A 113,427-nucleotide genomic window follows, 5' to 3' on the forward strand; every position below is an offset into this window, starting at 1 on the left:
CCCAAAACCCACCCCCCCCCGGGCTCCCCCCCCGCCCCCGGGGGGGCGCCGCGCGGGGTGGTGGGGGGGGGGGCGCGGGGGGCCCGCCCCCCCCCGCGGGTTAGTACGGGTAGGTGTCGTCTCGGCGGGTGGGGTCGAGGTCCCAGAGGGAGAACTCGACGATTTTGTGGGACTCTTCGCCGCCGGCCGGGAGGAGGCCGGTGTTGTCGTAGTCCTTGGAGCCGAGACCGTCGAGGTAGCAGAGCAGCTCGAAGGCCGACTGCGCGTCCTCGATGTCGTCGATGACCTCGTCGTTCTGCGCCTCGTCCGCGCGACTGCGCACGTACCGGACGAAGGCGTCGGGATCGGTGACGACATAGTCGTACCGGGCCTGGTAGCTGACGCGGACACCGTCCGCGGGCAGCAGCGGCTCCTCCAGCTCCTCGAGATCGTCGCCCTCGACGATCTCGCGGTAGTCCTCGGGATCGTCGAAGTCGTCCGGACCCAGCGGCAGGTCGTCCAGCTCGTCGGGATCGTAGGAGTCGATCCCGAGGAAGATGTCACCCCAGCCCCGTTCGTGGACGGCGTCGGCGAGCGTCCGGGCCTGGACCCGGACGTTCTCGATGGCGCCGGTAGCCCGCAGGTCGTGCAGGTCCAGAGCGTCTGCCTGCTCCAGCAGCACCCGGGCGAGTTCGCGGGCGGCCTCGGCGGCCGAGGCGGGTTCGATCGGCTCACTCATGCTGCGACGGTACAACCATCGGCACCTCCACCGCCGAGCCCGGTATGCCGAACGCGTCGACGAGCTCCAGCGCCGACGGCCGGACGACCGCACACAGCTCGTTGACCAGGGCCGTGATCGCCTTCGATCGTGCGGGTGACAGCCGGCCGTGCTCGAGGTACCAGGCGCGCTCGGCCTCGATCGTCGCCAGCGCGTGCAGGTCGTAGACGTCCTTCAGCTGCTGGCGAATCTCGTCCGGCGCATTCTCCGCCGCGACCTGGAAGGCCTCCAGGACGACACGGTCCACGTGCGCCCGCCCGGCCGCGATCACATGGTCCTGGCAACGGTTGAACACGTCGAACGGATCGTCGCCCGCATCGATCCCCGCCTTCAGCCGGCGCGCGACCCCGGCCAGCATGTGCTGCTCCCGGAACCGCACCAACCCGGAGTGATATGCGTCATCCCGCAACCCGGCATCCGGATCGGCCGCGTCGCCGCGATTCGGTACGACGTCGCGCAGTCGCTCGATCAAGGGCCGCAGGGCCGCCTTCTCGACCGCGATCTCCACCGCCTGCGCCGCGACGAACCGGGCCGTGCCGAGCGGATCCAGCTTCCCGAACGACTCCCGATAGTCGGTCAGCAACCCCTTCGCCACCAGCTGCAGGAGAACGGTGTTGTCCCCCTCGAAGGTGGTAAACACATCGGTGTCCGCCTTCAACGTGGCCAACCGGTTCTCCGCCAGGTACCCGGCGCCGCCACACGCCTCCCTGCACATCTGGATCGTCTCGGTGGCATGCCACGTCCCGAGTGCCTTCGTCCCGGCCGCCTGCGCCTCCAGGGCCCGCCGGTCGTGCTCGTTGCCGTCGTCCCCGAAGACCCGCACGAACTCGTCCACCAGCTCCGCCTGCGCGAAGTGCAACGCATAGGTCCGCGCGAGCAACGGCAACAACCGCCGCTGATGCATCCGGTAGTCGAGCAGCAGCGCCTCGTCCGCGCTTCCCGGCGCACCGAACTGCCGGCGCTCGGCGCCGTACCGAATCGCGATCGCCAGCGCGACCTTGCTCGCGTTGATCGCCGCACCACCGACCGACACCCGTCCCTGCACCAGCGTGCCCAGCATGGTGAAGAACCGGCGGTCCGGATTCTCGATCTCGCTCTGGTAGTTGCCGTCAGCATCGACCTGCGCATACCGGTCGAGCAGCGCCTCCCGCGGGACCCGGACCTGGTCGAACACGATCCGCCCGTTGTCCACCCCGTTCAGCCCCAGCTTCGGGCCGCAATCGGACAGCGTCACGCCGGGCAGCGCCGTGCCGTCCTCGGCCCTGATCGGGACCAGCAGGCAGTGCACGCCATGGGTCTCACTGCCGACCACGAGCTGCGCGAACACGGCCGCCATCCGCCCGTGCCGTGCCGCGTTGCCGATGTAGTCCTTCCGGGCCGCCTCGGTGGGTGTGTGCACGACGAACTCCCCGGTCGAGGCGTCGTACGTCGCGGTCGTCCCGAGGGCCTGGACATTCGACCCGTGGCCGGTCTCGGTCATCGCGAAGCAGCCGAGCAGCCGGCCACCGATCGCGTCGGCGAGATACCGCTCGTGGTGCTTCTCGGTGCCCAGCTGCAGGATCGCGCCGGCGAACAGTCCGAACTGCACGCCCGCCTTCACCATCAGCGAGAGGTCCCCGAAGGCGAGCATCTCGAACCCGGCGATGAACCCACCTAGATCACCACCACCGCCGTACTCCTTCGGAAAACCGCGCGCCGGATGTCCCTCGGCCGTGATCTCCTGCAGCAGCTCGAGCACCTTGTCGCGATACTCGTCCCGCGGCAGGCGCACGGCCAGGTCGAACGCGTCCGCGCGCACCAGGCCGGCGCGCACTACGTCGCGGGCCGCCTTGTACGGCCCGTCCAGGTACTCCCGCATCCCCGATTCGCTCATGCCTTTAACTTACGAGGATTCGCCGCCACTTTCCGTCACCGGTTCGTAAGTGTGGAAAACCGGAGCCCATCCGCATCTGCGGAAGTATGCTGTCTGCCGTGCCGAATTTGCGGATCAGTGAGGCGGCGGCGCTCCTGGGAGTCAGCGACGACACGGTTCGTCGGTGGGTCGATCAGGGACGATTGCCGTCTGTCCAGGAGAACGGCCGGATGGCTGTCGACGGGCGAGCGCTCGCCAGCTTCGCCCAGGAGCTGGCCGAATCGCCGGAGCCGGGGAACACGACCGCCGCGTCGGCGCGCAACCGGATGCGGGGGATCGTCACCCGCGTGCTCAAGGACGGCGTGATGGCCCAGGTCGAGATGCAGGCCGGGCCGTTCCGCGTCGTGTCGCTGATGAGCCGTGAGGCCGCCGACGAGCTCGGTCTGGAGCCAGGTGTGGTGGCCGTCGCCTCGATCAAGTCCACCCATGTCGTCGTCGAAATCCCGGAGGCCTGATGTTCCGTCGTACCGCGATCGCCACCCTTGCCGCGGTCTCCGCGCTCGCCCTCGCCGGCTGCGGCGACGACAGCCCGGCCGCGTCGTCCTCGCCGTCGGGGGCGAGCAGTAGCAGCAGTACGCCGACCCTGTCCGGCGACATCACCGTGTTCGCTGCCGCTTCGCTGACCGGGACATTCACCCAGCTGGGCAAGGACTTCGGGGCCGCGCACCCGGGGGTGAAGGTGAAGTTCAACTTCGCCGGCAGCTCGGCGCTGGCCCAGCAGATCAACCAGGGCGCCCCGGCCGACGTGTTCGCCTCGGCCGCGCCGAAGAACATGGACGACGTGAAGGACAAGGGCACCCCGACGAACTTCGTCTCCAACACCCTCGAGATCGCCGTCCCGAAGGGCAACCCGGGCAAGATCACCGGGCTGAAGGACTTCGCCGACAAGAGCAAGAAGATCGCGCTCTGCGCCGTCCAGGTGCCGTGCGGCGCCGCGGCCGACAAGGTGTTCAAGGCCACCGGGATCACCGCGCAGCCGGACAGCCTCGAGCAGGACGTGAAGGCCGCACTGACCAAGGTCGGTCTCGGTGAGGTCGATGCCGCGCTGGTCTACAAGACCGACGTGCTGTCCGCGAAGGACAAGGTCGAGGGCATCGAGTTCCCCGAGGCGAGCAAGGCCGTCAACGAGTACCCGATCGCCACGCTGACCAACGCACCGAATGCGGACGGCGCGAAGGCCTTCGTCGACTACGTTCTGTCAGACAAGGGCAAGGCAGTGCTGTCGGCGGCCGGCTTCGGTGCTCCGTGAGCCGTAGTAGTTTCGGCACATTGTGAGTCGTAGCAGCAGGAGCGCGAGCGGGCGGCTGCCCCTTGTGCTCCTGCTGCCTGCTTTGATCGGCCTGGCGTTTCTGCTGGTGCCACTCATCGGTCTGATCGCCAAGGCGCCGTGGTCCACGCTCCCGAGTCACCTCTTCAGTGCGGACGTCTGGACTGCGCTCCGGTTGTCCCTGGTGTGTGCGACGGCCGCAACGCTGATTTGTCTCCTTCTAGGCATCCCACTGGCCTGGCTGCTGGCTCGCGGTGGCTTGCCTGGCCGGGGCCTGATCCGGGCGTTGGTGACGGTTCCACTCGTGCTACCGCCGGTGGTGGGAGGCGTTGCGCTGTTGCTGGTTCTCGGACGTCGCGGCCTGATCGGTCAGCACCTGGACATGTGGTTCGGCATCACTCTCCCGTTCACGACGGCTGGTGTGATCGTGGCAGAAGCCTTTGTGGCTATGCCGTTCTTGGTGATCTCCGTTGAGGGCGCACTGCGCGCGGCTGACCCTCGCTACGAGGAGGCGGCCGCAACGCTCGGCGCAGGTCGCTGGCTGACCTTCCGGCGGGTCACGCTGCCGTCGATCGCGCCGGGCGTCGTGGCCGGCGCCGTCCTGTGCTGGGCTCGTGCACTCGGCGAGTTCGGCGCCACCATCACGTTCGCCGGCAACCTGCCTGGTACGACGACCACCATGCCGCTGGCGGTGTACCTGGCGTTGGAGACCGACCCGGACGTTGCCGTCGTACTGAGTCTGGTGCTGATGCTCGTGTCGGTCGCCGTGCTGGCGTCACTGCGCGAGCGCTGGATCGGTGGGCTCCAGTGACCCTGTACGCCGACATGCGAGTGACACGTGGATCGTTTGACCTCGCTCTGGACCTGGTTGTCGAGCCAGGCGAGGTCGTCGCATTGCTGGGCCCCAACGGCGCCGGCAAGACCACCGCACTCCGCGCCATCGCGGGCCTGCTCCCCTTAGGCGGCGGCCGCATCGCGCTGGACTCCGCCGTGTGGGACGAACCCCCAAAGACCTTCCGTACGCCGGACCGCCGGCCCATCGGCGTGGTCTTCCAGGACTACCTGCTCTTCGACCACCTGAGCTGTCTGGAGAACGTTGCCTTCGGCCTCCGGGCCCGTGGCGTCGACAAATCCGCCGCCCGCGCCGAAGCGACCCGATGGCTCGACACCGTCGGGTTGTCGTCGTACGCACGGGCCCGGCCGCGTGCGCTGTCCGGCGGCCAGGCCCAACGGGTTGCCCTCGCTCGGGCTCTGGCCACAGACCCCGAGCTTTTGTTGCTGGATGAGCCTTTGGCCGCCTTGGACGCCAGTACGACGCTGCACGTCCGCGCCGAACTCGGTCAGCACCTCAGCCGGTACGAAGGGCGCACCCTGCTCATCACCCACGATCCGCTGGACGCCATGGTCCTGGCCGACCGCCTGGTCATCATCGAGAACGGTCGCATAGTCCAGGAAGGCACTCCCACCGACATAGCCCGCCGGCCGCGCACCGACTACGTCGCCCAACTCGTCGGCCTCAACCTTTACCGAGGCACCTCAACCAGCAAGCCGGTGACCCTGTCGGATGGGACCACCACCACCGAGACGACCGTGACCCTGCCGGAGGGAGGCACCATCACCCTCGCCGAACCCGCCACCGGCCCGGTCCACGTAGCCTTCCCGCCCACCGCGGTCAGCCTTTACCCCGATCGTCCGACGGGCAGCCCCCGCAACACGTGGTCAGCCGTGGTCACCGGCATCGAGCAACACGCCCACACCGTCCGCGTGCGGCTCGACGCCACCCCCACCGGCCCCTCAGTCCTGCTGGCCGACATCACCCCAGCCGCAGTGGCCGACCTCCGCCCCACCCCCGGCCACCCGCTAACCGCGACCTTGAAGGCCACCGAAATCACTACCTACCCGATCTGACGTACAGGTCGACAGGAGGTGTCCCGACGCAGCTAGTGCACCTGAGCGTGGCGGACTCGGCGCGTACACCGTCTCGCATGCGCACTACCTGTCGAGCTGCACGGACTGCCAGGCTCGTTGGAGGATGGCAGCGCCGGCGGCTTGCATGGGTCTCTCGTGGGTGAAGTCGTTGACTATCGAAGCAGTAAAGGGTTGCGGGGTCAGTACGCGACCTTCGGCGTTGTCGGTGATCGCCGTACCGAAGAGGTCGTCGAAGGTGGCCGCGTCGATGACCAGGACGGTCAGCAGGTCGGTGGCGAAGGTCAACGGATCCACGCCGAGACCCACGCAGTACGCCCGGGCCGCGCCGGTGGAGACGGCTGCGCCCAGTGCGATGGCGAAGGGCCAGCTGTCGTAGTCAATGGGAGCGGTGTCGCTGCCGTGGTCCTCGGACGTGCCCAGTAGTTCTTCGGCTAGTTCGCGGACCAGGTTTCGCCAGAGGTTGAAGTCGTTCTGTTCGTTCCAGGCGGCGTCGGCGCTCGGCTGGAAGACACCGGACGGGACCACTTGATAGAGACCGCCGGCGTGACCGACCTTGGCGGGGTCGCGCCAGTGAACCAGGAAGGTGGACGGGCTGCCCCGGCGGATCACCAGAGTGCTGATCGCCAGGTTGGTTGGACGCCGCGTCGGATCCCAGGGAGCGCCGATAGCAGTCCGGAGTGGAGTGTCCGCACGACGTCCCAGTCGGCGGGCGGCGTACTCGTGCGCGGACGCCTCCCCGGTGTTGATGCTGTCGAAGTAGGTGCCGCGCCCCAGCCGGAGCACCGGCGTCGAGGCGGTCAGGTCTGCACTCAGAAGCCTGTAGGTAGGCCGATTCTCGAACACAGCAGGCGGTGCCAAGTCGGCGATGGCATCCGCGTACGACGGATACACAGTCCCCTCGGCCTCGAACGCGCGACCAGTGACTCCGTTGAAGACCGCGTCCGGGTCGTACTCCAGCCGGATCGACTCCAGCGGAATCGGCGTGGCCGGGATCCACGGGCTTGGCGCCAGCAACGGCGTACCGGCAACGCGGTGATCCGACGGGTAGTCGGCAGCTGCTTCGACACCCCACTCATAGCGGTTGCGCTGGAGCTCACGGCGTACCTCTAACCAGTCCTCGGCCACACCTGAAGGTATCCGTCCGGCCAACTGTCGCCCCGCCACGGTTCGCTTGGGCGCTGCCGGGTCGGCTGTGGTTGACCGCCGGTTGACGACCCTCGCTCGGGATAGAAAGAAGGCTCCTGAGCGAGGGAGTTGCGGATGTATCAGTACTTCGTCAAGCCCAACCACAAGAACTCGCGTTACACGGAGAGCGGCGCGAACGCGAAGCAGCTTGGGCTGCCGGTAGTCGAGCGGGAGGCGTTCGACGGGCTGTGGCGGTATCGCGGTACGACGTACGAGTACTTCTCGATGCTCGATCAGGACTGGCACCCGGAAGGCACCTGGGTCACTCCGCTGCCGGCCTCTGCGGACCCGGCGGACTGGCCGCTGCTCGAGCAGAGCACCGGCGGGCCGCGGGTTCCGAGTGACAGCCCGTCGTTCCGGCTGCCGATCGACGAGAGCCGGGCGGCCGAGCTCGTGGCGGATCCCCAGCACTTCGCCCGCTACTGGGTCGAGTACAGCTTCGAGGGCGAGCGATTCTCCGCCGTCCATCGGTTGATCAACGATCCCGGGCGCTTCTTCGAGTCCCACTTCGGCCGGGCGCCCAAGTGGTCGGAGACGAACTCGAAGCTCAGGGACTTCCTCGTCAACGGCCCGCATCAGTCGCCCAACCTGGTCGAGATCGAGCCGGCCGAAGCGGAGCGTCAGATCGAGCAGACCTTCGGCGTCACCGGTGCGACACAGTGGTGGCCGCGCATCGACCCGGACGTCGTGCGGTTCGTGGTGTCGGAGCGGTTCGCCATACCCGGCCGCGGAACTGTGGTCGCCGGCCGGCTGGAACACGGCGTCGTGCGGCCTCCGGTCGAGGTCTGGTGGCGCAAGGACCACACCGGCCGCGGCCACTTCTCCACCCATCACCTTCCGGTCGTCGCGGTCGAGTTCCCGACCCGGGGATCGACGGCACGAGGAGAGGTGAACCTGCTCCTCGATCACTCGAATATCGAGCTCGACACCGGTCAGGTCCTCTACACCTCTGGCATCACCACTCGGCACGAACAATGACCGCCGACGTTACGGGTCGTGATGGTTCTGTCGCGGATTGACATCGTGTAACGGCGGAATCCACGCTCAAATCCTGCAGAGACGTAACGAAGAGTGTTTAGTTACTCACTCGTAGTGTGTGGGTTCTTCACACGAGAGTGATGACATCGTGCACTACGCCACCCCTGGCGAGGGCGCCCAAGATGTTCCGGGGCACCACGGAAGGGGGGTCGGACAGCCATGCACGAGAGTTACGAGTTCTACTGCCTTGCGGATCGGCGGTTCTACGAGACGCCGGCCAATCGTGGTGCCCAGCACCCGGACTTCGCGATCAGCTCGCGGCCGGTGCCGGCCGGTTGGCAGCATGTGCCGGGCGAGACCTGGATGCACTACGCGCCGGCCGACCTCAAGCTTTCCCAGCAGGGCTGGAAGATTCACGTCTCCGCCCGCCTGACCGACGTCGAGCGGACGCTCGAAGCCGTCTGGGACTACTGCGTGCCGCGGGGGATCGCGTTCAAGTTCCTCCGCAACGAGCCCGTCCTGGTGATGGTCAACTCGAAGGCCGCGCCGCGGGGATCCAGTGGCAAGCTCGTCACGATCTACCCGACCGACGAAGCGCAGCTCGAGCTCGTGCTCAAGGAGCTCGACGAGACCCTCCACGGCGTCAAGGGCCCTTACATTCTGAGCGATCTGCGGTTCGGCGAAGGCCCACTCTTCGTGCGGTACGGCGCCTTTGCCAGCAGGTACTGCCTGTCCGACACGGGTGAGCGCGTCCTCGCGCTCGAGGACGGGCAGGGGCGGCTGGTCCCGGACCATCGCGGGCCCACCTTCGCACTCCCGTCATGGGTGACGCTGCCGGACTTCCTCCAGCCGCACCTCGACGCACGCAACGCGGTCAGCACCAACGAGCTCGCCTACACGATCGACGGCGTCATCCAGTTCTCCAACGGCGGCGGGGTGTATCTCGGTCACCACAACGAGACCGGTGACCGCGTGGTCCTCAAGGAAGGACGCCCGTACGCCGGTCTCGACATGGCCGGACGGGATGCGGTCGCACGGATCGCCCACGAGAAGGACATCCTCGATCAGCTGGACGGACTCGAGGTCGTGCCGACCGTGCACGACTACTTGCAACTGGGCGAGCATCAGTTCCTCGTCCAGGAGCACATCGATTCGGTCTCGCTGCAACGCGAGCTGGTGCGGCGCTATCCGCTGACCCACCCGGATGCGACCGAGGCCGACAAGGCGGAGTACGCCGAGTGGGCCACGTCGATGATCACCAAGGTCGGCGAAGCTGTTGGGCAGCTGCATGAGCGCGGAGTCGTGTTCTGCGACCTGCACCCGGACAACGTCCTCCTCGACGTGGACGGCCGGCTCACGCTGATCGACTTCGAGGTCGCGACCAAGGCCGAGGACAAGGCCCGGTCGACGCTTGCCCACCCCGGCTACGCAGCGCCGGTCGACCGGCAAGGCGTCGACGTCGACAAGTACGCGCTTGCCTGCATCGCGCTGGGCATCTATGCGCCGCAGGCAACGATCCTGCTGAACCTGCATCCCGGCAAGGCTTTCCAGCTCGCCGACATGATCACCGAGATCTTTCCGGTGCCAAGGGCAACCATCGATACGGCAGTCCGCACCATCGTCGGCGCCGCCACGCACGATCCGGAGATGGTCGACCTCGCGCTTCCAGGCGAGGCCGAGTGGTCCGACGTCCGGGACGCGCTCAAGCGATCCATCGTCGCGAGCGCGACACCTGGGCGCACCGATCGGCTCTTCCCCGGTGACATCGCACAGTTCCGCGACGGCGGCGGGATCAACCTTGCCACCGGCGCCGCCGGTGTCCTCTACGCCCTCGCGAAGACGGGCGCCGGGCGGATCCCGCAGTACGACGACTGGTTGCGCGCGCGGGCCGTGGACACAGAGACCGGCCCGGGCCTGTACGACGGTCTGCACGGGGTGGCGCATGTGCTCGACGAGCTCGGATACCGGCAAGATGCACTCGACCTGGTCGACCGGACACTCGCCGACGACTGGAGCTCACGCGAGCTCGGACTGCACTCAGGCCTGGCCGGCATCGGTCTGAGTCTCCTGCACTTCGACACCGAGCCCAGCCTGCGCGCTCAGGCGGTCCGCGTCCTGGACCTGGTCGCCGACCGGCTCGGCGACGTGAATGCCGTGACCGAGATCAGTGGCGGCCAGCATGCGCGCGCCGGGCTGATGTACGGATCCGCAGGCCCTGCATTGCTGTTCCTGCAGGCATTCGAGCAGCTCGGCGACACCGGGCTGCTGGATCTGGCCGAGATCGCGATCCGGCAGGACCTGAAGCGGACCGTCCGCACCCAGGACGGCATGCGGCAGATCAATCAGGGTTGGCGGACGCTGCCCTATCTCGAAGAGGGTTCGGCCGGGATCGCGCTGGTTCTGCAACGCTACCTGCGGCATCGCCCCTCCGATGAGCTCGCGACGACGCTCGCCGAGCTGCAGCGCGTGACGCACTGCTCCTTCTACGTCCAGCCCGGCCTGTTCATGGGTCGCGCCGGCCTGCTCCTCACCGCCGCTGAGCTCGGCGAGGAGCAGGCGACGGTCGACGACCTCGTGTCCGGACTCGGCTGGCACGCGATGCCGTTCGAGGGCGGCCTCGCGTACCCGGGCACCCAGTTGCTCCGTCTCTCGATGGACCTGGCGACCGGATCGGCCGGCGTCCTGCTGGCTTTGGGTACGGCGCTGCACGACGCGCCGGTGTCCCTCCCGTTCCTCGGACCTCCCCAGTGGTCCGAGTCCCCATCCCGACAATTTGCACCGAAGGAGGTGTAAACACATGGCACTTCTCGACCTCCAGGGTCTCGAGACCCCGGGTTACGGTCACGGCGGCGGTCACCACGGTGGCGGCTCCACGCTGACCATCCTGGGCTGCGCGTCGCAGACCCCGAGCAACCTGAGCCTGCTGCTCTGCCACTGATCGGCACCAAGGTGACCAGATTCTCCTGAATTGCCAGGTTTCCTGTGTTGCCAGGTTCTGAAGGCCCTGGGTGGGCGGCATACCCACCCAGGGCCGGACCTGTCTCGGTCCGGTCTCCGGCGCCGAGCCAGATCCGCCCGGTTGGAAGGAGGAATCCCGTGCAGTCTCATCCATGCGCCGAGCGGCTACCGCTCGTGGAGCAGGTGCACGGTTGTGCCGTCGCCGATCCGTACCGCTGGCTCGAGGACGCCTCGGCCGCGAAGACGACGCGATGGCTGGAAGACCAGGACACCCTCTGGCTGGAGTACGCTGGCTCGTTGTCCAGCCGGTACCGCTTCCGCAACGAGGTGCGAGCCCTCTCGAACGTCGCCGGCGTGTCCACCCCGATCTGGCGAGGCAACCGCTCGTTCACCGTCCGCCGGGAGCCCGGCCAACAACACCCGGTCCTGTACGTCGCAAGCCCCGAGAGGCCACTGCTTGATCCGTTGCAGCTGGACCCGACCGGCCTCACCACGCTCGACGGATGGCAGCCTTCCCCGGACGGAAGCAAACTCGCCTTCCAAGTCTCGCGCGGTGGTGACGAGCAGTCCGTCCTCTACATCCTCGACGTCGACAGCGGTCAGGTCGTCGACGGCCCGATCGACGGCTGCCGGTACGCCCCGATCGCGTGGCTTCCGGACGGAAGCGCCTTCTATTACGTCCGTTTCCGGCAGGTTAGACGCCACCACCTCGGCGTTCCCGAGGACACCACGATCCTCGCCGGCGAAGCGTCGTACGGTCTGGAGATCAGCACGGACGGCCGCTGGCTGACGATCTCCGCGGCCCGCGGCGCGGCGAACGACCTCTGGCTGGCGGATCTCGCCGGCACCGAGCCACCGGCCCAGCTCCAAGCGGGTATCGACGCGACCACGATCATGACGGTCGGCCCCGATGGCCGCCTCTATGTCGTCACGACGCGCGATGCTCCCACCGGGCGCATCTGCGTCGGCGATCCCACAGATCCCACTCGCTGGCACGACTACGTCACGCCTGATGCCCCGCTGACGGGCCTCGCGATCCTCGACGATGTCGTACTGATCAGCACGAGCAGCGCGATCACCGTTCACGATCGAGAATCCGGACGGCAGCTCAGCGCTGTCGACCTGCCGGGCGTCGGCTCGGTTGGCTCGTTGACCGCGCGCCCCGACGGCGGAACGCAAGCATGGTTCACCTACACAGACAGCGTCACGCCGCCGGTCGTCTACTGCTACGACGCCACAACCGGACAGGCGACCTCGCAGGCCGGCAACGACGCCTCGATCGAGGCGGAGACGCACGTCCTCACCTACGCCTCCCCCGACGGCACCAAGCTCCAGCTCACGGCGATCACCAAGGCCGGCAGCCACGGACCGCGGCCCACGATCCTCTATGGGTACGGCGGATTCGGTCAGACGCTGTCTCCGACGTACTCGGCGTTCGCGCTGGCCTGGGTCCAGGCCGGCGGGACCTTCGTGACCGCGCATGTGCGCGGTGGAGGTGAGCGCGGCGCGGATTCACACCAAGCCGGGACTGTCCACAACAAGCAGAAGGTCTTCGACGACTTCATCGCCGCGGCCGAGCATCTGATCGCCGAAGGCTGGACAACCCCGGACCAGCTGGCGCTCTGCGGCGAGTCGAACGGCGGCCTGCTGGTTGCGGCGGTGCTGACTCAGCGGCCAGAGCTGTTCGCGGCCGCGGTCTGCTCGGCGCCGCTGACCGACATGGTTCGCTACGAGCTGTCCGGGCTCGGCGAGCGATGGGTTCCGGAGTTCGGGTCCGTGCAGGATCCGGAGGAATTCAGGACCTTGCTGGCCTACTCGCCGTACCACCAGGTCGCTGCCGGCGTGAAGTATCCGGCCGTTCTGTTCACCGTCTTCGGCAACGACACCCGCGTGGATCCCTTGCACGCAAGGAAGATGTGCGCCGCTCTTCAGCATGCGACCGAGAGTCTGATCCTGCTCCGCAACGAGCCCGACGCGGGTCACGTGACCGGCGGTATGGGCCTCGCGGCGGACATGTTGGCCTTCATCTGCGACCACACCGGGTTGACGCCGTGATCACCTTCGGCGAGGTCGCCAAGCATGGGCGTGGCTGGCTGCCGTTGATCGGCCTGAACGCCCTGATCGGCAGCGCTGTCACCCTCGCCCTCCCCACGATCCTCGGTCACTCGGTCGACGCGATCGTCGCCCACACCGACTACACCAAGTGGTTGATCGCCGCGGCCGCGTTGATCGCGCTGGGGATCGCGGCGAGCATCGTCGACGCGTTCGCCGGCGCGGCCTGTGTCGCCGAAACCACGGCCTGGCTACGGCATCGCCTCGTTCGGCACGTGATCAACGGCGGCCCGGAGCGTACTCGCGACTTCGAGACCGGCGACCTCGTCACCCGAGTCTCGGCGAACGCCACCGACGCGGCCCAGGCAGGCCCCGCGGCCGTGACCGCGGTCGCGGCCATCGCGCCTCCGATCGGCAGCCTCGTCCTGCTCGCGGTGATCGATGCCTGGCTCGCCGCCGCGTTCTTCGGTGGCGTGCTGCTGGTGATCTTCGTCCTCTGGACCTTCGCGAAACGCACCGCCAACGTCAGCCTCGCCTACCAAGAGACCCAAGGCCGCATCGCCTCCCTGCTGTCCGAATCACTCACCGGCATCCGCACGATCACAGCCGCCGGTACGGCGGAGCGCGAACAACGCCGCATCCTTGGCCTCCTCCCCGAGCTGCACCGCCACGGCGTCGTCACCTGGCGCATCCTGGCCCGCTCCGGTGCACAGGCGGCGATCGTGGGTCCGCTCGTGCTCGTCGCCGTCCTGGCCGTCGGCGGCCTACAACTCGTCTCCGGCCACATCACTGCGGGAGAGCTGTTCGCCGCGTCCCAGTACGCCGTGCTCGGCGCCGGGCTCGGCAATCTGACCGGTGTGATCGGCGAGATCGCCCGTGCCAAGGCCGGTGTCCAGCGAGCCGCCGAGGTGATCGCGATCGAGCCGGTCGCCCATGGTTCGCTGCCCCTCCCCTTCGGGCCAGGGCACCTGAGTTTCAACGGTGTCAGCGTCATTGCGGGTGGGAGTGTCCTGCTGGACAACGTGAATCTCGACCTGCCGGGTGGCGCGACGGTCGCGGTCGTCGGGCCGAGCGGTGCCGGCAAGTCTGTTCTCGCGGCGATCGCGGCCCGACTCCGCGATCCATCGGCCGGACAGGTGTCGCTGGACGGCGTGCCGCTGCAGGCCGTTAGCCGGCACGCCCTGCGCAGCGCGGTCGGGTGCGCGTTCGAGCGCCCACAACTGGTCGGGCGGACGATCGGCGAGGCCATCGCACCGGACGCCGTCAGCCCGATCCGGACGCTGGCTGCCGCGCGCGCCACGCACGCCCACGATTTCGTCAGCCGACTGCCCGACGGCTATTTCACTTCGTTGCGCAAGGCACCAATGTCGGGCGGTGAACGCCAACGCCTCGGCCTGGCCCGGGCCTGGGCCGCGAGCCGCCTGCTGGTCCTGGACGACGCGACCTCGAGCCTCGACACGGCCACCGAGCGGCAGATCAGCCATACCCTGATCGAGGATCGGCACCACCGCACCCGCCTCATCGTCACGCACCGCTCGGCCACGGCGGCCCGCGCCGACCTGGTCGTCTGGCTCGACCACGGCCAGGTCCGGGCCGTAGGCCACCACGCCGACCTCTGGCACAACACGTCGTACAGACAAGTCTTTGGATGAAGCGAGAGCTGGCGTACGGCGCTGCCGCGTTGAAGAAGCGGGCCACGATCGGACTGATCGGGTGGTCGATTCCGGAGATCCTGCCGACCGCGGTCTACGGGCTCGCGGTGGCGCATGCGACGGACAGCTTTCTCGGCGGACACGCCTGGCAAGGCATCGCCTGGCTGGGCGGCTTGATCGCGACCGCGTGTCTGGGCGCGGCGGGCGCGCGGCAGGTCTACGGCCGGCTCGGCGCGCTGGTCGAGCCGCTCCGGGACGACCTGGTCCGGCGGGTGGTCGGCGGTGCTTTGCGATCCGGCGACGACAGTGCGGTGGCGCGACTCAATCGGCAGGTCGAGATTGTCCGGGATACCTTCGCGGGATTGGTTCTCGTGCTGCGAAGTTTTGCAATCACATTGTTCGGCGTACTGACCGGATTGTTGTCGCTCGCTCCTTTGGTGGCGGCATTCGTCGTACCGCCGTTTCTGCTGGGATTCGCTTTGTCCCTGGCGGTTTTGGGGATGGCGGCGGATCGGGTTCGGGCTTCGTTGAAGGCGGACGAGGACCTTGCGGCGTCGGCGGGGATGGTGTTCGGCGGGGTGCGCGACATCACGGCGGCCGGGACGGAGGAGTTCGCCGGCCGGCTGGTCGGGGAGCCGATCGAGGCGCATGCTTCGGCCGAGCGTGCCTTGGCCAAGGTCGCGGCACTGCGGACCTTGTGCTTCGCGGTCGGCGGATGGCTTCCACTGTTGATCCTGCTGGCCACCGGTCCGTGGCTGGTTGGACGCGGAGTCAGCACCGGCACACTGCTCGGCGGGCTGACTTACGTGCTGATCGGACTGCAGCCTGCGCTGAGCACCGTGATGGGTGCGCTCGGCGACAGTGGTCTGCGGTACGTGATTACGCTGGGGCGGATCCTGGACAGTTCACCGGCGGCGTCCGAAGGTCACCGGGTCGAGACACCTACAGGGTTCAGCGTCCGTCTGCGCGGGCTGACGTTCGCGTACGGGCCGAACGCCGAGCCCGTGTTGGACAACCTCGAGCTGACCATTCCTGAGGGCGAGCATCTGGCGGTTGTCGGACCGAGTGGTATCGGGAAGTCCACACTCGCCGGACTCGTGTGCGGGATGCTCACACCCACGGACGGCCGGTTGCTGCTGGGCGGCGTACCTCCGGATGAAGTCACCCCGGAGCGGTTGGCGGCGACGCGCGTACTGATCCCGCAGGAGGCGTATGTCTTCAGTGGATCGGTGCTGGACAACGTGACCTACTTGCTGCCTGATGCCACGCACGAGGAGATCGCCGAGGCGATCGCCGCCGTGGGGGCAACTGCCCTGGTCGCGCGGATCGGTGGATTGACCGCCGAGGTCGAGCCCGGTGATCTGTCCGCCGGTGAACGGCAGTTGATCGCTCTCGTCCGCGCGTACCTGTCGCCGGCTCCGCTTGTCGTGCTGGACGAGGCGACCTGCTTCCTCGATCCCGAAGCCGAACGGCGAGCCGAGGAGGCGTTCGCTCGCCGCGGCGGGACGCTCATCGTGATCGCACACCGCATCAGCTCTGCCTTGCGGGCGCGGCGCATTCTCGTCCTCGACGGCAACAAGGCGGCCCTGGGCACGCACGTCAGCCTGATGCGCACCTCTCGCCTGTACCGCGACCTGCACGGCAACTGGGCGCCAACCCCTCACCAGGAAAGGAGAAGACAGGAGCGCAGTCAGATCCAGCCCGCGTCCTGAGCCTTTCGAATCGCCTCGATCCGGCTGCGCGCGCCCGTTTTGGCCAGGATGCGGGACAGATAGTTTCGGACCGTGCCGGCGCTCAGGCTGAGCGTCCGCGCGACCTCCTGCGCCGTCGCTCCCGTCGTGACCTGCCGCAGCACCTCGCATTCACGATCGGTCAGGGGATTGTCACCCGCCTTCAACGCCGCGACCGCGAGCCGTACGTCGACCACCGGCAAACCCTTGGCCACGTCGCGCACCGCCTGCACCAGCTGGTCGGTGGTCGCATCCGTGGCGATCAACCCGATCCTCGGCGCCTGCTTCACCAGCGACAGGCTGGTCGCCGCGATCGCCTCGTGGTCGATCAGCACCAGCACACCAGGCGCGGTCAGCTTCCGGCACAACTCCTCGATCCGGATCCGCCCGGGCAGCTGTGGATCGAGCAGCACGACGTGCGGCCGACGGCCGGCCACCTGGAGGACATCCTCCGAGCGGTCGAGCTCGGCCACCACGTCCAGATCGTTCTCCCTTGACAGCACCGCGGCCAGTGCACCACGCACCAGTGTGCCGCGATGCCCGAGAGCTACTCGGATCACCGCTACTGCCCCCATCACGTCCGTCGCCTCATCCAGCGGTCGCCGCGCCGCGGCGGAAAACCAACTGCCGGACGGCGGTGCCCGTGTTTCCATCAACGAGCGAAGTCCGCGAATGGCACGCATGAATTGACACACTGCCCTACCTGCGCAGCCGAACTCCCTCGATCGAGCCGGCCGGGCAAGGCGTCGTACAACGCCTGGCCGGACGCCGACCGGGACATCATCCGCGAGCTCACCGTGGAATGATGCCGGAACGCTATTTCCGGCGGGTGGAAACAGATCGGTGCCGGGCCTGAACTACCCCGCTCCGGAAACACCCAAACCTGCCACTCCGAACTCGGGAAACCGTCCAGTTGTTGGGCTTTCGGTACGTCAAGCGACCGAAAAAACCCGGGGCAGATCGCGGATTGGTCTTGCATTTCCGGCAATGGTCGCACAGGATGACTTCCGTCGCGTCGTTACCGTGGCGTGACCATTCGGACGCCCTTCTGTGATCCTGTCCGGATGCCCCTCCCCTCCCCTGAACGGGGGGCCTGGTGCGTTCCCACCATGCCCAAGCTCGACAAGGAGCGCGTTACCCATGTCCAAGGCCCGACATGCGCGCCCCCGGCGATCGACTCGCCGGGTGGCCCGGACCCTCACCATCGCCGGCCTCGGAGCCGGCATCACCGCCGCCGGCGCCGGTGCGGCGTTCGCCTCTGACTACACGGTCAAGGCCGGCGACACCCTCTCCGAGATCGCTCAGGCCAACGGTGCCAACTGGCACGAGCTGGCCAAGATCAACCACCTGAAGGATCCCGATCTGATCCTGATCGGGCAGACCCTGACGCTGGACGGCGTGACGAAGACCGCCGCACCGCGCAAGGTCACCCCGCGCAAGGTCGCCGTGAAGGTCGAGACCACGAAGGTCCGCAAGGTCGAGCGCAAGGTCAAGACCAGCCGCTCCGAGGACCGGTCCGCGCCGAGCACCAAGGTGAACCTGAGCGGCGCCTGGGCCAAGGTCGCCAACTGCGAAGCCAGTGGGAACCCGCGGGCCGTCAACCCGGCCGGGTACTACGGCCTCTTCCAGTTCGACCTGCAGACCTGGCGCAGCGTCGGCGGCACCGGCAACCCGATCAACGCATCGGCAGCCGAGCAGCTCATGCGCGCGAAGAAGCTGTACGCGCAGCGGGGCAACTCCCCGTGGCCCGTCTGCGGCCGCTACCTCCCCTGACCCCCCGCTCCAACCCCGGTCGGGTGGCGGTAGACCGTCCTCCCGCCACTCGACCGGCCCTCAGGACTTCGTGATGACGAGCATTTCGTCGGCGCCGACCTGGAACTCGTAGGGCACCTTCCGGATCTCGTACCTGACACCTTCCAGGCCCTCCAACATGTCGTGCAGGTACGGCACGGGCTCGCCCGCACCCTGCATGACCAGCGGGAACACCCGGACCTCCGCATTGCTGACGCGGATCAGCTCCCGGAGCGCGGTCTCGTGCCACTCGCGGTCGTACTTGTCGGACCACGTGAAGAGCAGGTGCGAGCACAGCACCAGCTCGAACCGGCCATCGCCGAACGGCAGGTCCGGCAGACCGGCCGCGATATAACGCTCGGGCGTGGCGGCGATGTCCTGCAGGAACCGGTCAGCGGCCTCGACCCGAAACTGGTCCTTGCGCTCCGGCGTCCCGTACCAGTGCCAGACGAAACTCCCCTGGTGCTCGTCGATGATCCCCGACGTGGCCGGCAGGCTGCGCCGGACCGTGTCCACGAGCTCGGACTGCTCCAGCTCGTACGCCGGATCCACCGCGATCGCATCCACGCCGCGTTCCGCGGCCTCGGCGGTGAAGCTCGCACCTCCGGCACAGCAGTCGAGCACGGAGTCGGGGAGTTCCTTCAGGTCGAACATCGCTTCGTACTCGGCGTACGAGCGCGAGGTCACCAGCACGGGTCTACCTTTCGACGGTTGTCCTGCGGCGCAACCGGCGGTCCAGGAGGGTCGCTCCGGCCGCCAGAGCCAGGAACAGTACCGCGACCAGCAGACAGTTCAGCAGCACCCGTCCATACCCGAGATCCGTGACATTGACGAAGTCGTACGGGTAGAACCCGACGAACTCGCCGCGGACCAGCGTGAACGCGATCCACAGCAGCGGGTAGACGATCGACCACAGTGCGATCCGCGGTTCGGTCGCGCCACGCGGTCCGAACAACAGCCAGCCCAGTACGCCGAGCACCGGAGCTGCTGTGTGCAGCAGGAAGTTCGCCACCTCCGCCCACCCGTGCAGGGAGTCGTGGCCGGCGAGCACTGCGTGGTAGACGATCCCGGTCACCGCGATGCACAGAACGCCGTTCAAGCGAAGTGTCTTGAACAGCGTGCTCTCCGGGCGGTCCGGCTGGAGCGCGAGCATCAGCGTGGTGCCGCCGAGCAGCAGGTTCGACTGGATGGTGAAGTACGCGAACACGTTGAAGACGCGGTCCGGGTTGTCCGGGAAGAACCCGTCGGTCCCGTTCGCGGTCACGATCAGCTGAATCACGATGCCGGCCACCACGACCAGCGCGGTGACTCCGGCCCAGATCCGCCCAGTCGTCGTCATGGTCGCAATGTACGACGACCGGGCGTAGTCAGCGGGGATCTCAGGCCGACTGCTTCTCCTTCGCCGCGGGCTCACCGCTGTGGACGGAGTAGCTGAACGAGACGATTGCGTCGATGCCGAGGATCATCGTCCAGCCGTACGCCGGACCGAGGGCCGCGTTCCACCCGTCACCCGACAGCAGGCCGAGTCCGATCATGATCACGACACCGATCACGTACGCGAGCAGATGGCGGTACCACCCGGCGCGCTCCCGACGAGCCCGGTCCGGACCATCCATCGGCGGCTTGGCCGGCCGCGGCTCGCCACCCAGGTAGTGCGCGGCCCACTTGTCCGCCCACTGCAACGTCTGGTGGCCGAAGCCGACGCTGACACCGATGAAGATCGCGGCCAGCGAGTGGTTGAAGTTCAGCTCTCCGCCGCGCTTGAGGTCGAGCACGCTGGCGACCAGCAGCACCACGTCGACCAGCGGCGCCGCGGCCAGCAGCACCAGGCCGAGCTTGCGCAGGCGGAGCAGATAACGCGTCACGAGGCCGGCGGCGAGCAGGACCCAGAAGCCGATCTCACACGCGGCGATCACAGCGAGCAGCACAGTGGTTCACCTTCCCCGAGAGATTTATTAAGTACGGTCGTGTTACAAAAGACTCTAACACAGCTGTGCTAAAAAGGACGCGTGCCGAAGATCGTCGACCACGAAACCCGCCGCGAGGAGATCGCCGAAGCGCTCTGGCGGGTCGTCCGCCGCGACGGCATCCGCGCCGCCTCGGTCCGGACCATTGCCGCCGAGGCCGGCTGGTCCGCGGGTGCCGTCCGCTACTACTTCCCGGACCAGGACGGCCTGCTCAGCTTCGCGATGGACCTGGTCAGCAGCCGGGTCCAACAGCGGGTCGAGGCCCTCGGGACCAACGGCAGCGCGCTCACCATCGCGCTGCGCTACCTCGAGCAGGTCCTTCCGCTCGACGCCGAGCGCCGCGCCGAGTTCGACGTCTGGCTGGCCTTCATGGCCCAGGCGCAGGCCGAGAGCGGCGCCGACACCCTGCATCGGCACGTGGACAAGGTGCACAACGACCTGCGCCAGTTGTGCGGCACGCTCCTGGGCGCACTCGGCGCGGCCGGGGCCCTGAAGGACGGTCTCGACCTCGCGCTCGAGGTCGAGCGTTTGCATGCCCTGATCGACGGTCTCGCCCTGCACGCCGCGATCCAGCCGGACCACACCACGCCGACCCGGATCCGGCAGCTCCTCCGCCATCACATCGAGTCCCTGCTGGCCTGAAAAGCCTTACAAACCAAGGTGTGTGTCCGGTTACAGACAAGATTCGAGGAGACCTGACTAAAACCCCGCGCTGCGTGGCACGATCACCTGCATGGAGACCGAGGGGGTCATCGTCGTCAGCGGCATCATGGCGGCTGGAAAGTCATCGGTTTCCCACCTGCTGGCCGAGCGATTCCAGTACGGCGTCCACCTTCGCGGTGATGTCTTCCGCCGGATGATCGTCAGCGGCCAGGCCTCGATGCGCGACGACAGCGCCGCCGCCCAGAAGCAGCTCCAGCTCCGGTACCGGCTGGCCTGCCAGGTCGCCGACGGTTACGCGGAGGCAGGCTTCACCGTGGTTCTCGAGGACGTGGTCATCGGCGAGCTGCTCCGCGAGTTCCTCGACGGAATCACGACCCGGCCGCGGTACCTCGTCGTACTGACACCACGCCCCGAGGTCATCTCCGGCCGGCTCGGCGGCGCACATCACCTCGTCGACGAGCTCGACTACGAACTGCACGCCTTCAGCCCGCGTCGCGGCCTCTGGCTCGACAACTCCGACCTCTCCCCCGGCGAAACCGTCGACGCCATCCTCGGCCGCCTGGACGAGGCCCGCTTCGAGTGATGGCGACTCCCCTTACTCGGGGGTAGTTTGGCCGGATGGCGACCACAGTACGGCGGACCTCGTGCAACCTGTGTGAAGCGATCTGCGGTGTCCTCGTGACCGTCGAGGACGGCCACGTCACCGACATCCGCGGCGACGAGTCCGACCCACTCTCCCGTGGTCACATCTGCCCGAAGGCGGTCGCGCTCCGCGATCTCCAGGAGGATCCCGACCGCCTGACCACCCCGGTACGACGGACATCGGACGGCTGGCAGGAGATCGGGTGGGAGGCGGCGTACGAACTGATCGTCGACAAGCTGACCGGCATCCAGAGCGAGCACGGACGGAACTCGGTCGGGATCTACCTCGGCAATCCGAACGTGCACAGTCTCGGCGCGCTCACCCACATGCCGACGATGGTTCGGCAGCTCAGGACCCGGAACAAGTTCAGCGCGACCTCGATCGACCAACTCCCGCACATGTTGGCGTCGTACCTGCTGTACGGGCATCAGCTGATGGTCGCCGTCCCCGACATCGACCGGACGTCGTACCTCTTGATGCTTGGCGCCAACCCGCTCGCGTCCAACGGCAGCATGATGACCGCGCCGGGATTCGGGCGGCGGCTCAAGGACGTGCGCAAGCGGGGTGGCACGGTCGTCGTGATCGACCCGCGGCGTACCGAGACGGCGGCGGTCGCGGACGAGCACCACTTCGTCCGGCCGGGCACGGATGCGGCGTTCCTGCTCGCGGTGATTCATCAGGTGATCGCGGCCGGTCATGCGCGGCCGGCGTCGTACGTCGACGGCTTCGAGGCGGTCGAGGCGGCGGTCGAGCCGTGGACCCCGGAGCGTGCGGCCGGGGTCACGGGGATCGGCGCGGACGTCATCCGGCGGATCGCGCGTGAGTTCGCGACCGCCGATCGGGCTGCCTGTTATGGGCGGGTCGGCGTGTCGACGCAGCAGTTCGGGGCGATCTGCCAGTGGGCGATCCAGGTGCTCAACATCATCACCGGCAATCTCGATCGGCCCGGCGGGACGATGTTCCCGCGGCCCGCGCTGAACCCGCTGCTCGGTCTCGGCCGCGGGCATGTCGGGGTGTGGAAGAGCCGGGTCCGTGGGCTGCCCGAGTTCGGTGGGGAGCTGCCGGTGTCGACGATGGCCGAGGAGATCCTGACGCCGGGTGACGGGCGGATCCGCGCCATGGTGACGATCGCCGGGAACCCGGTGCTGTCCACGCCGAACGGCCGCAAGCTCGACGAGGCCTTCGATTCGCTGGAGTTCATGGTCGCGGTCGATCCCTACATCAACGAGACGACCCGGCACGCGGACGTGATCCTGCCGCCCGCGCCGCCACTCGAGCGCGATCACTACGACGTCGTCTTCCACCAGCTCGCCGTCCGGAACACTTCGCGCTGGAACGACGCCGTACTGCCGAAACCCCCGCAGGCCAGGCATGACTGGGAGATCTTCCGCGACCTCGGTCTCGCCTTCGTACGACGGACTCCGGTCAGTCGGCGCCGCATCGAGGCCACGGCGCGGTTGCGGCTGTCGCCGAAGCGGATCGTCGATCTCGGCCTGCGGATCGGGCCGTACCGGTTGTCGCTCCGCAAGCTGCGTCGGTCGCCGGGTGGGGTCGATCTCGGGCCGTTGCAGCCGGCGCTGCCCGGAGCGCTGCACCACCAGAGCAAGCGGATCGATCTGGCCCAGCCGATGATCCTGAACGATGTGCCACGGCTGTCGGAGCTGCCGGTCGCGGTCGACGGCGAGCTGTTGCTGATCGGGCGGCGGCATCTGCGCAACAACAACTCGTGGATGCACAATTCGGCCAGGCTGGTGAAGGGCAAGCCGCGGCATCAACTGCTGATGAACCCGGACGATCTGGACCGGCGGGAGCTCGCCGACGGCCAACTGGTCACGGTGACGTCAGCCGCCGGCTCACTCTCCGTAGAAGTTGCCGCGAGCAACGACATGATGCCGGGCGTGGTCAGCCTCCCGCACGGCTTCGGCCATAACCGCCCCGGCACCCACCTCACCATCGCCAACCAACTCAAAGGCCCCAGCGCCAACGACATCACCGACCCCAACCTCACCGACCCAGTAGCCGGCACCGCCGCAGTCAACGGCGTCCCCGTCACAGTCACCCCCATCTAGCCCCCACCCGCCGACGGATCCCGGACAACCGGTCCCGGGCAACCGGTCCCGGGCAACCGGTCCCGGGCCCATTTCAGGGGCCGGCCCCTGAAATGGTGGGTTGCGGACAGTGAATACCGGTGGCTAACCCACAATTTGAGGGGCCGGCCCCTCAAATGTGGATCCGCGGGGGGCGGTTGTCAGGGGGGTGGGCGGCCTGAGCTTTCTCGGATTATGAGGAGGGGGGTGGAGTAGAGGTGGGACTGGGGGTGGGCGCCGTTGATGAGGTCGAGGAGGCGGTGGGTTACCTCGGCGCCGTAGGTGACGATGTTGTGGCTGAGGGCGGTGAGGGTTGGGTGGGTGATGCGGCACAGGGTGGAGTCGTCCCATGCGACCAGCGTGATGTCGTCCGGCGTACGCAGACCTAGTCCCTGGACGACGGCCAGGCCGGCGACTGCCATCAGGTCGTTGTCGTAGATGATCGCGGTCGGCCGCGGTCCGACCGTGAGCAGCTCACGGGTGGCTGCGGCGCCCTGTCCGGCGGAGAAGTCGGTGTGGCGGACCTGCCCGTCGAGATCGAGCCGCCGGCGGGCCACCTCGAAGGCCCGATCGCGAATCCACACGTCGCCGAACTCCGGCGGCCCACCGACCCGGGCGATCACGCGATGGCCGAGCGAGGCGACGTGATCGAGGGCCGCGTTCATCGCCGCCGTACCGTCGGTCCACACGCACGGCATCCCGTCCGCGAGCGCCGGATCGCCCACCAGCACAGCCGGCAGACCTAGCCGCCGGAGCAGCGGGATGCGCGGATCCGCGACCCTCAGGTCGACCACGATCACGCCGTCGACCCGGCGCTCCGCGGCCCACTTGCGGTACGTCGCCTGCTCCTCGTCGAGATCGGCGACGACCTGCAAGGCCAGCGCGTACGACTTCTCGCCCAGCACGGACTCGACACCGCCGATGAAGCCCATGAAATAAGGCTCCTCGATCAAGGTCTGCACACTCCTGGCGAGGACGAGCCCGAACGTCTCGCTCCGCGCCGCGGACAACTGCCGGGCGGCGCGGTTGGGCACCCACTCCAATTCCGCGGCCACTTTCAGCACCCGCGCCCGGGTTGCCTCGGAGACGCCGGGCTGGTTGTTGAGCGCATAGGACACCGCGCCTTGGGAGACCCCACAGCGGCGGGCGATCTCCTTGATGGTGACTCGGGACACGACGAACTCCTCACGGGCGGCCGGACCGTTGACGGTCGGTCCGGAATCCCTCAGTGTGCGCCGATTTCTACAACCTGTCACCACACAACCGCATAGAGTGACTGTTTGATCAAATCGCCCGCGGGTGGGGAAATGCGCCGGAGGCCTCTCAACCGCTGGGCCGAGGGTGGTGTGGGTGGGGCCGGTTGGGATACGGTTGCCGTCGTTACTTAACCGGTTCGGCTTATCAGTCGGCGTGCGGCCCCAGGGCAGCGGGCGAGGCGTCGGCGACAAGGAGAAACCATGGTCGCAGTGGACAACCTGTCCCTCCAGTTGTACACGGTCCGGGGCAAGCTCGAAGAGGACTTCGACGCCACCCTGGCCCGGATCGCGGAGATCGGCTTCACGAAGGTCGAGCCCTTCGGTCTGACCGCTTACGCGGACCGTCTGGCCGACGCGCTGCCCAAGCACGGACTCTCGGCACCCACCACGCACGCGGGCCTGCTCCGGGAAGACAGCGCCCCGATCTACGCCGCCGCGAAGCGCCTCGGCATCAGTACGGTCATCGACCCGCACACGGATCCCGCGCGCTGGCAGGCCGTTGACAGCATCAAGGAGATCGCGGCGAGCCTGAACGAGGCCGCCAAGGAAGCCGCCGAGCACGGCATCACGGTCGGCTACCACAACCACGCCTTCGAGCTGGAGTCGACGATCGACGGCGTGCACGCGCTCGAGATCCTGGTCGACAACCTGTCCGACGACGTGATCCTCGAGGTCGACACGTACTGGGCCGTTGTCGGCGGTGCCGACGTGACCGCGCTGCTCGACAAGTTCGGCGACCGGGTGAAGGCGCTGCACGTCAAGGACGGCGACGGGACGCACGACAACAAGGCCCAGGTCGCGGTCGGCGACGGGGTTGTCGCCGTACGGGACATCCTGGCCGCCGCGCCGAGCGCGCTGCGGGTGGTCGAGCTGGACGACTTCACCGGCGAGATCTTCGACGCGGTCGAGGGCAGCTACAAGTTCCTCACGGGAGAGGGCGCACCTGCATGAAGGAGCGAAGCGAGTTCATCAAAAAGCACAGCGCCACTCGTGCCTCAACGGCGCCCGGAGCGAAGCGAGGACGTCGATGAGCTCTGTCGGTGTTGGTGTGATCGGCGCCGGAGTCATCTCCGACGCCTATATCAAGAGCATGCAGAGCTTTCCGGATCTGAAGGTGGTCGCGATCGGCGACCTTCGGCCGGCGGCGGCGCAGGCGAAGGCCGAGGAGTACGGCATCGAGGCCCACGGGGGTCCCGACGTCGTCCTGAACCACCCGGACGTCGAGATCGTGGTCAACCTGACCATCCCGATCGCGCACGTCGAGGTGGCGCTGGCAGCGGTTGCCGCAGGCAAGCATGTGTGGAGCGAGAAGCCGTTCTCGCTCGACCAGGACAGCGGTCTGAAGCTGCTGGCCACGGCCCAGGACGCCGGCGTCCGCCTCGGGTGTGCGCCCGACACCATCCTGGGTCCGGGTCTGCAGGAGTCACGCCGGATCATCGAGCGGGGTGACATCGGTCAGCCGCTGACGGCGCTGACGCTGATGCAGTCGCCCGGCCCGGAGTCCTGGCACCCGAACCCGGCGTTCCTGTTCCAGGAAGGCGCGGGTCCGCTGTGGGACATCGGTCCGTACTACCTGACCACGTTGGTGCAGCTGTTCGGTCCGGTCGCGGCCGTGGCCGGGATCGGCTCCAAGTCGCGGGACAAGCGCACGATCGGATCCGGTCCGCTGGCGGGCACCGAGTTCGACGTGACCGTGCCGACGCATGTCAGCGCGATCGCACGGTTCGAGTCTGGGCAGTCGTCGCAGAGCATCTTCAGCTTCGATTCCCCGCTGCCGCGCGCCGGGTTCGTCGAGATCACCGGGACGGACGCGACGCTCGCCGTACCGGATCCGAACGGGTTCGACGGTGAGATCAAGATCCGTCGTCGTGGTGGCGACGATTGGGAGACCATCGCGGAGACGAAGGCGGTCGCGCAGCGCGGCACCGGCGTACTCGAGATGGCGCGCGCGATCCGGGCCGACCGGCCGCATCGCGCGACCGGGGCGTTGGCGTTCCACATCGTCGACGTGATGGCCTCGATCACCGACTCGATCGACACCGGTGCGTTCGTCGACGTGCAGAGTACGGTCGAGGTCGCGCCGATCCTGCCGGACGACTGGGACGTCACCGCGACGACCCTCTGAGACCTGTGAGATCAATTCTGTGACTATGACGTTCATGGATCCCCGGCGGACGGTCGTGTTCGCCGGGGATTCCGTCACCGACTGCGGCCGTCGTACCGACCCGGACCGGCTCGGCGACGGCTACGTACGGATGCTGTACGACGACCTCGGCCCGCGCCGGCCGCGGATCGTCAACGTCGGCATCAGCGGCAATCGGGCGGTCGATCTGGCCGCCCGATGGTCCGCGGACGTGCTGGCCGAGGAGCCTGCGCTGGTGTCGATCCTGATCGGGATCAACGACACCTGGCGGCGGTACGACAAGAACGATCCGACCACGGCCGAGTCGTTCGAGGCGTCGTACCGGGCGATGCTGGATTCGCTCACGTGTCCCGTCGTCCTGATCGAGCCGTTCGTCCTGCCGGTGAAGGACGGGCAGGACGCGTGGAGCGAGGACCTCGATCCGAAGCTGGACGTGGTCCGGAAGCTGGCCGTCGAGTACGGCGCCATCCTGGTGCCGGCGTATCTCGAGCTGAACCGGCAGGCCGCGACCGTCGGCGCCGCCACGCTCGCGGACGACGGCGTCCACCCGACCGCGGCGGGCCATCGGGCGCTCGCGGACCTGTGGCGAAAGTTCGTTCTGGACCACTGAAATTCCGCTCCCCACTCGCTGGGGAGCTGTCGTGTGCTGTAACTAAACCGGTTCACTTGGGAGCTCGCCTGTGACATCGATCAACGTCGTTCCACTGACCACCGACGGTGGTGCCGCCTGGGTCGTCCGCGCGGTGGAGGGGCCCGCTCCGGACGGTCTGATCGGACGGTCGATCGCGGCGACGGTGCCCGGTGAGGTGCACACCGACCTGCTCGCGGCCGGCGAGATCCCGGACCCGTTCGACGGCGACAACGAGTCGGACCTGCACTGGATCGGACGGACCCGATGGAGCTACCGAACGTCGTTCGCATGGGTTGCCGACGGCAACGAACGTCAGGAGTTGGTCGCCGAGGGACTCGACACGGTCGCGACGATCACACTCAACGGCCGGGTGGTCGGCCGGACAGCGAACCAGCACCGGTCCTACCGGCTGGACGTCACCGGGGTACTGGTTGCCGGAGACAACGAGCTGGTGATCGAGTTCGCCGGCCCGCTGACGGCCGCGGAGGCGGCCCGGACCACGGCCGGAAGCTGGCCGCACACGAACCAGCACCCGTACAACCAGCTACGCAAGATGGCCTCGAACTTCGGTTGGGACTGGGGACCTGACGTCGCGACCGTAGGTATCTGGCGGCCGATCCGGATCGAATCGTGGTCCGGCGTACGGATCGACTCGGTCCGTCCGCTGGCCGGGGCCGACGGCGTACTGACCACGCACGTCTCGCTGGCCTGGTCGGACAACCACAAGGCCTACGCGACCGTCACCGTCGAGGTCGCCGGCAGCAAGGAATCGGTCTCGATCAAGCCGGGCTGGGACACCGCTTCGCTGACCAATCGGGTCGAGGACGTGGACCTGTGGTGGCCACGTGGGCACGGCCGGCAACCGCTGTACGACGTGACTGTCACGGCGGACGACGACGAGTGGCGCGGCCGGGTCGGATTCCGGGACGTCGCCATGAACGTTGCCCCGGACAACGATGGGACGCCGTTCGTGCTGTCGGTGAACGGCACACCGATCTATGTCCGCGGCGCCAACTGGATCCCTGACGATGCGTTCGTGACCCGGCTGACCCCGGAGACCTACCGGACGAGCATCGAGGACGCGGTCGACGCGGGGATGAACCTGCTGCGCGTGTGGGGTGGCGGGATCTACGAGAGCGATGCCTTCTACGACGTCTGCGACGAGCTCGGAATCCTTGTGTGGCAGGACTTCCTGTTCGCGTGTGCGGCCTACTCGGAGGACGAGCCGCTGCGCAGCGAGGTGGAGGCCGAGGCGCGGCAGGCCGTCACCCGGCTGAGCAAGCACGCCAGCCTCGCGGTGTGGAACGGCAACAACGAGAACATCTGGGGATACGTCGAGTGGGACTGGCGGTTGCCGCTCGCCGGACGCGCGTGGGGCGAGGGGTACTACTTCGAGGTCCTGCCCCGGATTGTCGCCGAGCTCGACCCGCGAACGCCGTACTCGCCGGGGAGCCCGTATTCGTACGACCACTTCATCCACCCGAACGACGAACGCCACGGGACCATGCACATCTGGGATGTGTGGAACCAGGTGGACTACTCGACGTACCGCAAGTACAAGCCGCGGTTCGTGTCGGAGTTCGGATTCCAGGGTCCGCCGGCGTGGTCGACGTTGGTGTCCGTGGTGCACGATTCACCGCTGGACCCGTACGGCCGGCAGATGCTCGTTCACCAGAAGGCATTCGAGGGGAACCTCAAGCTCGAGCGCGGACTCGGGGAGCATCTGCCGCAGTGGAAGGACATCGACGACTGGCACTGGACCACGCAGTTGAACCAGGCACGTGCGGTTGCCTACGGCATCGAACACTTCCGCAGCCTGTTCCCGTTGAACACCGGCGCGATCGTGTGGCAGCTCAACGACAACTGGCCGGTCGTCTCGTGGGCCGCGGTCGACGGGCACGGGATCCGCAAGCCGCTGTGGTTCGCGTTGCAGCGGGTGTACGCCGATCGCCTGCTCACCGTGCAACCTCGTGACCAGGAGCTGGTAGTTGCCGCGCACAACGACACGGATCTGCCGTGGACCGGCGAGGTCACCGTTCGGCGGCGATCGACAACCGGTGCCGACGTGCTCGCCCAGGAGACCTTCGCACTGGAGGTCGCGCCGCGCTCGTCGCTCGTGAGTTCGCTGCCCGAGTCGGTGGCGACATCGGGCGATGCGCTCGGCGAGTACCTCGAGGTCCGCGGTTCGGATGGAGAGCTCGCGTTCTGGTACTTCGTCGAGGACACCGCGTTGCAGTTGGCCGGCGATGCCTACACCGCGACGGTCGCGGCGACGGCCGACGGGTACGACGTCACGGTGACCGCGACCGCATTGGCCAAGGACCTCGCGCTGTTCCCGGACCGGCTGGATGCGGCGGCACGGGTCGACTCGTGCCTGGTCACGCTGTCGGCGGGCGAGAGCCACACCTTCCACGTCACGGGCGGGACCGTGCCGACGGAGATCGGCGTACCAGTGCTGCGGTCAGCCAATGACCTACTGAACTGAATTACATCGAGACCTTGACTAAGTGGTCGGCGGGACCGCTACTTAGGGGTGAAACCTGCTCGGTTTCACCCCGTCGGTCCCGCCCCACCACGGAGGTCTCGTCGCCATGCCCACAGATCGGCCCAAGCTCCGCGCACTGACGATCGCGCTACTCAGTTTCGGTGCCCTGATCGTTGCTCCGGCGACCGCCACGGCGGCATTGCCGGCTTGTCAGCACTTCTACACCGGACCGATCCCCGACCGCCCGGTCTCGGGTGGTCACGGGAACGGGACGACCGCGCCGGCGTACGACGTGAGCGGCCGGCTGCCCGCACCCGGCGGGATCACCGGCGGCCTCGGCGCCGACGGCAAGGTCACCTTCACGTTCAACCGGGTGAGCGGTGCGAAGGCGTATCGCGCGTTCAAGAACGGGCAGGCGCTGCAGTGGATCAGCGACTGGGGCCAGCCGACGTTGCAGGTGACAGACGCGAGCCCGTGCGCTGGTGCGCACTACCAGGTCTATGCGATGTCGTCTGAGGACACCGCGGCCGCATCGATCGGTCAGATCAGTACGTCGTACCGGTTGAACTCGTCGAACCAACTGGCGGCCTTCCGCCTCGCGGCCGGGACCACGCTGAACTATCGGGTCTCGGCGTACAACGACGTCGCGCAGACAGCCCTCGGGTACAACGCGGGCACAGGCATCTGCGCCGTCGACGCTCGCAACATCCCCTGGGGCACGCGCCTCTACGTCCCCGGCTACGGCCACTGCTACGCCGCAGACATCGGCAGCTGGATCAAGGACGACATTGTCGACGTCTGGTTCCCACCAGGCCCCGCCGCCGACAACTGGGGCATCCAGCGCCTCACCCTCACCGTCGAGTAGGCCTTATCCCCGTGCATACTGGCGACCGTGACACGCCACTGGGGGAAGCGATGCACAGCCCTGACCTTGATCGGTCTCATGGTTTTGACCGGATGCGGAGAAACCGAGTCGTCTACGGGCGTAGTCACCAGTACGCCGAAGCCGACGGCCGCACCGTCCGTCGAGCAGCCGATAACCCCCACTCTCCGGACAGTGCGGCCCGAGCTGATCCTGCGCCCTGGTGAGTCGCATGCGACGAACTTGATGCCGGTGATCGACCACGGGCCGCGCGGCAGGCGTCGGGTCGCGTTGACGTTCGACGCTGACCTGACGGCGTTGATGCGCCGTCGACTGCTGAGTGGAAAGGTCCACTCCTACTACAACAAGCATCTGATCGATGAGCTGCGCTCAATGCACGTCCCGGCGACGATGTTCCTGACTGGCATGTGGATGGAGCAGTATCCGGACGTGACCCGTCAGCTCGCCGCGGACCCACTGTTCGAGCTGGGGACGCACACCTACGACCACCGTGGCTTCACGAAGCACTGCTACACGCTCGGCACAGTCCCACGCGCGGAGATGCTGACGGACGTACGGCGTGCCGTCGTGGAGCTCGATCAGCTGGATTCCCACGCGACCAGGTGGTTTCGCTTCCCCGGCGGGTGTTACGACGCAACCGCACTGCACGAGCTCGCATCGGCCGGTGTGACTGCGGTCGGGCTGGACGTCCCCGGAGCGGACGGGTTCGCGAAGTCGCCCAAGCCGATCATCAAGCAGGTACTCGACCACGCCCGCGACGGCTCGATCGTCGTACTACACATGCACGGCGGCGACAACGCGCCGTACACCGACGAAGCCATCACTCCGATCGTGAAGGGCCTGCGAACCCACGGCTACGAGCTCGTCACGGTCACTCAGCTGATGAAGGGCTAGTCCAGGTTCACGGCGACGTACTTGATTTCCAGGTACTCGTCGATGCCGACCGTCCCGCCTTCGCGGCCCAGGCCGGACTGCTTCACCCCGCCGAACGGCGCGGCGGGGTTGGAGACGATGCCCTGGTTCAGTCCGATCATGCCGCTCTCGAGCCGTTCGGAGACCCGCAGCGCACGGGACAGGTCGTTGGTGAAGAGGTATGAGACCAGGCCGAACTCGGTGTCGTTCGCCATCGCAACCGCTTCGTCCTCGGTCTCGAAGGCGGTCAGCGGCGCGACCGGCCCGAAGATCTCCTCCTTCTGCAGCCGGGCGTTCCGCGGTACGTCGGCCAGCACGGTCGGCGGGTAGAAGTATCCATTGCCCGAGGCAACCGATCCGCCCGTCAGCGTCCGCGCGCCGTTCGCGATGGCGTCGTCGACGAGTTCGCGTACCTTGTCCCGCTGCTTCCCGTCGATCAACGGACCGACGTCGACACCGTCCTCGGTCCCGCGCCCGACCTTCAGCGCGGCCATCCGCTCGGTCAGCCGGGCCGCGAACTCGTCCATCACCGGTGCCTGCACGTAGATCCGGTTGGCCGCCGTACAAGCCTCGCCGCCGTTGCGCATCTTGGCCAGCATCGCGCCCTCGACCGCCTTGTCCAGATCAGCGTCGGCGAAAACGAGCAGCGGCGCGTTCCCGCCCAACTCCATGCTCGTCCGCAGCACCTGGTCGGCAGCCTGCTCGATCAGCTTCCGGCCGACGCCGGTCGAGCCGGTGAAGGACAGCTTGCGCGCCCGGCCGTCACGGATCAGCGGCTCCATCACGCCACCCGCGTCCTGCGTGGTGACGACGTTCAGCACACCGGCCGGCAGCCCTGCCTCGGTCATCAGCTCGGCCAGCTTGAGCATCGACAACGGCGTCTGCGCGGCCGGCTTGATCACCATCGTGCAGCCCGCGGCGACGGCCGGGCCGATCTTGCGGGCGCCCATTGCGGCCGGGAAGTTCCACGGCGTGATCAGCAGACACGGTCCGACCGGCTGCCGCATCACCAGGAAGCGGCCCTTGCCGTTCGGCGCGATCTGGTAGCCGCCCTCGATCCGGACCGCCTCCTCGGCGAACCAGCGGAAGAACTCGGCCGCGTACGCGATCTCGCCCTTGGACTCGGCGACCGGCTTCCCCATCTCGAGCGTCATCAGCAGGGCGAGATCGTCGGCGCGCTCGGTCATGAGTTCATACGTACGACGCAGGATCTCGCCACGCTCACGTGGTGGAGTGGCGGCCCAGTCCGCCTGCGCGGCGGCGGCTGCGTCGAGTGCGGCGACACCGTCGGCCGGACTGGCATCAGCTACGTCACAGAGCGTCGTACCGGTGGCTGGATCTTCGACAGCCAGCGTTTTGCCACCGCTGGCCGCTACCCACTTACCTCCGATGAACAGCTCGGTCGGACATGCCTCTACGACTTCCCGTTCCCGTGACATCCGCCTGCCTCTCACTACGAACTAGTAGGGCAGTACCCACATTAGGCCGTGGCTATAAGGGGTGGTGCGTGCCTGGGGACAGTGCGGACTGTGCGGGTGAGGCCGGCGGCGATGGTGCGAAGGATGGCTGACCGGATCAGGCCGTCGAAGGCCAGTGGGACCAGCACGAGCTCGTCTGCGGTCGTGTCTGCGACCAGTGCGCCGAGTTCGGCCACGACGGTCGTTCTGGAGCCGACAACGGTGCCGGGGTCGTCCAAGAGCCGTTCGGCCCGTCCACGCTCCCGTCCAGTCAGTGGCTCATCCAGGAGCGCCATCAGCTCTGCCGGAGTCGCCCGCGGTGCCGACGAGCCGAGGCGCGTCTTCACCCGCACGTACTCGGCGAACCGGACGATCGCCTCGTCCTCCGAGTTGGCCGCGACGACTCCGACCGTAAGAGCGAGGTATGGCTTCACTGCATGCCCGGTCGGCTCGAAGTGCTCCCGGTACGCCGCTACAGCCGCAGCTGTCACCGCAGACGCCGAGTGGTGCATCACAACGACAGGCAGCCCACGTACGGCGGCAGTCGACACAGCACCCGGATGATCGGCCAACACGAACACTGGTGGCGGCAACCCAGCAAGCGCGAGCCGTACGTCGCCAACCGGTGCCCGCCCTGGTAGTCCGTCCCGCAGAAACTCACACAGCTCATCCAACCGCTGCGGGAACGCGTCACGGGCAGTCCCGCCGAGTGCGGCCGCCGTACTGACCGCCATGCGGTGCTGCGGCCCGACGCCCACGCCCAGGTCGATCCGACTCGGGTACGCCGCCGCCAGCGCCGCGAACTGCTCTGCGACCACCAGCGGCTGATGGCTGGTCAACTGCACCCCGCCGGCGCCCAGCCGGATCCGGTCCGTCCGGGCGGCCAGGATCGCCGCGATCACGGCCGGCACCGCGCTACCGACGCCTCGGACGCCGTGTTGCTCCCCCACCCAGAACCGGCGGTACCCGAGGTCGTCGGCAGCCTGTGCCACCTCCGCGGTCTCCCGGAGCGCGGCCGCAGCCGACTGACCGGGCAGCTGCGGTACGACGTCCAGGACCGAGTGGGCCGAGACTGGCAAACCGGGAGTGACAGGCGATAGCACGTGCTCACCGTCGCAGCGCCGTTCGAGTTCGCACATGGGTGTTCGGCCCCCAACTTCCGGCCGGTGCACACCCACGTGTGCAGGGCGGTTCCGGGACCCGAATTTGGGGGTCTGAAGCACTTGCCCGGCGCTTGCGCGCCAAGGCATCGTTCCCACCCTGACCCGACGGCCTTCCACCAAAGGACGTTCGGCCGACGCGTTGCTGCCGCGGGGTGCTCAACCCCCAGTCGTCACCCCACGGCATGCACCGCCGGACACCATGCCCCGCTGCGAAGCGGCTTTCACGCAAATATGGGGGTCGCTTACCCATGTCCGGACCCCATCGCCGATGGCAGCCTGTGCGCGTGCTCAACTCCGCGACCACGGGCCCGGCCCGCACCGACCAGGGCAACACCTGGTGGTCGCCGGGCGTGCGTCCGCACGAGCTGACGCTGACCGCGCCGCCCTGGGCCGAGTACGTCGAGCGCAGCACCTCCCTCCCATCGAGCGCGCCTGCCGCCAGTCGAGGCCCTGCAGGGACCGATGTCACCGACGGCCACACATCAGGTGGGGCAGCCGGGACAGCGGGTGGGTCTGGCACAGACTGGCGGCAGGCGCTCATGCTCTGCCTGGAACCCCTGCTGACCGCCGCCCGCCGCGATCTGACCGCGGCCGGGCACACCGGCGTACTGGCCGAGCAGTTCCTGCACAGGCTCGGCCTGCGGCTGGTGAAGCTGGCGTCGCGGACGCTGGTGCTGGAGCTTGCCCGCGCGCGCGACCGCGGCGAGCTGGCCGGTGACACCCCGGCCGAGCGTTTTCTGGACTTCACCCACCGGCTCGTCGGAGGGAGCGAGCTGGCGGAGTTCCTGGCCGCATATCCGGTGCTGGCCCGGGTCCTGGGCGAGTCGTGCCGGCAGGGCGTCGAGGGTCACCTCGAGCTGCTGGCACGACTCGCCGAGGACCGTGAGTCATTGGTCACCGGACTGCTGGACGGCCGGGATCCCGGCGCTGTTACCGCGATCGAACCCGGGGGCGATCCCCACCGGGGCGGGCGATGCACGGCGATCCTCACCTTCGCGGACGGGCGGCGGCTGGTCTACAAGCCCCGGCCGCTCGACCTGCACGGGCATTTCAACGAGCTGGTCGACTGGCTGAACGACAAGACCGGTCTGGACATCCGGACGGTCGAGCTGATCCCCCGCGACGGCTATGGCTGGCTGGAGTACGTCGTACACGAGCCTTGTCAGGACCTGGCCGGAGTACGGCGGTTCTACCACCGGCAGGGCGCTCTACTGGCGCTTCTGTACGTGCTCGACGGCACGGACATGCACTACGAGAACCTGATCGCCGCTGGTGATCAGCCGGTGCTCGTGGATGTCGAGACGCTCTTTCATCCCAGCCACACCCCCCTGCTCTTGCTGAGCCGTGATCCGGCGTACCGCGCGCTTCTCGGCTCGGTCTACCGCACTGCACTCCTTCCGCTCCTCGTGAGTGGCGAGCACGGGGTGGCGGACATGTCCGGTCTCGGTGGGGACGCGGATGAGACGGCGCCAACGAGCATGGTCGACTGGGCCGACGCCGGCTTGGACTCGATGCACCTGATCAGGCGTCCCGGCCGGACGCACAGTGCCAGCAACCGACCCGTGCTCGACGGTGGTGTGATCGAGCCGCGAGATCACGAGATCGCTGTGCTCACAGGGTTCCGGGCCGCGTATGAGGCGATTGCCCGGCACCGCGACGACCTGACCGGAGCGGACGGCATGCTCGCCCGCTGCGCCGCGGACGAGATCAGGTTCGTCCCGAGGAGCACCAATCTCTACACCGGCCTGCTCGATGAGTCGACCCATCCGGACGCATTGCGGGACGCAGCCGGGCGCAGTCAGTTGCTGGACCTGTTGTGGGACGCCGACGCGTCGCTGCACCAGATCGTGCCGTACGAGCTGGCGGACCTGTGGGCCGGGGACGTACCGCTCTTCACCGCTCGCCCAGACAGCCGGGACGTCTGGGCCTCCGACGGCACCCGCGTCGCCAACGTCCTGGTCACCGAAGGTCTGGCCGCGGTGGAAGCGAAGATCGCGCGTCTCGACGACATCGACGAGCACCGGCAGAAGTGGGTGATCTCGGCATCGCTGGCCACCCGGCCGGAGCCGATCGCGCACGCCACCAAGGCCACCCGGCCAGGGCTCGGCGTCACCGAGGCGGACCCTGAGCGCATGCTCGCCGCGGCCACCGACATCGCGGACGAGATCGTCGCGCAGGTGATCAGCGAACGCGGCGGTGCGGCCAACTGGCTCGGACTCGAACTGCTCGACGACCACCACTGGGCCGTCCGGGCCATGGGTGCAGGCCTTTCAAGCGGCTACACCGGTACGGCGCTCTTCCTCGCGCAGGTCGGGGAGCTGACCGGAGCCCAGAAGTACTGCGAGCTGGCCCGTGATGCGATCCGGCCGGTCCCCCAACTGCTCGACGCTCTCGCCGGAGACCTGGAGTCCGCACAACTGGTTGGCCCGGGCTTCCACGGACTCGGTGGCATCAGCTACGGCCTCAATCGCCTCTGCACGCTTCTTGGCGACTCCGAGCTGACCAACTGGCTCGCGGCGTCGCTGGAACTCAGCGAGCAGCTCAAACCCGAGCACTCCGAGTTCCCGACGTACGCAGAGGGCGCGGCCGGCGGACTCACCGCCGTCAGCGCGATCGAGGGTCTCTCGGCGGCGACGAGGTTGGCCAAGCGGTACGCCGACGAACTCGTGCACGCCGTGGAGCTCGGCGTACGTCATGGTCGTGACGCGCAGCACTACGGCTTCGCCCGCGGTTATCAAGGCATTGCATGGGCTCTCGGCCAGTACGGCGTACCTGGCGACAGGTACCTGAATGCCGCGCGCACGGCGACCGATCTGGATCGGTCGGATCATCCCGGCGGCCATGGCTGGTGCTCGGGCGACGCCGGTACCGCACTGGCCCGGCTGGCCGCGGGAGTACCCGCGGACCTCGATGCCTATCTGAAGTCCGCCTCAGAACGTCCGGTGCTCGCAGACATGAGCCTGTGTCATGGCGAGCTCGGCGCGGTCGAGCCACTGGTGTGGCTGGCCGAACGCGATCACCCGGCCGTAGAGGGGGTACGGCGACGCCGTGCCGGCCTGGTGCTCGCTGCGATACAGCAGTACGGCCCCCAGTGCGGGACGCCGCGAGCGGTTCCATCTCCAGGTCTGCTGACCGGTCTGGCGGGAATTGGCTACGGCATGCTCCGACTGGCATTCCCCGAACGGGTTCCGTCCGTGCTGCTGCTCGAACCAACCGCAGGGTCGAGGCGCCCACCAGTACGCCGACACCTACCCGAGTGACAGGGGAGAAGCATGACCGCCCAGCACGACACCCAGCAGGACCCCGAGAACCAGCCCACCACGACCGAAGCGACTGACCCGCTCGGCCCGATCATCCTCCCGAAGCGCACCAAGGTCGGTGCTCGCGCGCTCGCCCTGGTCGGCACCGTCGGCCTGAGTGCGGTCGCGCTTGCCTCGGTCGTCGACGGCTGCATCACCTGGACGACGATCAACCCGAACTAAGTAAGCGCTTGAGCCAGGATCGGCCGGCCCGCCGGAACGGGCCGGCCGATCCGCTGCGATACCGGCGATACGTCGTTAGAGTTGGCAAGCATGCAGACCCGTTCGCCACGAGTGGTCGGCAGAGATCCGGAGATCGACCGCCTGGACCGTCTGCTGGCCGGTGCCCGAGGCGGTCACGGGGGTGCGGTCTTCCTGGTCGGTGAGCCCGGGATCGGCAAGAGCCGGCTGGCCGCGGTCGCGACCACGCAGGCGCTCGACGGCGCGATGGCGACGCTGCGCGGCCGCGTCGGCGCGATCGGCACGATGGTCGCGTTCCGGCCGTTCACCGAGGCGTTGCTGTCGCTGATCCGGCGCGGCGAGATGCCCGCGCCCGAAGGCCTCGGGCCCTACCGGCAGGTGCTCGGCCGGCTCGTTCCGGAGTGGGACGACGGTACGGCGCACGAGGCGGTGGCATCGCCCGTGGTGCTCGGCGAGGCCGTGCTCCGGCTGCTCGCCCTGGTCGGCCGCGATCGTGGTTGCCTGCTGGTGCTGGAAGACCTGCACGGCTGCGATCCGGAGACGCTGGCCGTCGTCGAGTACCTGCTCGACAACCTCGACGAACAGCCGATCGCCCTGGTCGCGACTCTGCGTGCGGAAACGTGCGCTGCTTACGAGTTGGCCCGACTGTCGGCACAGCGTGGGTCTGCCGCGCTGATCGAATTGCAACCCCTTGAGCGCGACGAGGTGGCCGAGCTCGCGGCGGGATGCCTGGAGGTCCCGGTCGGTGGGGTGCCGGCCCAACTGGCCGAGCGACTGTGGCAGGACAGTGCCGGAATCCCTTTTATCGTTGAGGAACTGCTGCAGGAGGCGAACCGGGCCGGCCAGCTGCTGACGAAGCCGGACGGCAGCTTCCAGGTGGTGGAAGGCCTGCACACCGGAGTTCCGGCCGCCGTGGTGCGAAGCATCAGCAGTCGGACCGATCAGCTCGGTCCACAGTCGCGCGACCTGCTCGTCCTCGCTGCTGTGATCGGTCACCGCTTTCCGCTGAGCGTCGTACGCCAAGCGACCGGGACCGACGAACGGTTGCTCTTGGCAACACTGCGCGCCGGTCTGGCCGCCCAGTTGGTAGGACCGGACGAGCCGGTGCCGGACTGGTACGCGTTCCGGCATCCGTTGACTGCGGACGCCCTGCTGGCCGGGCTGACGCCGACCGAGCGTGCGACGCTGGCCCGACGCTGCGCGGACGCGGTGGAAGAACTGCATCCGGGCCTGCCGGGCGAGTGGTGCCAGATGGTGGCCGAGCTCGCGGAGACCGGTGGGGACTGCTCGCGGGCCGGGCGGCTCTTCGCGCTGGCCGGTCGGCGCTCGTTCGACGACGGCTCGACCGGTTCCGCGGCCAACCTGCTCGAGCGTGCCCATGGCCTGCTCGCTCGCGATCCCGACATCGGCTATCGCGCCGAGGTGCTCGGCTCGTTGCTGCTGGCCCTCAGCGCGACCGGTCAGGTCGACGACATCGCCGTACACGCGGCAACGGTCGAGGAGATGGCCGACCACAACCTCGACAGCCGCAAGGTCGCCGCTCTGCACGTCCAGCTCGCGAACGCCGAACAGATGGCCGGCCGCTGGTCAGCGGCGCTGACGCATGTCGCGACCGCGCGGAGCCTGCTCGGCAGCGACGCGGAGGACGCCGACCTCGCGCCGGTGGACGCGGTCGCGGCGAACCTCGAGCTGGCCCGGACGAATCCCGGCCGGCTGAAGGTCGCGACCGAACTGGCCCTGCGCGCGGCCGCCGCGGCCGAACGCGCCGACCTGCCCGACGTGGCGTGCGAGGCCCTGCAATTGCTGGGGATTCTGGCCCGCGAGCACGATCTCGACCAGTCGATCGACTACTTCAACCGGGCCCGGAAGGTGGCCGAGGCGCACGGGATGACGTTCCAGCGGGTGTGTTCGCACATCTTCCAGGCCGGCACGATCTGCCTGGCCACCGGAAGCATCGTCGAGCTCGAACGGGCCAGGCAGCAGGCGTTGCGGATCGGCGCGATCCCGCTGGTCTGCGATATCGATGGCGTGCTCGGCCAGCAGGCGATCATGCGCAGCGAGTACGACAAGGCCGCAACGATCATCGACGAGTACCTGCAGGTCACCCGACGGATGCGGATGGGCCGGTCGGCGACGTACTTCCTGTCCACCAAGGCGATCCTCGAGGCACACCGAGGGCGACGCGCCACGATGGAGGAGACACTCGCCGAAGTCGCCAGCTGGGGCGGTGAACACGGCTCGTACGAGCTGCCGTACTCCTACGGCCTCGCCCGCACCTTCTGCGCGCTCCTGGAGGAGAACCGCGAGCTCGCCGACTCCGAGCTCGCCCAGGCTCTTGCGTACGACGCTCAGAACCCGACAACCCTGCATACGTCGGGCAAGAACGGACTGAGCCTGCTACTCGGCGTGCTGTCCGGACGGAACAGCTGGGCGCACTTCGAGGCGATCACCGCAACGGCCGCGAGCGGGATGCGGTGGAACAAGCAGTTCGTCCAGCTGGCTCACGCCGTACTGCTAGGACGCGACGGAGAGGTGGAAGCGGCCAACGCCAAGGTCGCGGAGGCGGTGGAGACCGCGTCGCTCTATCCGCTGGCCGGTCACCTCGGGCTGCGGATGGTGGCCGAGCCGGCCCACGCGGACGGGTGGGGCGAGCCGGTGACCTGGTTGCGACAGGCCGAGGACTATTTCCACAATTCCGACATCCAGGCCGTCGCCAGCGCGTGCCGTAGTCTGCTCCGCCAGCTGGGGGCGACCGTGTCGCAGCGGCGGATCGGGAGTGAGCTGGTCCCGGCGTACCTTCGTCAGCTCGGCATCACCACGCGCGAGTACGAGGTCTGCCGGCTGCTGGTGGACCGGATCGGCAACAAGTCGATCGCGTCCCGTCTGCACATCTCGCCACGGACCGTGGAGAAGCACGTGGCCAGCCTGATGACCAAGACCCAGCAACCGGATCGGGAGGCACTGAGCAGTTTCGCCCGGACCGTTCTCCAGGGCTGAGACCGAGTTCGGGTGGACCGATTCCGGCACTGGTGCGTGTGCTGGAACACCGGGTGACCGGAGGGTGATAGTTGTCGACTCACACATCGGCGTCCGCCCGCCGAGCAACACGGCACGAGTCGGCAAGGTAATTTACGAACGCTCGCTATCTATACTGTGCGAGTGGCAAGCAAGGGGTCGGACATGAGCAAGGGAACGGTCGGCGGCGGCGGAACGACGATGCTGCGGCGGATCAACGTCGCCGCGGTCCTGGACGCGGTGCGCCGCTCCGCGCCCGCACCACTCCGCGTCGCCGAGCTGGTCGAACGGACCGGACTGGCCCGGCCGACTGTGGCGCAGGCCGTCGACGAGCTACTCGACGCCGGCTGGCTGCAGCAGCACGGCCCGGACTCGGCCGACCGTTCACTCGGTCGCCCGGCCATCCGCGTGTCGCTCCGCGGCCGCGCGGCGCCGGTGCTCGGGCTGGATGTCGGCCCGCACCGCGTGACCGTCGGCGTCTCCGACCTGGCCGGTCGCAAGCTCTCGCTGGTACGACGTTCTGGGCCGGGCTGGACCGCCCAGGAGCTGCTCGGGGTCATCGGCGAGGTGATCACCGAGGCGCTCGCGGAGGCCGAGGTTCCGGTCGAGGACATCGCCGCCGCGGTCGCGGCCAGTCCCGGCATCGTGGACGAGCACACCGGCCGCGTCCAGCTGGTTCCAAGTGTCCCAGGCTGGTCCGCGATCGACCTGATCAAGCACGTCCGCGGACTGCTGGACTGCCCGGTCATGCTCGACAACGACGCCAACCTGGCCGCACTGGCGATCGCAGCCGCTCGCGGCGGCACCGGCACGTTGCTGGCCGTCCAGTGGGGTGAGCGGCTCGGTGCGGGCATCGTGATCGACGGTCGACTCCACCGCGGCACCGGTGCGGCCGGTGAGATCGGCTTCATCGCCACTGCGCCCGACGACGTGATCAACCCCGAGGACAGCCGCGGCCCGCTCGAGCGGGCGGTCGGCTCCGAGGCGATCGCCGCCCTCGGCCGCCAGGCCGCACTGGACAACCCCGGGTCCCGTCTGGCCGAGCTGGGCGGTGACCAGCTCGACACGGCCGATGTCTTCGCCGCAGCCGCAGAGCGCGACCCGGTGGCTCAGGCGGTCGTGCAGCGCGTCGCCCGGGACTTCGCCCGCGCCCTGGCCCCCGCCGTACTGGTGCTGGACCCGACCGCCGTGGTCATCGGCGGCGGTGTCGCCCGGGCCGGTGCGGTCCTCCTCGACGCCATCGCCGACCAGCTACGGCTCCTGACTCTCAACCACCCCAAGCTGGAGCTGTCCGCCCTGGCTGAAGACGCCGTAGTCACCGGAGCCATGCGGATGGCCCTCGACGAGGTCTGGCAGCGCAAGCTCCCCACCCCCGCGCTAACCAGCACTACCTAGGCCGTTTGCTGCCGGACGGCGGCGGCGATGGCGTCGGGGCGGTCCAGTTGGACCAGGTGGGCCGAGTCCGGGAGGACCTCGACCACGCCCCGGAAGATCTCGGCGAGGCGGCGTTGGCCGGCGAGCCAACTGCGGGCGGTGGGTCGTGAGCTTCCACCGGTCGCGACCAGGAGGACGGTCGGTGCGACCGAGCCGACCGGCGCGGCGACCAGCTTGGCGACCTCGGCGGCCACCTCCCAGCTGCTCGCCAGCTCGTCCCAGAACAGCACCCACGACGTCGCAGCGCCGTACCGGCTCTTCGCGGTTGCCTTCGACAGCAGGTCTCGGTTCGAGACGCTGCCGATCCGCACGATCAGCCGCCGCAACGTCGGACCAAGCAGCTGCGGTACGCCGATCCGCCCCAGGAACCCCAGGAACGACCGAGCCGCCCGATCACCGCGCGTGCCGGGATAGAGCCACCGCACCCCGGTCTCGGAGGTCAGGCTGGTGTCGACCAGCACGAGCCTGGTCACCTCGAGTGGCCGGGACAGCGCCCACCGCATCGCCGCCAGCCCGCCGATCGAGTGACCGATCAGACCGATCTCCGCACCGGTCGGTACGCCGGCCGCCGTACGCAACTCGTCGACGTCGGAGGTGATCGGCGTACGCCACGGATCGATGACGCGGAGGTCCTCGTCCGGCAGGAGCTCGACGACCCGGGCGAACTCCTCCGGGGTCTCGGCCAGGCCGGGCAACACGATCCAGATCATCGTCATCGAGAAAGAGCTTGCCTCAGACCAGGCAGCAATGTCGCCAGAAAGACGCAAAAGATCAGGACGGATACGCGCTGCAGGAGGCCGGGAGCGTGCAGGTCGTCACCGGTGAGCACCTCGAGCCCGGTCTGGGCCCCGAGCCAGGTCTGCGTCACCACGACCGCCCCGGCCAGTACGCCGACCACCCGGCCCCAGGCACCACCCCAGCCCAGGCGGCGCAGGACAAGCAGCGCGAAGACGCCCATCGCGATACTGCCGAGACCGGCGAGGGTGGACGTCACCTCGTGCAGCACCAGGTCGGCGCCGGCTTGACCGCTCCCCTCGGCGGCCCGGCAGGCCGCGCTCACCGAGGGCGCACAATCCATCGGCGAGATCGCGTCGAACATCGTCCCCGCGCCGAAAATCGCCGAGCTGATCAGCAATCCGGTCACATCGCGATGCAGCCGCGCCGCGGCCCGGGCGAGGATCGCCGCGACCAGCAGCAGCACGCCCGTACTGAAGTCCATCGCCTGCGCATAAGGTCCGGTCGCCTGATCCTGAGCACCGAGCTCGCTCAGGAACGACCGATGGATGTCCAGCGGAAAGCCTGCGGCCAGCTCCAGGATCAGACTGCAGTAGAGCACGCCGGCGGCGATCATCAGGTTGCGCAGCGGGCGATACGGCACTGTGCGCACGGCGGTGACGGTCACGCTCACCAGGCTGGCACAGCAACCACCGGCTTGACTGTGGCGTCAGCTATACCGTCGGGGTAGACCTAGGTCGACCGTTCTCTCAGCGAACAGATGGGATGATCGCTTGGTGCGGTCGGAACAGGAAGTGATTCCCGCGTGGCAGCAGCGTGCCGCGGTGTGGGTGGGCAGGGTTGTCGTGCTCGCCTCGGTGTGGTCGTTCATTGCGATTCCGTTGCACGTTTTCGCGCCGGCCTACGTCAAGCGCGTGGACCAGGCGTTCGACTTCTTCGGCATCCCGGCCGGGCACACGTTCTTCTCGGCGGTCTACCTGGCCGTCGTCGGTAGCGCACTGCTCCGCGGGAAGCGGGCGGCGCTGCTCTGGGTGCTCTGGGTCTTCGAGGCGCTCTGGTTGTTCGCGCAGACCGCCGCCGTCGCGTTCACCACGGTCCGGCTGGCCAATCCGCACGACGCCGAGCTGCTCAGCGACTTCGGTCCGGCCACGGTGCAGGACCTGGAGTGGGGCATCGTCCAGGTGGTCGTCGTGAGCGCGATCATCGTGCTGCTGTGGAAGATCCGTGGCGCGTTCCCGGCCCGGCTGGCTCCCGGGACCCGGCGGCTCGCGGTCGGATCGATGGTCTTCGGCCTGCTGGTCTCGATCGCGGTCAGCGTCACCCTGACCCAGATCTTCCCGCGGACGCTGAACGGTCAGCGGCAGAAGATCGGCTGGGCGATCATCGCCGCGCTCGGCCAGTCCCGCAACAAGATGGGCGGCCACGAGGGTCACGGCTGGATCGGCCTGACGGTCGGCGGGATCTCGGCCGCTTCGCTGGTGGTCGCGTTCTGGATCTTCCTCCGCTCGGTCCGTCGCGTGCGGTACCTGACCCAACCCGAGGAGCTCGAGGTGCGGCGGCTGCTCCTGCTGCACGGCGAGCGGGATTCGCTCGGGTACTTCGCCACCCGCCGGGACAAGGCGGTGGTCTTCGCCCCGGGCAACGAGGCCGCGATCGCGTATCGGGTGGTCAACGGCGTCAGCCTGGCCAGTGGCGATCCACTCGGTGATCCAGCCGCCTGGCCGGCCGCGATCCAGCGCTGGCTGGCCGAAGCACGCACGTACGGCTGGTCGCCCGCTGTTGTGTCCGCGAGCGAGGAAGCAGCCGAGGCGTACGTCGAAGCCGGCCTGCGCGCGCTGGCGATGGGCGACGAGGCAATCATCGATGTCGCCGACTTCACCCTGGACGGCCGCACGATGCGGCCGGTCCGGCAGGCGGTCACGCGGGTCCAGCGGGCTGGGTACCACGCGGAAGTTGTCCGGCACGGCGACCTGTCACCGGATGTGCTGGCCGAGTACGTGCACCTCGCGGAGAAGTGGCGTGGCGCGCGGACCGAGCGTGGGTTCTCGATGGCGCTCGGACGACTGGGCGATCCGGCCGACGCACGCTGCGTGATGGTGATCGCGCGCGACGCGGACGGCGTCGTCCGCGGACTCTTGTCGTTCGTGCCGTGGGGTGTCCGGGGCGTCTCGCTGGATCTGATGCGGCGCGATCCGGACTCCGTGAACGGGCTGATGGAGTTCATGGTCACGTCGCTGGTGGATGCCTGCGGCGATCTCGGGGTGCATCGGATCTCGCTGAACTTCGCCATGTTCCGAGAGATCTTCAGCGACGCCGAGCGGGTCGGCGCGGGTCCGGTGCTGCGGCTCACCAACGCGCTGCTGACCGCGGCCTCGCGGTTCTGGCAGCTGGAGAGCCTCTACCAGTCCAACGAGAAGTACTTGCCCCGCTGGTCACCACGGCTGATCTGCTACTCGCGCGGTGCGTCGCTGGCGCAGGTGCTGCTAGCAGCCGGGACTGCGGAGGGATTCCTGCCGGCGCCGCGTCCGTGGACGCGCGTCGACAGCGCGCAGACGGCAGAGCGGCACGCGATCACGGTCGCGGACGGCGGCGCGTTCGCCAGTTCCGTGCGGGAGCAGGAGCACGAACTGCTGCGGCCGGCAATGCCCGAGCGCAAGCTGACCGAGCAGGAGCAGATCCGCCGGACCAAGCTCGCCGAGCTCGTTGCGGCCGGCATCGATCCGTACCCGGTCAGCGTGCCACGCACGGAGACGCTGGAGCGGATCCGCGAGCTGCATCAGAACCTGCCGCCCGACCACCACACGGGCCAGGTGGTGTCCGTGACCGGCCGGGTGATGCGGATGCGGAACCACGGCGGCCTGGCGTTCGCGTCGCTGCAGGACGGACTGGCCCAGCTGCAGGTGATGCTGACGTCCGAGGCCTGCGGCGAGGTCCCGTTGGACCAGTGGCGGCGGCTGGTCGACATCGGCGACCACGTCAGCGTCACCGGCGAGGTCGTGACGAGCCGCCGCGGCGAGTTGTCGATCGCGGTAACAGCCTGGGTGATGGCGGCCAAGTGCCTGCATCCCTTGCCGGACAAGCGTAAGGGCTTCACCGATCCCGAGGCACGGGTCCGCCAGCGCCACATCGACCTGGTGATGAATCCGGACTCCCTGCGGATGATGCAGCACCGCAGTGCGGCGGTGCGGGCCATGCGCAACGGTTTCGAGTCGCGCGGGTTCATCGAGGTGGAAACGCCGATGCTGCAGGTCGTGCACGGCGGCGCGAACGCGCGACCGTTCATCACCCACATCAATGCCTACGACACCGAGCTGTTCCTGCGGATCGCGCCCGAGCTGTTCCTCAAGCGGCTCAGCGTCGGCGGGATGGGCAAGATCTTCGAGCTGAACCGGAACTTCCGCAACGAGGGTGCCGACGCGACCCACAACCCGGAGTTCACCTCGGTCGAGGCCTACCAGCCGTACGCCGACTACCACGTCATGCGCGAGCTCACCCGTGAGCTGCTGATCGAGGCCGCGACCGCTGTGCACGGCAAGCCGATCGTCCGCCGCGCGGAGGGTGATCTCGACATCTCCGGCGACTGGCCCGTCATCACGGTCCACGACGCGGTCGGCCGGGCCGCGGGAGTGGACATCGACTCCGATACTCCGGCCGAGCGCCTTCGCGAGCTCTGCGCGGAACACCGCGTCCACACGACGTTCGAGATGTCGGCCGGTGAGCTCGTCCTCGAGCTGTACGACGAGCTCGTCGAGCCGACAACCACGCTGCCGACCTTCTACACCGACTTCCCGCTCGAGACGTCACCGCTGACCCGGACGCACCGAACCAACCCACGCCTGGCCGAACGCTGGGACCTGGTTGCCTTCGGCGCCGAGATCGGTACGGCGTACTCCGAGCTGGTCGACCCGGTCGAGCAACGCCGCCGCCTCACCGAGCAGTCGCTCAAGGCCGCGGCCGGAGACCCCGAGGCGATGTCGCTGGACGAGGACTTCCTGAGTGCCCTGGAGTACGCGATGCCACCGACCGGTGGTCTGGGTATCGGCGTCGACCGGGTCCTGATGATGCTCACCGGACAGAACATCCGCGCAACGCTCGCGTTCCCGTTCGTTAGACCCTCGGCAAGGGATTAGGCACAAGTCGCGTCGAGGGTGGGTGTCCGCATACCCTGTGCGGCACGGGGCGTGTGGGGCGACCTGGGGGGTTGGACATGAAGCGCTGCGCTGCGCTCTGCGCAGGGGTGGGGATGCTGGCTTGGGTGGCCGGCTGTAGTAACGCGCCGGAACAGACCCCGGTCGCGTCCTCGCCTTCGACGAGCGGTACGACGACCACGTCCGTACCGGTCTCACCCGCGCCGACGGATCCGCTCGGGTCGGCGGCGTACCAGGCCGAGTTGACGAAGATCGAGACCGGCCTCGCGGTTCCGTTGCGCACGCTGACCCGGGTCCGGACGGCCGAGGGCCTGACCGAGGCGATGAAGACGCTCGCCGACGCGTTGACGATGGCGTCTTCGGAGTTGGCCGGGGTCACGGTGAGTTCGCGGCTGAGTTCTGCCCACGAGGTGATCCAGAATCAGCTCGCGGTAGCGGCCGAGTCGCTGTCGGACACCGATCAGACCGAGTTGGACGCGCGGTGTGGTGGGGTCGCCTACACGTCGCAAAAGGTCCAGCGGAAGCTGCGCGCGGACCTCAACGGCGCGATCCTGCCGTTGCAGCGGCTGCAGCTGACCTTCGGCAAGACCCTGCCCGACCCGGGCCCGGCGCCGAAGCCCGACCGTCCCGTGAACGGCAAGGTCCTGGTCCGCACCGGCACCGCCGGCACGGGCAAGCTGAAGGTCACCAACGGTACGGCGAAGGACGTCGCGGTCTCGATCGTCACTGCCGGTCAGCCACCCGGGCAGCCGCACGTGATGATGTACATCCAGGCGTCCAAGACCGCCATCATCACGCGGATCGGCGGGACGTATCACATCTATTACAAGAGCGGCGCGGAGTGGAGTTCGGAGCGCCGCCAGTTCGGTGCGGACTGCTCGTTCCAGAAGTTCGCGCAGACCTTCGGCGCCAACGAGGGATGGCAGGTGAACCTCGAGCCGACCATCGACGGCAACGCCAAAACCTCCGAGGTCGAGGCGTATTGAGGTTATGTGACATGAGGCATGTCACGATGACAGAACGGCGTACCGCGGTCACGATGAGGTCATGAGAGCAACGGTGACCGTGGCCGGCGTGCCGGGGGTGGAGATCGCCTACGACCGCAAAGGCGCGGGCGAGCCGCTGCTCCTGCTGCACGGCATCGGTCACCACCGGCAGGCGTTCGACCCGGTGCTCGAGCTGCTCGCCGAACAGCGCGATGTGATCGCGCTCGACTTCCCCGGATTCGGTGAGTCTCCCGACCTACCGGACGGAGTGCCCGACGAGTTCGACAGTCTCGCGCGGGTGGTCGAGGCTTTCTGTACGGCGCTCGACCTCGACCGGCCGCACGTCGCCGGGAACTCGATGGGCGGCATGGTCGCGCTGCGCCTCGGCCAGCTCGGTCTGGCCCGATCGGTCACCGCCCTCGCACCCGCCGGCTTCTGGACCCCACGCGAGAACGCCTGGGCCATCGGCCTCCTGACCAGGCTCCGGCAAGCGGCCCGCCGTACGCCGGAGTCCGTCGTACGACGTCTGTCCCGCACGCCGGCCGGTCGACGCGTACTGACCGGGGCGATCTATCACCGCCCCGCCCTCCGCGACCCGGACGCCGTGGTGGCCGAGACCCGAGCCCTACGCGACGCCCCCGCCTTCGACCGCGTAGCCGCCCACGCCCGCACCGGCATCACCTTCGACGGCGACGTCCCCGACATCCCCGTCACCATCGCCTGGGGCACCCACGACCGAGTCCTACTCCCCCGCCAGGCCGCGAGAGCCCACCTCCAACTCCCCACCGCCCGCTACATCCCCCTCCTCAACTGCGGCCACGTCCCCATGAACGACGCCCCCACCCTGATAACCACCACAATCCTCCACACCCGCTGAGGCAACGTCGGAGTGCGGCAGCACATCGCCGGTACTCTCGAAAGTCGACTTGTCAGGGGACTGTTTGTAGGCCGATTACTGATAGGAGGCGGAGTTTTTCGGCGGCTTCGGAGGTGGGGGCGGCGGTGTAGATGACTATGCGTAGGTCGGAGCCTGGGACGGTGAGGACGTCGCAGTCGACGGGGATGGGGCCGAGCTCGGGGTGGTTGACGATTTTGTGTTCGGAGCGGTGGAAGCCTAGGACGGGCTGATCCCAGAGGGCTGCGAACTCTTCGGAGCAGTCGCGAAGGTCATCGATGAACGCCGCGAGGTCCTTGTCGTTCGGGTAGCGCGCGACAGAGGCACGCAGATCCGTCACGGTCGCGATCAGGAAGCTCCGCTGCTGGTCAGGTGTCTGCACGATCCGGTCGTGGAACATCCCGGTGAAGTGCCGCCAGATGATGTTGCGCGTCCGCCCTGTCCACGCCGATGGGTCTCCGAGCAGCGCGGCGCCGAGAGCGTTCCACGCGATCAGTGTCCAGGAGGCGTCGTACACACCTAGCGGCGTACCGGAGAGTTGGTCCACGATCCGCTGCACGCTCGGCGGAATGTGTCCGGAGATCCGGCCCGGCGACGGTGGCACCTGACCCGCGACGACGAACAGATGGTTGCGCTCGGCATCGGACAACCGGAGCGCCCGCGCCAGCGCGGTCAGCACCTGCACCGACGGAGATTCCGACCGCCCCTGCTCGAGGCGAATGATGTAGTCGACCGACAGCCCGGCCAGCATCGCCAGTTCCTCACGCCGCAGACCGGGCGCGCGACGCCGTCCACCCTGCGGGAGACCGGCTTCCTCGGGCGTGATCCGGTCACGCCACGCGTGCAAGGTTCGACCGAGCTCGTTCACACCCCCAGTATCCCGCGCACCCAACGAAACAGCCTGGTACCGCCGTTACCTAGGCATCCGGCCCACCAGCCAGGTCAGCATTCGATCACGTTGACGGCCAGGCCGCCGCGTGAGGTCTCCTTGTACTTGATCTTCATGTCCGCACCGGTTTCGCGCATCGTCTTGATCACCTTGTCGAGCGTGACCACGTGGACGCCGTCGCCGTGCATCGCCATCCGGGACGCGTTGATCGCCTTCACCGACGCCATCGCGTTCCGCTCGATGCACGGGATCTGTACCAGCCCGCCGACCGGGTCGCAGGTCAGGCCGAGGTTGTGTTCCATCGCGATCTCGGCCGCGTTCTCGACCTGTAGCGGCGTACCACCGAGCACCTCGCACAGTCCCGCGGCCGCCATCGAGCAGGCCGACCCGACCTCACCCTGACAGCCGACCTCGGCCCCGGAGATCGACGCATTCTCCTTGTACAGAACGCCGATCGCCCCCGCCGTCAGCAAGAACCGGACCACACCGTCATCGGTTGCCCCGGGCACGAATCGACGGTAATAGTGCAGTACGGCGGGAATGATGCCCGCGGCACCATTCGTCGGAGCCGTCACGATCCGCCCACCGGACGCGTTCTGCTCGTTGACCGCCAGGGCGAACAGGTTGACCCAGTCCATCACCTTGAGCGGATCGACCGACCAGGGATCGTGGGTGAGCTTGGTGTGCAGCGCATGCGCCCGCCGCGGCACCTTGAGACCGCCCGGCAGGATGCCCTCGGTCTCGCAGCCCTCACGCACGCAGTCCTGCATCACCTGCCAGATGTGCAGCAGACCGGCGCGGATCTCGTCCTCGGTCCGCCAGGCGAGCTCGTTCGCGAGCATCACCTCGCTGATCGACAGCTGCGACTCCCGGCACCGGTCGAGCAACTCCGCGCCGGTGGTGAACGGATACTTCAGCGGAGTCGTGTCCGGCACGATCCGGTCCCCCGCTGCCGCGTTCTCGTCGACAACGAATCCACCACCGACCGAGTAGTACGTGCGTTCCCGCAGTACGACGCCATCCGCGCCGCGAGCCACGAACGTCATCCCGTTCGGGTGGTACGGCAGCGTCTTGCGCCGGTGCATGATCAGGTCGGTGTTCTCGTCGTACGCGATCTCGTGCGTACCGGCGAGCAGCAGCCGGCCGCGCTCCCGGATCGTCTCGACCCGCGCGTCGACCGCATGCGTGACGACGGTCTCCGGGTCCGAGCCCTCGAGGCCGAGGATCACCGCCTTGTTACTACCGTGCCCGTGCCCGGTCGCGCCGAGCGAGCCGAAGAGCTGGGCCTCGACCTTCGTCGTCGCGGGCAACAGACCCGCGTCGGCGAGACCGAGTGCGAAGGTGCGGGCGGCGCGCATCGGTCCCACGGTGTGGGAGCTCGACGGGCCGATCCCGATACTGAACAGATCGAAGACGCTGATCGCCATCGTGTGGAGGTTCCTTCCGGTCGCCGTTGACCGTTTGGTGTCCTCCCCGCTCTGTTGGACCCGTCGTCCTCCAGAGATGCCTCGCCCGTGCGGTGAAGGTGCCTGAGAGATTCTTGGGGAGAGTTGCTCCTACGGCGCCTGAGTCGTACTCAGGTCTCTCCCGCACGGGTTCATGCGGCTGTTGAGTTGACTGACGCCTCGGACGGTACGGCGGACGCCCGCCCAACGTCAATCCGGCCGGTCCGGACCAGCCAGACCTCGTAGAACCAGGTGAACAGTGGGGGAATGCTGGCCGCGAGTGCGGCCAGTGTGACCGGCCAGGACCACTTCAGCGGGCCACGGACGAGCAGGACCGTGAGCACGTAGGCGATGAAGATGCCGCCGTGGATCGGGCCGAAGATCTTCACCCCGAGCTCGTTGTCGGACAGCACGTACTTGAACAGCATTCCGATCAGCAATCCGGTCCACGAGATCGCCTCGGCGATCGCCACCGTCCGGAACCACACCGCAGGCTTGGTAGTCATCAGACGACCGACCCTAGCAAGGCCCCCAAACAGTGTCCGGGGTTGGCCGAGGGGGCGTCCCCGATGTGGGTGAGCAAGCGATTGCCGAACGATCGAAGGAGTTTCTCGAGCGTGAGGAGAGTTCCCGGATGAGATCGAACAGACTGCTCAGGACCACCGCGTGGGGTGTGGTCCTGGGCCTGACGGCGGCCGGCGTCGCGACGCTGCCGGCCTCGGCCGCCACACCGAAGCCGACGGGAGTGCAGTGGTCCGACTGCGCACCCGAAGGCAACGACAAACCGGAGGTGGTGAAGGGCTCGCAGTGCGCGACCCTGCAGCTTCCGATCGACTGGCGCAAACCCACCGGACCGACCTTCGGCCTCGCCATCGCCCGGCGTACGGCGAAAGTCCCGAGCGAACGCGTCGGAGTCCTGATCTTCGGCCCTGGCGGTCCCGGCGACTCGGGAGTCCAACGGATCAAGACCGGCATCAGCCGATTCAGCCCGGACCTGCAGGATCGCTTCGACATCGTCAGCTTCGACCCACGTGGGATCGCCCGCAGCAACCCGGTGCTGTGCTCGGCCGCACTACTGGCCGAGCAGCCGTCACCGCTGATGAAGAGCCAGGCCGACTTCGACGCGACCGTCCGCTACAACCATGAGCTCGCCGCCGACTGCCGCGCGCACACCGGCCCGCTGTACGACCACATCGACACCTGGCAGACGGTGCATGACGTGGAGGCGATTCGGAAGGCCCTTGGGGAGAAGCAGATCTCGTTCCACGGGACGTCGTACGGGACGGTACTTGGCGCGCAGTACGCCGAGACCTATCCGACTCGGGTTCGCGCGGCTGTGCTGGAGAGCGTGCTGGACCACAGCACCCAAGGTGCTCAGAACTTCCTGTCACGGCAGGCGGGACCGGTGCAGGACTCGTTCGACGAGTTCGTGAAGTGGTGCGACCAGGCAACGGAGTGTTCACTGCACGGCCGCGACATCCGCGCGCTCTGGGCCGGCCTGCTGAAGCGAGCGGACCAAGGCGAGATCCCGGACCCACGGCAGCCGAACGTCGCGATCTCGCCGTTCTACTTGAGCTTCGCAGTGTTCCGGACGTTCTACGACCCGCAGTGGCGCGGGCTGGCCGACCTGCTCAAGACGCTCGACACCAGCACCCCACCGACCGGACAAGCGCCCGTACCCACCGGGCTGATGAACAACACGCTTGCGCCGTTCTGCCAGGACTTCGGCCTCGCCGTGCGGGACTACCGCGAGTACGCCGGAATCGTCGCGAAGATCGCCCGCGACAACCCCGACATGCCGTACCCGGGCCAACTGCTCGCCATCACGAACTGCCTAGGCGGGCCGAAGGCCAACAACCCGCAACACGTCCTGAAGGTCCACACCCTGAAGACGCCCATCCTCCTGGCCAACGCAATCCACGACCCAGCTACGGGCTACAACGGCGCCCAGTCCGTCGCACGCCAACTAGCCCACAACGGAAGTCTCCTGACCTACGAAGGCTGGGGCCACGGCAGCTACAACAAGAGCCCTTGCATCCAGGCAACCATCGACAACTACCTGATCACCCGCCAACTCCCGAAGCGCGGCACGACCTGCCCCGCCGTACCGCCCTTGGGTTAACGGAAATCCGGAGCCGGCGCCCCCAACAAGCGTCGGCCCCGGAGTCTGGTCAGACCGGTACGCCGGTGACGTCGAGGACGCGATCGAGGTGATCGCCGCGGACCACGCGGTTCGACAGCAGGCGTAGCTCGGCGCAGGCGGTGTCAAGGGCCTGCCGCTGGGATCGGCACCGGTCGACGTACCAGAACGGATCGTCCGGTTGTGGGTCGTCGGCATCGTCGATGTCGGCGTACCAGTGCTGATCGCCGTAGTGGACTACTCGCACCCGAAGATTCATGACTACTCCCCGTGCCCCAGGACTCTGGGTCCCCCCTGGTTCCCAGTCGGGGCCGCCTCGGTCCGGCGCGTGACCGCGGCCCCCCACTGCCACGCGCCCGGCCGAGAACGACCCTCCCCCGCCCTACCTATCGGAGCGGCGGGCGCGGATGTTACAGCTGGTGACGAACTACTTTCCGCGGTCGAGTGGTCACCGGGACTGGATCTGTGCCCGGGTCCACTGCTCCAGGCCGTCGGTGGTGATCGGCAGGCCCTCGGTCAGGATCTCCAGCCGATCCGCGTGGACGACGACGTTGTCCTCGATCCGGATGCCGATCCCGCGTAGCTCCGGCGGCACGGTCTCGTCGTTCGGGTGGAAGTAGAGCCCCGGCTCGACCGCGAGCGCCATCCCGGCCTCGATGTCGCCGGCGAAATACGCCTCCGGCCGGGACGCGTCGCAGTCGTGCACGTCGAGGCCGATGTAGTGCCCGGTCCCGCAGACGATGTAGCGCCGGTGCTGCTGCCCATCCGGCCCGAGCAACTCGTCGAGCGAAATGTCGAGCAGACCCCAGCCGCGCAGCCCTTCGGCGAGCACCCGCAGCGCTTCGTACTGGAAGGCCCGGTACGGCGCTCCCACCTTGACGGCCTCGAGTGATGCCAGCTGCGCCTTGTGCACCAGGTCATGCACCTGCCGCTGCGCCGCGGTGTACTCGCCCGTGGCGGGGAAGGTCCGAGTCACATCGGCGGTGTAGAGCGTGCGAGTCTCGACACCCGCGTCCAGCAGGATCACGTCACCCTCGTTGACCGGGCCGTCGTTGCGGACCCAGTGCAGCACCGGCGCATGGTTGCCAGCGGCAACAATCGAGGCATACCCGACGCCGTTGCCCGCGGTCCGCGCCCGCCGGTCGAAGGTGCCCTGCAGCCACCGCTCGCCGCCGCCACGAATCGCCTCGGGCAGCTCACGGGCGACATCCTCGAACGCGAGCACACTGGCCGCGACCGCCTCGCGCAGCTGATCCAGCTCCCAGTCGTCCTTGATCCGGCGCAGCTCGGCCAGCGTCTGCCGCAGCGAGTTCCCGTCGGTCGGCGAGGTCTGGACCAAGGCGTCCAGCATCGGCTCGACGCCCGGGACGGACAGGATGAACGGGACTGCGCCTCGTACGGCCGCCGGCAGCTCCTCGATCGGGCGGCACGCGATCTGCAACGCGTCCGACCAGTCCTTCAGCCCGGGCACCGGGCCGATCCACAGCTCGCCGTCGCGCGCGTTCGCGAAGAAGTCCGCCTCGTCCGGCCCGGCGGTCTCGCGCAGGTACAGCGTCGCCTCGCCGTCGCCGGAGATCACCAGTACGGCGCCCTCCGCCTGGCATCCGGTCAGCCAGACGAAGTCGCTGTCGGCGCGGAACTGGTAGTCCGTGTCGTTCGAGCGCACGGGCGCACGGCCGGCCGCGAGCGCGATCCGACGCCCCGGCAGCGCCGCGGCCAGTTTCCGCCGGTGCTCGGCGGCGGCGTCGGCCAGACCCGCCGGGAGGGACACCGACCGGTCCACCGGACCCCAACCACGCGAGACGAACTCCCGGAATCCCTTGGCGTCAATCGGGCGATACGACTTCGGCGTCTCGGTGGTCCGGCCGTCGGTCATGAGCTGAGCTCCCCTTCGCAGCTGACTGTCACTCTTCATCAACTCAGGTCCGACTGCGGCCACGCAAGGCCTTATCGGATCAATTCCAGATCAGGGCCGATTCAGCGCGCGCGGAACGCGGCGAGGATGCCCTGTTCGGAGTCGAGCAGGTATTGGTGCAGGTCCGCCGCCGCCTCGTCGTACGCGCGCGCCTCGAGCAGCTCGAACAGCCCGCGGTTGCGCGCGATATACGGCTCGTGCAGCTCGCGCGGGGTCGCGATCACGTGGAAAAGGAGCCGCAACTCCGCGAGGAGTCGTGCGGTCATCGCGTCCATCCGCGCACTGTCGGCCAGACCGATCAGGTGCTGATGGAAGCGCATGTTCGCCGTACCGACGGCCGGCCAGCGGTCCGCGCGCGCCGCCGCCTCGGCAGCCTCGACATCGTCCTGCAAGGGCTCGAGCCGACCAGTCGGGAGCTCCGGATGACGATCGGTGAGTCCGCGGACGACGTCGACCTCCAGCACTCGGCGGAGTCGGTACAGATCGACCACGTCCTGCTCGTCCAGCTCTGGGACGAAGACACCGCGGTGCAGCTTGTAGACCAGCAGCCCCTCATGGGTGAGCAGTCGGAAAGCCTCACGGAGAGTATTGCGGCTCACCTCCAGCACCTCGGTCAGCTCGACCTCGGACAGCTGGGCGCCCGGCGGCAGTGCGCCCTCGGTGATGCTGCGACGCAGGATGTCAGCGGCCCGCTCGGCCGAGCTGCTCCGGTCCAGGCGCGCGACATCGGCGGCGACTGTCCGCAACCACGCCTGCCGGCCCGCGTCGGCCTCACCCGTACTCATCTCCGCATCATCGCGCACCGAAGGCGTTGAGCGAAAGTTTAGTAGAACAAGACTCTTGCAGGATTGTTGAACAATCCCTACTCTCGTGTCATCGCTCGTCACTCACCGCACTGTCACCTACCGCACTGTCGTCACTTATCGCTTTGGGAGACCATCCGGCAGCTATCGCCCTCGATCAGGAGCGCCCACTGTGCCTTCTTCGTCGCAACCTCTCGCCAACCGACCGCATCGAGCCAAGCCACCGACCCGGCGACCCAGTCGCCAACCGGTCCGCCGTACCGATCCTTACGGCCGGGCGAATCCCTATGCCCGCCAACTCACCCCGGTGGCCGGCCGGAAGACGCCCGACAGCCCGATGCGGGCCGGTCGCCGGTCGACACTGATCGGCGCGATGTTCCTGACGGCCACGTCCGCGATCGGGCCCGGGTTCCTGACCCAGACGACCTTGTTCACGGTCTCGCTCGGCTCGGCGTTCGGCGTCGCGATCCTGGTCTCGGTGCTCGTGGACCTTGCGGTGCAGTTGAACGTCTGGCGCGTGGTCGGCGTCTCCGGTCGCCGGGCTCAGGAGCTGGGCAACCTGGTCGCACCGCGTCTAGGTACGGCGATGGCCACGCTGCTCTTCGTTGGTGGGCTGGCTTTCACGGTCGGCAACGTGGCCGGGACCGGGCTCGGGACGTCGGCGATGATCGGACTCGACCCCCGACTCGGCGCCGCGCTCTCGGTGATCGTTGCCATCGGCATCTTCCTGGCCCGCCGCGCCGGGGTCGCACTGGATCGCGTGGTGGTCGTTCTCGGCGCGGTGATCCTGCTGCTGACCGGATACGTCGCCTTCACCTCGGATCCACCCGTCGGCGCGGTGTTGCGGAGCGTCGCGCTGCCGTCCGACCTCAACTTCCTCGTGATCATCACGCTTATCGGCGGCACGATCGGCGGCTACCTCACGTACGCCGGTCCACACCGGCTCCTCGACTCCGGGGTGTCTGGACCGCATCACGTCCGAGCAATCAGCCTGGCGTCGATCGGCGGGGTTCTGATCACCGGTGTGATCCGGGTCGCGCTGTTCCTCGCCGTACTGGGTGTCGTCGCGGGTGGTGCTCGACTGGATCCTGCTAATCCGACTGCTTCGGCGTTCGAGCAGGCGGCGGGTGAGTTCGGGCTGCGGGCGTTCGGCATGGTCTTGTGGGCCGGCGCGATCGCTTCGGTGATCGGAGCGGCGTACACGACCGTCACCTTCGTCACGTCCCGGACCAAGACGTCGGACGGGACGCGGACCGCTCTGATCGTGTTGTTCATCGCGGTCGCGACGGTGATCTACCTGGCTCTTGGTACGGCGCCGGCCCGGCTGCTCGTGTTCGCGGGTGCCTTCAACGGCGTGCTGTTGCCGCTGGGTGTCGGCGTACTCCTGTGGGTCGCGTGGCAGCGTCCGGACCTGCTGCGCGGGCACAGGTATCCGCGGTGGCTGCTCATCGTCGGTGGAGCCGCCTGGCTGCTCACTGTGTATCTGGCCGTCCGATCCGTTGTCGGGCTGTTCTAACTTGGAGGGGTGTTGATGGATCTCAATGCGGATCTCGGCGAGGGATTCGGCTCCTGGGCGATGGGTGACGACAGCGCTTTGCTGGAGGTCGTCACGAGCGCCAACGTGGCGTGCGGATTCCACGCCGGCGATCCGTCGATCATGCGCCGGGTGACCGGCGAGGCTGTCTCGCGCGGCGTCGCGATCGGGGCGCACGTGGGGTACGCCGACAAGGCCGGGTTCGGCCGGCGGTTCGTCGACATCGAGCCGGCCGCTTTACGCGATGAGGTCGTCTACCAGATCGGTGCGCTGGATGCGTTCGCACGGATCGCGGGCAACCGCGTGCGGTACGTGAAACCGCATGGCGCGCTCTACAACACGATCGGCCACCATGAGGCTCAGGCCGCCGCCGTGGTTGGTGCGGTTGGCGACTACGACCGGTCGCTGCCGGTGCTCGGTCTGCCTGGGTCGGTCTGGCTCCGGCTTGCGGCCGAGGCCGGGCTTCCGGTGATTCATGAGGCTTTCGCGGACCGCGCGTACACGCCTGATGGGACGTTGGTCTCGCGGCGCGAGGCTGGGTCGGTTCTGCACGATGCGGACGAGATCGCTGCGCGGTGTACGGCGATGGCGACCGGCGAGCCGATTCACGACAGTGCGGGCGGGTCGCTGACGCTTCATCCTGCGTCGATCTGCGTGCATGGGGATACGCCCGGCGCCGTGGAGATTGCTCGCCGGGTGCGCGGGGCGTTGGAGGGAGCGGGCGTCGAGATGCGTCCGTTCGCGGCTTGATGCGGATCCTGCCGTCCGGCGATCATGCTCTGCTGGTCGAGCTCGACGATCTCGATGACGTGCTCGGGTACTTCACCGCGTTGGTTGCCGACCCGCCGGCGGACGTTGTGGACATCGTTCCGGCAGCTCGGACCGTCATGGTCAGCACTCGGGGCGAGCTGGAGGCGTTGGGTCGGGCGCTGCGCTCGGTGACTCCGGCTGTGGGGGCTCGGGTTGCGGGCGACCTGATCGAGCTGCCGGTCATCTACGACGGCGTGGATCTTGCGGACGTTGCTAGGTTGTTGGATTGCTCGGTTGCGGAGGTGGTGGCGCGGCACACCGCCGACGAGTGGACTGTGGCGTTCTGTGGGTTCGCTCCTGGCTTCGGGTATCTGACCTCGGCCGGCTCGTGGGACATTCCGCGTCGGGAGTCGCCGCGGACGAAGGTGCCGACGGGAGCTGTTGCGCTCGCCGGGGAGTTCAGCGGCGTGTATCCGCGGGAATCGCCGGGCGGCTGGCAGTTGATCGGGCGGACCGACGTGAAGATCTTCGATCAGGAGCGGGAGCCGGCTGCGCTGTTCCATCCGGGCCGGCGCGTCCGGTTCGTCGACGCGGGTCGCGGATGAGCAGTCTCACCGTGCTCGAATCGGGGCCGTTGGCAACGATCCAGGATCTCGGCCGGGGCGGGCAGGCGGCGCTGGGCATCCCCACGTCCGGCGCGTGTGACCTCGCGTCGTACGCGTTATCCAACCGGTTGGTCGGAAACGTGGCCGGGGCGGCTGCGATCGAGGTGACCTTTGGGGGGCTCGCTCTGCATGCCGACGGGGATGTCGTGGTCGCGATCACGGGCGCGCCGTGTTCCGGCGTACCGCTCAATGCGCCTTCGCTGGTGAAGGCTGGGGAGGTGCTTCGGCTTGGGGCGCCGCGGACGGGGTTGCGGACGTACGTCGCTGTTCGCGGGGGGATCGACGTACCTGCGGTGCTGGGATCGCGCTCCACGGATCTTCTGTCTGGGCTTGGGCCGGCTGCGTTGGCGGCTGGTCAGACTCTTGCCGTTGGCGGGTCGTATGGGCCGATGCCGGGTGTTGATCTGGCTCCGGTCGCGGATCCATCCGACGGGCTGGTCGCCGTACGCGTGACTCCTGGGCCGCGACGGGATTGGTTCACCGATGCCGGGTGGGAGTCGCTGGTCACGCAGGCTTATCAGGTCAGCAGTGCTAGCAATCGGGTCGGCGTACGGCTGGACGGGGCGCCGCTCGAGCGTGCGCGGATGGGAGAGCTGGCGAGTGAGGGGATGGCGCTGGGGGCGATCCAGATCCCGCCGTCCGGTACGCCGGTCATCTTCCTCGCCGACCACCCGGTTACGGGCGGCTATCCGGTGATCGCGTACGTCGCCGGGGCGGACCTGGACGCCTGCGCCCAACTTCGCCCCGGCCAGTCCATCCGGCTGCTCAGCTCTTGATCCGACTGGTCAGCTCCGCGACGAACGTCGCCTGGAGGTGCTGCATGATGCCCAACTCGACCGGGTCGGCGAAGTACTCGGGATCTGCTTCCTGCTGGTGAGTCTGCAGCCACCAGATGTTGCCGAGCGGATCCTTCACCCTGCCCACGCGGTCACCGATGATTCTTGAATCCACCAGCTCGGTGATGACCGTTGCGCCGGCGGCGATCGCGCGAGTGAAGACCTCGTCGACGTCCTCGACATACACACTGAGCAGGCTCGGCATATCCGGCCAGTCCGCCGGAACGTCGAAGGCCATCAGTACCGAGTTGCCGACCGTGATCTCGGCATGCCCGATCGTCCCGTCGGCGTTCAGCGCCCGGCCCGACGTCTTCACGTCGAACGTCCGCTCGACGAACTCGAGGAAGCGGTCGGCACCCTTGACCGCAACGTACGGCGTCACCGTCGACTTACCACTGGGAATGTGTGTCATGGTCCTAGCCTGATCGAGGTAGCGGACAAATTTCGTCCTCTACTCGATCTCATCCGGCCTATCTCAGCTTTAGACAGCAGTTGCGCGGAAGCGTCTTTGGTACTCGGTCGGCGTCGTACTCAAATGCCGGGCGAATGCTCGCCGCAGCGTCTCATCGCTACCCAGTCCACTGAGACGCGCAGCCACCGTGATGCTGTGCCCGTCCAAGAGAAGCTGCTGCGCACGATCCAACCGGACACGCTCGACCCAACGGCCAGGCGTCGTACGAAGCTCACTCTGGAACAGCCGCGTCAGATGCCGAGCACTGACCGCGGCCGACGCCGCCATCGCCGGCAGACTGTGATCGGCCGCCGGATCCGCAACCACCGCTGTCGTCACCGCGCGGAGCGGATCACTACGAGCCGGCGGAGTCGCCATCGCCGTGGAGAACTGCGACTGCCCACCCGGCCGCTGCATGAACACGACCAACTCACGCGCAACCTCCCGAGCCGCACCGGCACCGTGGTCGGCCTCAACCAGCGCGAGCGCCAGGTCGATCCCGGCGCTGATCCCGGCCGAGGTGACGTACCGGCCGTCCTTGATGTGCAGCGCGTCCGGTTCAACGAGCACCTTCGGATAGCGCCGCGCGAGAGCCTCCGCATGCCGCCAATGCGTGGTCGCCCGACGACCGTCGAGCATCCCCAACGCGGCGAGCACGAACGCCCCGCTACACACCGATACGACCCGCTCCGCGCGTTCCGCGAGTACGGCGACCGCCCCCGACAACTCAGGCGACACCTGCCGAACCAGCTCGTCCGCCCCCGCCACCACAACCGTGTCGAACGGCTCCCTGACCTCGTCCGCCCGGACCGTCCCGGCCAGCGTGACGCCCGACGCCGTCCGCACCTCCCCACCCTCCGGTGAGACCAGCACCAACTCATACCGCGGCCCGGCCCGATTCGCCTGATGCAGAACCTCCAACGGCCCACTCACATCCAGCAACGTCACCCCCTCGAACACGACAACCCCCACCCGCCGTGTCCGAATCTGTGGTCCACCTGTCCCGATAGACATGACCCCACCCTAACCACCCGAGCAACACTGAAATCAGACCTCCCAACCCACCGAAAGGCAGATCCGATGTCAGGCAAGACCGCTGGACTCCCGACTTCCACAGTGACCGCCGACTCGCAACCCCCGGACCCGGCGTTGGATGGCGCCCTCGCCACTCCACCAACCCGCGGGCCAGTGCGCGGCGCACCTGCGGAGGAGATCGCTGGGATTCGGATCCCGGACAGTGCGCTGGCTCGGGAAGCTACTGAGTTGGTACGGGACTCGGCCACGCCGGTGGTGTTCGATCATTCGCGGCGGGTCTTCGTGTTCGGGGCGCTGCGAGGGCAGGCGGACGGTCTCGAGTTCGATCCGGAGCTGCTGTACGTGGGCGCGATGTTCCACGATCTCGGGCTGACCGAACGCTTCCGTCGTACCGACCAACGCTTCGAGCTCGACGGCGCCGACGAGGCCCGGCGGTTCCTCAGCGACCACGGAATCACCGGCGAGCCGGCCGACCGCGTCTGGACCGGAATCGCCTTGCACACAACGCCGGAGATCCCACTGCACATGGCCGCCGAGGTAGCACTCGTCACCCGCGGAGTCGAGCTCGACGTACTAGGTATCGGCTACGACACCATCACCGACGACCAACGCGCAGCCGTAGTCGCGGCGCACCCACGGCCAGACTTCAAGAACCAGATCCTGGCCGCCTTCACCGAAGGCATCAAAGACCGCCCAGCCACCACCTTCGGCAACGTCAAAGCCGACGTCCTAGAACACTTCCTCCCCAACTTCCACCACACCGACTTCGTAGAAGTCATCAAAACCTCCCCCTGGTCCGACTAACCCGTCGGCACACAACTGCGGTCGCGCAGCGCGCCATTCAGAACGACGCCGCGTGCAGGTCGACAGGTAGTGCACCCGCGAGACGCTGTACGCGCCACCCACCCAGCACTCAGGCGCACTAGCCGACCACCCGACACCTCCGGTCGCCACGCACTCCCCCGCACCCTCCCGGCCGACTCCCCACGGGTATCTGGGCTATTCGCCGGTGGCTCCGTCAATGCGTTCGCGGAGGAAATCTGCGTGCCCGTTGTGGCGGGCGTACTCCTCGATCATGTGCAGGTAGATCCACCGCAGCGTGTAGTCCTCGCCCGGGCTGACCGCGTCCAGACTGAGCCCGGCGACGGCCTCTCGCGACCGGGCGACGCTCGCTTGATAGCTCGCCAGGTCGTCGTCGGCACGCGAAGGGTCCACCTCGTCGCCGCGGGCGCCCGGCCCGTAATCCCAGAAATACAGGTGATCCGGCTTCCCGTCGTACTCATGGAACCAGGCCTCGACCCCGGACAGATGGCGGACAAGGCCGAGCAGCGAAAGCCTCGACGGCGGCACCGACCGCAGCGCCAACTGCTCCGGCGTCAACCCGCCACACTTGAGCAGCAAGGTTGTCCGCTGAAACTCGAGCCGATCGTCGAGGGCCGCACGCTCGTCGATCGGATTGTTCGGCGGCTCAATTCGCTCAGGTGTGCTCCAGGTCGACATCCCGGCAACCTTACGGCCGCATCGCTCCCGTCACCATCGGTTTCTCCGCACCGCGGCTGCTGGGTTGATCGATCCGAGAGTCTCCTGACTAGCTGACCGGCGTGAACGCGGTTGGGTTGCTCGTCCAGGGCGGGGTGTCTCGAGCGGGGCGGTTGGTTGAGGGTTGCTTGTCCGGGGCGGGTGGACAGGTAAGGATGTGCGGTATGACCGAGAGTTCTGGGATCCCGGGGATCGACGCAACGGTCCCGCCGAGCGGTACCGGTTGCGTTGATTGCCTGGCTGCCGACGGCTGGTGGTTCCACCTCCGCCGCTGCGCCGAGTGCGGCCACATCGGCTGCTGCGACTCCTCCCCCGCACAGCACGCATCGGCCCACGCGGCCGAGTCGGGTCACCCGATCGTGCGCAGCTTCGAACCGGGCGAAGACTGGTTCTGGCACTACGTCGAGGAGGAGTACTACGACGGCCCGTCCCTAGCCCCACCCGAGGCCCACCCCGCCAGCCAGCCAGTCCCCGGCGGCAACGTCCCCACCGACTGGCAATCCAAACTCCACCGCTAACCACACCCCCCACCGACCGAACTCAGCTTCACCAGCAACCTGATGCGTCCGACGCATCCGGTGGCTGATCGGCCCGCAGCCGGTCGACTCGCCGCATCCGGCGGGGTTCCGGCTAGCAGACACGCCGACAGCTGGAGTGCCGCGGTCGACGGCCTGCAGTTCAGGGCGCGCGAGCCCAGCCGAGCTCACCTTCCCCGGCGCCTGACCGAGACGTATGCGGCTGGCTCGGTGGGCTAGAGGGTGAAGCCGGTGGGGAAGGGGTCGGTGGGGTCTAGTAGGTAGTTGGCTGTGCCGGTGATCCAGGCTCGGCCGGTGATGGTGGGGACTACTGCTGGGTGGAGGCCTACTGTGGTTTCTTCGAGGAGGCGGCCGGTGAAGCGGGTGCCTATGAAGGACTCGTTGACGAAGTCGGTGTTGAGGGGCAGTTCGCCGCGGGCGTGGAGTTGGGCCATCCGGGCCGACGTACCAGTGCCACACGGTGATCGGTCGAACCAGCCGGGATGGATCGCCATCGCATTGCGTGAGTCGGCGCCGTCGACGCCCGGAGCGGTGAACTGCACATGCTTGCAGCCATTGATCCCCGGATCCAGCGGATGCACTGGGCGATCGGTCGCGTTGATCGCGTCCATGATGTCGAGGCCGGCCCGAAGGATCCGATCCTTCTCGGCCCGGTCGAACGGGATCCCGAGCTGCTCCAACGGCATGATCGCGTAGAAATTGCCGCCGTACGCGAGGTCGTACGTCACCTTGCCGAGCCCCGGCACCTCCACCGCCGCATCCAGCGCATGGCTGTACGACGGAACGTTGTGCAACGTCACGTGCTCGACACGACCGTTGCTCACGGCAACATCAACGATGATCAGTCCGGCCGGCGTGTCGAGACGGACCACGGTGGTCGGCTCGGTCACCTCGACCATGCCGGACTCGACCAGCACGGTCGCGACTCCGATCGTCCCGTGCCCGCACATCGGCAGGCAGCCCGAGACCTCGATGTACAGCACTCCCCAGTCCGCGTCGGAGCGGGTCGGTGGTTGCAGGATGGCGCCGCTCATCGCCGCGTGACCACGCGGCTCGTTCATCAGGAACAGCCGCAGGTCGTCCAGATTCTTCATGAAGTACTCGCGCCGCTCGGCCATCGTCGCACCGGGCACGGCCCCGACCCCGCCGGTGACGACGCGGGTCGGCATCCCCTCGGTATGCGAGTCGATCGCGCTGATCGTCCGGATCGACCTCATCGCTGGACCTCACCGCCGAGGGACTCCACGGCCTTCTTCATGTCTTGCTCCAATTGGGCGACGTGCTCCGGAACCAGTGGTCCACGCGGTGGCCGGCACGGTCCGCCGTACCGGCCGACGTAGTCCATGCCGTACTTGATCGCCTGCACGAACTCCGTGCGCGAATCCCACCGGAACGCGGCGACCAGCGGCTCGTACAACGCCCGCGCCTCATCCAGCTTGCCCTGTACGGCGAGGTCGAACAAACGCACCGATTCCTTCGGAAACACATTCGGGAATCCGGCGAACCAGCCGCTGGCACCCATGAGCAGCGCCTCCAGCGTGAGATCGTCGGCGCCGGCGATGACGGCCAGGTCGGGCGCGACCTCGCGGATCTCGAGGATCCGGCGAACGTCACCGGAGAACTCCTTCACGGCGACCACGTTCTCGATCTGCGCGATCTCGGCGAGCAGATCCGGAGCCAGGTCGACCTTGGTGTCGATCGGGTTGTTGTAGACCATCACCGGTAGGCCGGCCTTCGCGACCTCGGTGAAGTGGTGGATCACCTCGCCACGATTGGCGCGGTACATCGTCGGCGGCAGGCACAGCACACCGTCCGCTCCGTCCTCGGCAGCCTTCTCCGCCCAACCCCGGGCCTGATGGGCGCCGACGCCGTGCACGCCGACCACCACGACCCCGTCGTCGCCGACGGCCTCGATCGCCGTCCGCGCGACAGCGCGGCGCTCGTCATCCGTGAGTGATGAGTACTCGCCGAGCGAACCGTTCGGCCCGACTCCACGACACCCGTTGTCGATGAGCCAGCGGCAATGCTCGGCGTACTTGTCCAGATCCGGCCGCAATCCCGCCGGCGCCGACGCATCCTCGGCGTACGGCAATGCGGTCGCGACGATGACGCCGTCCAGCTTCTCGCTCATTCTTCCTCCTGTGCCTCAGCCAGATCCCGCAACCGGACAGGCACGGCGATCGGTCGTTTCAAGCTCGGTCTCGGTACGTCGTCACGCTCGCCACCTACCAGCTCCGCAACGGTTCGTGAACACACCCGCCCCTGGCAGAGCCCAAGCCCGGCACGCGAACTCAGCTTCAACCCGCGTCCGTCCCCCACACCCCGCTCAGCCACCGCGCCCTCGATCTCTCCGCGTGTCACTTCCTCGCACCGGCAGATCACCGTGTCAGCAGCACTCCAACTCCTCCAGCCGTCCCGCACCGGATAGGCCTTCGCCAAGGCTGCCGCGAACCGCCGCCTCTTAGCCACGGCCACTCGAGCCACCTCCACCGCCCCCGAATCTGCGATCAGGTGTGGGGACGCGGAGCCGGCGTCCGCAGAGTCGGCGTCGCCAGCGGCGGCGAAGCGGGCGTTGCCTGCGTCTGCAGAGCGGCCGGCGGCGAGGCGGGTGTGGCGGGCGGCGGCTAGGCCGGCTAGGTGACCTTCGGCGGTGGAGAGGGGGGCGCCGCCTATGCCGGTGAGCTCGCCGGCGGCGTAGATGCCGGGGGTGGTGGTCTGCTGGTTCGGGTCGACGGCGACGGCTGGGCCGCCGTCGGGGCCGGTGGTGAGGTCGCAACGGGCGGAGACGGCTAGCTCTAGTTGGCCTGTGAAGCCGAAGCCTAGGCAGACTGCGTCGGCCTCGATGCGGCGTTCGGTGCCGGGGATCGGGTGCCAGTCAGAATGCAGGCGCGCGATGGTGACTGCTTCGACGTGGGTGGTGCCATGGGCGGCTATCACGGTCCAGCCGTGGCGGAGGCGGATCCGGCGCCGGGCCAGGAGTCCGCCGTACGTCGCCGCCTCGCGAAACTTGCTGGAGGCAACTACTGGATCGGTGGACCAGCCCGCGCCGACCGTCTGCAGGGAGTTGGCTTCGAGGAGACCGACGACGTTGGCACCGACGCCGAGCAGGGACTCTGCGACTGGGAGCAGGAACGGGCCGGTGCCGGCGACGACAACGTGACGACCCACCGAGATTCGTTGTCCTTTGGCGAGCGCCTGGGCGGCACCGGCGCTGTAGACACCTGGTAGATCCCAACCAGGGAAGGGAAGTACGCGATCGTACGCACCTGTAGCGAGCACCACCGCGCCCGCGTCGATCGGGAAGACCTCTCGTCCGACAGCATCCGCTGGGCCGCGCTGCACCCACAGCCGCAGGCCTTCGATCGCCCACACCGAGGTGTCGGACAGCTGCGTGATCCGCTCATGGGCCGCGACCCGATCGCGTTGCGCCGCGAAGTCCTTCCACCCGTGCTGTAAACGCTCCGGCCGCTGCGCACCGAACTCGACCGGCAGCTGCCGGTTGAACTGCCCACCCACGGCTCGTCCACTGTCAATCAGCACCACAGACGCGCCCTCATCCGCAGCCGCCAACGCTGCCGCGATACCCGCGGGCCCAGCACCCACCACGACAACCTCAGCCGCCTTAGGCAACTGAGGGGCGCGCTTCGCTTCCTGTGGCCGGATCGGTCCGGACGGCGCTGCAGGCTTGGGGAGGACCGCGCCTTGTTGGGTGGTGATCGTGTCGTTGGGGGTGATCGTGCGCTGGCAGGCTCGGACGTCTGGGGTTCCGTTGACGACTACTAGGCAGTCGTAGCAGGCGCCGATGCCGCAGAAGACGCCGCGGGGTGTGCCTGCGTGACGCGTGGTCCGCCACGAGTCCTGCCCGTTGGCGAGCAGTACGGCGGCAACCGTCTGGCCGGCCAGGGCCGTGACGGGGTGGCCGTCGACGGTGACCTCGACAACAGACGGCGCACCAACGGCGGCGGGATCGTCCGATCGCGGACGGAGGTAGGCGGTCATGCGGCCACCACCGCAGGCCGGTCGACGCGGAACGGCGATGGATCCACATGCGGGACGAGGCCGAGGAACAACTCGGTGACCAGCCGACCGGTGGACGGGGCCAGACCGATACCGGCCCCTTCGTGACCCGTCGCATGCCACAGACCGAGTAGGCGAGGGTCGGCGCCGATGACCGGCAAGTGATCCGGAGCGTACGGACGAAACCCGCCGTACGCGCGCATCACCGGCACATCACCCAGGAACGGAAACAGACCCACGGCCTTCCGGGCGAGCTCACGCAAGACGGCCACGCGGATCGAATCGTCGAAGCCGACCCGCTCCCGGCTCGATCCGATCAGGACAGTCCCAGCCCGCGTCGACTCGACCACGGTCGAGGTCTGCAGCTCGGCGTCCGCACTCCCGACCGCGCCGACGTAATCAGCGTCGTACACCTTGTGTCGCACGCACTCCGGCAATGGCGCAGTCACCAGAATCATCCCGCGCCGCGGCAACACCTCGATCGGCGCGCCCGCCGCAGCGCCGAACGCCCCGGCCCACGGCCCGCACGCATTCAACACGGCGCCGCACGCGATATCCCCGGCTGAGGTATCAACCCCCACTACTCGCCCACGAGACTGCCGCACCCCAAGAGCGGTCACCCCGGACCGAACCTCACCGCCGCGCGACCGAACGGCAGCCAGCAAAGCCGTTGCCGCGAGCACCGGTTGCACCTGCGCATCGTCGGGATAGTGCACGCCAACAGACACGCGTGGAGTGATCAGAGGCTCCAGCTCGAACACCTCCGACGGCGTCAGCACCCGCGCGTCCACGCCGGCCGCCTGCTGCTTCGCCGCGAACTCCTTCAACGGCCCGGGATTGGTCGTCGCCACCACGACCCCGCCCTTGGCCTCCCACTCCACATCAGCAACTCGAGCCGGTAACCGACCACGGACGACGTCCCACTCGGCGCGTGACGCGAGAGCCAGCTCCAACTCGGGCCCGGGCTCCTTGTCCGAGACCAACACGTTGCCCTCACCGGCAGCCGTCGTACCGGTCGCTGGACCGTCGCGGTCGATCACCAGCACCCGAACCCCGGCCGCCGACAGCGCCTCCGCGCACGCGGCCCCGACCATGCCCGCGCCGACGACGACCACGTCAGGTGTCGCGGACCCAGGCATGAGGCCTCCCAAGGCAACCGTTCGCTAAAATGAACGATTACCACCGTACGCGCGACCGCGAAGCCCGGTCAATGCACTCAACCGGAACTCTCCCAGCACTCTCCCGGACCAACGGTCGCGGCAACCGACCCTCGCGCCGGGCAACCGTCGCGGCAACCGACCGTCGCGCTGACCCAACCCGGCGGGACCACTACCGGAGCAGATGTGGCCCGTCAGCCATCATCGGCGAAGCCTCGGGCGGATACTCGAGCAGCAGCACCGACCGCACCGGCCCGTCCACCGCCTCGTACCCATGCGGCCCACCAGCCCGAAACGCCAGATAATCCCCGGGCCCCAACTCCTCGGTGCGACCGCGCGAAGTAATCCGCAGCCGCCCGGTCAGGACGATGTGATGCTCGGTCCCCGGATGCCCATCCGAATGCTGAACCGCATCCGGCCGCACCTCCTGGTTGTAGATCTCGAACAACCCACCCGGATTCTCGAGCCGGCGCAGCATCCGCAGATCGATGGCGTCACCGGACAGTACGTCGATGTCCGCGGACCGAACCAGGACCAGCTCCGCCCCGGCCGACTCGCTCAGCAGCGCCGACACGGGCACACCCAGAGCGTTCGACAGACTGAACACTGTCTCGATCGTCGGGTTCCCCGCACCGGACTCCAGTTGCGACAGCGTCCCCTTCGCGATCCCGGACCGGCGGGCCAGCTCGGACAGCGAGATCCCCTGCTCGTCCCGCCGCGCCCGCAGATTCGTCCCGAGCACTCGCCCCGCACCCATCGCCGCCACAGCCCGGAGCATGCCACATCACCGAACGGTCAGGGGATGATCCGCCGCGCCCGCAGGTCAGCGAAGATGCGGAAGAACATCTGCTCGGTCTCGACGTACTCGTGGAATCCCGCCCGCCGCGCCTTCGACGAGTCCGCGAAGAAGTCGTAGTCCCACCCGAAAACGAAGTCCGCGAACGGCCACGAGGACACCTCGTCGAAAGAGGTCGCCGCCAGCCCATGAGTCGCCTGCATCTGCTTCCACACCGGCTCTTTGTCGGCCATGACGTCGACCAGCGACAACTGCAACGGCGGCGCCACCTCGAGCCCGAACCAGCCGGCCAGCGAAGGCCACAACTCGTTCCACCGGAAGAGATCGCCGTTCGTGATGTTGAACGCCTGGTTCGCCGCGGCCGGCGTGGTTGCCGCCCACGCCGTTGCCTTCGCCAACAATCCCGCATCGGTCAGCTCGAGCAGCGCGTCGTACGCACCAGGCTTGCCAGGAAACCGCAGTGGTACGCCGAGTTCCTTCGACATCGACGCATACACGGCGATCGCGACGGCCAGGTTCATCGGATTGCCCAGCGCGGCACCACCCACGACAGACGGCCGGAGCGCTGACCAGGTCCACGACTTACCGGCTTGCCGTTCCGAGAGGAACCGCTGCTGGTCGACATTGAACTCCGGCGGCAGATGCGGCGGATCGTTCTCCCGGGCCGGTGTCTTGAACGGCCCGAGATGTGCCCCGTACACCTTGTATCCCTGCATGAGGCTGACGTGCCGCAGTCCCCGTGCGACCGGCTCGATCGCATCCACGACGTTCACCAGCATCGCGAGGTTCGGAGCGACCAGCTCGGCCCAGGTCGGACGGTCCTGGTAGGCGACGTAGAAGACATGCGTCACCTCCGACAGCCCGGACAGACGCGCACGCGTGTCATCGGGATCGAGCAGATCGACGCCGATGTGCCGAACCCGCCCGGGTACGTCGATCCCGCCGCGGCGAGACAGCCCGATCACCCGCCAGTCCGGCAGCGAGGACAGGTGCTCGACCAGATTCGTCCCGATCACGCCGCGGGCACCCACCACCAAAGCCACGTTCTCCATGCCAACAGCCTCGCTGACCTGCTCGAATAACTCCAAGACATGGTTTTCACCACGGCCATAAACTCTGCTTATGACCACGCTCAGGCAGCTGGAGTACCTCGTCACGGTGGTCGATCTGGGCTCCTTCACCAGGGCGGCCGAGATCCTGCACGTGAGCCAGCCGGCGTTGTCGCACCAGATCCGCGCACTCGAGCGCTCCGCAGGCGGTCCGCTGCTGGAGCGGTTGCCGCGCAACGTTCGGCTCACCCCGACCGGCCGTGCGATGCTCCCGCACGCCCGCGCCACGCTCGCCGACGCGGACCGGGCCCGCTGCGCCGCGCGCCAGGCGGCCGGGCTCGAGGTCGGCGAGTTGCAGATCGCGACGCTCTACTCGATGACGCTGGGCGTCCTGCCCGCCGCACTCCGCCGCTGGCGGCAGACCCATCCCCAGGTCGGCATCCGGCTGTTCGAGCACCGCCACACCGACGAACTCATCGCAGCCATGTACGCCGGCCAGGCCGACCTCGCCGTGGGTCCCGAACCAAAAGGCTGGACCGGCGTCACCCGAACCCTCGGCACGGAGGAACTCGTCGTGGTCGTCGCGAACGACGACCCGGCGGCCGTTGGCGACACCGTCAGCCTCAAGGACCTCGCCGACCGGGCTTGGGTCCATTACACGCCGGGCCACGGGCTGGGCGACGTACTCGATCTCGCCTGTGCACAAGCCGGTTTCGAACCGCGGATCGCCGTACGCACCGAACAGACCGCCGCCGCACCCGCTCTGGCCGCGGCCGGCCTGGGACCGGCACTGGTTCCCGACAACATCGTTCCCAAGGACTTCGACGGTCACGTCCTGCATCCCGACCCACCGGTTTGCCGCATACTCACGGCGTACACCCGCGGCGAGCCCGACCCATTGGCCGCCGCGTTCATCGACGTCCTCGTTTGCGCAGACGGTCCACCGGGCACGCGGACGTGATGGCGAAAGAAGAATCCGACGGAACAGTCCTCCTGGCCGGTAGTGCGAACCTGGCGATCGCGATCGCCAAGATCGTCGCCGGCCTACTGTCAGGTTCGACCGCGCTCCTGGCCGAGGCGGCGCACTCGGTCGCCGACACGCTCAACCAGGTGTTCCTGCTGACCGCTCTCAAGCGCAGCCGCAAGCCGGCCGACGCGCGGCATCCCTTCGGCTACGGGATGGAACGCTACTTCTGGGCCCTGCTCGCCGCGGTCGGGATCCTTGTCCTCGGCGCCGGCTTCTCGATCGCCGAGGGCCTGCGCTCCCTGCTCGATCCCGAGCCGATTGCCTCGCTCGTGATGATCTACGCGGTCCTGCTGATCTCGTTCGTGTTCGAAGGAACGTCGTGGCTACGGGCAATGATTCAGGTACGCCGGGAAGCCCGCGAGCGCGGCGTACCGGTCAAGGAGCAACTCCGCGACGCCGAGCCCGCGGTCAAAACCGTGGCCTTCGAGGACTCGGCCGCCCTGATCGGGCTTCTGATCGCCGCAGTCGGCGTGACGCTGGCAGTCGTCACCGGACAGCACTTCTGGGACGGCGCCGCCTCGATCGCGATCGGGCTGCTGCTCATCGTGGTCGCGTTCACGCTCGGCCGCGACAACAAGGCAATGCTGATCGGCCAGGCCCTTCCGGACGACACCCAGCGCGAGATCCGCGCGATCATCTCGCGCCAACCCGGCATCGAGTCCGTCCTCGACCTCCTCAGCCTGCGCCTTGCGCCCGACCAGGTGCTCGTGGTTGCGTCGGTCGACCTGGTCGACTCCGCGACCACAGGTGCTGAGATCGAGCAGGTCGCAGAGCGAGTCGATGCCGAAGTACGCCGTACGCATCCGTCGGTCCGCCACCTCTATCTGGACCCGACCCCAGCGGCCAAGGCTCAGTCCTGACCCCAGTTGGCCACGATCACCGCGATCGGCGGCAGCACGGCCGCCACTGCGCTCATCCCGATCGCGGTCGGGATCGAGAACAGGCGTACGACGAACCACGCCAGCCCGATCAGGACCAGGCAGCTACCCATCAGCCAGAAGTAGAGCTTCCGGTTGTTGTACCGGCGGGCCATCTCAGACCTTCGACGTCAGCCTGTCGAGAGCGCCCACCAGCGGGGCCAGCTCCGGCAGCTCGGCGGCCTTCTCCAGGGCGGCCGTGAGTACGGCGTCATGTGTCGGCTGGGCCTGGTCGAGGAGGTCGCGGCCGGCCTTGGTGACCTCGGTATAGATGCCGCGACGGTCGTCCACGCACAGGTACCGCTCGAGCAGCTTGCGATCCTCGAGCCGGTTCACCAGGCGGGTCGTCGCCGACTGACTGAGCACGACCGCGGTGGAGAGCTGGTTCATCCGCAGGTGGTAGTCATCCTGTCGCGCCAGCACATCGAGCACGCTGTACTCGCTCACGGACAGGCCGTGCTGCTTCTGCAGCGCGCGCTCCAGCTCGTCCTCGATCCGGGCATGCAGAGCAGCCAGGGTCCGCCACCCCTGCGCCCGCGCCTCCGCGGCGCCATCCGGTAGTCCCATGACTCCTCCACCTGGGTCGACCAAAACCTGGGTCCACTTGAAACTTACGATTGCATACGCCATCATAGCGCTTATGCAATAGCCCGCGTCTGCAACTATCGCGGACGCCGGTAACCGTTCTTCAAGACTACCTTCGAGGAGAGATCCAGTCATGCCCGCAGCTCTGCTGGCGCTGGCGATCGGTGCGTTCGGGATCGGCACCACCGAGTTCGTCATCATGGGCCTGCTGCCCGAGGTCGCGAGCGACTTCGACGTCAGCATCCCGTCCGCCGGTCTACTCATCTCCGGCTATGCGCTCGGCGTCGTGGTCGGCGCCCCACTGCTCACCGCGATCGGTGCCAAGATCTCGCGCAAGACCGTGCTGATCGCGCTGATGGGCGTGTTCATCGCCGGCAACCTGATCTCCGCGCTTGCTCCGTCGTACGGCGTTCTGATGGCCGGCCGGATCGTGGCTGCGCTGTCGCACGGCGCGTTCTTCGGAGTCGGATCCGTGGTTGCGGCATCGCTGGTGCCGAAGGCCAAGCAGGCGAGTGCGATCGCACTGATGTTCACCGGTCTGACTGTGGCGAATGTGCTCGGTGTTCCCGGCGGTACGGCGCTCGGGCAGGCCTTCGGCTGGCGGTCGACGTTCTGGGCGGTCACGGCGTTCGGTGTGGTCGGTTTGCTCGGCATTGTCTTCCTCGTACCGCGCCAGGGCTCGTCTGAGGGTCCCGGGCTGCGGAGTGAGCTGGCCGTGTTCAGGAACGGGCAGGTGTGGTTGGCGCTGGCCATGACGACGCTCGGGTTCGCCGGGGTGTTCGCGTCGTTCACCTACATCGCCCCGATGATGACTGAGGTCGCCGGCTTCTCATCCGGGGCAGTGACCTGGTTGCTGGTGTTGTTCGGCGGCGGTCTGGTCGTCGGGAACCTGGTCGGTGGCAAGGTAGCGGACCGGTCGCTGATGCCGAGTCTGTACGTGATCCTTGCGCTACTGGCCGCCGTACTGGTCGTGTTCGTCTTCACCGCACACAGCAAGCTGGCCGCGGCTGTGACGATCGCAGTGTTCGGTGCGGCTGCGTTTGCGACCGTTGCGCCGCTGCAGAAGCGGGTGATGGACAAGGCCGCCGGCGCTCCGGCGCTGGCGTCGGCGGCGAACATCGCCGGTTTCAACCTCGGCAACGCGATCGGCGCGTACCTCGGCGGCCTGACCATCGCCCACGGTTTCGGCTACACCGCCTCCAACTGGGTCGGTGCCGCACTCACTGCGTCCGGCCTGGTCGTTGCGCTCATCTCCGGTCTCCTGGACCGCCGTCCTCAGGACACCCGGACACCTTCAGCAAGTCGTGTAGAAGTTAGCTACTGAGGAGAAGGACTTCTTCGGCTGCCAGCGATAGCGGGACGCGGGGTCGTCGTCGTTCACCCGGAGGACTTTGCAGAGGCTGTACGCGGCCATGTCTTCGTCATGGGGACGGTCGTGCGGACGGTGCGGGGCGTCGGGTGAGATGAAGGTGTACGGCGATGCCCCGAGGAACCCTTCACCGGCGAACACATCGAGCATATGGGCCAGGTGGTCGGCCTGCTCCTGCTCGTTGCGGACGTACTGCGGCGGGATCACCGGCACGTCGCCACTGAAGTCGACGATGTCCCAACCCATCCCACCCAGTTCGGCCGCGCCCGTGAACGTGCAGCATCCGAACTCGAGGATCAGGATCGGCTTACCCCACCGGCGGAACGGCGCCAGCTCCTTGGTGTGATCGGCACGGTTCGCGTGGTACGAGTAGTAGTCCAGTCCGACGAGGTCGAACAACGACCAGTCCACCGGCTCCAGATCGGACGCCGCGCCGTACGTGATCCGGCCCTTGAAGTTGCTCCGGGCAACCTTCACCATCCGCGCGGTGAAGTCCCGGAACTTTCGTTGCAGCTCGGGCCAGTCGAACTCGCCCTTGGTCAGGTACTCGATCCGGTCGAAGAAGGTTGCGCCCGGGACGATGCCGGGGGTGAACAGCATGAACTCGCAACCGATCACCAGAATCACCTCCTGGTCGTACCGCCGCCGCAAGCGCTCGGCCTGCACTGCGACCTGGCGCAACTTCTCCAGCTCGTCGACCTGCGGCTCATCGAACGACCGTGGCTGAATCGACACCGTCAGCCCCTGCTCGAGTGCGGCGGTCGCGGTATCGGTCAGACGCCGTACGTCGCTGCCGTAGATGCTCACCCAGTTCGCGTGCAGCCGATGGCGGATGGCGCTGAGCTCACCACGCATGATGTCGTCGCGCCACAACACCCGGCTGTCGTCACCGATGAAGCCGGTCCCGGTGTCGTACGCGACCCCCTTGAGTTTCAGCCTTGGCCGTCCAGCCGCTGCGGTGGTGGCGGTCGTGATTCCCGTCGTCGTTGCGAGCAGGCCGAGGGCGGCCGCGCGCTGGAGGAACTGTGCCCGGTTGATGGTCATGGTCCTGAGTTTTCGCCGGTACGCCGGAGAATTCGTCGTGCGGAGGTCTATCAGGCGGCGACTTTGGTCGCGAATGGTCCGGAGACGGCAGGGGATGGCACGGGGATGGCACGGGGATGTCCCGTCACCGATGTGCCCGGTCAAGCGCTTGCCCTACTCCTCGTAGGCAGGCAACTCTTCTGAGTCATGGGGTCGCACCGCCCTGGCGACCCACTGAACACTGGAGTGTGAGGCATGTCCGGAAAGCTCAAGCTCGCCCGTGCCGTCTTCGCCGCCGCCGTTCTCGCGGCCACCTCGCTCGGCGCAGTCGGTGCCGCCGAGGCGAAGACCCCGCCACGGGCCGACATCGTCGGTGGCACGCTGGCCAGCACCGCGCAGGCGCCCTGGGCGATCGCGCTGAACAACAGCCGCTCGTCGGACCCGTACGGCCAGTACTGCGGCGCGACCCTGGTCAAGGCGAACAAGATCGTCACCGCGGCGCACTGCGTCACGCAGTCGATCAGCACGTACACCGCGGTCCAGGGCCGCGACGACCTGCGCGGCACCGCCGGCAAGACCTCGAGGATCTCCAAGATCTGGAAGGACCCGCAGTACGGACGCGTGGCCGGTCACGACGTAGCAGTGATGACACTGACCACTCCGTTCACCGGAGTCGCGACGCTGCCGCTGGAATCGAGCCGGGCCGCCGACGCGGTCGGTGCACAGTCGACGGTCTACGGCTGGGGCACCACTGAGGGCACTGGACCGGAGGACCGGTTCCAGAAGGTGCTCGTGCCGGTGCTCGGCGACGCGTACTGCGGTGACGTGTACGCGGACGACGGGTACGTCGCCAACGGTGAGATCTGCGCCGGATACAAGAACGGCGGCAAGGACTCGTGTCAGGGCGACTCCGGTGGCCCGCTGGTGCTGAATGGCCGGCTGTTCGGGGTCGTGTCGTGGGGCATCGGGTGCGCGGACGCCGGCAACCCCGGGGTGTACGCGGAGGTCGCGTCGTACTACTCGGCGCTGACAACGCAGATCAACGACTAATAACCCGGCACCGGTGGCCGATCCACGGGGATCGGTCACCGGTGCCGTTAGTTCTAGAGGTCGGCGAAGGCTGACGTTGGGTTTTCGAAGGCGTCGGCGACGAAGCGGAGGAACGCGGCCGCCGTTCCGCCGTCGCAGACACGGTGGTCGAAGACGAGCGACAGCTGGGTGAGTTTGCGGATCGCGATCTCGCCGTTCACCACCCACGGCCGGTCGATGATCCGTCCGACGCCGAGGATCGCGACCTGCGGGTGGTTGATGATCGCGGCGCTCCCGTCGACGCCGAAGCTGCCGTAGTTGTTCAGCGTGAACGTGCCGCAGGACAGCTCGTACGGCGACAACCGGCCGGACCGCGCGGATTCGGTCAACCGGCGGATCTCCTCGTCCAGACCGCGCGTCGTCAGCCGATGCGCGTTCGCAACAGCCGGTACGACGAGACCCCGGTCCGTCTGCGCGGCGAGTCCGAGGTTGACCCCGTCGTACTGCACCAGTTCTTCACGCTCGGTGTCGACGAACCCGTTCAGCTCTGGGTATTTCATCAACCCTGCCACCACAAACCGGCCCATCAACGCAAGCAAACCCGGCCCGGGATCGGTTGCCGATCGCAACGACGCGCGCAACTCCATCAGCGCGGTCGCGTCCACATCCACCCAGGTGGTCGCTTCCGGAATCTCCGTCCGGCTACGCGACAAGGTCGCCACCACAGCCTTACGGAACCCACTCATCGGCTCCCGCTTCAACTCGTCCAGCCCGGTTCGAGACTCAACCATCCGAGGCGTCTCCAACCGAGCGGCGATCGCCAACTCCACGTCCCGCCGAACAATCAACCCATCCGGCCCAGACCCAGCCACCCCCACCAAGTCCACCCCAGCATCCCGAGCCAACCGCCGAACCAAAGGCGAAACCACCAAAGCCACCCGCCGCCCACCAACATCACCCGAGGAAGCACCGTCACCGCCCAGAGCCACCCCAACCCCAGAAACGTCACGCCCCAGCGCCACCCCAGCCGAGTCACGGGCGGGGGCTGCCCCAGCCTGAGAAGTGTTACGGCCGACGGCTACTACTGCTCTTCCGGCGGGCGCGGCAGAAGACGCCGCGACAGCGTCCGCCGCATGGGAGGCGACGTCAGCCGAGCTACCAACTGAACGAGGCTTCCGGCGGCGGCCGGAGTGTGGGGTGTCTCCGGTGCCGTAGCCGATCAGGACGTTGCCAGAGCCGGCCTGCTCCTCTTCGCGGTACGTAGACCCAGCGTCACCCGCGCCAACCGTGATGAGCGGCTTTCCGACCGGAACGACAGTCCCCGGCTCACCATGGAGTTCTGAAACCACACCAGCATAAGGAGACGGCAGCTCAACGATCGACTTCGCGGTCTCGACCTCAGCAACAGGCGTGTCAACGGCGACAACATCCCCGACCTTCACCAGCCACCGCACGATCTCAGCCTCGGTCAGCCCTTCACCGAGGTCGGGCAAATGGAAGGTATTCACGAGTCCTCCCATTGCAGATCGTCAACAGCGTCAAGGATCCGGTCCACCCCCGGCAGCTGGTACTTCTCCAGCTTCGGCGGCGGATAAGGAATGTCGAACCCGGTCACCCGCCGAATCGGCGCCGCCAACGAGTGGAAGCACCGTTCGGTGACCCGAGCAACGATCTCCGAAGAGACACTCGCGAACCCACTGGCCTCCGCAACCACGACAGCCCGTCCAGTACGTCGTACCGCCGCACACACCGTCTCGTCGTCGAACGGCACGATCGACCGCAGATCCACCACACCCAACTGCCGTCCCTCAGCAGCCGCAGCCTCCGCGGCCTCGAGCGCGACCGGCACCGTCGGCCCGTACGCGATCAACGTCGCGTCCGCGCCTTCTCGCCGTACGACGGCAGTCCCGATCCCCGGCTCGTCCTCGGTGAGATCGACCTCTTCCTTCGCCCAGTAAAGCTTCTTGGGCTCCATGAACACCACCGGGTCAGGCCATTCGATTGCCTTGCGCAACAACGTGTACGCGTCCGCGACCGTCGCCGGCGCAACCACCGTGAGCCCCGGCGTGTGCGCGTAGTAGCTCTCCGACGAGTCGCAGTGATGCTCGACGCCGCCGATGCCCCCGGCGTACGGCATCCGGATCACCATCGGCAGGGCGACCCGGCCGCGGGTCCGGTTCCGCATCTTCGCGACGTGCGAGACGATCTGTTCGAACGCCGGATACCCGAACGCGTCGAACTGCATCTCGACGACCGGCCGCATCCCGTTCATCGCCAGGCCGACCGCCATCCCGACGATCCCGGACTCGGCCAATGGGGTGTCGAAGCAACGATCCTCGCCGAACTCCGCGGTCAGCCCGTCCGTGATCCGGAAGACACCGCCGAGCGCGCCGACGTCCTCACCGAACATCAGCACCGAGTCGTCCGCCCGCATCGCGTCGCGCAGGGCCCGGTTGAGCGCCTGGGCCATCGAGATCTTCTCGTGCGTCATCTCAGGCCTCCTCTCGCGCCAGCTCGTCGTGCAGGAACGCGGCCTGCTCGCGCAACTGCTGCGTCTGCTCGGCATACAGATGGGTGAACAGCTCGTCCGGGTCGACCGACGGCTCCGGCATCAATCCCGCGCGCAGCCGATCGGCGACCTCGGCCGCCTCGCCCTCGGCCCGCGACCGCAGACCGTCGTCCAACCAGCCCTGCTGATCGAGATAGGTCTCGAGCCGCTTGATCGGATCGCGTTCCAACCACGGCGTGACCTCGTCGTCCTCGCGATATCGAGTCGCATCATCGGCGTTCGTGTGTGCCTGAACGCGATACGTGTGCGCCTCGACCAGCTGCGGACCTTGGCCCGAACGCGCCTTCTGCACAGCGTCTCCGAGCACGGCGAGCAGCCCGGCAAGATCGTTGCCATCGGCCCGTTCGCCGGGGACGCCGTACCCGATCCCCTTGTGCGCAAGGGATGGCGCCACGGTCTGACGCGCCAGCGGTACGGAGATCGCGTACTCGTTGTTCTGGATGAAGAAGACAACCGGTGCATGGAACACAGCAGCGAAGTTCAGCGCCTCATGGAAGTCGCCCTCGCTGGTCGCGCCATCACCGCAGAGCGCCATCACCACGGTGTCCTCGCCCTTCAGCCGCGCCGCGTGGGCGACCCCGACCGCATGGGTGAGCTGGGTCGCGAGCGGTGTGGACTGCGGCGCGACGTTGCGTGCGTACGGGTCGTAGCCCGAGTGCCAGTCGCCACGTAGCAGTGTCAGCGTCTCGATCGGGTCGACGCCGCGGCTCATGATCGAGACCGTGTCGCGGTACGTCGGGAACAGCCAGTCCCCATCGCTCAGGACCATCGTGGCCGCGACCTGGCAGGCCTCCTGGCCGTGCGACGACGGATACACGGCGAGCCGGCCCTGGCGAACCAGTGCACTGGCCTGATCGTTGATCCGGCGGCCCTTGATCAACTGAACGTAGCCGTCGACCAAGGCGTCCTTGGACGGCAGCCGGTACGACGGGTGCTCGTGCGGAACGCCGTCCTGGTCGATCAACCGGACGGGTTCCGCGGAGGGGAGCAAACGCTCCTCGACGGTAGTCATGGGCCCTCCAGCGCAGGAGACAGACGGTGGCCTCATCGTCGTACTTCTGGCCAATCGGATCTATAGGTGGGAGAATCGCGAGACGTTTGGTTCGACTGAAGCGAAGGAGCGGCTCAGATGTCTGAACAGACGATGGTCCACCGGGCCGGTCCTGGACAGATGGTCGTGGCTCCGGCGCTGGACGAGGTCGATCGGCAGATCGTCGAGGCGCTCGGCCGGGACGGACGGCTGTCGATCCGGGCCCTCGCGGACCAGGTTCACATCTCCCGGGCGAACGCCTACGCGCGCGTCGAGCGACTCACCACGACCGGGGCGATCACCGGATTCACCGTCACCGTCGACCCACTCAAGCTGGGCCTGGCGACCTCGGCGTACGTCACACTCAGTCTCCGCCAGAGCTCGTGGCGATCCCTGCGCGAGCAACTCCAGGCAATTCCCGAGATCAAACACATGGCCCTGGTCGGCGGCGACTTCGACGCGATCCTCCTCGTCCGAGCCGCCGACAACGAAGGTCTCCGCCGCGTAGTCCTCGAAAAACTCCAAGCCATCCCCGAAGTCCTAGGCACCCGGACCGCCCTCATCTTCGAAGACCTGGGAACGCTCTAACAGCCGCAGGACTGCCGCAGGATCAACTCGGTCGGATAGGTCAAAGCCTCGACCGCATCCTCACCGTCGATCAGCCGGCGTACGGCCGCACGCGCCAACCGCTCGAGCGGCTGACGTACGACGGTCAGCGGCGGCCAGCTGTACTCCGTCTCCGCGGTCCCGTCGAACGCGACCACAGCGACATCCTCCGGGATCCGCAACCCTGCTTCGTGGATCGCCCGGAGGACCCCGATCGCCTGGAGATCCGAGCTCGAGAAGATCGCGGTCGGCCGATTGGTTGCTGCGAGCAACTGACCGCCGGCGTCGTACCCACCGATCCGACTGAAGGCGGCGCGTGCGATCGGCCCGTCCCCGAGCCCCGCTCCCCGCAGCGCATCTCGCCAACCGACCTCTCGCTCCCCAACCCGCACATCACGGTTGTCAGATTCGGCTGCTCCCCGTGGCACTGGACCGATCACCAGACCAATTGTTTGGTGACCATGGCCGATCAAGTGCTCTACTCCGGCCCGCGCGCCCTCGCGGTATTGGGGCCGGACCGACGACACCGCCGGGAGCACTCGGTTGATGGCGACGACCGGCACGCTGCCTTCGACCTCCGGCGCTTCAGCCGGCGCGACCAGGATCAGACCGCTCACCTGCCGTACGACGAGCTCCGCGATCTTCGCCTGTTCGGTGACCGGGTCCCCGTCGGCGCTGGTCTGCAGAACGACGTACCCGCGCGCGGAGGCCTCTTTGTCGATCGCCTTGGCGAGCTCGGCGAAGAGTGGATTGCCGCCGTCCGGGGTGATCAGACCGAAGGTCCGAGTCGTGCCCATCCGAAGCGCGCGGGCGGTCGCGTTCGGCCTGTAGCCGAGGACACGGATCGCGTCCAGCACCCGCTGCCGGGTGTCCGGCGCGACCGGTCGTGGGCCTTCGTTGACCACGTAGCTGACCACCGCCGTGCTGACCCCGGCGTACTCCGCGACGTCGTTCCGCGTGACAAGAGCCTTGGGCATGAGCCGATACTACGACCCTTGACCGTGATGGAAAACGATTGCTAGCGTGCGGGGTCTACACGAGTAGAGGAGCACGTCGTGCCGAGACGCTATGCAGTCGCCGGGACCGGTTCGCGGGCACGGGAGTATGTGCGCGCGATGTTCCAGGAGCATCCGGAGGAGGCTCAGCTGGTCGCGTTGCTCGACCCGAACCCGGGCCGGCTCGCGTTCCACGAGCAGTTCGTGCAGGAGCTCGGTGGCCCGGAGCTTCCGCAGTACGGCGCAGACGACCTCGAACGGATGGTCAAGGAGCAGTCCGTCGACAGGGTGGTCGTGACGAGCCCCGACTACACCCACGCGTCGGTTGTGTCCCGGCTGCTGCGCGCCGGCGCGGATGTGATCGTGGAGAAGCCGCTGACGATCGACGCCGACGGTACGCGGCAGATCGTCGACGCGATGAACGAATCCGGTAAGTCGGTCGTCGTCACCTTCAACTACCGATACTCACCGCGGAACAGCGCACTGCGCCAACTCATCGCGGACGGCGAGATCGGTGCGGTCACCAGTGTCGAGTTCCAGTGGGTGCTCGACACGCGGCACGGCGCGGACTACTTCCGCCGCTGGCACCGGGAGAAGAAGAACTCAGGCGGTCTGCTGGTCCACAAGGCCTCCCACCACTTCGACCTGGTCAACTGGTGGATCGCCTCGTCCCCTACCCGAGTCTTCGCCTCCGGCGGACTCTCCTTCTACGGTTCGGGGAACGCGGCAGCTCGTGGCCTTGGGCAACGACCCGAGCGTGGCACGATCGATGGTTCGGCCAACGATCCCTGGCTGCTCGATCTCCGCATCGACGAGATCAACCGCCAGCTCTACTGGGAGTCCGAGCAGTACGACGGGTACCGGCGTGACCAGGACGTGTTCGGTCCCGGGATCACGATCGAGGACAACCTGGCCGTGATCGCGGAGTACGCGAACGGCGCCCGGCTGAGCTACTCCCTCAACGCCCATTCACCGTGGGAGGGGTATCGCGTCTCGGTCAACGGCACTCTCGGCCGCGCTGAACTGGAGGTCGTCGAGCGGGCAGCGGTCATCGACGACCAGATCGACCCGAGCTATCCGTCCGACCGTGTCGTCGCCGGCGAGGTCCGGTCGGACGGCGAGCGCCTGATCCTGCAGAAACACTGGGCTTCCGCGGTCGAGGTGGAGATTCCTCAAGGCGTCGGCGGCCACGGCGGCGGCGACCGTCTCCTCTACACCGACCTCTTCCAAGGCCCGACAGACGATCCGCTTGCCCGCGCGGCCGACGTACACGACGGAGTCCGAGCCGTAGCCGTCGGCATCGCCGCCAATCAATCCTTGGCGACCGGCCAGCCCGTCGTCATCGCCGACCTCGACCTCGGCGGCTGGAGGCAGGCCTGATTCTCCAGGCCATCACAATCGCGGTCGGCCCGCAGCCGCACGCTCAGCCGGCGGGACCCGCCACGATTGTGATGGCCTGGAGATCGGCATCACCAGGCGGCGGGGAGTCCAGGACGGTGGGTGCCGAACGTCCACTCGTAGCCCTCGGGGTCGGCGACGCGGCAGCGGTAGTTGCCCCACTCGCTCAGGGCGGGCTCCCAGATGGACTCCGCACCGGCGGCGACCGCGGTGGCGTGGATGTTGTCGACCTCGGCTTGAGAGTCGACGGCGACGTACGCGCCGTGGCCGACGGTGTCACCCTTCCGGGTCGGCCGGTCGTAGCCCACTTCGTCGGTGAACAGGGTGAACGCGACGCCGTCGGACCGCATCTCGGCGTGCATGACCCCGCCCTTGTCGTCGGGGACCTCCATGGTGGTTTCGAACCCGAAGGCCTTCTCCAGCCAGCGCAGAGCACCGGTCGCGTCGCGGTAACCGAAGTACATGTGGAAGGTAGTCATGGGTCCAGCGTCGACCAGGTAGCGGACAGCTTCCGTCCGCTACCAGATCTGATAGCGCTACTTCGGGAGCTGCCCCGGCACCTGTCAGCCCTTGGTCGTCGGCCCGTCGGCGCGTCAGGAAGCTTGCCGACCGGACTGCCGCTGCCGACGGAACCACACCATCAGGGCGATACACGGCACCACGAGACCACCGATGCCCAGGGCGAGGAAGTCCCACTCGGCGTTCACATGGTCGACCAGCCAGCCGAAGTTCTGACCGAAGAACCCGGTCACGAAGGTCAGCGGCAGGAACACCGTGGCGATTTTGGTCAGCTGTTCCATGCTCGCGTTCTGGCGGACGCCGACCTTGGTCTGTTCGACACCGATCACCGCCATGTTCGCTTCCAGCACAGTGGCGAGCAGGTCGCGCTGCGCGGCAACCTCTTCGTTCACCAGGACCAGGTGGTCGTGGACGTCGCGGAAGTACGGCAGCAGGGCGGTGTCCCGGGCGCCCCGCTCGATCGTCGCGAGTACCGCGAGCAACGGGTGCACGGCTCGGTAGAAGTCGGTCACTTCGCGGCGCAGGAAGTAGATCTGCTCGGTCGGCGCGACAGCACCCGCGAACACGGTCTGCTCAACGCGCTCGATGTCTCGCTCGAGTTCGGCGACGACCGGGCCGTAGCTGTCGACGACCTGGTCGAGGATCGCCCACAGGACCGAGCTCGTACCGCATTCCAGCAGCTCAGGACGCCGCTCGAGCCGGATCCGGGCGCCGTGCAGATCGCTGGCCACGCCCTGCCGGACAGTGATCACGAACGACTTCCCCACGAACACGCTGACCTCGCCGAAGTCGACTTCCTTCCGCTGGTCGTCGTATCGGGCTGTGCGCAGGATGACGAGCTCGACATCGCCGGCGTACGGCTCGACCTTGGGGCGGAGGTGGAAGGTCTGCGCATCCTCGACGGCCAGCTCGTGCAGGCCGAAACTCTTTCTCGCCTGATCGAGTTCCTCGGCGGTGGGCTCGTACATGCCCAGCCAGACGAACCCGCCGGTCTGGCAGTGCCGAGCGGCGTCCTCGACCGACATCGCCTCGACGTGCTGGCGGCGTCCGTCCCGGTAGTAGGCGCAGTCGATGATCATGGTGCCTCCTCCCTTCGATCGTCGGTCCTCGCGCCGTCAGGAAATAGGGTTGAGCGGGAAAGTGGCGGTGAACATCGGGGCCGGCCGAGGGCAGGAAGAGTGCCGGAAGAGTGCTGGCTGGGTTCCTGGTCCAGGCACTGGAAGTCAACAAGGATTGGGGCCAAGGAGGAGACATGGGACTACCAGTAGTGCTGATGCCAGGACCGATGAATCCCGCTGTCGCGGCGGGGCTGGAGGGTCATTGTGAGCTGATTCGGCTGTGGGAGGAGAGCAATCCCGACGCCGTGCTCGCCGAGCGCCGCGACGAGATCGTTGCCGTCGCTACCGGTGGGACGCGGATCGACGGCGCATTCCTGGACCGATTACCGGCAGTGCGACTGGTGGCCAGCTTCGGTGTCGGCTACGACCGGATCGACGCCGAGACCGCAGCCGAGCGCGGCGTCGTCGTGACGAACACGCCTGGCGTGCTCGATGCCGAGGTCGCCGATACCGCACTCGGCCTGTTGTTGATGACGGTCCGTGAGCTACCTCAGGCGGAGCGGTATCTGCGCGAGGGCCGGTGGAAGGACGGTTCGTATCCGTTGACGCGGGCAACGATGCACGGCCGCCGGATGGGCATCCTCGGTCTGGGCCGGATCGGCCAGGCGATCGCGGACCGGGTGGCGCCGTTCGGCATCTCGGTTGCCTACCACAATCGCCAACGGAAGGATGTCGACTACCGCTACTACTCATCGCTGGTCGAGATGGCTCGGGACGTCGACACCTTGGTGATCGTGATTCCTGGCGGCGACAGCACGCGTCACCTCGTCGACGCCGAGGTCCTGAAGGCGCTGGGGCCGGAGGGCATCCTGATCAACGTTGCCCGCGGTTCGGTCGTCGACGAGCAGGCGCTGGTCGACGCCCTGCGGGACAACACGATCCTGTCCGCCGGACTGGACGTCTTCGAGCACGAGCCCGAGGTTCATCCAGACCTGCTCACCCTGCCGAACGTCGTACTCCTTCCGCACGTGGGCTCGGCCACGATCCCTACTCGCAACGCCATGGCCGGCCTGGTGGTCGACAACCTCCTCAACTGGTTCGCCCGCGGCACCGCGCTCACGCCCGTGCCAGAGTCAGCAGACCTCAACCGATCAACCTGACCCGGGCCGGTCAGCGGCTGAGGGTGATCTCCTGGTCCAGGCGGGACAGCTTCTCGGGGTTGCGGACGATGTACATGCCGGTGATGAGTCCGTTGTCGACGTGCAGCGCCATCACGGTGTTGATCTCGCCGTCCGGTCCGAACAGGAGGACCGCCGGTTGACCGTTGACCTGGGTGAGTTGGGTCGGCGACTCTGCGAAGCGGGTCACACCGTTGAGGAAGGCCGCGACTCGATCCGCGCCGACGATCGGTTCGAGGACTGCCTGGACGACGCCACCACCGTCGGCGAGGAAGACGACGTCGGGAGCGAGTACGTCGAGCAGACTCTGCAGATCGCCCGTGGTGATCGCGCGCTGGAAGGCCTGGATCGCGTCCCGGGTCTCGCCGGCGGAGACGATTCCGCGGGGTCGACGGGCGGCCACGTGGTCGCGGGCGCGGTGGGCGATCTGACGGACGGCGGCCGGCTTCTTGTCGACGGCCTCCGCGATCTCGTCGTATTCCAGGCCGAAGACCTCACGCAGGACGAAGACCGCGCGCTCGGTCGGTTTCAGGGTCTCGAGGACCAGCAGCATCGCCATCGAGACGCTGTCGGCCAACTCGATGTCCTCAGCCACGTCCGGGGTGGTCAGGAGAGGTTCGGGGAGCCATGGACCGACGTACGACTCCTTGCGGCGGCCGAGGGTCCGCAGCCGGCTGAGCGCCTGACGGCTGGCGATCCGGACCAGGTACGCACGGTGATCGCGCACGGTCTCCAGGTCGACGCCGACCCACTTCAGCCAGGTCTCCTGGAGGACGTCCTCGGCGTCGGCCGCGGAACCGAGCAGTTCGTACGCCACGGTGAACAGGAGGTTGCGGTGGGCAACGAACGCCTCGGTGGCGAGGTCGGTGCCGGTCATGGGTGGCTCCTTTGCGCCGTCGGCTGTCCCCCACCTGACGTCACAGCCCGCCGTTGTGTGACATCGGCACCGGTGTGGCCCTCGTCACGGTCACATCCTGCCGGGTCACCGGTGTCTTGGTGTCGTTCAGCCGTCCCCACGAGTGAGGACCTACCGATGGAACCCCGTATCGACCTGATGAGCAACGAACTCGGCGCCAAGATCAGCAAGAGGATGTTCAACGTCAGCCTGGCGATCCAGGAGTCGACGCTGCCCGCGGCGACCCGGGATCTGGTGATGCTGCGGGCCAGCCAGATCAACGGCTGCGGATTCTGTCTCGACATCCACACCAAGGAGGCCACTGCAGCCGGTGAGACCGCGCTCCGGCTCAACCTGGTCGCGGGCTGGCGGCACTCGACCGTCTTCACCGACGCCGAGCGGGCCGCGCTGGCCCTGACCGAGGAGGGCACCCGATTGGCCGACGCCGGCGAGGGCGTCTCGAGAAGGACCTGGGCGTGGGCCGGCCTGCACTACGACGAGGATCAGCTGATCGCGCTGGTCGCCCTGATCGCGATGATGAACGCCACCAACCGGATGGCGGTCATGACCAACAGCCTCGGCGGCGCGTACGAACCCGGCCTCCTGACGAAAGCCCTCGATTGAGGCCGGGGATGTCGAGAATCTGGAGCGGGCTCCGTCCCAGGTACAACAGCGACCATTACGGGCCGCGTGACGATCGAGGAGAACCACCATGACGATTCAGTCAATGAACAACGTCGGCATTGTCGTCGATGACATGGACGCCACTGTCGCCCTGTTCACCGAGCTCGGGCTTGAGGTGGAGGGCAAGGGCCAGGGCCAGGTCGAGGGATCCTGGGCCGACGAATGCGTCGGGCTGGAAGGTGTCCGCTGCGACATCGTGATGATGCGGACCCCCGACGGTCACAGCCGACTAGAGCTGGCGAAATACCGGTCACCCGCCGCCCAGCCCGCCACACCCCAGAACCCACCGCACAACACGATTGGCATGCACCGCGTCATGTTTGCCATGGACAACCTCGAGGGCACCGTTGCCCGCCTCCGCCCCCACGGCGCCGAGCTGGTCGGCAGCGTCGCCCGCTTCGAGAACGCCTACCTACTCTGCTATCTCCGCACGCCCGAAGGAATCATCGTCGGCCTCGCACAACATCTCCAGTAGCCCTCGCCCCGACCACACCCACGTACGCCGGAGCCCAGCTGTCCCGGCGCCAGACACCTGCCCCGAGCCTCCCCTGGCGAACACCAACTGGCGACCACGCACACGAACTGATCCGTCCGCAGTCCCCACTACCCCCTGGAACCAGACGAACCAGAACTCACGCCGGACGAACCCGCGATCCCGCAGTCCACTGCCACCCGACCCTCGAACCAGACAGACCGGGAACTCACCCCGGACGAGCCCGCGATTTCGCGGGACACTGCCACCCAGTCCTGGAACCAGACGGACCGGAACTCCCGCGGGCGAGCTCGCGACTCCGCAGTCCACTGCCACCCAGCTCTCCGACCAGACGGACCGGGGGCTCACGCTCGATAACACGAGACTCCGCAGTCCCATGCCACCAAGCTCTCTAACCTGACGGGCCGGAACTCGCGCGGGATGAGCTCGAGATTCCGGGGTTCATTGCCACCTGGCTCTCGGACCAAACAAACCGCGAGTGCTCCGGGGGTGACCGGGCTGTTGCCGGAGCGTTAGTTCTGTTTCTTGGGGAGGTCCCAGATGCGTTCGGTTGTCCAGGCGTATTCCCAGGCTTGGATGTCGGGGGGCTCGATGCCGAAGCCGGTGAGGATGGCGCAGACCTGTTCGCGGTGGTGGTTGGCGTGGTTGATCGCCTGCGCGATGAAGATGCCGGCTCTCGTCCCGCGGGTCTCGTTGTCGACGATGATCACTCGCTCGACGTCGATCGGCTTCGCGAGGACGTCTTCCCACACCGCTCCTGCCTCGTCGTTCCAGCGCTCGAGCGTCTCGAGATCCGCGGTCTCCGGAGCGTCGACGAAGGCGAGTGTTTGGTCGGCGAGACGCCGTACGTAGCTGCCGTCGCACCGGATGATGTGGTCGAGCGTCGCGAGGATGCCACCGAACGTGCCGACACCAGTGACCTCGAGCTGATCAGCGGTCAGGTCCTGCGCGCGAACGAACTGGGTGAGACTCTTCGTCGCCCAGTTGTTGTGCCGAATCGGGTCGTACAACAAGTCGTTGAGTGCCATGCAACGGACAGTAGCCGCGCCACGCAGATCGTCGTACCGAATTTCCACCGGAAACCACCTCCGGACAGCGAACAACCACACCTGCTGCAGCCGCGCAGGCCCGGGCCACCAGCACCCGCTGCAGGCCCAACACACCAGCTCCGGTCGCAACCAGCGCAGCCCCGAGACACCGTCAGCTGGTGCGGCCGGCGCGGGCCCAGGACACCGGCACCTGCTCACACGGGTGCTACAAGCTATCCGCGACCTGTCCCCGCCCGGCCCGGCCTGTCACCGCGTCCCGGCATCACTGGTCCGGATCGGCCACGGCCGTCCTGCCGACGTTCAACCGGCGGCTCCACTACGCGATCGAGGCCGAGGGCTGGAAGTACCCGACCCAAGCGGCCCGTCCAGAAGTCGACGCCATCCGGCCTCGGGCGTCGGTGAGCAGAGCGGACACTGTGGGCGCCGCCCTGCTCACCGGTGTGACTCAGGCTTCGGCTGCGATGTTGACCATCCAGTTGATGCCGAACTTGTCCTGCACCATCCCGAACTCGTCGCCCCACATCTGCTTCTCCAGCGGGACCGTGACCTTGCCGCCCTCGGACAGCTTCTCGTAGTAACCGCGCAGCTCGTCACCGTCACCACTGAGGCTGATCGAGATGTTCTCACCCGGGTTGTACGGGTTGCCCTGCGGCGTGTCGGCCGCCATCAGCGTGAACCCGCTGGGCGTCTCGAGCTGGCTGTGCATGAGCTTGTCGTCGTCGTCCGGACCGTGGCCCGCGCCGAATTCCTTGAAGGTGTTCGACGACAGGTCACCCCCGAAGACACCCTGGTAGAACTCCATCGCCGGCCGCGCGGTGCCGTCGAACTGAATGTACGGATTGAGCCTGGACGCCATCGGTTCTTCCCTTCCCCCAACCGGCCACACCTTTGTGGTACGGCGCTCTGTTCGGCACAGTAACGCCGCTCGCCGACACTTTCGACCCCCTGCGGTTTAAGGTCTCGGCATGATCCCGCGACACATCACCGTCGACGCCGCAGATCCCTACGAGCTCGCGCAATTCTGGAGCCGCGTGACCGGCTGGCCGCTCGGCGACGAGGACGAGCCGGGCGACGACGAGGTCCTCGTGATCGCCCCGAAGCCGATCCCCGGCCTGCTGTTCATCGCCGTTCCGGAATCGAAGACCGTCAAGAACCGCGTCCACCTCGACTGGGGTCCGACCGAGCGCACCCGCGACGAGGAGGTCGAGCGCCTCGTCACCTTCGGCGCCACCGTGCACGACGACCACCGCACGCCCGAAGGCCCGGGCTGGGTCACCATGCGCGACCCCGAGGGCAACGAATTCTGCGTAGAACGAAGCGACGCCGAGGTCGCCGCCTTCAGAGCCGCCCAGCAGTCGGCTCAGCAGTCGACCCAGGACTCGGCTCAGGACTCGGCCCAGCAGTCGGCTCAGGACTCGACGCAATAACCGAGGCCGCCAGCTCCGTCATCGTGCGAACGACGGCATCGGGCCGGCCGGCCGAAGCCGAGCCTCGTGCCGGTCCGACTTCGCATAAGCGATAGCCCGTACGCCGACCGCCCGCGCGAACTCCACATCCGTCACCGCGTCCCCCACCATGCAGCACCCGGCCGCCGGGCGATCCAGACTCCGGAGAGCTCCGACGGCCAGGTAAGGGTCGGGCTTCATCAGATTCGGCTGCGCGAAGGGACGACAGGCGATCGCCGTGATCAAGCTGGTGAGTTCGTGCCGCTCGAGGAACAGCTCGATCACGGCAGCCGCGTTGTTGCTGACGATGACGACAGGGCGGTGGCTCTGAGCGCAGGCGAGGAGGAACTCGCGGGCGCCGGGGGTGAGCGGTGCAGTGCGGGCGGCCTCGACCTCGCCGGCGATGGCGGCGGCCTCGACCTGTGCGAGTACGGCCGGGGCGTGGGCGGCGGCGTACGTGAGGATGCTGAGGTGCTCGTTGGTGTGGGCGAGCGTTGGGGGTAACTCGATCCCCGCCTGCTCCATCGGCGTACGGGCGTCGGCCGCGATTGTCGTCGTACTCCCGGCTGGGAAGAGGTCACACACCGGCCCGTCGAAGTCCAGCAGGAACGCACGTACCCCTGCGACGACAGCGTCGAGCCCTGGCATGGTCTGGAACCTACCCCGTCGGATGCGGGAGAAGGGCGATGACAACTAATTGCGGTCGGCACGCATCTCATCCATGGCAACGAGATGCAACGTTTTACGGTGCTCACCGCATGTATCAGGTAGCGAGCACTTGTCCGGGGGGCTGTGGTGGAGGGGCGGGGTTACACATGAAGGACGCGGGGGTGAAGCGCAAGGTCCGGGACGTCGTGGTCGGGCCGCTGGCCGCGATTGTCGCGACGTTGGCGGTGTTCGCCTCGGTCGGTGGGCTGTTGACGCTGCTCGAGCCTCGATCCGACAGCGCGATCGCTGTGACGACCAGCGGCTCCGGGTCCGTCGCCCCGAGCGACGCAGCTCCCAGCAACGGTGCTCCCAGCGAGGGTGCTCCCAGCGACGCAGCGCCTGATCGCCATGGAGCCGCTGGACGCTACGGCTCCGGCACGCTCGCCCCATGGGAGGACCTGAACCGGCGGATCTCGTCCGAGGACCAGATCCGGGAGGTGCTGGCGTTCAATGGACTCTTCATGTTCGGCGACAGCCTGTCCGTCCAGGACAGTGCGGCGCTGGAGCGGATGCTGGCGGCGCGGACCGGCGACTCGATCGCCGAACACAACTGGTCCGGTCAGCCGACCTCCGCAGCGGTCGACGCGCTCGCCAACTGGTCTCAGGACTACGGTCTGCCGGACCGGATCCTGATGGCGACCGGCACCAACGACATCTTCGATCCGCCGGCGTTCGCCGCCCAGGTGGAGCGGGCGATGGCGATCGCCGGCCCGAACCGGACGGTGTACTGGGTCAACGTCGAGGTGAGCCGCTTCAAGCGGCCGGCCGGGACGCAGGCCGCGGACCGGACCAACAGCGCGTGGATCAACCAGCAGTTGGAGTCGGCGGCGATGCGACACTCGAACCTGCGGATCGTCCACTGGTCCGAGTTCCTGAACACGCAGCCGGCTGGGTACCAGAAGTACCTGCGTGATGGCGTCCACACCACCACTCCGGTCGGCGCGGCGGCACGCAACGACCTCATCGCCGACGCCATCCAGGCGGCCAGCAAGCCGTAACAACAGATCGGCGCCGATGGCAACCTCGGCGCCGCTCTGCGCGTTATCCGTAGGAATACGGCGTCACAGGGAGGTCCGTGGATGTTGCGGAGTCATGCACTCGCCACCGCTCGGCGCGGTGCGATCTCGGCAGGCGTCATCGTGGTTGTGGCCGCGACTCTGCTGGCACTCCTGCATTACGAGTCCCCCAACGCGCACGCGAAGGCGCCAGTACCGGCCGCGAGCACGGATGGCTTCGGATCGGGAACGCTCGGTGCGTGGCGGTCCAACGCCAGGGTGATCTCCAGCGGTGCCCACGTCCGCCACGTCGTGGCCACCAACGGGGTGGTCCTGTTCGGCGACAGCATCGCCGTACAAGATGGAGAGGCGCTCGGACGACTCCTGTCGCAACGATTGGGTACGACGTTCGCCGAGCACAGCTGGGCGGGTCAGCCAACGTCGGCTGCCGTCGATGCGCTGGCTGCGTGGGCGTCGGCGTACGGACTGCCGCATCGGATCGTGATGGCTGTCGGCTCGAACGACATCTTCGATCCCGCGGGGTTCACGGCACAGGTGGATCGAGCGATGCGGATTGCCGGGTCGGATCGGATCGTCTACTGGGTGAACGTCCAGGTGTCGCGGACCGACGTACCGGCGGCGGTTCGGGTTGCCGATCAGCGCAACAGCGAGTGGATCGACCTCCAGTTGGCACACGCCCAGCTGCGCTACCCGAACCTGCGCATCGTCGACTGGGCACAGTTCCTTGCCGCACGTCCCGAACGCATCGCTACCGACTTGCGGGACGGCAGGCACACCACCGTTCCCGCCGGGCAGAACGCGCGGAATGACCTGATTTTGCAGGCGATCCAGCACACCTGATCCCGATGCAACCTTTCTCCCCGATGCGACATCTATTGAGTGGAGGGGGACGCAGCCGCGAGTGGAGTGGCCGGTATCAGTTCGATGCCGGATGCAACATTCGGCCGACCGTGCACCGTCACTAAGGCGTACACCTCCGCGCTGCAGAGGAACCACCACTGACTCATTCCCGGGGATCGCCCTGTCTCCGAATTCAGGTCTAGGCCATTATTGTGCGTGCCCAGGGCATGCGGTGAGGAACGAAGCATGCCCGCGAGACAGCCACGGACGACGCTACGAATCGCCACCGCGGTCGTGGTGAGCATTGCCGCTCTGGCCGCCGCTCTGGTGATCCCCTGGGGCGGCACCGAACCTGAGGCCGCCCCGGACCCGACCGTTGCGCAGCTGCCCGAGCCGCCGATCGCGCCGGTGACCCCGCCGCGGCGCGACGGTTATTCGTGCCCGGGGTACAGCAAGATCGACAAGACCAATCCCCTGACAGATCTCTACCAGGACAAGTTCACCTGGGGGACGATCCCGGCGTACAAGGTTGGCGACGGCAAGGGAAACATCGACTGGCGGGTCAATCCGGGCAAGAATCCGAGCTGGTACATGTGGCTGCATTCGCTCCGCTGGCTGGGTCAGGGAATCATTGCCGGTGGCAACGGTGACAAGCTGGCGTTGCAGCGGGTCAGCACGATCGCCCACGACTGGGTGATCGACAATCCGAACTCGTGGAACGCGAACGCCGGCGCGTCCGAGTCGACGATGCATCGCACCAACGTGCTGATCTGCTTGCGTCAGGCAATATTGTCCGCCTTCCACGTGTCGCAACTGCCACTGAATTACACCTGGGTGGACAAGGCATTGCTGGAGCACGCGCAGTTCCTGCAGCGGCACTACAGCGGCGACTGGAACCACGGCACCGACGAGAGCATCGCGTTGTTCGGAGTCGGCTGCACGCTCGGACGCCGTGACCTGAAGCAGATCGCGGCCAATCGGCTGACGACCGCGATCAAGACCTCGATCGACACGCAGGGGTCGACCAACGAGCAGTCGACGGGGTACGCGCAGTTCAACTACGCCCTATGGGGGCGGGCGGCCGACGTACTGCAGAAGTGCGGCGTCGACCCCGGTCCGACGATCAACGCGCGTCGACGCCAGCTCGCGACGTGGCTCGCGCTCGCCACGAACTCGCTCGGCAACCTGCCCCAGATCGGCGACTCCGAGGTGGTCACCACGAATCCGGTTCCCGGGACCGTGCTCGAGTACGCCGGAAGCCACGGTATGCAAGGGATCCGGCCGACCCAGCGAGTCGGGATCTTCGACGCCGGATACATCTTCGGCCGGACCGGATGGGGTGAGAAGCGGACGTTCGCGCAGGAATCGACGTACAGCATCAGGTTCGGGCCGTCGCGCCGGCGGCACGGACACGACGATCACACGTCGATCACCTATACCTCGCGTGGGCGCGACATCCTGGTGGACGGCGGTCACGCCGGCTACAAGGGCGACACCTGGCAGGACTGGGTGAAGAGCGAGTTCGCCCACAACGAGCTGACCGTGGCGTCGACGGCGAACGACCATCCTGATACCAAGCTGGTGCGGTCGTCGGTCGGGCCGACGTCCGAGTTCTACGAACTGCACGACACGCTGGGGTCGGGGATCTCGCGGACGCGGGACGTGCTGGTGCTGAAGGATCCGGATCTGATGGTGGTGCTGGATCGCGGGTCGTCGACATCGTCGCAGGAGTACGAGACGTTGTGGCACTTGCCGTCGGATCAGAATGTAGTTGTCAATGGCAACGGTTCGGCGGTGGCGCGGAAGCCTGGCGATTCGGTCAAGACCACGTTGCTGCAGATTCCGTTCCAGCAGGAGACCACGCCGATCCAGGTTGTGACCGGGCAGAGCGCTCCGATCCAGGGGTGGCACTACCAGACCATCGACAAGCGCGATCCAGCGCCGGTGGTCAAGTTCACCCGGTCCGCGCGCACCGCTTCGATCCTGTCCGTGATCGTCCCGAGCCGCGCCAACGCCGCCGTCACGTACACCACCACCCAGCAAGGTGACCGCCTGCTCGTCCACCTCACGGTCGACGGGACGGTCACCACCATCGCGATCGACGCCGACGGAAGCCTTACCCGGCTGAAGTGACGGCGTTCTGGAGGGGCCCGACCGGCTGCCAGCCGCCGGGCGGGTCCTCGCCGACGCGGCCGTCGACGGCTTCGCGGATCAGGTCGGCGTGGCCGGTGTGGCGCCCGTACTCCTCGATGAGGTCGCAGACCAGTCGTCGGAGGCTCGGGTGCCGTCCGTCCGGCCAACTGATGTGCGCCGGCTGTTCGAGACCGCCGTCGGCGATGGCTGCGGCCAGCCGCTCACGCGCACGCGCGACCGCGCCGTCCCACATCGCATACAGCTCCTCTGGGGTGTTCTCCACCGCGGAGTCGAACTCCCAGTCGTTGTCGTCGCGCCACCCGTACGCGTCCCACTGCGGATCCATCGGCTCACCCTTGAACTTCACGGTGAACATGTAGTCCTCGTTCGCCGCCAGGTGTTTGGTCAGCCCACCCAGCGTCATCGACGAGGCCCCGATCCGCACCTGCAACCCGTCCGAGTCGAGCTCATCGACCTTGAAGCGGAACGTCGTACGCAACCGATCCAGCGCGCCGACCAACTGCTCAACCTCGCTCCCAGCGAGCGGCGGCTCCCACCAATATTCGTCCATACCTGCACCGTAACCCCCATTCCGGACACTCCCCTTCCGGAACTACTACCCTCCTCAGATGACCATCATCAGCCTCGAGATGACGTCTCCCAGCCAACTCATCCCCGCCCGGCCGGCGCCGTTGGTCCTGGACGAGGTTCACAACGCGGCGCTTGTCCGGTCGCTCTATCAGCGCATGTTCCCGAGTCCCGGCGGGCGCAGCGCGTGGTCTGTCGATCAGTGGGCCGAGGAACTGTCGCTGCCCGGCATCCGCACGTGGACTGTCCGGCTCGAGGACAACTCGTCAGCCATCGGTTTCGCTGAGCTCTCGCCCGAGCCGACCGGCGGTGTGGGCATCGTGGTCTTCGGGCTGGTCCCCGAGGTTCGGTCCAAGGGTTACGGCGGCGCGTTCCTCACGCTGATCACGCAGACCGCCTGGCGGCTGAACTCTCCGACCACCCGCGTCTGGCTACAGACCTCAACACGAGACCACCCCCATGCCCTACCGAACTACCAGTCCCGCGGCTTCCACCTGTTCACACCCTGAACCGCGATACTCGGGGGATGACCTGGGGAGTTCGCTGATGCAGCGGTATGCGGGGGTGGTTGCGGTGTACGACGGCATGGTGGCGCTGGTGCGGGAGGAGTACGAGGGGTGGGCGGCGCCGTACTGGAATCTGCCGGGCGGCGGCGTCGAGGCCGGCGAGACGCCCGCGGCCGGGGCGGTCCGCGAGTTGCGCGAGGAGTCCGGACTGCGGGTGGACGCGGACGCGCTCGAGCTCATCTGGACGACGCATCAGGTTGAGGGCGGACGAACGCTCTCACGCTCCTGGAACTATCTCGCCGCGGTCACCGATCCGACGTTCGCCATCGACGATCCGGACGGTTCGGTCCTCGACGCCCAGTGGTTCTCCCCGGCAGACGCCGTACCACTCCTCCAGGCAGTGCCCTACCCACCAATGATCATCCCCGCAATCGACTACCTCACCCACAACCCACACCCCCGCAACTGGACCTTCACCCTCACCAACAAAACCTGGACCTGGTGATGTCCCATTTCACGGCCTCGCATCCGACCAAGCGGATGGCTGCTGATTGTCTCTTTACGGATGAGGATGGGCGTGTGCTGCTGCTCGATCCGCCGTACAAACCGACCTGGGATCTGCCCGGGGGCATCGTCGAACGGAACGAATCGCCTCGGGAGGCGGCTCGGCGTGAGGTTCGTGAGGAGCTGGGGTTGATCGTCGAGCCTGGGCCGCTGATCGCGGTTGATTGGGTGGCGCGATCGGGCGACTTCAGTGAGATCGTCGCGTTCCTGTTCGACGGCGGGGTTCTTACGCGGGCAGAGGTTGACGGGATTGTGTGTAGCCCTGCTGAGGCGGTTGGGTTCAGATTCGTAGGGCTCGGGGAGGCCGGGGAATTGTTGGACGGTGGGCAGTTCGCGCGGGTGACTGCAGCTCTGCGGGATCGGCGGGCTGGGACGTATTTGGAGAATGGGAGGGTGATGTGGTGATTGTTGCGGGGCATATTGTTGTTGAGGCTTGGCGGCGGGAGGAGTATCTCGCCAGGTGCGTGCGGGTTGTCGAACAGGCGCGGCAGGCGGACGGGTGCCTTGACTACGCGCTCAGTCCGGATCTGATCGACGCGGGTCGTGTCAACGTCTTCGAGCGCTGGGAATCGCAGGAAGCCGTCGAGGCCTTCCGTGGTGGCGGTCCGAGCGACGAGCAGCGCGCGGCGATCGTGTCGGCGGCGGTGGCCGAGTACGACGTTGCCGCCGTACGCATCCTGAGCGGGGAGTGACTCGTGGACTGGAGAGATCTGCCGAAGAACGAGTGCCTGCGGGGGAACGATGCGGAGATGCTGCAGTTCGCTGTGGATCGCGCGCGACAACAGTTCGCCTGGAAGACGGGCGGGCTCGATGCCGACCAGCTCCGTCGTACGCATCCGCCGTCGACGATGACGCTGGCCGGGTTGGTCAAGCACATGACGTTCGTCGAGGACGCCTTTACCGGGCTGGCCGCGGAGGTGCCGCTCGGGCCACCGTGGGACATCGACATCCGGAGTTGGCACGGAAACGACGAGTGGGTGTGGGCCTCTGCTTGCACAGACGAGCCGGAGGCGCTGTACGCGCAGTGGTACGCCGCGGCCGGCCGAGCCCGAGCCACGTGGGAGCAACTGAGCGCTGACGGCGGTCTCAACGTAGTGGTCGACACGGGTGATCCGGAGTGGACCCAGAACCGTCGGCGGATCCTGACCGACATGCTCGAGGAGTACCTCAAACACACCGGCCACGCAGACCTCCTCCGCGAAGCCATCGACGGCCTCCGCGGCAACGACCCCGACTGACCCGGCCCGGCGTACATCTCATTAGGACGTCTCCCGGCGCCACCTAGTGCACCCGAGCGTGACGGCCGCACCGCGTACAGCGTTCCGCAGGTGCTCTACCTGTCGAGCTGCACACCTCAAGACAGGAACGACGCGATTTCCGCGGTGTAGCGGTCGGGCTCCTCGACGTTGGGGAAGTGGGCGCTGTCTTCGAAGACGCGGAGCTGTGCGTGCGGGAGGCGGGTGGCCAGGTCGCGGCACGCGTCGACCCCGGCATTGCGATCCCACAGACCGATCAGGATCAGCACAGGTACGTCGAGCGCGGCCGACTCATCCACCAGAGGTACGACGCGCGCCGGCTGCCGCTCCAAGTCACGCGCCAACTCTCCCGTGTTGACGAGCCCACTCGCCTCCCACAGATCTCGGACCAGCTTGGCCGAGCCAGACCGGTGGAACAGGAAGCGGTCGACAGTCTCCCGGTCGACAACGCCCCAGGCTGCCTGAGGGCCGGACTCCTGGACCGCGGCCCGGATCGCCTCGCGCATCGCGTCGTCCGTGGCTACTGCCTCGAAGCCGGCGCCCCACGGTGATGGGGTGAGCGGGCCGGCGAGCGCCGTACCTTGAAGGATCAGTCTGTCGACGCGGTCTGGGTACGCGACCGCGTACTCGGCGGCGAGATCGCCACCGAACGAGATTCCCAGCAAGGCGATCCGAGGCAACCCCAGGTGCTGCCGCAGCTGCTCCAGGTCGTCGACGAGGAGCGGCACGGAGTACGTCCCTCCCGACGGCCGCTCGCTGCGTCCGCAACCCCGCTGCTCGTAGTACACGACCGTCCCGAGCTGCTCCAGCCCCGGACCGGTCAGGCGCTCGAAGTCATAGATGAACCCGCCCGGCCCGCCGTGAACCACCACCAGCGGCACCCCATCACGAACATCACCGACCACCCGCACCCAGTGCCGCACCCCATTAATCACCACCACGTTGCCTCCTCCACGGACACGGCCCGACTAGGCGTCTTTCGCCACCCGGGCGCGGTGGGCGGCAACCGTCGTACGGCTTGCGCAGGTGTTGGAGCAGAATCGACGCGTGCGGTTCCGTGACTGGTCGACGAAGTAGTTGCCGCACCCCGCCGCGGCGCACCGGCCCAGCGTCACCGACGGATCCCCGGCAGCGACCAGAGCGAGCTTGGCGGCGATCACCTGGCCGACCCACTGCTTGGCAGGGGTGCCGTTGCGGCTGAAGTGGACGTGCCAGCCGAGACCGTCATGGTCGGACAGATGCATGTCCGGTGGATAGTCGCGCAGCAGTCGATGCACAGCGTCGGGGGCCGCGCCGTCGACCGACTGCGCCAAGGCCGCGCGTACGACGTTCGGCAGCTCGCCGAAATCTCCGTCCGGCGGCGGCGTGATCTCGTGCTCCGTGAAGAACGCCGCGACCAGCTCCCCGTCCTCATCGAGCGTGCCGGTGTTGGCCAGCTCGACGGCCAGCCGCGTCACGTTCCCAATGTAGTCACCGTATTCCACTTGACCACCTACGTCGTCGATATCTACGGTAGGCATCATGATAACTGATGACGCCTACATCGCCCGCCACCTGCACCTGCTCGGGGAGTGGGACACCGCGCTCGCCGTACTCGGCCCGGACGCCGAACCCGGGTTGTACGCCGAGATCGCCTTCGACCGTTGGTTCTTCCAGATCGAGGGTCACGACGAGGCGGAGAAGGCCGTCGCGGCGCTCGACCCCGGGTCGTGGACCGCGCAGTTGCTCACGGGTCGTCTTGCGTACAGCCGGCTGCTGTTCCAGCGCGACCCCCGCCCCGACGACCGGGCCGTGTCCGAAGCCGCCTACCGCGCGGCGGCGCAGAGTGGTGACGAGTTGCAGCGCGGGTGGGCCGAGTACCACTGGGGTGTTCTGCTGGACAACATCGACGACGACGCGGCCGGGGCTCTCGCGCGGTACGAAACGTCGCTCGAGATCGCGACGAAGTACGGCGACGGGTACTTCGAGTCGTACATCATCCGGCACATTGCCCACCTCAAGGCGCCCGTTGAGCGGAACGCCATGCTTCGCCGTTCGCTCCACCTCCGCGCCGCGCTCGGAGCCCGCCCGCAAACCGTCGCCGCCCAGGCCGCGCTGGCCAACGACCTCCCCGAGGACGACTCCGAGCGCGCCGAACTGACTCGGACCTACCGCCCAGCCGCCGAGGAACTGCGCATTGGCTGGCTCCTACCGGGATGAGGTGCGTGGATCGCGGACTGTCGGCGTTCCGGGGCAGAATTGCCGTGTGAAGAAGCCCGAGGCCGAACCCGTGATCGCGCGCAACCGTAAGGCTGCCCACGATTACGAACTGGGCGAGTCCTGGGAGGCGGGGATCGTCTTGCAGGGCGCGGAGGTGAAGGCGCTCCGAGCCGGCCGGGCGTCCCTGGTCGGCGGGTTCGCGCAGGTCGAGGAGCGGGAGCTCTGGCTGCATGGCGTGCACATCCCGCAGTACTCCCAGACTCGCTGGTTCAACGACGGGTCACGCCGCAAGCGAAAGCTGCTGCTGCACCGTGCCCAGATCGACAAGATCGAGCGCAAGGTCAACGAGAGCGGCCTGACGATCATCCCGGTCCTTCTCTACTTCAAGGACGGCCGCGCCAAGGTCGAGATCGCACTGGCCCGCGGCAAGAAGACCTGGGACAAACGCCACGCCCTGGCCGAACGCGAAGCAACCCGCGAGACCGAACGCGCCCTCAGCCGCCATCTGAAGGGCCACGGGGCCTGACCCCTGGCTGCTGCCGGTGCCGACCTCGCGCAACCAACTTCCTCCGTACGGCGACGCCGAGCCCGACTCCCGTTCCGACCGCAACGGCCCCGCCGAGTACTCGCACCAGGTTATGGAAACTCGAGTCAGTCGCGACCGCCAAGCCACCTGGGATCAGCACGCCAACGCCCCAGAAGAGCCCCTGCCCAAGCCGCGAGTCGCGCCAATCACCGGAGAAGCCCACACCGAGATAGTCCCACCCTCCGCCTGACCCAAGCTGCAGCGAGGCAGCGACAGGTGGTGGCGGATCCGGTTCTGACGGCGCAGTCGTGGCGTCAACCGGCAACGTACGCAATGCCGGCGGGCACCCGGTAGGCGTCATTCAGCCGGCGACATCGGCGGTTGCGACGGCCCACTGGTGGCGGTCAGCCGGGAACCTGCGCGGTGCCGGCGGAGGCCCGGTGGCGTCGTTCAGCCGGCGACGTGGGCGGTGTTGTCGAGCCAGTGCTGGGCGAGGTTGGTGTCCCCGTCGATGCTGACGGCTTCGTGATCGGTGAGGGGGATCCTCCGGGTCATGACCAGCAGCAACGATCCTGCCGGGCCGGAGATGGTCACATCGGCCTGGTGGGTCCCGCGACGCCAGATTGCGCCGTCCGGCCGCCGTTCGATAAACCAAGCGCCCTCATCCCCCGCGGTGTCGGTAGCCAGCCATTGCAGCGTCTGGCCGGTACCGCGGAGAGCGTCAGCGGACTCAGACCGCCGCATCGCCCAGGTAGGCGACGTAAGCATCGCCAGATGATTGCCAATGAGCTCAACCGCGACATCAGCCTCAACATCAGTACGCACCTGCCGCCCCACCATGCCGGCGGCCTGCACAGCACCGCCTCGGTTGGCGGCTCCATCAGCTCCGTCGGTTCCGTCCGCTCCGGTCGCGGCGTTCGCCCCGGTCGCGGCGTTCGCGGCGTTCGCGGCGTCGAAGCCGTGGACGACTGACTCGTTGAGCATGCTGGTCATCCAGAACTGCGCACCGGACCGCTCGTCGCCTGCGGCGTTGAACACCGGCGCCTCGAGCGCCTCGTCGGAGCATGCATCCGCGACCCGCCGTGCGGACTCCGCCAACCACGCCTGCCACTCGCCAGGATCGCCGGGCATGGCAGCCATCTCGGCTGGGAGCTGCGTTGGGTCAACTATGCGCCGCTCGATGATCTCCGCAACCCAGTGCTGCGTCTGCCCGACATGCTCGACCAGGTCAGCAACACTCCACTCCGGAGCCGTCGGCACAACCGCACCAGCTCCAGCCGCAACAGCCGACCCCGCCAATCGCTCGCTGTACTCAACGATCGCTTCCCGCACCCGCTCTGCACTCAACGAACTCAAGGCTCTGTCCTCTCCGGGTTGATTCAGACGCTCGCCGTCTGGCCCAGACTCTGCCGAAGAGCCCTTACGGTTTCTTTCCGGTCCTCCCACCAACCATCGAAAGATCCCGCTGCCCGCGCGCCCGGCATAGTGTGGTCCACCGTGAGCACTGACGCTGAGCGATACCCGGAGCTCGACGCCGATGAGCGCACTACGCTCAGCCAATTCCTCGATCAGTACCGTCGCCGAGCGCTTGCGCACCTCGAACGGCTGACGGACGAGCAGGCGCGAACGAAAAGCCTCCCGGCGACAAACCTGACTCCAGGCGGGATCGTGAAGCATCTCGCGCACATGGAAGATCATTGGTTCATCGCGCGAGTCGGCGGAGGCGAGCTTCCTGACCCATGGGCGTCCGCGCCGCTAGACACCCAACCACAGTGGGATTTCGAGTCAGCAGCCGACGACACAGTCGCAGAGATCTCCGCGCTCTACCGAGCAGCCTGCACCCGCAGCCGCGAAGTAGCCAGCCGGCTCCCCACCCTCGACACGAAAGCGCCCAGCCCCTCATTCGGCAAAGGGCCCATCACCCTCCGCTGGGTCATGGTCCACATGCTCGAAGAAACAGCCTGCCACGCAGGCCATCTCGACCTACTGACCGACGCCATCCCCCACTAGCCACTCGAGAAGTAGAACGAGCAATAAACCGCCACCTCAAGGGCCGCCGCCTCCCGAACTCAGATGAGCGCGGTCGGTTATGGGCGGTGCGTCAGGAGGTGTGGAGGCGCGCCCACTGTGCTGCCGTCATCGCGAACTGGCGGTAGTAGGTGGGCCGGCCGAGGAACAGGGCCTCGTCGCCTCGGCCAGTCTCAAGGAAGCCAAGGCGCTGAAGTAGCCGAACCGAACGCTGGTTGGAGTCCAGAGCCTCAGCCCAGATCTCCCGCAGGCCGAGCTTGTCAAAGCCGTAGTCGAGACCTGCGGTCGCGGCGCCCCGTCCCATCCCTCCACCCCAGCGGTCCCGCTCACCAATGACGAAGCCGATCTCACGCCGGCCGGGCTCGTCTCCATGGAGATCGACGTACCCAACCAAGGCACCTCCCTGGACCGCCCCGAGCCTGATCAGATCAGACGGCGGCGACTCGATCACTCGCCGGTGGACTTGCCGACGCTCAAAGAACGTCAAGCCCTGGACCCAGTCAGCCTCACGACAGAAGTCAAGATCCTCCGCCCACCCCGCGATCACCTCAGCATCCAGCGGTTCAAGAGGCCTCAGACTCACAGGTCTCGCCGAGTGATTCACACCCTGAGCCTAAGCAACCAATCCACCACCAGCACTCGATTTCCTCACTCGGCGAAGGTCTCGCGACCTGCCATCCCGAGCGTCGAACATGCTCACTGGTCGCGGGTCGTTGACGGCTGTTCCAGGCAGTACGACGGGGGCCGCGAGACGACGTGTGTGAGTGCGGGATTGGTGGGCTCGGGGTCGTGGGTAGGGTGGTCCGGTGAGAGTTGGGAACGGGCGGTTGGCGATCGGGCTGACCGCCATTGCGGTTCTGGCCGTGGCTGGTGGTGCTGCGTTCGCGGCTGATCGTGGTCCCGAGACATCTTCCACGGCCGCGTTGCCGCTGGCCCCTATCGCGTCCAAGACTTCCGTGCCGACAGTGAAACCTTCCGCTGCGTCCGGGGCCGCCGTACCGACGGTGTCGGTGAAGCTCGGCGACCTGCCGACCGGGCGCTCGCCGCAAATGGCGTACCTGAGTGGACGCGTGGTCAGAGGCGGCCTCGGCGGCGACATCACCGTCCCCGGCAAGCAGACGATCATGGGCGCGGTCCGGTACGACGGCGACGCGATGGTGATCCTGGAAGTCGGCCTCGGCGGCTCTGAGCTGGTACAGGTCGACGGCAGCACGGGCATTGTGCCGGACTCTCGCATCCCGGACGTCGGGAGCCTCGTGACCTCGGTCGACGAGGACATGATCGCGTTCGGGACGGCCCGCCAGAACGCCGACCACACGGCCAAGCAGGGCAACACGGTCTACTTGCGCACCAGCGTCGACGAGAAAGAGCTGCACCGGCCCGACGACTGGGCGTCGAACGTACTGGCCGTGGTCGGCGACACGGTGTACTTCGCGGCGCAGACCGACCGCGACGACCAGACCTCGACCCTGAACGCCTGGCACTGGAAGACCGGCAAGGTCGATCTCCTGAGCTCTTTCAAGTCGCCGGCGGGCGTGGACTTCCAGGGCGCGCGCGGAGTGGACCAGCTGTCCGGGGCCGCCCAGACGTTCTGCTCGGCGATCCGGCAGCTTGCCGACGGCAAGCAATTGTGGCGGACCTGCGAGTACTCGTTGAACGGCTTCACACCGGGCGGCGGCACGGTGTTCGCGACTCCGGACTTCCGCGGCGAGGGCAGCGATCCGTCCACGACGGCGATCGACAGCCGGACCGGCGAGGTCTTGCGGGAGTGGACCGGCGTGCAGTTCCGCGGCACGGTGGCCGAGGACGACGACCACCTGCTGATGGTGGTCGACACCGGGGAGAACACCGCCGCCGCGATCATCCGGTGCAGCATCGGCTCGGGCAGCTGCGAACTGGCGACCACCCCGACAAAGACGGCCCGCCGGGACGACCTCTGGCTACTGGGAAGCCGAACCTGAAGGATCTAATCGACGACATGCCAGCCGCCGTACACGTCGCCGTACCGCGTGGCAGTCGCCGTCCGGCGATCTCCTAGCCAGCCATCGTCATCGAGCAGTACGCGGCCAAGTCCTTCGACCTCAGCATCGAGCAATACGAGGCCGGGCCCGGCGAGTTCTTGCCGGTCTGTGACGCAGCCCGGAGCGTGGTCGACGCTATGCGCCACCGCCATCGCATCGGCCAGGTGCTGGCCCTAGCCGCGCTCAGCCGCTACGTGCGAACCAGCGGATCCGACGGAGTCAGGAATCTCCAACACATCGCGCGCGACTACACACCTTGTCCGTCATCCGGCCCGCCATCGAAGCGATGCTCGCCTGATGGGCGGCGTCACGTTTCTGATGGCCATCAGCCGCGGGGCCGGGCAGAGAGTGGGATCCTGACAACGCTCGGTGGACCTGTCCGAGAAGCGAATCCCGGGTCGTGCTGGGCTTCACTCCGTCAGCGAAGGTCCATGAACGGCGCGAACGGGGTCCTGGAACACGGGTCGAGGCTCTGGAACTGATGGGCTTGTGCGCAGCGGTTTGCGCCGAGGAGCCTCATTCAGACCCGCTCAAAACGCAGCCGCTTGTACCCGGGCATGCGTCGCTGCAGCGAGGCTGCCAGCAACGGGACGAGCGGATCATGGTAGTCGTGCACCTCGGCGACAGTCTTGCCTGGTGCGGGGCGCACGACTCGCCCGGCACACTGGAGCAGGAGTCCGTCGAAGGAGATCGGCGCCGCGAGGAACAGGGTGTCCAGGGCCGGTGCGTCGAACCCTTCGCCGACGAATGGCGTGGTGCCCAGGACCAGGACACCGTCCCCGGCTCTGGCATCGGTGAGACGTTCGACGATTGCACGCCGTTCTTTGGCCGGCATGCCTCCCTGGAGTACAAGCGGCTGGTGGCCGCGACCGGCGAGGAGCGAGGTCAGCGTTTCGAGGTGGGCTACCCGGCGGGTCAGTACCAGGCAGTTGCGCCCCTGGGCAAGAGAGGAATGGACGTCGTCAAGGATCTGCGCGTTGCGGTCTTTGTCGACGGTGAGTGCCCGGTGGGCCTCGGCGATAGGCGACGGGGCGCCCTGATCAATGCCTGCTGCGGTGAAGATGGTCTCGTGCACGTGCAGCACTCGTGCCGGTCCTGCAGTGGCGCCGGCTGCTTCGGTCAGCGTCCCAGGTATCTCATCAGTCATCGTGTGCCGGACCGGTCCGAGCTGCCAGCGCAGGAGCTCGCCGAGGCCGTCGCGGCGGTCGGGGGTGGCCGTCAGACCGAGCCAATACCGGGCTGCGATCTTCTTGACCGAGTGGTCGTAGGCGGCTGCGGCGACGTGGTGAGCTTCGTCGATGATGATCTGCCCGTATCCGGCAGTCAGGGTCTCGACGTCGTCGTGCCTGGCCAGGGTGGGCAGCATGGCGACATCGATGATCCCGGTCAGTTTGCTCCGTCCGCCACCAAGCTGTCCTGGTTTGAGGCCGAGGAACTCGGCCAGTCGTGTCCGCCACTGGTCAGCAAGGGCTTTGCGGTCGACCAGGATCAGTGTGGACACCGCTCGTTCGGCAATGACCGCGCACGCCATGACGGTCTTGCCCGATCCTGGCGGAGCGACCAGGACGCCGTCGTCGTGCGCCAGGAGTTCGCCGACTGCCGCGGCCTGCCGGTCGGTGAGCTCGCCGATGAGCGCGACGTCGATCTCCTTGCCCGCAATCCGGTTGTCTGTGACGTCGAGGCGGGCACCGCTGCGCTCGATGATGTCAGTGACCAAATGCCGGAGTCCGCGGGGCAGAACGAGCTTCTCGTCCAGGGTCAGGTGGTAGCCGGTGACGAACCGCGGGGTATCCCAGGTGGACTTGCGCAGCCGTTGTAGCTCGTAGAACTTCGGATTCGCCATCGATGCGGCATGCTTGAAAGTCGCAAGAGCAGCAGGTGGGAGCACAATCGCGTCCAGGACCAGCCCGGCAGCGAGTTCGGCGCGCAGAACCGGCGGCATGGGCGGGTGGACCTTGGTGGATTCAGCTCGTGCCAGGGTCGTGACGTCGCGACCGACGGCGGCGCGCGACGCCCTACGGGCGATACGGGCGGCATCACCCGGAGCGAGCCGGTCCAGCGTCGAGAGGAACGCCCACTGGTCTTCGTACGGTTCCAGCGTGGCCGGGTCGAGGAAGAGCGTGAGCCCGTTACTGCGGCGGTTGCCGTGAAGCGGAGCGGCGATCTGATTGCCAGGGCCAGAGCCGGGCAGTACGTCCTGGCTTGGAAACAGACGGTCGTAGGAGCCTAAGCTCATGGCCCCGCGCTGGAGGATGGCCTCGTGGATCAACGCAGTCCCGACCGCGCGTGCCGTCTGTGCGGGGATCGCCTCGGTGAAGAAGATCCACACGTGCGCACCAGTACCGGACTGGGAGATCTCTAGAGCAGCGGGGACGCCCGCAGTTCGGGCGGCCTTGACGTACGCCAAGGCGTCGAGCATCGCGGTCTTGCCGTCGAAGTCGGCAGCCAGCCACCAGCAGGTGTTGTTCGGGAGCATTGGATACAGGCCGATGAAGAGATCCTGCCGCGACCGTGCGGCCAGGTGCTCAGCGACGACATCCGGGGTCAGCGGGAGCAGACGGGCGGTCTCGCGGGTCATACCCTTGCGCCATCCACCCGCCGCTACGGGCATCCATCCCTTCTTTCCTGTGCGCGGATCTTCCCAGCGCTTTGCATACGTGTCGTTCCTGGCACGGAACAGGTCCAGGTAGAGAGCAAGCTTCTGCTGCGGCGTCGAGCCTGCCATCGATACCAGCCCGCCAGGCCCGATAGGGGCAGCGAGTTGCTCGTCCGCGGGCGTAGTGTCTTGGCCTCGCAGCTCCAGCAGACGGGACAGCCGCGCGTTCTCGACCCGTAGCCGGTCTCGCTCGACCCGGAGCTCGGACAGCTCACGACGCAGGTCGAGGCCGTCACCATCGCGATCATCACCGAGACTCACGCGACCATCCTGCCAGGGCGCAAGAACGCGCTCATCTGTCAACGCCGACTGTGGACTACGGATCATGAAACGCTGGCTCCTCACCCGATCATCCCCGCAAACCCGGCGCGACAACGAGCCTCAATACGACGGCTATGCCGCCGCCCATTGCGCGAAGAGTTGGGAGATTCGTGGCGTCGCTGGTCGGCCGGTGGCAGATCGTGCAGATGTGTGGTTGGGACCGCCTTTCAAGAGCGAACTGGACGGGGTAGTAAGCGAGTACCGCCTCGGCACGTTCACGCAGCGCACAACCACCCTGCAGCGCACGCACATCCATGCCTCAACCGGGCCGGCGCCCAAAGGGCGGCGCCGTGAGTTTCTTCGAGCGGTGGTTCTGATTGCCGGGGCTTCGCACTCCGGCGTCGAGCCCGGACAGCCGCCGACTTAGACGAACAGCGCATAGGTCTGCTCGCTGTGCTGACACCCAGCCTGGACGGGCTCGGCGAGCAACTGCGCAGCCTCTACGGCTTCCTGGCCGAAGCCGACTGCTAACTTCCGTGATAGAGCCGCTTCAGGTCGATCAGTTCGATGTCGTGCCGTCGTTCGGCTTCTTCGCGAAGTTCTGCGGTGAAGGTCGGGGCTGCCAGCAGCAGCTTGGCCTGCGTGGCTCTGCTGCCGTAGGCCGCACGAGCTTGTTCCAGTACTCGAAGGTGTCCGTGACCGATCGTCTCACCGGACTTGGCTTCGCCGATCGCGGAGATCGTGCGGGCCCCTGGTGGCTCGTCGGGGTCCTTCGCTTCGGCGACGACCACATCGAGCTGCCGTTCGGTTCCATCGATCACCACCGCCGACGGTCCCACGTGGTCGGGCTCCGCGCCGAGCGTTTCCGCAGAGGCAAAGCGGCGTACCCAGCTGCGCACTTGCTCCTCGAAGACCGGCCCGCGGACATGCGCGTCGAACGTCGGCGCCAGACGCCGCTTCCATAGCGCGGACGGCTCGCGGTCACGCAACAACGAGGCGTGTGGCTCCAACACGGCGTAATGGAACTGCAGAAACGGATCTGCCAACGCATACGTCGGGCGCTGTGACCGCACCGGATCAGCGTGGCGGACAACAAAGCCGGCCGCGATCAGACGCCGAACCGCCGGCTCGATGTTCGACACCGAGCGGCGAAGCTGGTTCGCGATCTTGCCCGCGGCGACGGACCCGTTCGCGATCGCCCCAAGGATGCTGTGCAGGATCACGGGATTCGCGGCGGCGAGCGTGGGGTCCTCGGCGAACAGCGTCGTCGCCTCGTAGTGCAGCGTCGCCGCAGGCGACAACAACCGCTGGGCGACCCAACGATCGAAGTCTCCCGGCCCAGATGGCAGGTCATGGTCGACCATGTCCGTCGCGTAGCCGACCACGCCACCGATCACGGCATAGACCCGCGCCGCCAACACAAGATCCGCATCTGCGCCGAGCCAGCCGGCGGCCTCACGAAAGTCCGCAGGCTGCATCACAAGCTCCAGACCCGCCCTCCCCCGAAGCGGTGCTTCCCCGGCGGTGAGCGACCCCAGCAGAGCCATGGCCGACCCGCACAACACCAGCCGTGCCTGCCCCTGGCTGGAACGCCGCGCCGCCGGCCCGATCGCCGTGGCGACGATCGAGTCCGCCGACGGATCAGCCGCGAGCACGTGCCCGAACTCGTCGACGACGACCGGCAACTGACGCTCCTCGCCCAACCGCAGCAACTGCCGAAAGGCCTCGTCCCAGCTGTCCAGCGCGACCCGCCCGACTCCCAGGTGCTCCCCCAGCGCCTCGCCGAGCCGCGACAATTGGATCGCCGACTCGGTCCGGGTGGCCTCCCAGTAGAAGCCGCCCCGTTCCCGAGTGACCGCCTCGAGCAGCGTCGACTTACCGATCCGGCGCCGACCGTACACCAGCCCTAGAGTGTGCCGATCTGCAGCCGAATCGATGAACTTTTCGACGTATTGCCGATACTGGGGCGATCTCATCAGTCCTCCGGTCAGGAATACTCAAGTCAACCATACTATTCTCAACCTGAGTTCCGTACGCCTCGAGAGCCGGCCTTGGCTACGGCGGGGATGCCGTGACGCCAGATACGAGCACTCCTCGACCGAGGAACTGCCCCGGCGACCCTGTCGTGGCCGCCACCGGGTGATTCGGAGCCCACGCCCCATTCAGGCAGAAGGGGGTACCAGGCAAGGCCGTGATTAATGCTCAGGCAAGACCACGAGTGGCCCCTCGCCCGCACGCCGGCGCGGCCTACACCTCTGCAGATACCTGCAGAACCCTCCCCGTTTTGCCTGGTCAGAGGCGGTCTGAGGAAGTCCCTCGGGGCCTGCTAACGGACGCTCGGCAGGCTGGCCAGGCCGTCGACGAGTTGGGTCGCGGAGGCGCCGTCGACCAGGTGCTGGGTGACGATCAGGCCTGGCAGCATGGTCAGCAGTACGGCGCCGACCGCGTCGGGGTCGGCGCCCGGCGCGAGCCGGCCGTCGTCGCGCCAGCGTTGCGCGAGCTGGGTGAGCTGGGCCCGGACGCCGGCGTAGAAGTCGTGCGTCCGCGTCCGCACCTCCGGACGGCGGAGCGCCTCGGCCCAGGCGTACACGGCGATCTTGGACAGGTCGTAGTCCTCATCTTTGTTGTGCTTGGCAACATAATCCACGAGAGCTTCGACGACCTCGGCCAGGGACGGCGCAGGCTCCTGGGCGAGCAGACCGGCCAACAGGTCCCGGATCCGCTTGAGCGACTCCTCCGCGGTTGCATCCACCAACTCGCTCTTGCTGCGGAAGTAGCGGTACACGGCGCTGGAGGACATGCCGGTGGCGGCGATGATGTCGTCCATCGACGTGGCGTGGAAACCGTCACGGGTGAAGCACTGCCAGGCACTGACGAGGACGTGCCGGCGGCGCTGTTCCCACAGTTCCGTGCTGAGACGCGGCATGCGATCGATCCTAACCCAAAACGAAACGGTCGTTGGCGTTAAGTCACTGGACGTGCTACGTTCGAGATCGTAAACGAGAACGTACGTTTCGGTTTGAGTCAGGAGGAATCATGACCTCGTCAGCAGCGGTTCCGACCCGGACGGATGTCCTCGTCGTCGGTGCCGGTCCGGCCGGTCTGGCGCTGGCCGCGAGCCTGCGGCAGTTGGGCGTCGACCACGTGCTGATCGACCGCACCACGTCCATTCAGCCTGGTAGCAAGGCGGCCGCCGTCCAGCCGCGGACCCTGGAGTTCCTGGACCGGATCGGAGTCGCCGACGCGCTGGTTAAGGTGGGCGTTCGCAGTCCTGGTTTCTCCTTGCACGACTGCGAGAAGACCCTGCTCCGGGCGTCGTTCACCGAGCTGGACACGCCGTTCCCGTTCGTGCTGCTGGTGTCGCAGCAGACGACGGAAGGATGTCTGCTCGACCGGCTTCTGGAGCTCGGCGGCACGGTCCACCGCGACCACCGGTTCATCGACTTCACCGACGACTTCCCCGGTGTCAGCGCAACAGTCGCCGGTCCGGACGGCGTACTGCGCTCAATCTCGGCGCGTTATCTCGTGGGCTGCGACGGCATCCGCAGCGGAGTCCGGGCGGCTGCGGGTATCGGATTCCCCGGTACGGCGCGCGAGCAGCGGTTCACGATTGCCGACATCAGGCTCTCCACCGTGGCCGAGGAACTGATCGCGCAGGACACGACGTTCTTCCTGTCCGGCGCCGGCATGCTGCTGTTCTCGCCCTTGGCCGATGGGCAGTACCGCGTGGTCAGCCCGGCGCCGCCAGGGATGAGCGAGCCGACGCTGCACGACGTGCAGAAGTTGCTGACCGAACGCGGACCACTGTCCGGGCAGGCCACAGTGACCGAGGTGATCCGGGCATCGACGTACCGAGTCCAGGAACGAGTGGCCGAGTCCTTCCGCAAGGGACCGGTCTTCTTGGCCGGAGATGCCGCGCACACCCACAGCCCGGCGGGCGCACAGGGCATGAACACCGGCATCCAGGACGCGGGCAATCTGGCCTGGAAACTGGCCGCCGTCCTGAAAGGTGCCGCTGGCAACGACTTGCTGGACAGCTATCACGCGGAACGGCATCCGGTCGCCACCGAGATGGTCGCCTTTACCGCGACGTTCGCCAAGCTCGCCTCCGTTCGCGATCCGCTCGGCGCGCGGCTGCGCAACGACGTACTGGCTGCCGCCGCGGGGACGCTCGGCGTCACCGAATGGGTCGCCGCCAAGCTGTCCGAACTCGACGTCAGCTATGCCCACGGTCCGACCGGTTCGCTGCGGATCGGCGACCGCGTCCCACCCACCGCCGTCCCCGGCAACGATCTGACCTGGACGCTCGCGACGCCTGACCCTCGGGAGATCCACGGGCTTCCCGAGCACATCACCGTCCAGCGCCTCCCCGGTCTCGACACTTCACTGCTCGTGCGACCCGACGGCTATCTGGCCGCCAGCGGCGCACCGGCCGACCTCCTCAAACACCTTCCGATCGCTTAGGAGATGCCGCCCATGACCACCGCACCCACCATCATCCGGGAGGTCGCCGTCTTCGACGGTGTCCACCTGCAACAGCGCGCCGACGTCCTCATCGACGGTCCCACCATCGCCGCCGTCGGCCCCTACCTCGCCGTACCAGCCGGAGCCACCGTCGTCGAGGGCCTCGGCTACACACTGCTGCCTGGCCTGATCGACGCTCACACGCACACCATGAGCACCGCTCAACTCCATCAGGCGCTCGTGTTCGGGGTCACCACGGAGCTGGACATGGGCGGCGTACCCGAGCACTCGCGCGCACTCCGCGCCGCTGCCCAGCAGCGTTCCGACCTGGCTGACTTCCGGATCGCCACCACCGGCGCCACCGCACCCGGCGGACACCCGAGCCAGTTGGTCGAGCTGGGGATGATGCCGCCATTCCCGACCGTCGCCGGTCCGGAGGACGCCGAGCGCTTCGTCGCCGATCGGATCGCCGACGGCGCCGACCATCTCAAGATCTTCATCGAGGACGGTACGGCGGCCGGCCACCCGATGCCATTACTCGCGCCGGAGACGATCAAGGCGCTGGTAGCCGCCGCCCACGACCGCGGTCTGAAAGCCGTCGCACACACCATGACTCGCGCCGCGACCTGGACGGCGGTCAACGCCGGAGTCGACGGCCTGGCCCACGCTCCCGCGGACGGCCCCTCCGACCAGACGCTGATCGATGCGGTCGCCGACGCCGGGCTGTTCGTCGTACCGACGCTGGCAACGCTCGCCGGGATGAGCCGGCACCCGATCGAGTTCCGGCTCGCCGCCGATCCGCGGCTGCGCCCGTACGCCGATCCGCAGCGGCTGAACGATCTGCTGAACCTGCCGGCGGATCCGGCCCAGCGCCTGGGCCCGAAGGCGATGGACGTCCGGCACGCGGCCGACTTCGCGATCCGGGTGTTCCGGGCCGGCGTACCGCTGGTCGCGGGGACCGACGGCACCGGCGGTGCCGGGCATCCGACCACGCACGGCATCAGCCTGCACGGCGAACTGA

General features: G+C 67.6%; 108 protein-coding genes and 1 riboswitch (1 of these 109 running past the window's edge). Of the genes, 59 read left to right on the forward strand and 49 right to left on the reverse strand.

What is annotated here, in order from left to right; all coding sequences use genetic code 11:
* Positions 1–100: 100 nt before the first annotated feature.
* Together ACWF4Z_RS17085 and ACWF4Z_RS17090 are read right to left on the reverse strand one after the other, a co-directional pair.
* Complete coding sequence (locus ACWF4Z_RS17085; RefSeq protein WP_452244004.1) at positions 101–718, reverse strand: hypothetical protein; 618 nt, start codon at positions 716–718, stop codon at positions 101–103.
* Entirely contained in the window at positions 711–2,630 is a 1,920-nt protein-coding gene (locus tag ACWF4Z_RS17090; RefSeq protein WP_452244005.1) for an acyl-CoA dehydrogenase family protein, read from the reverse strand. The genes ACWF4Z_RS17085 and ACWF4Z_RS17090 overlap by 8 nt, the downstream gene beginning before the upstream one ends.
* Positions 2,631–2,728: 98 nt before the next feature.
* On the opposite strand from ACWF4Z_RS17090, the gene ACWF4Z_RS17095 reads away from it, so the two are divergent.
* From ACWF4Z_RS17095 to ACWF4Z_RS17110, 4 genes are read left to right on the forward strand one after another with little or no spacing between them, the layout of a single operon-like run.
* The gene (locus ACWF4Z_RS17095; protein WP_452244006.1) at positions 2,729–3,124 is read left to right on the forward strand and encodes a TOBE domain-containing protein; all 396 of its coding nucleotides are present in this window, start codon (positions 2,729–2,731) and stop codon (positions 3,122–3,124) included.
* Complete coding sequence (gene modA, locus ACWF4Z_RS17100; protein WP_452244007.1) at positions 3,124–3,918, forward strand: molybdate ABC transporter substrate-binding protein; 795 nt, start codon at positions 3,124–3,126, stop codon at positions 3,916–3,918. The genes ACWF4Z_RS17095 and modA overlap by 1 nt, the downstream gene beginning before the upstream one ends.
* Before the next feature lie 55 nt (positions 3,919–3,973).
* Entirely contained in the window at positions 3,974–4,747 is a 774-nt protein-coding gene (gene modB, locus ACWF4Z_RS17105) for a molybdate ABC transporter permease subunit (RefSeq protein WP_452244150.1), read from the forward strand.
* Positions 4,748–4,761: 14 nt separating this feature from the next.
* Positions 4,762–5,844: an ABC transporter ATP-binding protein gene (locus ACWF4Z_RS17110; RefSeq protein ID WP_452244008.1), complete on the forward strand. Its 1,083-nt coding sequence runs from the start codon at positions 4,762–4,764 to the stop codon at positions 5,842–5,844.
* 84 nt (positions 5,845–5,928) lie between these two features.
* Here ACWF4Z_RS17110 and ACWF4Z_RS17115 read toward each other — a convergent pair whose 3' ends face one another.
* On the reverse strand, positions 5,929–6,990 hold the full coding sequence (locus ACWF4Z_RS17115; RefSeq protein WP_452244009.1) for a hypothetical protein: 1,062 nt from the start codon (positions 6,988–6,990) through the stop codon (positions 5,929–5,931).
* A 135-nt stretch (positions 6,991–7,125) separates the two neighbouring features.
* Between ACWF4Z_RS17115 and ACWF4Z_RS17120 the strand changes: the two genes are divergently transcribed.
* The 6 genes from ACWF4Z_RS17120 (at position 7,126) to ACWF4Z_RS17145 (ending at position 16,402) form a co-directional block, all read left to right on the forward strand.
* On the forward strand, positions 7,126–8,028 hold the full coding sequence (locus ACWF4Z_RS17120) for a hypothetical protein (RefSeq protein ID WP_452244010.1): 903 nt from the start codon (positions 7,126–7,128) through the stop codon (positions 8,026–8,028).
* Positions 8,029–8,247: 219 nt separating this feature from the next.
* Positions 8,248–10,821, forward strand: a complete 2,574-nt coding sequence (gene lanKC / locus ACWF4Z_RS17125; RefSeq protein ID WP_452244011.1) for a class III lanthionine synthetase LanKC — start codon at positions 8,248–8,250, stop codon at positions 10,819–10,821.
* A gap of 4 nt (positions 10,822–10,825) precedes the next feature.
* Positions 10,826–10,966, forward strand: coding sequence for a SapB/AmfS family lanthipeptide (locus tag ACWF4Z_RS17130; protein ID WP_452244012.1), 141 nt, complete (start codon positions 10,826–10,828; stop codon positions 10,964–10,966).
* A gap of 158 nt (positions 10,967–11,124) precedes the next feature.
* The gene (locus ACWF4Z_RS17135; protein ID WP_452244013.1) at positions 11,125–13,041 is read left to right on the forward strand and encodes a prolyl oligopeptidase family serine peptidase; all 1,917 of its coding nucleotides are present in this window, start codon (positions 11,125–11,127) and stop codon (positions 13,039–13,041) included.
* The gene (locus ACWF4Z_RS17140; protein WP_452244014.1) at positions 13,038–14,690 is read left to right on the forward strand and encodes an ABC transporter ATP-binding protein; all 1,653 of its coding nucleotides are present in this window, start codon (positions 13,038–13,040) and stop codon (positions 14,688–14,690) included. The genes ACWF4Z_RS17135 and ACWF4Z_RS17140 overlap by 4 nt, the downstream gene beginning before the upstream one ends.
* Complete coding sequence (locus ACWF4Z_RS17145) at positions 14,687–16,402, forward strand: ABC transporter ATP-binding protein (RefSeq protein ID WP_452244015.1); 1,716 nt, start codon at positions 14,687–14,689, stop codon at positions 16,400–16,402. The genes ACWF4Z_RS17140 and ACWF4Z_RS17145 overlap by 4 nt, the downstream gene beginning before the upstream one ends.
* Here ACWF4Z_RS17145 and ACWF4Z_RS17150 read toward each other — a convergent pair.
* On the reverse strand, positions 16,381–17,073 hold the full coding sequence (locus tag ACWF4Z_RS17150; RefSeq protein ID WP_452244016.1) for a response regulator transcription factor: 693 nt from the start codon (positions 17,071–17,073) through the stop codon (positions 16,381–16,383). The genes ACWF4Z_RS17145 and ACWF4Z_RS17150 overlap by 22 nt on opposite strands.
* Positions 17,074–17,560: 487 nt before the next feature.
* Here ACWF4Z_RS17150 and ACWF4Z_RS17155 point away from each other — a divergent pair, with 487 nt between their 5' ends.
* Complete coding sequence (locus tag ACWF4Z_RS17155) at positions 17,561–18,193, forward strand: transglycosylase family protein (RefSeq protein ID WP_452244017.1); 633 nt, start codon at positions 17,561–17,563, stop codon at positions 18,191–18,193.
* 60 nt (positions 18,194–18,253) lie between these two features.
* Here the strand turns inward: ACWF4Z_RS17155 and ACWF4Z_RS17160 are convergent, their stop codons facing one another.
* Genes ACWF4Z_RS17160 through ACWF4Z_RS17170 form a run of 3 tightly spaced genes read right to left on the reverse strand, consistent with a single transcriptional unit; the run spans position 18,254 to position 20,139 of the window.
* Positions 18,254–18,904, reverse strand: a complete 651-nt coding sequence (locus tag ACWF4Z_RS17160) for a class I SAM-dependent methyltransferase (protein WP_452244018.1) — start codon at positions 18,902–18,904, stop codon at positions 18,254–18,256.
* A gap of 4 nt (positions 18,905–18,908) precedes the next feature.
* A complete protein-coding gene (locus ACWF4Z_RS17165) occupies positions 18,909–19,550 on the reverse strand; it encodes a Pr6Pr family membrane protein (protein WP_452244019.1) in 642 nt (213 codons plus the stop codon).
* Between the two features lie 40 nt (positions 19,551–19,590).
* Positions 19,591–20,139: a 2TM domain-containing protein gene (locus ACWF4Z_RS17170; RefSeq protein WP_452244020.1), complete on the reverse strand. Its 549-nt coding sequence runs from the start codon at positions 20,137–20,139 to the stop codon at positions 19,591–19,593.
* An 81-nt stretch (positions 20,140–20,220) separates the two neighbouring features.
* Between ACWF4Z_RS17170 and ACWF4Z_RS17175 the strand changes: the two genes are divergently transcribed.
* The 3 genes from ACWF4Z_RS17175 (at position 20,221) to ACWF4Z_RS17185 (ending at position 23,553) form a co-directional block, all read left to right on the forward strand.
* The gene (locus ACWF4Z_RS17175) at positions 20,221–20,820 is read left to right on the forward strand and encodes a TetR/AcrR family transcriptional regulator (protein WP_452244021.1); all 600 of its coding nucleotides are present in this window, start codon (positions 20,221–20,223) and stop codon (positions 20,818–20,820) included.
* 91 nt (positions 20,821–20,911) lie between these two features.
* The gene (locus tag ACWF4Z_RS17180; RefSeq protein WP_452244022.1) at positions 20,912–21,424 is read left to right on the forward strand and encodes an AAA family ATPase; all 513 of its coding nucleotides are present in this window, start codon (positions 20,912–20,914) and stop codon (positions 21,422–21,424) included.
* 35 nt (positions 21,425–21,459) lie between these two features.
* Positions 21,460–23,553: a molybdopterin-dependent oxidoreductase gene (locus ACWF4Z_RS17185; protein WP_452244023.1), complete on the forward strand. Its 2,094-nt coding sequence runs from the start codon at positions 21,460–21,462 to the stop codon at positions 23,551–23,553.
* Positions 23,554–23,732: 179 nt separating this feature from the next.
* Here the strand turns inward: ACWF4Z_RS17185 and ACWF4Z_RS17190 are convergent, their stop codons facing one another.
* A complete protein-coding gene (locus ACWF4Z_RS17190; protein WP_452244024.1) occupies positions 23,733–24,746 on the reverse strand; it encodes a LacI family DNA-binding transcriptional regulator in 1,014 nt (337 codons plus the stop codon).
* 282 nt (positions 24,747–25,028) lie between these two features.
* Here ACWF4Z_RS17190 and ACWF4Z_RS17195 point away from each other — a divergent pair, with 282 nt between their 5' ends.
* The 6 genes from ACWF4Z_RS17195 to ACWF4Z_RS17220 all read left to right on the forward strand — a co-directional run bounded on the left by ACWF4Z_RS17195 (position 25,029) and on the right by ACWF4Z_RS17220 (position 31,863).
* A complete protein-coding gene (locus ACWF4Z_RS17195) occupies positions 25,029–25,778 on the forward strand; it encodes a sugar phosphate isomerase/epimerase family protein (protein WP_452244025.1) in 750 nt (249 codons plus the stop codon).
* Between the two features lie 76 nt (positions 25,779–25,854).
* Positions 25,855–26,952 (forward strand): Gfo/Idh/MocA family protein, encoded by a 1,098-nt coding sequence (locus ACWF4Z_RS17200; RefSeq protein ID WP_452244026.1) that lies wholly within the window; start codon positions 25,855–25,857, stop codon positions 26,950–26,952.
* A 25-nt stretch (positions 26,953–26,977) separates the two neighbouring features.
* Positions 26,978–27,580 (forward strand): SGNH/GDSL hydrolase family protein, encoded by a 603-nt coding sequence (locus tag ACWF4Z_RS17205; protein WP_452244027.1) that lies wholly within the window; start codon positions 26,978–26,980, stop codon positions 27,578–27,580.
* Between the two features lie 70 nt (positions 27,581–27,650).
* The gene (locus ACWF4Z_RS17210) at positions 27,651–30,086 is read left to right on the forward strand and encodes a glycoside hydrolase family 2 protein (protein ID WP_452244028.1); all 2,436 of its coding nucleotides are present in this window, start codon (positions 27,651–27,653) and stop codon (positions 30,084–30,086) included.
* Positions 30,087–30,192: 106 nt separating this feature from the next.
* Complete coding sequence (locus ACWF4Z_RS17215) at positions 30,193–30,951, forward strand: 3D domain-containing protein (protein ID WP_452244029.1); 759 nt, start codon at positions 30,193–30,195, stop codon at positions 30,949–30,951.
* Between the two features lie 192 nt (positions 30,952–31,143).
* Entirely contained in the window at positions 31,144–31,863 is a 720-nt protein-coding gene (locus tag ACWF4Z_RS17220) for a polysaccharide deacetylase family protein (protein ID WP_452244030.1), read from the forward strand.
* Here ACWF4Z_RS17220 and ACWF4Z_RS17225 read toward each other — a convergent pair.
* Complete coding sequence (locus tag ACWF4Z_RS17225) at positions 31,860–33,320, reverse strand: NAD-dependent succinate-semialdehyde dehydrogenase (protein WP_452244031.1); 1,461 nt, start codon at positions 33,318–33,320, stop codon at positions 31,860–31,862. The two genes, ACWF4Z_RS17220 and ACWF4Z_RS17225, sit on opposite strands and share 4 nt — an antisense overlap.
* 41 nt (positions 33,321–33,361) lie before the next feature.
* On the reverse strand, positions 33,362–34,417 hold the full coding sequence (locus ACWF4Z_RS17230) for an MsnO8 family LLM class oxidoreductase (RefSeq protein ID WP_452244032.1): 1,056 nt from the start codon (positions 34,415–34,417) through the stop codon (positions 33,362–33,364).
* Positions 34,418–34,785: 368 nt separating this feature from the next.
* On the opposite strand from ACWF4Z_RS17230, the gene ACWF4Z_RS17235 reads away from it, so the two are divergent.
* The 4 genes from ACWF4Z_RS17235 to ACWF4Z_RS17250 all read left to right on the forward strand — a co-directional run bounded on the left by ACWF4Z_RS17235 (position 34,786) and on the right by ACWF4Z_RS17250 (position 42,411).
* Entirely contained in the window at positions 34,786–37,761 is a 2,976-nt protein-coding gene (locus tag ACWF4Z_RS17235) for a type 2 lanthipeptide synthetase LanM family protein (RefSeq protein ID WP_452244033.1), read from the forward strand.
* 12 nt (positions 37,762–37,773) lie between these two features.
* Positions 37,774–37,983: a hypothetical protein gene (locus tag ACWF4Z_RS17240; protein ID WP_452244034.1), complete on the forward strand. Its 210-nt coding sequence runs from the start codon at positions 37,774–37,776 to the stop codon at positions 37,981–37,983.
* Between the two features lie 90 nt (positions 37,984–38,073).
* A complete protein-coding gene (locus ACWF4Z_RS17245; protein WP_452244035.1) occupies positions 38,074–40,998 on the forward strand; it encodes an ATP-binding protein in 2,925 nt (974 codons plus the stop codon).
* Between the two features lie 183 nt (positions 40,999–41,181).
* A complete protein-coding gene (locus ACWF4Z_RS17250; protein WP_452244036.1) occupies positions 41,182–42,411 on the forward strand; it encodes an ROK family transcriptional regulator in 1,230 nt (409 codons plus the stop codon).
* On the opposite strand, the gene ACWF4Z_RS17255 is transcribed toward ACWF4Z_RS17250, so the two are convergent.
* Together ACWF4Z_RS17255 and ACWF4Z_RS17260 are read right to left on the reverse strand one after the other, a co-directional pair.
* Positions 42,408–43,166, reverse strand: coding sequence for an alpha/beta fold hydrolase (locus ACWF4Z_RS17255; RefSeq protein WP_452244037.1), 759 nt, complete (start codon positions 43,164–43,166; stop codon positions 42,408–42,410). The two genes, ACWF4Z_RS17250 and ACWF4Z_RS17255, sit on opposite strands and share 4 nt — an antisense overlap.
* Positions 43,163–43,852, reverse strand: coding sequence for a DUF998 domain-containing protein (locus tag ACWF4Z_RS17260; protein WP_452244038.1), 690 nt, complete (start codon positions 43,850–43,852; stop codon positions 43,163–43,165). The genes ACWF4Z_RS17255 and ACWF4Z_RS17260 overlap by 4 nt, the downstream gene beginning before the upstream one ends.
* 109 nt (positions 43,853–43,961) lie before the next feature.
* Between ACWF4Z_RS17260 and lysX the strand changes: the two genes are divergently transcribed.
* The 3 genes from lysX to ACWF4Z_RS17275 all read left to right on the forward strand — a co-directional run bounded on the left by lysX (position 43,962) and on the right by ACWF4Z_RS17275 (position 49,196).
* Positions 43,962–47,315 carry a bifunctional lysylphosphatidylglycerol synthetase/lysine--tRNA ligase LysX gene (gene lysX, locus ACWF4Z_RS17265; protein ID WP_452244039.1) on the forward strand — a complete coding sequence of 1,118 codons (3,354 nt, stop codon included), beginning with the start codon at positions 43,962–43,964 and terminating at the stop codon, positions 47,313–47,315.
* A 77-nt stretch (positions 47,316–47,392) separates the two neighbouring features.
* Positions 47,393–48,319, forward strand: coding sequence for a hypothetical protein (locus tag ACWF4Z_RS17270; RefSeq protein WP_452244040.1), 927 nt, complete (start codon positions 47,393–47,395; stop codon positions 48,317–48,319).
* Positions 48,320–48,380: 61 nt separating this feature from the next.
* Complete coding sequence (locus ACWF4Z_RS17275; RefSeq protein ID WP_452244041.1) at positions 48,381–49,196, forward strand: alpha/beta fold hydrolase; 816 nt, start codon at positions 48,381–48,383, stop codon at positions 49,194–49,196.
* A 52-nt stretch (positions 49,197–49,248) separates the two neighbouring features.
* On the opposite strand, the gene ACWF4Z_RS17280 is transcribed toward ACWF4Z_RS17275, so the two are convergent.
* The 3 genes from ACWF4Z_RS17280 to ACWF4Z_RS17290 all read right to left on the reverse strand — a co-directional run bounded on the left by ACWF4Z_RS17280 (position 49,249) and on the right by ACWF4Z_RS17290 (position 52,054).
* Positions 49,249–50,082 (reverse strand): helix-turn-helix transcriptional regulator, encoded by an 834-nt coding sequence (locus tag ACWF4Z_RS17280; RefSeq protein ID WP_452244042.1) that lies wholly within the window; start codon positions 50,080–50,082, stop codon positions 49,249–49,251.
* A gap of 74 nt (positions 50,083–50,156) precedes the next feature.
* Positions 50,157–51,530 carry an L-serine ammonia-lyase gene (locus ACWF4Z_RS17285; protein WP_452244043.1) on the reverse strand — a complete coding sequence of 458 codons (1,374 nt, stop codon included), beginning with the start codon at positions 51,528–51,530 and terminating at the stop codon, positions 50,157–50,159.
* 80 nt (positions 51,531–51,610) lie between these two features.
* Positions 51,611–51,703, reverse strand: a riboswitch (glycine riboswitch).
* Positions 51,701–52,054, reverse strand: a complete 354-nt coding sequence (locus ACWF4Z_RS17290) for a DUF3817 domain-containing protein (RefSeq protein ID WP_452244044.1) — start codon at positions 52,052–52,054, stop codon at positions 51,701–51,703. Its footprint overlaps the riboswitch before it by 3 nt.
* 128 nt (positions 52,055–52,182) lie before the next feature.
* Between ACWF4Z_RS17290 and ACWF4Z_RS17295 the strand changes: the two genes are divergently transcribed.
* A complete protein-coding gene (locus tag ACWF4Z_RS17295; protein WP_452244045.1) occupies positions 52,183–53,670 on the forward strand; it encodes an alpha/beta fold hydrolase in 1,488 nt (495 codons plus the stop codon).
* Positions 53,671–53,719: 49 nt separating this feature from the next.
* On the opposite strand, the gene ACWF4Z_RS17300 is transcribed toward ACWF4Z_RS17295, so the two are convergent.
* The 3 genes from ACWF4Z_RS17300 to ACWF4Z_RS17310 all read right to left on the reverse strand — a co-directional run bounded on the left by ACWF4Z_RS17300 (position 53,720) and on the right by ACWF4Z_RS17310 (position 56,388).
* Positions 53,720–53,947: a hypothetical protein gene (locus tag ACWF4Z_RS17300; protein ID WP_452244046.1), complete on the reverse strand. Its 228-nt coding sequence runs from the start codon at positions 53,945–53,947 to the stop codon at positions 53,720–53,722.
* 189 nt (positions 53,948–54,136) lie between these two features.
* The gene (locus tag ACWF4Z_RS17305; protein WP_452244047.1) at positions 54,137–55,564 is read right to left on the reverse strand and encodes an aminopeptidase P family protein; all 1,428 of its coding nucleotides are present in this window, start codon (positions 55,562–55,564) and stop codon (positions 54,137–54,139) included.
* 101 nt (positions 55,565–55,665) lie between these two features.
* On the reverse strand, positions 55,666–56,388 hold the full coding sequence (locus tag ACWF4Z_RS17310; protein WP_452244048.1) for a GntR family transcriptional regulator: 723 nt from the start codon (positions 56,386–56,388) through the stop codon (positions 55,666–55,668).
* Positions 56,389–56,578: 190 nt separating this feature from the next.
* Here ACWF4Z_RS17310 and ACWF4Z_RS17315 point away from each other — a divergent pair, with 190 nt between their 5' ends.
* The 4 genes from ACWF4Z_RS17315 to ACWF4Z_RS17330 are packed head-to-tail and all read left to right on the forward strand — an operon-like array spanning position 56,579 to position 60,131.
* Positions 56,579–57,922 (forward strand): NRAMP family divalent metal transporter, encoded by a 1,344-nt coding sequence (locus tag ACWF4Z_RS17315; RefSeq protein WP_452244049.1) that lies wholly within the window; start codon positions 56,579–56,581, stop codon positions 57,920–57,922.
* Positions 57,923–57,937: 15 nt separating this feature from the next.
* Positions 57,938–58,690 (forward strand): LamB/YcsF family protein, encoded by a 753-nt coding sequence (locus ACWF4Z_RS17320; protein WP_452244050.1) that lies wholly within the window; start codon positions 57,938–57,940, stop codon positions 58,688–58,690.
* Positions 58,690–59,295 carry a 5-oxoprolinase subunit B family protein gene (locus tag ACWF4Z_RS17325; RefSeq protein ID WP_452244151.1) on the forward strand — a complete coding sequence of 202 codons (606 nt, stop codon included), beginning with the start codon at positions 58,690–58,692 and terminating at the stop codon, positions 59,293–59,295. The genes ACWF4Z_RS17320 and ACWF4Z_RS17325 overlap by 1 nt, the downstream gene beginning before the upstream one ends.
* Positions 59,292–60,131 carry a 5-oxoprolinase subunit C family protein gene (locus tag ACWF4Z_RS17330; RefSeq protein ID WP_452244051.1) on the forward strand — a complete coding sequence of 280 codons (840 nt, stop codon included), beginning with the start codon at positions 59,292–59,294 and terminating at the stop codon, positions 60,129–60,131. The genes ACWF4Z_RS17325 and ACWF4Z_RS17330 overlap by 4 nt, the downstream gene beginning before the upstream one ends.
* Here the strand turns inward: ACWF4Z_RS17330 and ACWF4Z_RS17335 are convergent.
* Together ACWF4Z_RS17335 and ACWF4Z_RS17340 are read right to left on the reverse strand one after the other, a co-directional pair.
* Positions 60,121–60,603: a VOC family protein gene (locus ACWF4Z_RS17335; protein WP_452244052.1), complete on the reverse strand. Its 483-nt coding sequence runs from the start codon at positions 60,601–60,603 to the stop codon at positions 60,121–60,123. The genes ACWF4Z_RS17330 and ACWF4Z_RS17335 overlap by 11 nt on opposite strands.
* Positions 60,604–60,672: 69 nt before the next feature.
* Positions 60,673–61,656, reverse strand: coding sequence for a GlxA family transcriptional regulator (locus ACWF4Z_RS17340; protein ID WP_452244053.1), 984 nt, complete (start codon positions 61,654–61,656; stop codon positions 60,673–60,675).
* 102 nt (positions 61,657–61,758) lie between these two features.
* Here ACWF4Z_RS17340 and ACWF4Z_RS17345 point away from each other — a divergent pair, with 102 nt between their 5' ends.
* Positions 61,759–62,481 (forward strand): HD domain-containing protein, encoded by a 723-nt coding sequence (locus tag ACWF4Z_RS17345; RefSeq protein ID WP_452244054.1) that lies wholly within the window; start codon positions 61,759–61,761, stop codon positions 62,479–62,481.
* Positions 62,482–62,676: 195 nt separating this feature from the next.
* Here the strand turns inward: ACWF4Z_RS17345 and ACWF4Z_RS17350 are convergent, their stop codons facing one another.
* Complete coding sequence (locus ACWF4Z_RS17350; RefSeq protein ID WP_452244055.1) at positions 62,677–63,177, reverse strand: DinB family protein; 501 nt, start codon at positions 63,175–63,177, stop codon at positions 62,677–62,679.
* Between the two features lie 203 nt (positions 63,178–63,380).
* On the opposite strand from ACWF4Z_RS17350, the gene ACWF4Z_RS17355 reads away from it, so the two are divergent.
* Complete coding sequence (locus ACWF4Z_RS17355; RefSeq protein WP_452244056.1) at positions 63,381–63,734, forward strand: UBP-type zinc finger domain-containing protein; 354 nt, start codon at positions 63,381–63,383, stop codon at positions 63,732–63,734.
* A gap of 233 nt (positions 63,735–63,967) precedes the next feature.
* Here ACWF4Z_RS17355 and ACWF4Z_RS17360 read toward each other — a convergent pair whose 3' ends face one another.
* The 6 genes from ACWF4Z_RS17360 to ACWF4Z_RS17385 all read right to left on the reverse strand — a co-directional run bounded on the left by ACWF4Z_RS17360 (position 63,968) and on the right by ACWF4Z_RS17385 (position 70,774).
* Positions 63,968–64,969, reverse strand: coding sequence for a proline racemase family protein (locus tag ACWF4Z_RS17360; protein ID WP_452244057.1), 1,002 nt, complete (start codon positions 64,967–64,969; stop codon positions 63,968–63,970).
* A complete protein-coding gene (locus ACWF4Z_RS17365) occupies positions 64,966–65,883 on the reverse strand; it encodes a dihydrodipicolinate synthase family protein (protein WP_452244058.1) in 918 nt (305 codons plus the stop codon). The genes ACWF4Z_RS17360 and ACWF4Z_RS17365 overlap by 4 nt, the downstream gene beginning before the upstream one ends.
* Positions 65,880–67,751: an FAD-dependent oxidoreductase gene (locus tag ACWF4Z_RS17370; protein ID WP_452244059.1), complete on the reverse strand. Its 1,872-nt coding sequence runs from the start codon at positions 67,749–67,751 to the stop codon at positions 65,880–65,882. Before ACWF4Z_RS17370 ends, ACWF4Z_RS17365 begins: the two co-directional genes overlap by 4 nt.
* Positions 67,748–68,908: an NAD(P)/FAD-dependent oxidoreductase gene (locus ACWF4Z_RS17375; RefSeq protein ID WP_452244060.1), complete on the reverse strand. Its 1,161-nt coding sequence runs from the start codon at positions 68,906–68,908 to the stop codon at positions 67,748–67,750. Before ACWF4Z_RS17375 ends, ACWF4Z_RS17370 begins: the two co-directional genes overlap by 4 nt.
* Before the next feature lie 190 nt (positions 68,909–69,098).
* Positions 69,099–69,704, reverse strand: coding sequence for a helix-turn-helix domain-containing protein (locus ACWF4Z_RS17380; RefSeq protein WP_452244061.1), 606 nt, complete (start codon positions 69,702–69,704; stop codon positions 69,099–69,101).
* Between the two features lie 17 nt (positions 69,705–69,721).
* A complete protein-coding gene (locus ACWF4Z_RS17385) occupies positions 69,722–70,774 on the reverse strand; it encodes an SDR family oxidoreductase (protein ID WP_452244062.1) in 1,053 nt (350 codons plus the stop codon).
* A gap of 70 nt (positions 70,775–70,844) precedes the next feature.
* Between ACWF4Z_RS17385 and ACWF4Z_RS17390 the strand changes: the two genes are divergently transcribed.
* Together ACWF4Z_RS17390 and ACWF4Z_RS17395 are read left to right on the forward strand one after the other, a co-directional pair.
* Entirely contained in the window at positions 70,845–71,732 is an 888-nt protein-coding gene (locus ACWF4Z_RS17390) for a LysR family transcriptional regulator (protein WP_452244063.1), read from the forward strand.
* A complete protein-coding gene (locus tag ACWF4Z_RS17395; protein ID WP_452244064.1) occupies positions 71,732–72,658 on the forward strand; it encodes a cation diffusion facilitator family transporter in 927 nt (308 codons plus the stop codon). Before ACWF4Z_RS17390 ends, ACWF4Z_RS17395 begins: the two co-directional genes overlap by 1 nt.
* On the opposite strand, the gene ACWF4Z_RS17400 is transcribed toward ACWF4Z_RS17395, so the two are convergent.
* A complete protein-coding gene (locus ACWF4Z_RS17400; protein WP_452244065.1) occupies positions 72,649–72,831 on the reverse strand; it encodes a DUF3099 domain-containing protein in 183 nt (60 codons plus the stop codon). The genes ACWF4Z_RS17395 and ACWF4Z_RS17400 overlap by 10 nt on opposite strands.
* A 1-nt stretch (position 72,832) precedes the next feature.
* Positions 72,833–73,282: a MarR family winged helix-turn-helix transcriptional regulator gene (locus ACWF4Z_RS17405; protein WP_452244066.1), complete on the reverse strand. Its 450-nt coding sequence runs from the start codon at positions 73,280–73,282 to the stop codon at positions 72,833–72,835.
* Between the two features lie 151 nt (positions 73,283–73,433).
* Here ACWF4Z_RS17405 and ACWF4Z_RS17410 point away from each other — a divergent pair, with 151 nt between their 5' ends.
* Positions 73,434–74,624 carry an MFS transporter gene (locus ACWF4Z_RS17410; protein WP_452244067.1) on the forward strand — a complete coding sequence of 397 codons (1,191 nt, stop codon included), beginning with the start codon at positions 73,434–73,436 and terminating at the stop codon, positions 74,622–74,624.
* Here the strand turns inward: ACWF4Z_RS17410 and ACWF4Z_RS17415 are convergent.
* Positions 74,595–75,713, reverse strand: coding sequence for a hypothetical protein (locus tag ACWF4Z_RS17415; protein ID WP_452244068.1), 1,119 nt, complete (start codon positions 75,711–75,713; stop codon positions 74,595–74,597). The two genes, ACWF4Z_RS17410 and ACWF4Z_RS17415, sit on opposite strands and share 30 nt — an antisense overlap.
* A gap of 234 nt (positions 75,714–75,947) precedes the next feature.
* Here ACWF4Z_RS17415 and ACWF4Z_RS17420 point away from each other — a divergent pair, with 234 nt between their 5' ends.
* Entirely contained in the window at positions 75,948–76,742 is a 795-nt protein-coding gene (locus ACWF4Z_RS17420) for a S1 family peptidase (protein WP_452244069.1), read from the forward strand.
* Between the two features lie 53 nt (positions 76,743–76,795).
* On the opposite strand, the gene ACWF4Z_RS17425 is transcribed toward ACWF4Z_RS17420, so the two are convergent.
* From ACWF4Z_RS17425 to ACWF4Z_RS17435, 3 genes are read right to left on the reverse strand one after another with little or no spacing between them, the layout of a single operon-like run.
* On the reverse strand, positions 76,796–78,229 hold the full coding sequence (locus tag ACWF4Z_RS17425) for a dihydrolipoamide acetyltransferase family protein (RefSeq protein WP_452244070.1): 1,434 nt from the start codon (positions 78,227–78,229) through the stop codon (positions 76,796–76,798).
* Positions 78,226–79,212 carry an alpha-ketoacid dehydrogenase subunit beta gene (locus ACWF4Z_RS17430; RefSeq protein ID WP_452244071.1) on the reverse strand — a complete coding sequence of 329 codons (987 nt, stop codon included), beginning with the start codon at positions 79,210–79,212 and terminating at the stop codon, positions 78,226–78,228. Before ACWF4Z_RS17430 ends, ACWF4Z_RS17425 begins: the two co-directional genes overlap by 4 nt.
* 1 nt (position 79,213) lies before the next feature.
* Complete coding sequence (locus tag ACWF4Z_RS17435; protein WP_452244072.1) at positions 79,214–80,302, reverse strand: thiamine pyrophosphate-dependent dehydrogenase E1 component subunit alpha; 1,089 nt, start codon at positions 80,300–80,302, stop codon at positions 79,214–79,216.
* Between the two features lie 117 nt (positions 80,303–80,419).
* Here ACWF4Z_RS17435 and ACWF4Z_RS17440 point away from each other — a divergent pair, with 117 nt between their 5' ends.
* Positions 80,420–80,908 (forward strand): Lrp/AsnC family transcriptional regulator, encoded by a 489-nt coding sequence (locus ACWF4Z_RS17440; protein ID WP_452244073.1) that lies wholly within the window; start codon positions 80,420–80,422, stop codon positions 80,906–80,908.
* Here the strand turns inward: ACWF4Z_RS17440 and ACWF4Z_RS17445 are convergent.
* Positions 80,905–81,903 carry a LacI family DNA-binding transcriptional regulator gene (locus ACWF4Z_RS17445; protein ID WP_452244074.1) on the reverse strand — a complete coding sequence of 333 codons (999 nt, stop codon included), beginning with the start codon at positions 81,901–81,903 and terminating at the stop codon, positions 80,905–80,907. The genes ACWF4Z_RS17440 and ACWF4Z_RS17445 overlap by 4 nt on opposite strands.
* A 78-nt stretch (positions 81,904–81,981) precedes the next feature.
* Here ACWF4Z_RS17445 and ACWF4Z_RS17450 point away from each other — a divergent pair, with 78 nt between their 5' ends.
* On the forward strand, positions 81,982–83,301 hold the full coding sequence (locus ACWF4Z_RS17450) for a Gfo/Idh/MocA family protein (RefSeq protein WP_452244075.1): 1,320 nt from the start codon (positions 81,982–81,984) through the stop codon (positions 83,299–83,301).
* Positions 83,302–83,390: 89 nt separating this feature from the next.
* Here the strand turns inward: ACWF4Z_RS17450 and ACWF4Z_RS17455 are convergent, their stop codons facing one another.
* Together ACWF4Z_RS17455 and ACWF4Z_RS17460 are read right to left on the reverse strand one after the other, a co-directional pair.
* Positions 83,391–83,798 (reverse strand): VOC family protein, encoded by a 408-nt coding sequence (locus ACWF4Z_RS17455; protein ID WP_452244076.1) that lies wholly within the window; start codon positions 83,796–83,798, stop codon positions 83,391–83,393.
* A gap of 114 nt (positions 83,799–83,912) precedes the next feature.
* A complete protein-coding gene (locus ACWF4Z_RS17460) occupies positions 83,913–84,917 on the reverse strand; it encodes a magnesium and cobalt transport protein CorA (RefSeq protein WP_452244077.1) in 1,005 nt (334 codons plus the stop codon).
* 173 nt (positions 84,918–85,090) lie between these two features.
* On the opposite strand from ACWF4Z_RS17460, the gene ACWF4Z_RS17465 reads away from it, so the two are divergent.
* Positions 85,091–86,056: a 2-hydroxyacid dehydrogenase gene (locus ACWF4Z_RS17465; RefSeq protein WP_452244078.1), complete on the forward strand. Its 966-nt coding sequence runs from the start codon at positions 85,091–85,093 to the stop codon at positions 86,054–86,056.
* A 10-nt stretch (positions 86,057–86,066) separates the two neighbouring features.
* On the opposite strand, the gene ACWF4Z_RS17470 is transcribed toward ACWF4Z_RS17465, so the two are convergent.
* Positions 86,067–86,951 carry an RNA polymerase sigma-70 factor gene (locus ACWF4Z_RS17470; RefSeq protein WP_452244079.1) on the reverse strand — a complete coding sequence of 295 codons (885 nt, stop codon included), beginning with the start codon at positions 86,949–86,951 and terminating at the stop codon, positions 86,067–86,069.
* 156 nt (positions 86,952–87,107) lie between these two features.
* Between ACWF4Z_RS17470 and ACWF4Z_RS17475 the strand changes: the two genes are divergently transcribed.
* Positions 87,108–87,593, forward strand: coding sequence for a carboxymuconolactone decarboxylase family protein (locus tag ACWF4Z_RS17475; protein ID WP_452244080.1), 486 nt, complete (start codon positions 87,108–87,110; stop codon positions 87,591–87,593).
* Between the two features lie 88 nt (positions 87,594–87,681).
* Positions 87,682–88,128, forward strand: coding sequence for a VOC family protein (locus tag ACWF4Z_RS17480; protein ID WP_452244081.1), 447 nt, complete (start codon positions 87,682–87,684; stop codon positions 88,126–88,128).
* Between the two features lie 530 nt (positions 88,129–88,658).
* Here ACWF4Z_RS17480 and ACWF4Z_RS17485 read toward each other — a convergent pair.
* Positions 88,659–89,174 (reverse strand): DinB family protein, encoded by a 516-nt coding sequence (locus tag ACWF4Z_RS17485; RefSeq protein WP_452244082.1) that lies wholly within the window; start codon positions 89,172–89,174, stop codon positions 88,659–88,661.
* Between the two features lie 466 nt (positions 89,175–89,640).
* Positions 89,641–90,051, reverse strand: coding sequence for a VOC family protein (locus ACWF4Z_RS17490; protein ID WP_452244083.1), 411 nt, complete (start codon positions 90,049–90,051; stop codon positions 89,641–89,643).
* 109 nt (positions 90,052–90,160) lie between these two features.
* Between ACWF4Z_RS17490 and ACWF4Z_RS17495 the strand changes: the two genes are divergently transcribed.
* Positions 90,161–90,622, forward strand: coding sequence for a VOC family protein (locus ACWF4Z_RS17495; RefSeq protein WP_452244084.1), 462 nt, complete (start codon positions 90,161–90,163; stop codon positions 90,620–90,622).
* Positions 90,623–90,640: 18 nt separating this feature from the next.
* Here the strand turns inward: ACWF4Z_RS17495 and ACWF4Z_RS17500 are convergent, their stop codons facing one another.
* Entirely contained in the window at positions 90,641–91,288 is a 648-nt protein-coding gene (locus ACWF4Z_RS17500) for an HAD family hydrolase (protein ID WP_452244085.1), read from the reverse strand.
* Between the two features lie 167 nt (positions 91,289–91,455).
* Here ACWF4Z_RS17500 and ACWF4Z_RS17505 point away from each other — a divergent pair, with 167 nt between their 5' ends.
* From ACWF4Z_RS17505 to ACWF4Z_RS17515, 3 genes are all read left to right on the forward strand, one after another.
* Positions 91,456–92,346 (forward strand): hypothetical protein, encoded by an 891-nt coding sequence (locus ACWF4Z_RS17505; RefSeq protein ID WP_452244086.1) that lies wholly within the window; start codon positions 91,456–91,458, stop codon positions 92,344–92,346.
* 81 nt (positions 92,347–92,427) lie between these two features.
* Positions 92,428–93,204, forward strand: coding sequence for a hypothetical protein (locus ACWF4Z_RS17510; protein WP_452244087.1), 777 nt, complete (start codon positions 92,428–92,430; stop codon positions 93,202–93,204).
* A gap of 246 nt (positions 93,205–93,450) precedes the next feature.
* Entirely contained in the window at positions 93,451–95,337 is a 1,887-nt protein-coding gene (locus tag ACWF4Z_RS17515) for a heparinase II/III domain-containing protein (RefSeq protein WP_452244088.1), read from the forward strand.
* On the opposite strand, the gene ACWF4Z_RS17520 is transcribed toward ACWF4Z_RS17515, so the two are convergent.
* On the reverse strand, positions 95,321–95,908 hold the full coding sequence (locus ACWF4Z_RS17520) for a mycothiol transferase (protein ID WP_452244089.1): 588 nt from the start codon (positions 95,906–95,908) through the stop codon (positions 95,321–95,323). The genes ACWF4Z_RS17515 and ACWF4Z_RS17520 overlap by 17 nt on opposite strands.
* Before the next feature lie 58 nt (positions 95,909–95,966).
* Here ACWF4Z_RS17520 and ACWF4Z_RS17525 point away from each other — a divergent pair, with 58 nt between their 5' ends.
* Genes ACWF4Z_RS17525 through ACWF4Z_RS17545 form a run of 5 tightly spaced genes read left to right on the forward strand, consistent with a single transcriptional unit; the run spans position 95,967 to position 98,233 of the window.
* A complete protein-coding gene (locus ACWF4Z_RS17525) occupies positions 95,967–96,434 on the forward strand; it encodes a GNAT family N-acetyltransferase (RefSeq protein WP_452244090.1) in 468 nt (155 codons plus the stop codon).
* A gap of 37 nt (positions 96,435–96,471) precedes the next feature.
* On the forward strand, positions 96,472–96,936 hold the full coding sequence (locus tag ACWF4Z_RS17530; RefSeq protein WP_452244091.1) for an NUDIX hydrolase: 465 nt from the start codon (positions 96,472–96,474) through the stop codon (positions 96,934–96,936).
* A 35-nt stretch (positions 96,937–96,971) separates the two neighbouring features.
* Positions 96,972–97,400: an NUDIX domain-containing protein gene (locus ACWF4Z_RS17535; protein WP_452244152.1), complete on the forward strand. Its 429-nt coding sequence runs from the start codon at positions 96,972–96,974 to the stop codon at positions 97,398–97,400.
* Positions 97,397–97,687, forward strand: a complete 291-nt coding sequence (locus ACWF4Z_RS17540; protein WP_452244092.1) for a putative quinol monooxygenase — start codon at positions 97,397–97,399, stop codon at positions 97,685–97,687. The genes ACWF4Z_RS17535 and ACWF4Z_RS17540 overlap by 4 nt, the downstream gene beginning before the upstream one ends.
* Before the next feature lie 3 nt (positions 97,688–97,690).
* Entirely contained in the window at positions 97,691–98,233 is a 543-nt protein-coding gene (locus ACWF4Z_RS17545) for a mycothiol transferase (RefSeq protein WP_452244093.1), read from the forward strand.
* A gap of 116 nt (positions 98,234–98,349) precedes the next feature.
* On the opposite strand, the gene ACWF4Z_RS17550 is transcribed toward ACWF4Z_RS17545, so the two are convergent.
* On the reverse strand, positions 98,350–99,192 hold the full coding sequence (locus ACWF4Z_RS17550; protein WP_452244094.1) for an alpha/beta fold hydrolase: 843 nt from the start codon (positions 99,190–99,192) through the stop codon (positions 98,350–98,352).
* A gap of 27 nt (positions 99,193–99,219) precedes the next feature.
* Complete coding sequence (locus tag ACWF4Z_RS17555) at positions 99,220–99,708, reverse strand: CGNR zinc finger domain-containing protein (protein ID WP_452244095.1); 489 nt, start codon at positions 99,706–99,708, stop codon at positions 99,220–99,222.
* A 64-nt stretch (positions 99,709–99,772) separates the two neighbouring features.
* Between ACWF4Z_RS17555 and ACWF4Z_RS17560 the strand changes: the two genes are divergently transcribed.
* Positions 99,773–100,450 (forward strand): hypothetical protein, encoded by a 678-nt coding sequence (locus ACWF4Z_RS17560; protein WP_452244096.1) that lies wholly within the window; start codon positions 99,773–99,775, stop codon positions 100,448–100,450.
* A gap of 46 nt (positions 100,451–100,496) precedes the next feature.
* Complete coding sequence (smpB, locus tag ACWF4Z_RS17565; RefSeq protein WP_452244097.1) at positions 100,497–100,976, forward strand: SsrA-binding protein SmpB; 480 nt, start codon at positions 100,497–100,499, stop codon at positions 100,974–100,976.
* A gap of 450 nt (positions 100,977–101,426) precedes the next feature.
* Here smpB and ACWF4Z_RS17570 read toward each other — a convergent pair whose 3' ends face one another.
* Positions 101,427–102,332 carry a maleylpyruvate isomerase N-terminal domain-containing protein gene (locus ACWF4Z_RS17570; protein ID WP_452244098.1) on the reverse strand — a complete coding sequence of 302 codons (906 nt, stop codon included), beginning with the start codon at positions 102,330–102,332 and terminating at the stop codon, positions 101,427–101,429.
* Positions 102,333–102,473: 141 nt separating this feature from the next.
* On the opposite strand from ACWF4Z_RS17570, the gene ACWF4Z_RS17575 reads away from it, so the two are divergent.
* Positions 102,474–102,986 (forward strand): DinB family protein, encoded by a 513-nt coding sequence (locus ACWF4Z_RS17575; protein WP_452244099.1) that lies wholly within the window; start codon positions 102,474–102,476, stop codon positions 102,984–102,986.
* A gap of 91 nt (positions 102,987–103,077) precedes the next feature.
* Here ACWF4Z_RS17575 and ACWF4Z_RS17580 read toward each other — a convergent pair whose 3' ends face one another.
* Positions 103,078–103,608 (reverse strand): GNAT family N-acetyltransferase, encoded by a 531-nt coding sequence (locus ACWF4Z_RS17580; protein WP_452244100.1) that lies wholly within the window; start codon positions 103,606–103,608, stop codon positions 103,078–103,080.
* A gap of 202 nt (positions 103,609–103,810) precedes the next feature.
* Here ACWF4Z_RS17580 and ACWF4Z_RS17585 point away from each other — a divergent pair, with 202 nt between their 5' ends.
* On the forward strand, positions 103,811–104,965 hold the full coding sequence (locus tag ACWF4Z_RS17585; protein ID WP_452244101.1) for a hypothetical protein: 1,155 nt from the start codon (positions 103,811–103,813) through the stop codon (positions 104,963–104,965).
* Between the two features lie 5 nt (positions 104,966–104,970).
* Here ACWF4Z_RS17585 and ACWF4Z_RS17590 read toward each other — a convergent pair whose 3' ends face one another.
* Together ACWF4Z_RS17590 and ACWF4Z_RS17595 are read right to left on the reverse strand one after the other, a co-directional pair.
* Positions 104,971–105,177, reverse strand: a complete 207-nt coding sequence (locus ACWF4Z_RS17590) for a hypothetical protein (protein ID WP_452244102.1) — start codon at positions 105,175–105,177, stop codon at positions 104,971–104,973.
* 368 nt (positions 105,178–105,545) lie between these two features.
* Positions 105,546–107,942 carry a TOTE conflict system archaeo-eukaryotic primase domain-containing protein gene (locus ACWF4Z_RS17595; protein ID WP_452244103.1) on the reverse strand — a complete coding sequence of 799 codons (2,397 nt, stop codon included), beginning with the start codon at positions 107,940–107,942 and terminating at the stop codon, positions 105,546–105,548.
* Between the two features lie 64 nt (positions 107,943–108,006).
* Between ACWF4Z_RS17595 and ACWF4Z_RS17600 the strand changes: the two genes are divergently transcribed.
* Positions 108,007–108,369 (forward strand): hypothetical protein, encoded by a 363-nt coding sequence (locus ACWF4Z_RS17600; protein WP_452244104.1) that lies wholly within the window; start codon positions 108,007–108,009, stop codon positions 108,367–108,369.
* Between the two features lie 100 nt (positions 108,370–108,469).
* On the opposite strand, the gene ACWF4Z_RS17605 is transcribed toward ACWF4Z_RS17600, so the two are convergent.
* The gene (locus ACWF4Z_RS17605; protein ID WP_452244105.1) at positions 108,470–109,843 is read right to left on the reverse strand and encodes an AAA family ATPase; all 1,374 of its coding nucleotides are present in this window, start codon (positions 109,841–109,843) and stop codon (positions 108,470–108,472) included.
* 425 nt (positions 109,844–110,268) lie between these two features.
* Positions 110,269–110,868 (reverse strand): TetR/AcrR family transcriptional regulator, encoded by a 600-nt coding sequence (locus ACWF4Z_RS17610; RefSeq protein ID WP_452244106.1) that lies wholly within the window; start codon positions 110,866–110,868, stop codon positions 110,269–110,271.
* Between the two features lie 110 nt (positions 110,869–110,978).
* Here ACWF4Z_RS17610 and ACWF4Z_RS17615 point away from each other — a divergent pair, with 110 nt between their 5' ends.
* Positions 110,979–112,406, forward strand: coding sequence for an FAD-dependent monooxygenase (locus tag ACWF4Z_RS17615; RefSeq protein WP_452244107.1), 1,428 nt, complete (start codon positions 110,979–110,981; stop codon positions 112,404–112,406).
* 12 nt (positions 112,407–112,418) lie between these two features.
* Positions 112,419–113,427, forward strand: the 5' portion of a protein-coding gene (locus tag ACWF4Z_RS17620) for an amidohydrolase family protein (RefSeq protein ID WP_452244108.1). Its footprint extends 239 nt past the window's final position; only the first 1,009 of its 1,248 coding nucleotides appear in the window; the start codon lies at positions 112,419–112,421; the stop codon falls past the right edge of the window.

The organism is Kribbella sp. NPDC055071 (genome assembly GCF_053608045.1).

Coding starts and splice junctions, on each gene's coding strand:
- ACWF4Z_RS17420 (WP_452244069.1), top strand. CDS start 75,948: ATGTCCGGAAAGCTCAAGCTCGCCCGTGCCGTCTTCGCCGCCGCCGTT.
- ACWF4Z_RS17475 (WP_452244080.1), top strand. CDS start 87,108: ATGGAACCCCGTATCGACCTGATGAGCAACGAACTCGGCGCCAAGATC.
- ACWF4Z_RS17085 (WP_452244004.1), bottom strand. CDS start 718: ATGAGTGAGCCGATCGAACCCGCCTCGGCCGCCGAGGCCGCCCGCGAA.
- ACWF4Z_RS17360 (WP_452244057.1), bottom strand. CDS start 64,969: ATGAGGTCGATCCGGACGATCAGCGCGATCGACTCGCATACCGAGGGG.
- ACWF4Z_RS17535 (WP_452244152.1), top strand. CDS start 96,972: ATGGCTGCTGATTGTCTCTTTACGGATGAGGATGGGCGTGTGCTGCTG.
- ACWF4Z_RS17460 (WP_452244077.1), bottom strand. CDS start 84,917: ATGATCATCGACTGCGCCTACTACCGGGACGGACGCCGCCAGCACGTC.
- ACWF4Z_RS17375 (WP_452244060.1), bottom strand. CDS start 68,908: ATGCCTGGGTCCGCGACACCTGACGTGGTCGTCGTCGGCGCGGGCATG.
- ACWF4Z_RS17340 (WP_452244053.1), bottom strand. CDS start 61,656: ATGTCTATCGGGACAGGTGGACCACAGATTCGGACACGGCGGGTGGGG.
- ACWF4Z_RS17240 (WP_452244034.1), top strand. CDS start 37,774: ATGACCGCCCAGCACGACACCCAGCAGGACCCCGAGAACCAGCCCACC.
- ACWF4Z_RS17490 (WP_452244083.1), bottom strand. CDS start 90,051: ATGGCGTCCAGGCTCAATCCGTACATTCAGTTCGACGGCACCGCGCGG.
- ACWF4Z_RS17295 (WP_452244045.1), top strand. CDS start 52,183: ATGAGATCGAACAGACTGCTCAGGACCACCGCGTGGGGTGTGGTCCTG.
- ACWF4Z_RS17150 (WP_452244016.1), bottom strand. CDS start 17,073: ATGGAAACACGGGCACCGCCGTCCGGCAGTTGGTTTTCCGCCGCGGCG.
- ACWF4Z_RS17380 (WP_452244061.1), bottom strand. CDS start 69,704: ATGCTCCGGGCTGTGGCGGCGATGGGTGCGGGGCGAGTGCTCGGGACG.
- ACWF4Z_RS17455 (WP_452244076.1), bottom strand. CDS start 83,798: ATGACTACCTTCCACATGTACTTCGGTTACCGCGACGCGACCGGTGCT.
- ACWF4Z_RS17195 (WP_452244025.1), top strand. CDS start 25,029: ATGGTCGCAGTGGACAACCTGTCCCTCCAGTTGTACACGGTCCGGGGC.
- ACWF4Z_RS17180 (WP_452244022.1), top strand. CDS start 20,912: ATGGAGACCGAGGGGGTCATCGTCGTCAGCGGCATCATGGCGGCTGGA.
- ACWF4Z_RS17110 (WP_452244008.1), top strand. CDS start 4,762: ATGCGAGTGACACGTGGATCGTTTGACCTCGCTCTGGACCTGGTTGTC.
- ACWF4Z_RS17275 (WP_452244041.1), top strand. CDS start 48,381: ATGAGAGCAACGGTGACCGTGGCCGGCGTGCCGGGGGTGGAGATCGCC.
- ACWF4Z_RS17525 (WP_452244090.1), top strand. CDS start 95,967: ATGACCATCATCAGCCTCGAGATGACGTCTCCCAGCCAACTCATCCCC.
- ACWF4Z_RS17145 (WP_452244015.1), top strand. CDS start 14,687: ATGAAGCGAGAGCTGGCGTACGGCGCTGCCGCGTTGAAGAAGCGGGCC.
- ACWF4Z_RS17155 (WP_452244017.1), top strand. CDS start 17,561: ATGTCCAAGGCCCGACATGCGCGCCCCCGGCGATCGACTCGCCGGGTG.
- ACWF4Z_RS17335 (WP_452244052.1), bottom strand. CDS start 60,603: ATGACACACATTCCCAGTGGTAAGTCGACGGTGACGCCGTACGTTGCG.
- ACWF4Z_RS17325 (WP_452244151.1), top strand. CDS start 58,690: ATGCGGATCCTGCCGTCCGGCGATCATGCTCTGCTGGTCGAGCTCGAC.
- ACWF4Z_RS17215 (WP_452244029.1), top strand. CDS start 30,193: ATGCCCACAGATCGGCCCAAGCTCCGCGCACTGACGATCGCGCTACTC.
- ACWF4Z_RS17610 (WP_452244106.1), bottom strand. CDS start 110,868: ATGCCGCGTCTCAGCACGGAACTGTGGGAACAGCGCCGCCGGCACGTC.
- ACWF4Z_RS17480 (WP_452244081.1), top strand. CDS start 87,682: ATGACGATTCAGTCAATGAACAACGTCGGCATTGTCGTCGATGACATG.
- ACWF4Z_RS17350 (WP_452244055.1), bottom strand. CDS start 63,177: ATGTCGACCTGGAGCACACCTGAGCGAATTGAGCCGCCGAACAATCCG.
- ACWF4Z_RS17355 (WP_452244056.1), top strand. CDS start 63,381: ATGACCGAGAGTTCTGGGATCCCGGGGATCGACGCAACGGTCCCGCCG.
- ACWF4Z_RS17495 (WP_452244084.1), top strand. CDS start 90,161: ATGATCCCGCGACACATCACCGTCGACGCCGCAGATCCCTACGAGCTC.
- ACWF4Z_RS17470 (WP_452244079.1), bottom strand. CDS start 86,951: ATGACCGGCACCGACCTCGCCACCGAGGCGTTCGTTGCCCACCGCAAC.
- ACWF4Z_RS17415 (WP_452244068.1), bottom strand. CDS start 75,713: ATGACCATCAACCGGGCACAGTTCCTCCAGCGCGCGGCCGCCCTCGGC.
- ACWF4Z_RS17130 (WP_452244012.1), top strand. CDS start 10,826: ATGGCACTTCTCGACCTCCAGGGTCTCGAGACCCCGGGTTACGGTCAC.
- ACWF4Z_RS17330 (WP_452244051.1), top strand. CDS start 59,292: ATGAGCAGTCTCACCGTGCTCGAATCGGGGCCGTTGGCAACGATCCAG.
- ACWF4Z_RS17465 (WP_452244078.1), top strand. CDS start 85,091: ATGGGACTACCAGTAGTGCTGATGCCAGGACCGATGAATCCCGCTGTC.
- ACWF4Z_RS17390 (WP_452244063.1), top strand. CDS start 70,845: ATGACCACGCTCAGGCAGCTGGAGTACCTCGTCACGGTGGTCGATCTG.
- ACWF4Z_RS17270 (WP_452244040.1), top strand. CDS start 47,393: ATGAAGCGCTGCGCTGCGCTCTGCGCAGGGGTGGGGATGCTGGCTTGG.
- ACWF4Z_RS17120 (WP_452244010.1), top strand. CDS start 7,126: ATGTATCAGTACTTCGTCAAGCCCAACCACAAGAACTCGCGTTACACG.
- ACWF4Z_RS17370 (WP_452244059.1), bottom strand. CDS start 67,751: ATGACCGCCTACCTCCGTCCGCGATCGGACGATCCCGCCGCCGTTGGT.
- ACWF4Z_RS17435 (WP_452244072.1), bottom strand. CDS start 80,302: ATGACTACCGTCGAGGAGCGTTTGCTCCCCTCCGCGGAACCCGTCCGG.
- ACWF4Z_RS17445 (WP_452244074.1), bottom strand. CDS start 81,903: ATGCCCAAGGCTCTTGTCACGCGGAACGACGTCGCGGAGTACGCCGGG.
- ACWF4Z_RS17310 (WP_452244048.1), bottom strand. CDS start 56,388: ATGAGTACGGGTGAGGCCGACGCGGGCCGGCAGGCGTGGTTGCGGACA.
- ACWF4Z_RS17510 (WP_452244087.1), top strand. CDS start 92,428: ATGTTGCGGAGTCATGCACTCGCCACCGCTCGGCGCGGTGCGATCTCG.
- ACWF4Z_RS17505 (WP_452244086.1), top strand. CDS start 91,456: ATGAAGGACGCGGGGGTGAAGCGCAAGGTCCGGGACGTCGTGGTCGGG.
- ACWF4Z_RS17300 (WP_452244046.1), bottom strand. CDS start 53,947: ATGAATCTTCGGGTGCGAGTAGTCCACTACGGCGATCAGCACTGGTAC.
- lanKC (WP_452244011.1), top strand. CDS start 8,248: ATGCACGAGAGTTACGAGTTCTACTGCCTTGCGGATCGGCGGTTCTAC.
- ACWF4Z_RS17205 (WP_452244027.1), top strand. CDS start 26,978: ATGACGTTCATGGATCCCCGGCGGACGGTCGTGTTCGCCGGGGATTCC.
- ACWF4Z_RS17305 (WP_452244047.1), bottom strand. CDS start 55,564: ATGACCGACGGCCGGACCACCGAGACGCCGAAGTCGTATCGCCCGATT.
- ACWF4Z_RS17600 (WP_452244104.1), top strand. CDS start 108,007: ATGAAACGCTGGCTCCTCACCCGATCATCCCCGCAAACCCGGCGCGAC.
- ACWF4Z_RS17225 (WP_452244031.1), bottom strand. CDS start 33,320: ATGTCACGGGAACGGGAAGTCGTAGAGGCATGTCCGACCGAGCTGTTC.
- ACWF4Z_RS17410 (WP_452244067.1), top strand. CDS start 73,434: ATGCCCGCAGCTCTGCTGGCGCTGGCGATCGGTGCGTTCGGGATCGGC.
- ACWF4Z_RS17090 (WP_452244005.1), bottom strand. CDS start 2,630: ATGAGCGAATCGGGGATGCGGGAGTACCTGGACGGGCCGTACAAGGCG.
- ACWF4Z_RS17385 (WP_452244062.1), bottom strand. CDS start 70,774: ATGGAGAACGTGGCTTTGGTGGTGGGTGCCCGCGGCGTGATCGGGACG.
- ACWF4Z_RS17285 (WP_452244043.1), bottom strand. CDS start 51,530: ATGGCGATCAGCGTCTTCGATCTGTTCAGTATCGGGATCGGCCCGTCG.
- ACWF4Z_RS17530 (WP_452244091.1), top strand. CDS start 96,472: ATGCAGCGGTATGCGGGGGTGGTTGCGGTGTACGACGGCATGGTGGCG.
- ACWF4Z_RS17245 (WP_452244035.1), top strand. CDS start 38,074: ATGCAGACCCGTTCGCCACGAGTGGTCGGCAGAGATCCGGAGATCGAC.
- ACWF4Z_RS17405 (WP_452244066.1), bottom strand. CDS start 73,282: ATGGGACTACCGGATGGCGCCGCGGAGGCGCGGGCGCAGGGGTGGCGG.
- ACWF4Z_RS17590 (WP_452244102.1), bottom strand. CDS start 105,177: ATGGCGGTGGCGCATAGCGTCGACCACGCTCCGGGCTGCGTCACAGAC.
- ACWF4Z_RS17255 (WP_452244037.1), bottom strand. CDS start 43,166: ATGACGATGATCTGGATCGTGTTGCCCGGCCTGGCCGAGACCCCGGAG.
- ACWF4Z_RS17200 (WP_452244026.1), top strand. CDS start 25,855: ATGAGCTCTGTCGGTGTTGGTGTGATCGGCGCCGGAGTCATCTCCGAC.
- ACWF4Z_RS17290 (WP_452244044.1), bottom strand. CDS start 52,054: ATGACTACCAAGCCTGCGGTGTGGTTCCGGACGGTGGCGATCGCCGAG.
- ACWF4Z_RS17560 (WP_452244096.1), top strand. CDS start 99,773: ATGATAACTGATGACGCCTACATCGCCCGCCACCTGCACCTGCTCGGG.
- ACWF4Z_RS17615 (WP_452244107.1), top strand. CDS start 110,979: ATGACCTCGTCAGCAGCGGTTCCGACCCGGACGGATGTCCTCGTCGTC.
- ACWF4Z_RS17250 (WP_452244036.1), top strand. CDS start 41,182: ATGAGCAAGGGAACGGTCGGCGGCGGCGGAACGACGATGCTGCGGCGG.
- ACWF4Z_RS17400 (WP_452244065.1), bottom strand. CDS start 72,831: ATGGCCCGCCGGTACAACAACCGGAAGCTCTACTTCTGGCTGATGGGT.
- ACWF4Z_RS17185 (WP_452244023.1), top strand. CDS start 21,460: ATGGCGACCACAGTACGGCGGACCTCGTGCAACCTGTGTGAAGCGATC.
- ACWF4Z_RS17165 (WP_452244019.1), bottom strand. CDS start 19,550: ATGACGACGACTGGGCGGATCTGGGCCGGAGTCACCGCGCTGGTCGTG.
- ACWF4Z_RS17500 (WP_452244085.1), bottom strand. CDS start 91,288: ATGCCAGGGCTCGACGCTGTCGTCGCAGGGGTACGTGCGTTCCTGCTG.
- modA (WP_452244007.1), top strand. CDS start 3,124: ATGTTCCGTCGTACCGCGATCGCCACCCTTGCCGCGGTCTCCGCGCTC.
- ACWF4Z_RS17485 (WP_452244082.1), bottom strand. CDS start 89,174: ATGGCACTCAACGACTTGTTGTACGACCCGATTCGGCACAACAACTGG.
- ACWF4Z_RS17430 (WP_452244071.1), bottom strand. CDS start 79,212: ATGACGCACGAGAAGATCTCGATGGCCCAGGCGCTCAACCGGGCCCTG.
- ACWF4Z_RS17440 (WP_452244073.1), top strand. CDS start 80,420: ATGTCTGAACAGACGATGGTCCACCGGGCCGGTCCTGGACAGATGGTC.
- ACWF4Z_RS17515 (WP_452244088.1), top strand. CDS start 93,451: ATGCCCGCGAGACAGCCACGGACGACGCTACGAATCGCCACCGCGGTC.
- ACWF4Z_RS17520 (WP_452244089.1), bottom strand. CDS start 95,908: ATGGACGAATATTGGTGGGAGCCGCCGCTCGCTGGGAGCGAGGTTGAG.
- ACWF4Z_RS17395 (WP_452244064.1), top strand. CDS start 71,732: ATGGCGAAAGAAGAATCCGACGGAACAGTCCTCCTGGCCGGTAGTGCG.
- ACWF4Z_RS17320 (WP_452244050.1), top strand. CDS start 57,938: ATGGATCTCAATGCGGATCTCGGCGAGGGATTCGGCTCCTGGGCGATG.
- ACWF4Z_RS17365 (WP_452244058.1), bottom strand. CDS start 65,883: ATGAGCGAGAAGCTGGACGGCGTCATCGTCGCGACCGCATTGCCGTAC.